112 protein-coding genes and 2 pseudogenes are annotated in these 110,378 nt (G+C 29.7%); 83 read left to right on the top strand and 31 right to left on the bottom strand.

Annotated elements, in window-relative coordinates:
* The 5 genes from FAY47_RS20845 to FAY47_RS05700 all read left to right on the top strand — a co-directional run.
* A partial coding sequence (locus tag FAY47_RS20845) for an FAD-dependent oxidoreductase (protein ID WP_243129554.1) occupies window positions 1-679 on the top strand: 679 nt, incomplete at its 5' end.
* Between the two features lie 319 nt (window positions 680-998).
* A complete protein-coding gene (locus tag FAY47_RS05715) occupies window positions 999-1,865 on the top strand; it encodes a shikimate dehydrogenase (protein ID WP_143315562.1) in 867 nt (288 codons plus the stop codon).
* Window positions 1,866-1,934: 69 nt separating this feature from the next.
* The gene (locus FAY47_RS05710; RefSeq protein WP_143315560.1) at window positions 1,935-3,131 is read left to right on the top strand and encodes an MFS transporter; all 1,197 of its coding nucleotides are present in this window, start codon (window positions 1,935-1,937) and stop codon (window positions 3,129-3,131) included.
* A gap of 42 nt (window positions 3,132-3,173) precedes the next feature.
* Window positions 3,174-3,941: a type I 3-dehydroquinate dehydratase gene (aroD, locus tag FAY47_RS05705; protein ID WP_143315558.1), complete on the top strand. Its 768-nt coding sequence runs from the start codon at window positions 3,174-3,176 to the stop codon at window positions 3,939-3,941.
* A 190-nt stretch (window positions 3,942-4,131) separates the two neighbouring features.
* Complete coding sequence (locus FAY47_RS05700; RefSeq protein WP_143315556.1) at window positions 4,132-5,325, top strand: MFS transporter; 1,194 nt, start codon at window positions 4,132-4,134, stop codon at window positions 5,323-5,325.
* A gap of 42 nt (window positions 5,326-5,367) precedes the next feature.
* On the opposite strand, the gene FAY47_RS05695 is transcribed toward FAY47_RS05700, so the two are convergent.
* Window positions 5,368-6,828, bottom strand: coding sequence for an MDR family MFS transporter (locus tag FAY47_RS05695; protein WP_143315554.1), 1,461 nt, complete (start codon window positions 6,826-6,828; stop codon window positions 5,368-5,370).
* Between the two features lie 137 nt (window positions 6,829-6,965).
* On the opposite strand from FAY47_RS05695, the gene FAY47_RS05690 reads away from it, so the two are divergent.
* The 7 genes from FAY47_RS05690 to FAY47_RS20835 all read left to right on the top strand — a co-directional run bounded on the left by FAY47_RS05690 (window position 6,966) and on the right by FAY47_RS20835 (window position 10,525).
* Window positions 6,966-7,409 carry a MarR family transcriptional regulator gene (locus FAY47_RS05690; protein ID WP_143315552.1) on the top strand — a complete coding sequence of 148 codons (444 nt, stop codon included), beginning with the start codon at window positions 6,966-6,968 and terminating at the stop codon, window positions 7,407-7,409.
* A 90-nt stretch (window positions 7,410-7,499) separates the two neighbouring features.
* On the top strand, window positions 7,500-7,916 hold the full coding sequence (locus tag FAY47_RS05685; RefSeq protein ID WP_143315550.1) for a (2Fe-2S)-binding protein: 417 nt from the start codon (window positions 7,500-7,502) through the stop codon (window positions 7,914-7,916).
* A 64-nt stretch (window positions 7,917-7,980) separates the two neighbouring features.
* Window positions 7,981-8,604: a nitroreductase family protein gene (locus tag FAY47_RS05680; protein ID WP_143315548.1), complete on the top strand. Its 624-nt coding sequence runs from the start codon at window positions 7,981-7,983 to the stop codon at window positions 8,602-8,604.
* A gap of 132 nt (window positions 8,605-8,736) precedes the next feature.
* Window positions 8,737-9,351 (top strand): class I SAM-dependent methyltransferase, encoded by a 615-nt coding sequence (locus FAY47_RS05675; protein WP_143315546.1) that lies wholly within the window; start codon window positions 8,737-8,739, stop codon window positions 9,349-9,351.
* 24 nt (window positions 9,352-9,375) lie between these two features.
* Window positions 9,376-9,825 carry a GNAT family N-acetyltransferase gene (locus tag FAY47_RS05670; protein ID WP_143315544.1) on the top strand — a complete coding sequence of 150 codons (450 nt, stop codon included), beginning with the start codon at window positions 9,376-9,378 and terminating at the stop codon, window positions 9,823-9,825.
* Window positions 9,826-9,889: 64 nt separating this feature from the next.
* Window positions 9,890-10,354, top strand: a complete 465-nt coding sequence (locus tag FAY47_RS20840) for a CPBP family intramembrane metalloprotease (protein ID WP_243129553.1) — start codon at window positions 9,890-9,892, stop codon at window positions 10,352-10,354.
* A gap of 27 nt (window positions 10,355-10,381) precedes the next feature.
* Complete coding sequence (locus FAY47_RS20835; protein WP_243129552.1) at window positions 10,382-10,525, top strand: CPBP family glutamic-type intramembrane protease; 144 nt, start codon at window positions 10,382-10,384, stop codon at window positions 10,523-10,525.
* Between the two features lie 83 nt (window positions 10,526-10,608).
* Here FAY47_RS20835 and FAY47_RS20830 read toward each other — a convergent pair whose 3' ends face one another.
* On the bottom strand, window positions 10,609-11,652 hold the full coding sequence (locus FAY47_RS20830) for a DUF5661 family protein (protein WP_243129551.1): 1,044 nt from the start codon (window positions 11,650-11,652) through the stop codon (window positions 10,609-10,611).
* 162 nt (window positions 11,653-11,814) lie between these two features.
* Here FAY47_RS20830 and uvsE point away from each other — a divergent pair, with 162 nt between their 5' ends.
* Complete coding sequence (uvsE, locus tag FAY47_RS05655; RefSeq protein ID WP_143315542.1) at window positions 11,815-13,068, top strand: UV DNA damage repair endonuclease UvsE; 1,254 nt, start codon at window positions 11,815-11,817, stop codon at window positions 13,066-13,068.
* A gap of 140 nt (window positions 13,069-13,208) precedes the next feature.
* Complete coding sequence (locus tag FAY47_RS05650; protein WP_143315540.1) at window positions 13,209-13,613, top strand: pyridoxamine 5'-phosphate oxidase family protein; 405 nt, start codon at window positions 13,209-13,211, stop codon at window positions 13,611-13,613.
* A gap of 36 nt (window positions 13,614-13,649) precedes the next feature.
* Here the strand turns inward: FAY47_RS05650 and FAY47_RS05645 are convergent, their stop codons facing one another.
* A complete protein-coding gene (locus FAY47_RS05645; RefSeq protein WP_143315538.1) occupies window positions 13,650-13,973 on the bottom strand; it encodes a helix-turn-helix domain-containing protein in 324 nt (107 codons plus the stop codon).
* A gap of 319 nt (window positions 13,974-14,292) precedes the next feature.
* Here FAY47_RS05645 and FAY47_RS20220 point away from each other — a divergent pair, with 319 nt between their 5' ends.
* The 4 genes and pseudogenes from FAY47_RS20220 (at window position 14,293) to FAY47_RS05630 (ending at window position 19,371) form a co-directional block, all read left to right on the top strand.
* Window positions 14,293-14,442, top strand: a complete 150-nt coding sequence (locus FAY47_RS20220) for a hypothetical protein (RefSeq protein ID WP_185966737.1) — start codon at window positions 14,293-14,295, stop codon at window positions 14,440-14,442.
* A 198-nt stretch (window positions 14,443-14,640) separates the two neighbouring features.
* Window positions 14,641-15,795 (top strand): annotated as a pseudogene (locus FAY47_RS05640) (methyl-accepting chemotaxis protein); the annotation flags it as partial.
* Between the two features lie 293 nt (window positions 15,796-16,088).
* On the top strand, window positions 16,089-17,801 hold the full coding sequence (locus tag FAY47_RS05635; RefSeq protein ID WP_243129550.1) for a methyl-accepting chemotaxis protein: 1,713 nt from the start codon (window positions 16,089-16,091) through the stop codon (window positions 17,799-17,801).
* Window positions 17,802-17,949: 148 nt separating this feature from the next.
* Window positions 17,950-19,371: a 6-phospho-beta-glucosidase gene (locus FAY47_RS05630; RefSeq protein WP_143315534.1), complete on the top strand. Its 1,422-nt coding sequence runs from the start codon at window positions 17,950-17,952 to the stop codon at window positions 19,369-19,371.
* A 144-nt stretch (window positions 19,372-19,515) separates the two neighbouring features.
* Here FAY47_RS05630 and FAY47_RS05625 read toward each other — a convergent pair whose 3' ends face one another.
* Window positions 19,516-19,728 (bottom strand): alpha/beta-type small acid-soluble spore protein, encoded by a 213-nt coding sequence (locus tag FAY47_RS05625; RefSeq protein ID WP_143315532.1) that lies wholly within the window; start codon window positions 19,726-19,728, stop codon window positions 19,516-19,518.
* A 238-nt stretch (window positions 19,729-19,966) separates the two neighbouring features.
* On the opposite strand from FAY47_RS05625, the gene FAY47_RS05620 reads away from it, so the two are divergent.
* The 6 genes and pseudogenes from FAY47_RS05620 (at window position 19,967) to FAY47_RS05600 (ending at window position 25,644) form a co-directional block, all read left to right on the top strand.
* Window positions 19,967-20,320: a hypothetical protein gene (locus FAY47_RS05620; RefSeq protein ID WP_143315531.1), complete on the top strand. Its 354-nt coding sequence runs from the start codon at window positions 19,967-19,969 to the stop codon at window positions 20,318-20,320.
* A 255-nt stretch (window positions 20,321-20,575) separates the two neighbouring features.
* Entirely contained in the window at window positions 20,576-22,771 is a 2,196-nt protein-coding gene (locus FAY47_RS05615; RefSeq protein ID WP_143315529.1) for a glycoside hydrolase family 9 protein, read from the top strand.
* 96 nt (window positions 22,772-22,867) lie between these two features.
* A complete protein-coding gene (locus FAY47_RS05610; RefSeq protein ID WP_143315527.1) occupies window positions 22,868-23,761 on the top strand; it encodes a polysaccharide deacetylase family protein in 894 nt (297 codons plus the stop codon).
* A 401-nt stretch (window positions 23,762-24,162) separates the two neighbouring features.
* Window positions 24,163-24,273, top strand: a pseudogene (locus FAY47_RS20825) (rubredoxin-like domain-containing protein); the annotation flags it as partial.
* 15 nt (window positions 24,274-24,288) lie between these two features.
* Complete coding sequence (locus tag FAY47_RS05605; protein ID WP_243129559.1) at window positions 24,289-25,020, top strand: FAD-binding oxidoreductase; 732 nt, start codon at window positions 24,289-24,291, stop codon at window positions 25,018-25,020.
* Window positions 25,021-25,110: 90 nt separating this feature from the next.
* Window positions 25,111-25,644, top strand: coding sequence for a topology modulation protein (locus tag FAY47_RS05600; RefSeq protein ID WP_143315523.1), 534 nt, complete (start codon window positions 25,111-25,113; stop codon window positions 25,642-25,644).
* Between the two features lie 83 nt (window positions 25,645-25,727).
* Here FAY47_RS05600 and FAY47_RS05595 read toward each other — a convergent pair whose 3' ends face one another.
* Window positions 25,728-27,305, bottom strand: a complete 1,578-nt coding sequence (locus tag FAY47_RS05595) for an endo-1,4-beta-xylanase (protein ID WP_185966736.1) — start codon at window positions 27,303-27,305, stop codon at window positions 25,728-25,730.
* A 285-nt stretch (window positions 27,306-27,590) separates the two neighbouring features.
* On the opposite strand from FAY47_RS05595, the gene FAY47_RS05590 reads away from it, so the two are divergent.
* Window positions 27,591-27,953: a TSUP family transporter gene (locus tag FAY47_RS05590; protein ID WP_143315522.1), complete on the top strand. Its 363-nt coding sequence runs from the start codon at window positions 27,591-27,593 to the stop codon at window positions 27,951-27,953.
* 78 nt (window positions 27,954-28,031) lie between these two features.
* Here the strand turns inward: FAY47_RS05590 and FAY47_RS05585 are convergent, their stop codons facing one another.
* The 7 genes from FAY47_RS05585 to FAY47_RS05555 form a co-directional block, all read right to left on the bottom strand.
* Entirely contained in the window at window positions 28,032-29,726 is a 1,695-nt protein-coding gene (locus FAY47_RS05585; protein WP_143315520.1) for an oleate hydratase, read from the bottom strand.
* A 136-nt stretch (window positions 29,727-29,862) separates the two neighbouring features.
* The gene (locus tag FAY47_RS05580; RefSeq protein WP_143315518.1) at window positions 29,863-30,369 is read right to left on the bottom strand and encodes a TetR-like C-terminal domain-containing protein; all 507 of its coding nucleotides are present in this window, start codon (window positions 30,367-30,369) and stop codon (window positions 29,863-29,865) included.
* A 510-nt stretch (window positions 30,370-30,879) separates the two neighbouring features.
* Complete coding sequence (locus tag FAY47_RS05575) at window positions 30,880-31,587, bottom strand: hypothetical protein (protein WP_143315516.1); 708 nt, start codon at window positions 31,585-31,587, stop codon at window positions 30,880-30,882.
* Complete coding sequence (locus FAY47_RS05570; RefSeq protein ID WP_143315513.1) at window positions 31,577-32,212, bottom strand: ATP-binding cassette domain-containing protein; 636 nt, start codon at window positions 32,210-32,212, stop codon at window positions 31,577-31,579. The genes FAY47_RS05575 and FAY47_RS05570 overlap by 11 nt, the downstream gene beginning before the upstream one ends.
* A gap of 12 nt (window positions 32,213-32,224) precedes the next feature.
* On the bottom strand, window positions 32,225-32,923 hold the full coding sequence (locus FAY47_RS05565; RefSeq protein ID WP_143315511.1) for a hypothetical protein: 699 nt from the start codon (window positions 32,921-32,923) through the stop codon (window positions 32,225-32,227).
* A gap of 29 nt (window positions 32,924-32,952) precedes the next feature.
* Window positions 32,953-33,750 carry a hypothetical protein gene (locus FAY47_RS05560; RefSeq protein ID WP_143315510.1) on the bottom strand — a complete coding sequence of 266 codons (798 nt, stop codon included), beginning with the start codon at window positions 33,748-33,750 and terminating at the stop codon, window positions 32,953-32,955.
* A gap of 97 nt (window positions 33,751-33,847) precedes the next feature.
* The gene (locus FAY47_RS05555; RefSeq protein WP_143315509.1) at window positions 33,848-34,273 is read right to left on the bottom strand and encodes a hypothetical protein; all 426 of its coding nucleotides are present in this window, start codon (window positions 34,271-34,273) and stop codon (window positions 33,848-33,850) included.
* A gap of 174 nt (window positions 34,274-34,447) precedes the next feature.
* Here FAY47_RS05555 and FAY47_RS20615 point away from each other — a divergent pair, with 174 nt between their 5' ends.
* Together FAY47_RS20615 and FAY47_RS05545 are read left to right on the top strand one after the other, a co-directional pair.
* A complete protein-coding gene (locus tag FAY47_RS20615; protein WP_207706224.1) occupies window positions 34,448-35,560 on the top strand; it encodes an FAD-dependent oxidoreductase in 1,113 nt (370 codons plus the stop codon).
* 359 nt (window positions 35,561-35,919) lie between these two features.
* Entirely contained in the window at window positions 35,920-36,969 is a 1,050-nt protein-coding gene (locus FAY47_RS05545; protein WP_143315508.1) for a pectinesterase family protein, read from the top strand.
* A 158-nt stretch (window positions 36,970-37,127) separates the two neighbouring features.
* On the opposite strand, the gene FAY47_RS05540 is transcribed toward FAY47_RS05545, so the two are convergent.
* Entirely contained in the window at window positions 37,128-37,889 is a 762-nt protein-coding gene (locus tag FAY47_RS05540) for a glycoside hydrolase family 11 protein (RefSeq protein ID WP_143315507.1), read from the bottom strand.
* Window positions 37,890-38,132: 243 nt separating this feature from the next.
* Here FAY47_RS05540 and FAY47_RS05535 point away from each other — a divergent pair, with 243 nt between their 5' ends.
* From FAY47_RS05535 to FAY47_RS05525, 3 genes are all read left to right on the top strand, one after another.
* A complete protein-coding gene (locus FAY47_RS05535; protein ID WP_185966734.1) occupies window positions 38,133-39,182 on the top strand; it encodes a galactose ABC transporter substrate-binding protein in 1,050 nt (349 codons plus the stop codon).
* A 259-nt stretch (window positions 39,183-39,441) separates the two neighbouring features.
* Window positions 39,442-40,176: a hypothetical protein gene (locus FAY47_RS05530; protein ID WP_143315503.1), complete on the top strand. Its 735-nt coding sequence runs from the start codon at window positions 39,442-39,444 to the stop codon at window positions 40,174-40,176.
* A gap of 49 nt (window positions 40,177-40,225) precedes the next feature.
* A complete protein-coding gene (locus FAY47_RS05525) occupies window positions 40,226-42,247 on the top strand; it encodes an RICIN domain-containing protein (protein ID WP_143315501.1) in 2,022 nt (673 codons plus the stop codon).
* 88 nt (window positions 42,248-42,335) lie between these two features.
* Here FAY47_RS05525 and sufU read toward each other — a convergent pair whose 3' ends face one another.
* The 5 genes from sufU to sufC are packed head-to-tail and all read right to left on the bottom strand — an operon-like array spanning window position 42,336 to window position 47,274.
* Window positions 42,336-42,764 (bottom strand): Fe-S cluster assembly sulfur transfer protein SufU, encoded by a 429-nt coding sequence (sufU, locus tag FAY47_RS05520; RefSeq protein WP_143315499.1) that lies wholly within the window; start codon window positions 42,762-42,764, stop codon window positions 42,336-42,338.
* Window positions 42,765-42,770: 6 nt separating this feature from the next.
* Window positions 42,771-44,000 (bottom strand): cysteine desulfurase, encoded by a 1,230-nt coding sequence (locus tag FAY47_RS05515; protein WP_143315497.1) that lies wholly within the window; start codon window positions 43,998-44,000, stop codon window positions 42,771-42,773.
* Window positions 43,993-45,087, bottom strand: coding sequence for a Fe-S cluster assembly protein SufD (sufD, locus tag FAY47_RS05510; RefSeq protein WP_143315495.1), 1,095 nt, complete (start codon window positions 45,085-45,087; stop codon window positions 43,993-43,995). The genes FAY47_RS05515 and sufD overlap by 8 nt, the downstream gene beginning before the upstream one ends.
* Window positions 45,088-45,096: 9 nt before the next feature.
* Entirely contained in the window at window positions 45,097-46,506 is a 1,410-nt protein-coding gene (sufB, locus tag FAY47_RS05505; protein ID WP_143315493.1) for a Fe-S cluster assembly protein SufB, read from the bottom strand.
* Between the two features lie 15 nt (window positions 46,507-46,521).
* A complete protein-coding gene (gene sufC / locus FAY47_RS05500) occupies window positions 46,522-47,274 on the bottom strand; it encodes a Fe-S cluster assembly ATPase SufC (RefSeq protein WP_143315491.1) in 753 nt (250 codons plus the stop codon).
* A gap of 370 nt (window positions 47,275-47,644) precedes the next feature.
* Here sufC and FAY47_RS05495 point away from each other — a divergent pair, with 370 nt between their 5' ends.
* The 14 genes from FAY47_RS05495 (at window position 47,645) to FAY47_RS05435 (ending at window position 56,138) form a co-directional block, all read left to right on the top strand.
* Window positions 47,645-48,679, top strand: coding sequence for an Ig-like domain-containing protein (locus tag FAY47_RS05495; RefSeq protein ID WP_143315489.1), 1,035 nt, complete (start codon window positions 47,645-47,647; stop codon window positions 48,677-48,679).
* Window positions 48,680-48,825: 146 nt separating this feature from the next.
* Complete coding sequence (locus FAY47_RS05490) at window positions 48,826-49,218, top strand: Rrf2 family transcriptional regulator (RefSeq protein ID WP_143315487.1); 393 nt, start codon at window positions 48,826-48,828, stop codon at window positions 49,216-49,218.
* An 88-nt stretch (window positions 49,219-49,306) separates the two neighbouring features.
* The gene (locus tag FAY47_RS05485; RefSeq protein WP_143315485.1) at window positions 49,307-49,615 is read left to right on the top strand and encodes a nucleoside triphosphate pyrophosphohydrolase; all 309 of its coding nucleotides are present in this window, start codon (window positions 49,307-49,309) and stop codon (window positions 49,613-49,615) included.
* Between the two features lie 212 nt (window positions 49,616-49,827).
* Window positions 49,828-50,235 (top strand): hypothetical protein, encoded by a 408-nt coding sequence (locus FAY47_RS05480; protein WP_143315483.1) that lies wholly within the window; start codon window positions 49,828-49,830, stop codon window positions 50,233-50,235.
* Window positions 50,232-50,531, top strand: coding sequence for a hypothetical protein (locus FAY47_RS05475; RefSeq protein ID WP_207706223.1), 300 nt, complete (start codon window positions 50,232-50,234; stop codon window positions 50,529-50,531). The genes FAY47_RS05480 and FAY47_RS05475 overlap by 4 nt, the downstream gene beginning before the upstream one ends.
* A 4-nt stretch (window positions 50,532-50,535) precedes the next feature.
* Complete coding sequence (locus FAY47_RS05470; protein WP_143315479.1) at window positions 50,536-51,162, top strand: DUF5081 family protein; 627 nt, start codon at window positions 50,536-50,538, stop codon at window positions 51,160-51,162.
* Between the two features lie 4 nt (window positions 51,163-51,166).
* Window positions 51,167-51,484 (top strand): hypothetical protein, encoded by a 318-nt coding sequence (locus FAY47_RS05465; RefSeq protein ID WP_143315477.1) that lies wholly within the window; start codon window positions 51,167-51,169, stop codon window positions 51,482-51,484.
* The gene (locus tag FAY47_RS05460) at window positions 51,484-53,322 is read left to right on the top strand and encodes a pre-toxin TG domain-containing protein (RefSeq protein ID WP_143315475.1); all 1,839 of its coding nucleotides are present in this window, start codon (window positions 51,484-51,486) and stop codon (window positions 53,320-53,322) included. Before FAY47_RS05465 ends, FAY47_RS05460 begins: the two co-directional genes overlap by 1 nt.
* A 12-nt stretch (window positions 53,323-53,334) precedes the next feature.
* A complete protein-coding gene (locus FAY47_RS05455; protein WP_143315473.1) occupies window positions 53,335-53,781 on the top strand; it encodes a hypothetical protein in 447 nt (148 codons plus the stop codon).
* Window positions 53,782-53,981: 200 nt separating this feature from the next.
* Window positions 53,982-54,116 (top strand): hypothetical protein, encoded by a 135-nt coding sequence (locus tag FAY47_RS21150; protein ID WP_279232038.1) that lies wholly within the window; start codon window positions 53,982-53,984, stop codon window positions 54,114-54,116.
* Window positions 54,117-54,488 (top strand): hypothetical protein, encoded by a 372-nt coding sequence (locus tag FAY47_RS05450; protein ID WP_143315471.1) that lies wholly within the window; start codon window positions 54,117-54,119, stop codon window positions 54,486-54,488.
* A gap of 186 nt (window positions 54,489-54,674) precedes the next feature.
* Window positions 54,675-55,055: a hypothetical protein gene (locus FAY47_RS05445; protein WP_143315469.1), complete on the top strand. Its 381-nt coding sequence runs from the start codon at window positions 54,675-54,677 to the stop codon at window positions 55,053-55,055.
* A 244-nt stretch (window positions 55,056-55,299) separates the two neighbouring features.
* Window positions 55,300-55,794 (top strand): hypothetical protein, encoded by a 495-nt coding sequence (locus FAY47_RS05440; RefSeq protein WP_207706222.1) that lies wholly within the window; start codon window positions 55,300-55,302, stop codon window positions 55,792-55,794.
* A gap of 14 nt (window positions 55,795-55,808) precedes the next feature.
* Window positions 55,809-56,138, top strand: a complete 330-nt coding sequence (locus tag FAY47_RS05435) for a hypothetical protein (protein ID WP_143315465.1) — start codon at window positions 55,809-55,811, stop codon at window positions 56,136-56,138.
* Between the two features lie 281 nt (window positions 56,139-56,419).
* Here FAY47_RS05435 and FAY47_RS05430 read toward each other — a convergent pair whose 3' ends face one another.
* Genes FAY47_RS05430 through FAY47_RS05420 form a run of 3 tightly spaced genes read right to left on the bottom strand, consistent with a single transcriptional unit; the run spans window position 56,420 to window position 58,549 of the window.
* Window positions 56,420-57,160 carry an acetoacetate decarboxylase gene (locus tag FAY47_RS05430; RefSeq protein WP_143315463.1) on the bottom strand — a complete coding sequence of 247 codons (741 nt, stop codon included), beginning with the start codon at window positions 57,158-57,160 and terminating at the stop codon, window positions 56,420-56,422.
* A 30-nt stretch (window positions 57,161-57,190) separates the two neighbouring features.
* Window positions 57,191-57,892, bottom strand: coding sequence for a 3-oxoacid CoA-transferase subunit B (locus FAY47_RS05425; protein ID WP_143315461.1), 702 nt, complete (start codon window positions 57,890-57,892; stop codon window positions 57,191-57,193).
* A complete protein-coding gene (locus FAY47_RS05420) occupies window positions 57,893-58,549 on the bottom strand; it encodes a 3-oxoacid CoA-transferase subunit A (protein WP_143315458.1) in 657 nt (218 codons plus the stop codon). It abuts the gene before it with no gap.
* Between the two features lie 914 nt (window positions 58,550-59,463).
* Here FAY47_RS05420 and FAY47_RS05415 point away from each other — a divergent pair.
* From FAY47_RS05415 to FAY47_RS05395, 6 genes are all read left to right on the top strand, one after another.
* Window positions 59,464-60,840, top strand: coding sequence for an aldehyde dehydrogenase family protein (locus FAY47_RS05415; RefSeq protein ID WP_143315457.1), 1,377 nt, complete (start codon window positions 59,464-59,466; stop codon window positions 60,838-60,840).
* 233 nt (window positions 60,841-61,073) lie between these two features.
* Window positions 61,074-61,202 carry a hypothetical protein gene (locus FAY47_RS21145; protein ID WP_279232037.1) on the top strand — a complete coding sequence of 43 codons (129 nt, stop codon included), beginning with the start codon at window positions 61,074-61,076 and terminating at the stop codon, window positions 61,200-61,202.
* A 64-nt stretch (window positions 61,203-61,266) separates the two neighbouring features.
* Entirely contained in the window at window positions 61,267-61,953 is a 687-nt protein-coding gene (locus tag FAY47_RS05410; protein WP_143315455.1) for a nuclease-related domain-containing protein, read from the top strand.
* 145 nt (window positions 61,954-62,098) lie between these two features.
* Window positions 62,099-63,262, top strand: coding sequence for an HNH endonuclease domain-containing protein (locus FAY47_RS05405; RefSeq protein ID WP_143315453.1), 1,164 nt, complete (start codon window positions 62,099-62,101; stop codon window positions 63,260-63,262).
* A gap of 245 nt (window positions 63,263-63,507) precedes the next feature.
* On the top strand, window positions 63,508-65,436 hold the full coding sequence (locus FAY47_RS05400) for a DUF2075 domain-containing protein (protein WP_143315449.1): 1,929 nt from the start codon (window positions 63,508-63,510) through the stop codon (window positions 65,434-65,436).
* Between the two features lie 191 nt (window positions 65,437-65,627).
* Entirely contained in the window at window positions 65,628-66,299 is a 672-nt protein-coding gene (locus FAY47_RS05395; protein ID WP_143315448.1) for a tetratricopeptide repeat protein, read from the top strand.
* 67 nt (window positions 66,300-66,366) lie between these two features.
* Here the strand turns inward: FAY47_RS05395 and FAY47_RS05390 are convergent, their stop codons facing one another.
* The 3 genes from FAY47_RS05390 to FAY47_RS05380 all read right to left on the bottom strand — a co-directional run bounded on the left by FAY47_RS05390 (window position 66,367) and on the right by FAY47_RS05380 (window position 68,006).
* Window positions 66,367-67,047 carry a hypothetical protein gene (locus FAY47_RS05390; RefSeq protein WP_143315446.1) on the bottom strand — a complete coding sequence of 227 codons (681 nt, stop codon included), beginning with the start codon at window positions 67,045-67,047 and terminating at the stop codon, window positions 66,367-66,369.
* Complete coding sequence (locus tag FAY47_RS05385) at window positions 67,040-67,372, bottom strand: PadR family transcriptional regulator (protein ID WP_143315441.1); 333 nt, start codon at window positions 67,370-67,372, stop codon at window positions 67,040-67,042. The genes FAY47_RS05390 and FAY47_RS05385 overlap by 8 nt, the downstream gene beginning before the upstream one ends.
* A 208-nt stretch (window positions 67,373-67,580) precedes the next feature.
* Window positions 67,581-68,006, bottom strand: a complete 426-nt coding sequence (locus FAY47_RS05380; RefSeq protein WP_143315440.1) for a hypothetical protein — start codon at window positions 68,004-68,006, stop codon at window positions 67,581-67,583.
* A 128-nt stretch (window positions 68,007-68,134) separates the two neighbouring features.
* Between FAY47_RS05380 and FAY47_RS05375 the strand changes: the two genes are divergently transcribed.
* The 4 genes from FAY47_RS05375 to FAY47_RS21140 all read left to right on the top strand — a co-directional run bounded on the left by FAY47_RS05375 (window position 68,135) and on the right by FAY47_RS21140 (window position 71,133).
* Window positions 68,135-68,656, top strand: a complete 522-nt coding sequence (locus FAY47_RS05375) for an HAD-IIIA family hydrolase (RefSeq protein ID WP_143315438.1) — start codon at window positions 68,135-68,137, stop codon at window positions 68,654-68,656.
* Between the two features lie 291 nt (window positions 68,657-68,947).
* A complete protein-coding gene (locus FAY47_RS05370) occupies window positions 68,948-70,279 on the top strand; it encodes a right-handed parallel beta-helix repeat-containing protein (protein WP_143315435.1) in 1,332 nt (443 codons plus the stop codon).
* Window positions 70,280-70,511: 232 nt separating this feature from the next.
* Window positions 70,512-70,844: a hypothetical protein gene (locus FAY47_RS05365; RefSeq protein ID WP_143315433.1), complete on the top strand. Its 333-nt coding sequence runs from the start codon at window positions 70,512-70,514 to the stop codon at window positions 70,842-70,844.
* A gap of 160 nt (window positions 70,845-71,004) precedes the next feature.
* A complete protein-coding gene (locus FAY47_RS21140; protein ID WP_279232036.1) occupies window positions 71,005-71,133 on the top strand; it encodes a hypothetical protein in 129 nt (42 codons plus the stop codon).
* 71 nt (window positions 71,134-71,204) lie between these two features.
* Here FAY47_RS21140 and FAY47_RS05360 read toward each other — a convergent pair whose 3' ends face one another.
* Window positions 71,205-71,381, bottom strand: coding sequence for an HTH domain-containing protein (locus FAY47_RS05360; RefSeq protein ID WP_143315431.1), 177 nt, complete (start codon window positions 71,379-71,381; stop codon window positions 71,205-71,207).
* A 238-nt stretch (window positions 71,382-71,619) separates the two neighbouring features.
* Here FAY47_RS05360 and FAY47_RS05355 point away from each other — a divergent pair, with 238 nt between their 5' ends.
* Entirely contained in the window at window positions 71,620-72,531 is a 912-nt protein-coding gene (locus FAY47_RS05355) for a PhzF family isomerase (RefSeq protein WP_143315429.1), read from the top strand.
* A gap of 174 nt (window positions 72,532-72,705) precedes the next feature.
* On the opposite strand, the gene FAY47_RS05350 is transcribed toward FAY47_RS05355, so the two are convergent.
* Window positions 72,706-73,470 carry a DeoR/GlpR family DNA-binding transcription regulator gene (locus tag FAY47_RS05350; RefSeq protein WP_143315426.1) on the bottom strand — a complete coding sequence of 255 codons (765 nt, stop codon included), beginning with the start codon at window positions 73,468-73,470 and terminating at the stop codon, window positions 72,706-72,708.
* A gap of 149 nt (window positions 73,471-73,619) precedes the next feature.
* On the opposite strand from FAY47_RS05350, the gene FAY47_RS05345 reads away from it, so the two are divergent.
* Both FAY47_RS05345 and FAY47_RS05340 read left to right on the top strand, forming a co-directional pair.
* Entirely contained in the window at window positions 73,620-74,405 is a 786-nt protein-coding gene (locus FAY47_RS05345) for an HAD family hydrolase (protein WP_143315424.1), read from the top strand.
* Window positions 74,406-74,554: 149 nt separating this feature from the next.
* The gene (locus FAY47_RS05340) at window positions 74,555-75,748 is read left to right on the top strand and encodes an SGNH/GDSL hydrolase family protein (RefSeq protein ID WP_143315417.1); all 1,194 of its coding nucleotides are present in this window, start codon (window positions 74,555-74,557) and stop codon (window positions 75,746-75,748) included.
* A gap of 167 nt (window positions 75,749-75,915) precedes the next feature.
* On the opposite strand, the gene FAY47_RS05335 is transcribed toward FAY47_RS05340, so the two are convergent.
* Window positions 75,916-76,509: a TetR/AcrR family transcriptional regulator gene (locus FAY47_RS05335; protein WP_143315411.1), complete on the bottom strand. Its 594-nt coding sequence runs from the start codon at window positions 76,507-76,509 to the stop codon at window positions 75,916-75,918.
* A gap of 199 nt (window positions 76,510-76,708) precedes the next feature.
* Here FAY47_RS05335 and FAY47_RS05330 point away from each other — a divergent pair, with 199 nt between their 5' ends.
* The 3 genes from FAY47_RS05330 to FAY47_RS05320 all read left to right on the top strand — a co-directional run bounded on the left by FAY47_RS05330 (window position 76,709) and on the right by FAY47_RS05320 (window position 80,708).
* On the top strand, window positions 76,709-78,706 hold the full coding sequence (locus tag FAY47_RS05330) for an FAD-dependent oxidoreductase (protein WP_143315410.1): 1,998 nt from the start codon (window positions 76,709-76,711) through the stop codon (window positions 78,704-78,706).
* Between the two features lie 160 nt (window positions 78,707-78,866).
* Entirely contained in the window at window positions 78,867-79,577 is a 711-nt protein-coding gene (locus FAY47_RS05325; protein WP_143315409.1) for an alpha/beta hydrolase, read from the top strand.
* Between the two features lie 141 nt (window positions 79,578-79,718).
* On the top strand, window positions 79,719-80,708 hold the full coding sequence (locus FAY47_RS05320; RefSeq protein WP_143315408.1) for a LacI family DNA-binding transcriptional regulator: 990 nt from the start codon (window positions 79,719-79,721) through the stop codon (window positions 80,706-80,708).
* A 172-nt stretch (window positions 80,709-80,880) separates the two neighbouring features.
* Here the strand turns inward: FAY47_RS05320 and FAY47_RS05315 are convergent, their stop codons facing one another.
* Complete coding sequence (locus FAY47_RS05315) at window positions 80,881-81,345, bottom strand: pyridoxamine 5'-phosphate oxidase family protein (protein WP_143315407.1); 465 nt, start codon at window positions 81,343-81,345, stop codon at window positions 80,881-80,883.
* A 275-nt stretch (window positions 81,346-81,620) separates the two neighbouring features.
* Between FAY47_RS05315 and FAY47_RS05310 the strand changes: the two genes are divergently transcribed.
* The 5 genes from FAY47_RS05310 (at window position 81,621) to FAY47_RS05290 (ending at window position 87,122) form a co-directional block, all read left to right on the top strand.
* Window positions 81,621-82,790: a galactokinase gene (locus FAY47_RS05310; RefSeq protein ID WP_207706221.1), complete on the top strand. Its 1,170-nt coding sequence runs from the start codon at window positions 81,621-81,623 to the stop codon at window positions 82,788-82,790.
* Window positions 82,790-83,779: a UDP-glucose 4-epimerase GalE gene (gene galE, locus FAY47_RS05305; RefSeq protein ID WP_143315406.1), complete on the top strand. Its 990-nt coding sequence runs from the start codon at window positions 82,790-82,792 to the stop codon at window positions 83,777-83,779. Before FAY47_RS05310 ends, galE begins: the two co-directional genes overlap by 1 nt.
* A gap of 12 nt (window positions 83,780-83,791) precedes the next feature.
* A complete protein-coding gene (galT, locus tag FAY47_RS05300; protein WP_143315405.1) occupies window positions 83,792-85,297 on the top strand; it encodes a UDP-glucose--hexose-1-phosphate uridylyltransferase in 1,506 nt (501 codons plus the stop codon).
* Complete coding sequence (locus tag FAY47_RS05295) at window positions 85,297-86,352, top strand: aldose epimerase family protein (protein WP_185966732.1); 1,056 nt, start codon at window positions 85,297-85,299, stop codon at window positions 86,350-86,352. The genes galT and FAY47_RS05295 overlap by 1 nt, the downstream gene beginning before the upstream one ends.
* 143 nt (window positions 86,353-86,495) lie before the next feature.
* Complete coding sequence (locus FAY47_RS05290) at window positions 86,496-87,122, top strand: HAD family hydrolase (protein WP_143315730.1); 627 nt, start codon at window positions 86,496-86,498, stop codon at window positions 87,120-87,122.
* 216 nt (window positions 87,123-87,338) lie between these two features.
* Here FAY47_RS05290 and FAY47_RS05285 read toward each other — a convergent pair whose 3' ends face one another.
* Together FAY47_RS05285 and FAY47_RS05280 are read right to left on the bottom strand one after the other, a co-directional pair.
* The gene (locus FAY47_RS05285; RefSeq protein WP_143315404.1) at window positions 87,339-88,655 is read right to left on the bottom strand and encodes an acyl-CoA thioester hydrolase/BAAT C-terminal domain-containing protein; all 1,317 of its coding nucleotides are present in this window, start codon (window positions 88,653-88,655) and stop codon (window positions 87,339-87,341) included.
* Window positions 88,639-89,127, bottom strand: coding sequence for a MarR family winged helix-turn-helix transcriptional regulator (locus FAY47_RS05280; RefSeq protein WP_143315403.1), 489 nt, complete (start codon window positions 89,125-89,127; stop codon window positions 88,639-88,641). The genes FAY47_RS05285 and FAY47_RS05280 overlap by 17 nt, the downstream gene beginning before the upstream one ends.
* Window positions 89,128-89,323: 196 nt before the next feature.
* Between FAY47_RS05280 and FAY47_RS21135 the strand changes: the two genes are divergently transcribed.
* The 3 genes from FAY47_RS21135 (at window position 89,324) to FAY47_RS05270 (ending at window position 91,758) form a co-directional block, all read left to right on the top strand.
* Window positions 89,324-89,449: a hypothetical protein gene (locus FAY47_RS21135; protein WP_279232035.1), complete on the top strand. Its 126-nt coding sequence runs from the start codon at window positions 89,324-89,326 to the stop codon at window positions 89,447-89,449.
* A 222-nt stretch (window positions 89,450-89,671) separates the two neighbouring features.
* A complete protein-coding gene (locus FAY47_RS05275; protein WP_143315402.1) occupies window positions 89,672-91,024 on the top strand; it encodes an FAD-dependent oxidoreductase in 1,353 nt (450 codons plus the stop codon).
* 137 nt (window positions 91,025-91,161) lie between these two features.
* Complete coding sequence (locus FAY47_RS05270) at window positions 91,162-91,758, top strand: ECF transporter S component (protein ID WP_143315401.1); 597 nt, start codon at window positions 91,162-91,164, stop codon at window positions 91,756-91,758.
* A gap of 47 nt (window positions 91,759-91,805) precedes the next feature.
* Here the strand turns inward: FAY47_RS05270 and pknB are convergent, their stop codons facing one another.
* The gene (gene pknB, locus FAY47_RS05265; RefSeq protein WP_143315400.1) at window positions 91,806-93,227 is read right to left on the bottom strand and encodes a Stk1 family PASTA domain-containing Ser/Thr kinase; all 1,422 of its coding nucleotides are present in this window, start codon (window positions 93,225-93,227) and stop codon (window positions 91,806-91,808) included.
* Window positions 93,228-93,375: 148 nt separating this feature from the next.
* Here pknB and FAY47_RS05260 point away from each other — a divergent pair, with 148 nt between their 5' ends.
* From FAY47_RS05260 to FAY47_RS20820, 15 genes are all read left to right on the top strand, one after another.
* Complete coding sequence (locus tag FAY47_RS05260; protein WP_143315399.1) at window positions 93,376-94,047, top strand: SIMPL domain-containing protein; 672 nt, start codon at window positions 93,376-93,378, stop codon at window positions 94,045-94,047.
* A 348-nt stretch (window positions 94,048-94,395) separates the two neighbouring features.
* The gene (locus FAY47_RS05255) at window positions 94,396-95,562 is read left to right on the top strand and encodes an ABC transporter substrate-binding protein (RefSeq protein WP_143315398.1); all 1,167 of its coding nucleotides are present in this window, start codon (window positions 94,396-94,398) and stop codon (window positions 95,560-95,562) included.
* An 18-nt stretch (window positions 95,563-95,580) separates the two neighbouring features.
* Entirely contained in the window at window positions 95,581-96,474 is an 894-nt protein-coding gene (locus FAY47_RS05250) for a branched-chain amino acid ABC transporter permease (RefSeq protein WP_143315397.1), read from the top strand.
* A gap of 2 nt (window positions 96,475-96,476) precedes the next feature.
* Window positions 96,477-97,532: a branched-chain amino acid ABC transporter permease gene (locus FAY47_RS05245; RefSeq protein ID WP_143315396.1), complete on the top strand. Its 1,056-nt coding sequence runs from the start codon at window positions 96,477-96,479 to the stop codon at window positions 97,530-97,532.
* Window positions 97,533-97,535: 3 nt separating this feature from the next.
* Entirely contained in the window at window positions 97,536-98,306 is a 771-nt protein-coding gene (locus tag FAY47_RS05240) for an ABC transporter ATP-binding protein (protein WP_143315395.1), read from the top strand.
* The gene (locus FAY47_RS05235) at window positions 98,299-99,009 is read left to right on the top strand and encodes an ABC transporter ATP-binding protein (protein ID WP_143315394.1); all 711 of its coding nucleotides are present in this window, start codon (window positions 98,299-98,301) and stop codon (window positions 99,007-99,009) included. Before FAY47_RS05240 ends, FAY47_RS05235 begins: the two co-directional genes overlap by 8 nt.
* Window positions 99,010-99,518: 509 nt before the next feature.
* On the top strand, window positions 99,519-99,944 hold the full coding sequence (locus FAY47_RS05230) for a hypothetical protein (RefSeq protein WP_143315393.1): 426 nt from the start codon (window positions 99,519-99,521) through the stop codon (window positions 99,942-99,944).
* Between the two features lie 303 nt (window positions 99,945-100,247).
* Entirely contained in the window at window positions 100,248-100,925 is a 678-nt protein-coding gene (locus tag FAY47_RS05225; RefSeq protein ID WP_143315392.1) for a response regulator transcription factor, read from the top strand.
* Between the two features lies 1 nt (window position 100,926).
* Window positions 100,927-102,144 (top strand): HAMP domain-containing sensor histidine kinase, encoded by a 1,218-nt coding sequence (locus FAY47_RS05220; protein WP_143315391.1) that lies wholly within the window; start codon window positions 100,927-100,929, stop codon window positions 102,142-102,144.
* Between the two features lie 137 nt (window positions 102,145-102,281).
* Window positions 102,282-103,448 carry a DUF4317 family protein gene (locus FAY47_RS05215; protein ID WP_143315390.1) on the top strand — a complete coding sequence of 389 codons (1,167 nt, stop codon included), beginning with the start codon at window positions 102,282-102,284 and terminating at the stop codon, window positions 103,446-103,448.
* A 194-nt stretch (window positions 103,449-103,642) separates the two neighbouring features.
* On the top strand, window positions 103,643-104,815 hold the full coding sequence (locus tag FAY47_RS05210) for a malic enzyme-like NAD(P)-binding protein (RefSeq protein WP_143315389.1): 1,173 nt from the start codon (window positions 103,643-103,645) through the stop codon (window positions 104,813-104,815).
* 152 nt (window positions 104,816-104,967) lie between these two features.
* On the top strand, window positions 104,968-105,939 hold the full coding sequence (locus FAY47_RS05205) for a 2-keto-3-deoxygluconate permease (protein ID WP_143315388.1): 972 nt from the start codon (window positions 104,968-104,970) through the stop codon (window positions 105,937-105,939).
* A gap of 300 nt (window positions 105,940-106,239) precedes the next feature.
* Complete coding sequence (locus FAY47_RS05200; protein WP_243129549.1) at window positions 106,240-107,727, top strand: sensor histidine kinase; 1,488 nt, start codon at window positions 106,240-106,242, stop codon at window positions 107,725-107,727.
* Between the two features lie 4 nt (window positions 107,728-107,731).
* Complete coding sequence (locus tag FAY47_RS05195) at window positions 107,732-108,433, top strand: response regulator (protein WP_143315386.1); 702 nt, start codon at window positions 107,732-107,734, stop codon at window positions 108,431-108,433.
* Window positions 108,434-108,724: 291 nt separating this feature from the next.
* Complete coding sequence (locus FAY47_RS20820) at window positions 108,725-110,251, top strand: family 16 glycosylhydrolase (RefSeq protein WP_143315385.1); 1,527 nt, start codon at window positions 108,725-108,727, stop codon at window positions 110,249-110,251.
* The last annotated feature ends 127 nt before the right edge of the window (window positions 110,252-110,378 follow it).

Genomic DNA, 110,378 nt, shown 5'->3' with positions numbered 1-110,378 from the left:
AATAAATAGAGCTAAGAATTTAAAAAATTTAATTACATTTACAAACACAACAGCTTCAGTTGAATTAGTAGAAAATTTAAAACCAGATGTAATAATAAATGCTACAGGATCTAAGCCATTACTTCCACCAATTACAGGATTATTAGATCGTATAGATAAACAAGAAAAGATTCAATCAATATTTGGATTAATTAAAAATGTTGAAATGTTTAAGAATTTAGATTTAAAAGGTAAGAAGATAGCAGTAGTCGGCGGAGGCGCTGTTGGATTAGATGTAGTAGAATTCTTTACTGAAAAAGATGCAGAAGTAACAATAATAGAAAGATTACCGGTTCTTGGACGTGATTTAGATATAGTTACAAAAGTTCAAATGATGACTATGGTAGAAGAGAATAAAGTAAATGTTATGACAGATACATCACTTCTTGAAGTTAAAGATAATAGTTTTAAGGTAAATAGGGATGGAAAAGATCAGGAAATAGAATTTGACTATGGATTTGTATGTCTTGGTATGAGATCAGAAACACCAATTCTTGCGAGTTTACAAGAAAAGTTTGCAGATACAGGCGTTGAAGTAATTAACATTGGCGACAGCTTGAGAGCTAGAAGAATAATAGATGGAACACAAGAGGGAAGATATACTACAATTAATGTATTAGAAAAGTTAAATTTAATATAAAACATAAAATAAATTTATAAGTTATCTAGACATATTGAAAATATAATAAATAGATTTTAAAAATATCACTATTATAAAAAATAGTGATATTTTTTTATAAACAATAAACTAATTATAATAGTTTAAGATGTAGTAGATAAAAATATATTATGATATATGGAGTGATATATAGAAGATTTCTATAAATAATCACTATAAAATGAATTGGAATATTAAGAAAGTTTAAAATATAATTAGATTATAAGAAATGTTAAATATTTAACTAGATTGTTAAAAGTAAAGCAATATAATAAATTAAAAAACTAAGGAGAATGAAAAAATGGAAAAACGTATTACAGGATATACAACTTTAATAGGATTATTGGCAACTCCAATAAAGCACACTAGTTCACCAAAAATGCACAATGAAGCTTTTTCTTATTTAGGACTTGATTATGCATATCTTGCATTTGAAGTAGGCCCTGATAGATTAGAAGATGCAGTAAAAGGATTAAAGGCAATGCAAGCTCGTGGATGTAATGTGTCAATGCCTAATAAGACAATCATTCATGAATATTTAGATAAGCTTTCTCCAGCAGCAGAACTTACAGGTGCAGTTAATACTGTAGTAAACGATAATGGTGTATTAACAGGGCATATTACAGATGGAGTTGGATACATGACTTCATTAAAAGATAAGGGCTTTGATGCTATAGGAAAGAAGATGACTATAGTAGGAGCAGGTGGAGCAGCTACTGCAATAGAAGTTCAAGCAGCATTAGATGGTGTTAGAGAATTATCAATATTCAATAAAAAAGATGCCTTCTATGATAGAGCAGTACAAACAGTAAAAGATATTAATGAAAAAACAAATTGTAAAGCTACACTATTTGATTTAGATGACAAGGAAGCTTTAAGAAGAGAGATTGCAGATAGTGATATTTTCACAAATGCAACAGGCGTAGGAATGAAACCTTTAGAAGGTCAAACTTATGTTGAAAAGGATATGTTACGTCCTGACCTAATTGTAACCGATGTTGTGTACATGCCAACAAAAACAAGATTACTAGAAATAGCAGAAGAGATTGGATGTCCAACAATGAACGGTCTTGGTATGATGTTATTTCAAGGAGCAAAAGCATTTGAACTTTGGACTGGTAAGGAAATGCCAATTGAACATATGAAGGAATTTTTAGGTATTAAATAGTATTTAATTTTAGTCTGTGTCAGTAATAATGTATAAAAACAAAAAATATTGATTTACAAAGGAGAAAATATGAAGAATAAATATACGTCAACGGCAATAGCAATGTATATTAACTATTTTGTGCATGGTATGGGAGCTATAATACTAGCACAAAACATGACTTATTTAACAGAGCAGTTACATACAGATAAAGCAGGAGTTTCATATATTATATCAGCACTTGGTATAGGGAGATTAATTGTTTTATATATTTCTGGTGTTCTATCCGATAAGTTTGGAAGAAAGCCATTTATTTACTTAGGAATGATAACTTATATTATATTTTTCGCAGGAATTTTATTAAGTCCAAATGTTACTGTAGCATTTATTTTTGCATTACTTGCTGGTGTAGCAAATTCATTCTTAGATGCAGGAACATATCCAGCTTTAATGGAATGTTATCCAAAAGCTACTGGTACAGCTAGTGTTATGATTAAAGCATTTATATCAGCAGGTCAATTTACATTACCAATTGTTATTGGATTTTTAGTTAGTAATGGATTATATTTTGGATATTCATTTATATTCTGTATAATAATATTTGTACTAAATGGAATATTCTTAAAAAAAAGAGTTTTCCCAGTTGCCAATGAGGTTAAAGCTACGGAATCAGTTGAAGAAATTAAATCTGAGGATGAAATGAAACATAAGCCAAACTTCTGGATTGAAGGAATCAGTCTTATTATAATTGGATTTACTGCAACAGCTACATTTTTAGTTGTTCAAGTATGGTTACCTCAGTATGGTAAAGAAGTTGCTGGTATGATTGATACTGCTTCATTAAAATTAATTAGTTATTATAGTTTAGGTAGTATTTCAGCAGTAGTAGTTACATCAGTTCTTGTTAAGAATTTAATAAAACCAGTAAGGTTTGTAGTTATATATCCATTAATATCATTAGTTACACTTATGGTTCTTTGGATGTTCCCAACACCAACAACTTGCATGATTGGTGCATTTTCAATAGGATTTTCAGCTGCTGGTGGAGTACTTCAATTAGCTCTTGCAGCGATGTCAGACTTATTCCCTACAAGTAAGGGTAAAATAACTGGAATGGTATATACAGCTTCAAGTATAGCAAGTTTTGCAGTTCCAGCCATTACTGGTATTATATCAAAAACTAGCATGAGCAATATAATTTTATTTGATGCAGGAGTTACTGCTTTAGGAATTGTATTGGGTATAATAGTGAATATAAGATATAATATAATGATGAAGAGTAACTAAAGCCTGATAAAGTTAACATAAACAAGTATTAGGAGGATGAGTATGGAGAAGATAGTAACAGTTAGAGATATAAAAATTGGTGAAGAAATTCCTAAAATTTGCGTTCCTATAGTAGGAAAGACAAAAGAAGAACTTATAGAAGAAGTTGCTGCCCTAAAAGGAATTAGTTTAGATATAGTTGAATGGCGTGTTGATTTTTATGAAAAAGTGGAAGATATACAAGCTGTTAAAGAAGTTCTTGGAGACTTAAGAAAGCTTCTTGAAAACACACCTATATTATTTACATTCCGTAGTTTAAAAGAAGGTGGAGAAAAAGAAGTATCTACAAACTACTATGCAGAATTAAATAAGGAAATTGCAGCTACTAAATTAGTAGATTTAGTTGACGTAGAACTTTTCACTGGTGATGAAGTTGTTAAAGATATAGTTGATTCTGCACATGCTTCTGGCATTAAGGTAGTAATGTCAAATCATGATTTCTTTAAAACTCCATCACAAGAAGAAATAGTATCAAGGCTTAGAAAGATGCAAGATTTAGGGGCGGATTTACCAAAGATTGCAGTAATGCCTCAAAATAAAAAAGATGTACTAGTACTACTTTCAGCTACAAATGAAATGGTAGAAAACTATGCAAATAGGCCAATAATTACTATGTCTATGGCAGGAACTGGTGTTATAAGCAGACTTGCAGGAGAAGTATTTGGTTCTGCATTAACATTTGGAGCAGCTAAAAAAGCTTCAGCTCCTGGTCAAATAGCTGTTAAGGATTTACGTACAGTACTTGATATATTACATAATAGCATTAAGTAATATAAATTTAGTGAAAGGAGTGTCGATAAATTCGGCACTCTTTTATATAAATAATAGATAATTTTTATTAACTTTAGAAAATATATAAGATGAATACTAGAAATTTGATGTAATTACTTTACAAGATGACATTGCTTCATAGTTCAAAATAGTATTTTGAATATTTGGTTAACAGAGGAGGAATGTGGTGATGTTTAAGAATACTTATTTAAAAACAGCACTGGGAATATACATAAGTTACTGTATGTTAGGTATGATCGTTATTTTGCTTTCGTCAAATATGTCATTTGTAACAAAGCAATTTAATACAGATGCGGCTGGGATTAGTTTTTTAATTTCTATAGAAGGTTTAGTTCGTTCAGCTACATTGTATATTAGTGGAAAAATGTCGGATAAATATGGAAGAAAGAAAATTCTTTGTTTATCTCCAGTATTTGCAGTCATTTTTTTAGTTGGAATACCTCTTGCTCCAAGTTATGAGATAGCTATGATATTATCAGTATTTGCAGGTATATCTCATGCTTTTATGGATGCTTCAAGTTATCCTTCACTTATAGAATGTTTTCCTAAAACTCCAGGTACAGCTACAGTTGTAATAAAAGCATTTATAGCTATAGGGGGAATAATGCTGCCAATAATAATAGGCTTTTTTGTAGATAAAAATATGTTTTATGGATATACATTTTTCTTAATAGCATTAATATTTTCACTAGATGGCTTATTTTTGCTTACTAGAAAGTTCCCAAAGGCAAATGAAGTAGAAGTTTCTGATGATGGTACAGAATTAATGGAAAATAAATTTAAATCTCAGCCAATATTAAAAAAGGAAGGTATAGCTCTTATAATAATAGGATTTACATCTAATTCTATATATACTGGATTTCAAATGTGGATGCCTACTTTCGGTCAAAATATTTTAGGTCTGAATCAGATAGAGTCATTAAAACTAATAACTTACTATAGTATAGGAGCACTTGTTTCAGTTGGCATTCTAGCAAAACTTTTACAAAAGACAGTAAAACCTATAGTGATATTAGTTGTATACCCAATAATAGGATTAGTTACTCTCATATTAATATTGTTAATTAGGTCAGAAATATGTACCATAGTTGGATTTTTCTTAATAGGCTTATCATCAGCAGGAGTATTACAAATGGCTCAAACCACTATGGGAGAATTGTTCTGGAAAAAGAAAGGGGAAACAATCGCATTAGTTTCTACTGCTGGAGGAATATCGGCAGCAGTTATTCCGGCTTTAACAGGAATGATTTTAAGGCATTATGGAATTTTAAATGTATTCTATTTTATGATAGTTATTTTTATAGTTGGTATATCATCTGCAATCTTTGCAAAATTAAGATACAATAAAATTGTAATAAAATAATTAATACCCAATATAATTAGTTTATATTGGGTATTAATTATTTTATGCTTTTATATGTTTAGCCTTATCTGATATTTTAGGCATTACTATAGATAAAACTAGAGATAATATGGATATAATCATAAGTATCATAAAGAGAACATGTATAGAACTATTTAAAGAAAGTTTTATCTGTTCATTAGTAACAGCTGTATTTAAGGTGGTGGAGTTATAGAGGTTACTTGGATCTACTCCTGATATGCCTATGTTAGTAAAATACTTAACTATATATAAATTAAATATACTACCAAATACACTTACACCAATTGTTTGGCCTAGGGTTCTAAGAAGGGAATTAGTAGCTGTTGCAGCACCTCTTTTGCTGTAGTCTACTGATTCTTGGATAATTATAGTTAATGTAGTGAAAGCTCCACCAAAGCCAATTCCCATTATAGAAATATATAAGAGTACTAGTAGTAGTGAAGAATTTATTCCAAGGGTAGGTAGTAGTATTGTGCTAATAAGTAAAATAACATTAGAAATTAGTGTTATTGTTTTTCCGCCATGCTTTACTATACATTTTCCTAAAATAACTGAGGCTATAAGCCAGAAGATTGACATTGGAGCAAGAGCTAATCCTGAAATTTTTGCACTAAAATCTAGAACATTTTGCATGTAGATTGGAAGATAAACATCTGCTCCTATAAGTATAGCTGAGAGCAAAAAGCTTATTATATTTACAATTGTACTTGACTTTGTAAATATATCAAAAGGCACAATTGGTTCTTTTGCTTTTCTTTCAATTTTATAGAAAAGTAATAACAATATAATAGTCAATAATGTTGATATTACAATGAATATGCTATTAATATTTGCGTTTTTAGTTGATAAAAAAATATTTAAGAATATAACCATTGCTAATGATAAAGTAATAATTCCTCCAAAGTCTATGTTGTGTTTTTTCTTCTCAAAGTTTTCTTTTAAGTTTTTCTGAAGGAGAATAATTGATAATATTCCAAAAGGAATGTTTATAAAAAATATCCAGTGCCAAGATAACTTATCTATTAATATTCCTCCTAAAAATGGCCCTACAAGGCTTGCTATTCCCCATACAGAGCTTATGCCTCCTTGTACTTTTGGTCTTTCTTCAATAGTAAATATATCTCCAATGATTGTATATGTAACAGTAAACATTGCTCCGGCCCCTAGTCCTTGAAGTGCGCGGAATGCAATTAACATATACATATTTTGAGATAATCCACATAAAAAGCTTCCAACTAAAAATATTATTATTCCTATGGATAAGATATTTTTTCTACCATATAAATCTGATAATTTACCATAGATAGGAGTGGAAATTGCAGAAGTTAATAAATATATTGAAAAAACTGAACTGATTATTTCAAATCCTTGTAAATCTTTAACTATAGTTGGAATAGCAGTAGTTACGACTGTTCCTTCAACAGCGCCTAAGAACATTGCAACCATTAATGCTATTACTATATTTCTTTTTCTTAAATCCATACTTTTTAAATCACTTCCTTATAAAACTCCTTAATTACATTTAACAATCGACTTTATAATTATATATTTTATAAGTTATTTATACAACATAGGAAAAATTATTTGACTATATCACTAATTAGTGATATATTGCATTTATGAGTAAAAATTATGATTATGGTGAATTAGGAAACTTAAATTTAAAGACCCTTATTGCGTTAAGTAGAACTACTCAAAAGGTTAACAAAAAACAGGATAAAATAATTAAAGGAGGAGGTTTAACTGTTTCTCAGTTCGCGGTACTTGAAGTTTTATATCATAAAGGAGACTTAAGAATTAGCGAAATAATTGAAAAAATTCTATCGACAAGTGGAAATATGACTGTTGTTATAGATAACTTAGTCAAGGAAGATCTTGTAAGAAGATGTGTTGACCCTAAAGATAGGAGAGTTAATTTAATAAGTATTACTGAAAAGGGAAGAAATCTTATGAGTGAAATTTTTCCTAAGCATTTAGAAAATATAAATGAAATTTTTAGTACATTAACTATTGAGGAAAAGGAACAGTTAATAGGTTTGTTGAAGAAATTATCAGGTGTATAAAAAATACACCTTAATTTTAAAATAAATATCACTAATTAGTGATTAACTAATTAGTAAATAAATTTTATAGAAATAAAGGAGAAGTAAAATATGATAAAATCAATAATTTCAAAAATATTAGGAACAAAAGGTGATAATAATATGAAAGAAAGCAAAGTAGTATGTGGATGTTTTAATGTTACAGAAGAAGATATAAAAAATGCTGTAAAGATGGGGGCAAATTCATTTGAAGAAGTACAAGCTGCAACTAAGGTCGGAACTGGCTGTGGTAGATGTGTAGATAATAATAGAGCATTAGTTAATAATTTATTATTACAAAAGAAGATTGATGAAAATCAAATAGTATGCGGATGTTTTAAAGTAACAGTACAAGATTTAGTTAATGCTATTAAGAATGGAGCAAAATCATTTGAAGAGGTGCAGGAAGTAACTAAGGTAGGTACTGGGTGTGGTAAATGTGTAGGCAGTAACAGATTACTAGTTAAAGAGTTATTAGAAAGAAAGTAATTGTCATTAAGCTTACTATAGAAATAGAAAGGAATTAGATAAATAATGAGGGGAGAGAGAATAAATGAATGAATTTTTAAAGGTTGTTAGAGAAAGAAGATCTGCAGATAAATTTATTGAAAATGTTGAGATACCTAAAGAAGATTTTAATGAAATATTTAGAGACTTATCATTAGCACCGTCTGCATTTAATTTACAACATGCTAAATACTATGTTGTGGAGAATAAGGAACTAAAAGATAAAGTATATGAAGCAGCATATAATCAATATAAGATAAAAACTGCATCAGCGGCAATAATAGTTACTGGAAATAAAAAAGCTTATTTATCGGCAGATAAAATATATGAAGGTTCAATGATGCTTGGTATGTTAGATAAAACACAATATCATATGATTATTGATACTATTAATAGTCTTTATGAAGGCTGGGGAGAAACGTTCCAGTATGATGAAGCTATTAGAAATGCATCTTTATCAGCTATGCTGTTTATGTTATTAGCTAAAGATAAGGAATGGGATACTTGTCCTATGATATATTTTGATAAGGATAAAATCAAGGAAATATTAGATTTGCCAGAGAATGAAGAGCCAGCCATTATGATTACAATGGGGAAGGTTGATAATAGTAGTAGTAAAATTAGAGGTTATAGAAAACCAGTTGATGAATTTGTTAGGTTCTATAAATAAGATATATGATAAAAAGAGGATAAATTAGTCCTCTTTTTTTATTTTACCTAACTTGAGGTTTATGGATAAATAAGTATAATATGTTACAATAAACCTAAGAACTCATTGCATATTAATCATAGGAGGTATAATATGAAATTTTCTATTCAACAAACACAATTATATAAATTCTTAAATTATTGTAATGAATACAATCTTGAGAAAACTATACTTGATTGTGGAGCAGGAGGAGCTAATCCACCTCTTTATATTTTTGAAAAATCAGGGTACAAAACATATGGTATTGAAATTAGTGATTCACAATTAGAAAAGGCTAGAAATTTTTCAAATCAAGCAGGAATTAATCTTAATATATCAAAGGGAGATATGAGAAAGTTATCTTTTGAAGACCAATCTCTAAGTTACATCTATTCATACAATTCTATATTTCATATGAGCAAAAATGATATACAAAAATCAATAAATGAGATTAAAAGAGTTCTAAAACCAGGTGGATTATGTTGTCTAAACTTTCTTTCCTTAGAAGATGAGGGCGTTGGCACAGGAAAAGAACTAGGCAATAATGAATTTTTGCAAATGGAAAGAGGAGAAGAAGTTATTCATTCTTACTTTAATATTGATGAAGCTGAAAGTTTTTTTAGTGATATGAAGATTATATATAAAGAAAATAGAATAATAGAAAGATTGTATGAAGGTAAAAAGATTAAGCAAGGATATATAGATTATATACTTGAGAAGAGTAAGTAATTAATTTTTATGAAGGTATTGGATATGAAGATTGTAAAAATGAATCCAAGTGAACCAGATGCTATTTATTTGATGGATGAGTTGTCACAAAATCTTGAATCTATTACAGGTGCAAGTGGAAGAAATTCTTTTAACTCTAATGATGTTTGTGTTCCACGTTCATTATTTGTAGTTGCCTATGATGAAGGAGGGCAAGCAATAGGGTGTGGAGGTATACGCCCTATTAGTGAAATTATTGCTGAAGTTAAGAGGATGTTTGCAAAAACAAAAGGAGACGGAGTAGGATCAGAAATTTTATTTCATTTAGAAAAAAAGGCTATAGAGATGGGTTACGTTACTCTTTGGGTTGAAACACGACTAGTAAATGAGTGTGCAGTATCATTTTATAAGAGTAGAGGTTATAAGCAAATATCAAACTATGGTAAGTATGCTAGAAATTCAGAAGCTATCTGTTTTGAAAAGAGGATAAGTTAGAATTTAGTATCAGTTGAGAAATGTATTATAGTAATCTTGTGATAATAGTAAATGAGGGATTAGAATGAATGAATATATGAAGAAATTAATAATTCCAATCTTGTGGGAAGGTTTGTTTACTATATCTTGTTTTTGTTTACCAGACAAGTATTATCCATATACAAATTTTCTATTCTATTTAGGGATTGTTATATATTTTATATTAAATAGATATTTTAGCTTTGAAGAATTAAAAAGTAATATAATTAGTAGAAAAAAGTTTTGGATGCCTGTATTTGTAACAATTTTATTTTTAATTTTAGCATTTGGATTAAGTTATTTACCTAAAATGATTTTTCCTAATTTAAATGAAGGAATGATAAATTTAAGAATTAACAATTGGAGTGGTGTAGTTTTATTTATATTGTCCACTATAATATTTCCGCCTTTAGCAGAAGAAATGTTTTATAGAAAAGCAATAATAAATTTTGAAAGCAAGAAAATATTATATATATCAACTATTACTAGCTTATTTCTATTTGCAATATAACACTCTCTTAGCAGGTATGGAATATTTATGGCAATGATTTGGGGAATTCCATTTAGTATATCTTATATAAAAACAAAAAATATATATGTACCTATGATGGCGCATTTTATTGTAAATTTAATTGGAAATGGTAGTACTGCAATTATTATGGTGGTACGCTTATTGAACTAAGTTATATAAAAGTTATAAGTTCATTGATTAAAATAAAAAGTAGAATGTGATACAGATCTAGTATCACATTCTACTTTTTTCATTTATACCTTTAGAATGCCTACCTTTGGAAGTATCTTTAAAATATTTTCTTTGCCATGACAATCTGAAAATTCAAAACTTAAGTCTTTTCCAGCAGTTAACCCATGGTGTACAGATGCATGCCAATGTGGATTTTTGCTAACATCGTAGACAATCCCATTAACTGCTACATAAGCAGGTTTTCCTAAAGTACCGTCATACTCAGAAAGTTCATTTAGAGTGAATTCCTTTACTTGTCTTAGGTAACATCTTGATGATGTCCAATAAGCTTTTGCGTCATTTTCAAGTTTTGAAAGTCTTGTATAATAATCAGGAAATTCATGCAAATGAGCTAGAGCTATTTTCCCAGTGGTTAATGGATCATTATCTGTTACATTTGTTGGAGAATATTTCTTCCCGTGTTCTAACTCAGTATTTATTCCCATAGTAAATTGTTCTAAATCAAATTTTTCTTTGCTAAAATCAATACCAAGTTCTTTGGCAATCTGGGCACATTCATCAGTTGTGAAGTTTTTTCTAGATGGGCTGATATTTCTTGAATCCGTATAAACAACTGGGGATGTATTTATCAGATTAATAAAAAGAATATAATCGTATTTTTGAGAATTCTTCAACTTGTCCATAAGTATTTCACGTATCATATCTTTATAATATACATGTGGTATACCCGATTTTATATCTCTACAAACATCAACAGAATCTAATGTGTTTAACTTAGCATCCATAATACCATATATATATGATTTTGGCCTTTCAAAAATTGTACTTGTTTGTGAATGTACATTTTGACATGTATAAAATGCATATATTTCTTTGAAGAATTTGCTATGTTTGTTTTCTTCATTTTTTATTGCATTAATAATATTTTTTTCTTTTTCATTAGGAGCTGTAGTAATAAGGTAATCATGAAGCAGTTTGTTTTTTCTTTCTTCTTGAATAGTTTTATTTATTAAATGTAGAGTTTCTTCTAATGGTTTGGAAGTTTTATTGATAGAGTTTAAAGGACTAATATTATTATAATTATTTGATGGCATGCAAAAATACATTTAATTCTCCTAGAAAATTCGATATTACTACATTTTATGATATAAGTAAGCTTATGGTGTTTAAGAATTTATTTAACTGGTGAAAGGCTTAATGCACATCAATGAAAAGTATCCTAAATGGTTATACTGTATAGATGGATTAAACTATGAAGGGAGAATAAGATGAGTATAGGATATGCATGTCTAACTATTGGAGTATTAAGTACTAATTTTAAAAGTTGTATACTTAAAAATGTTACAGAAGAAAAGCTACTAGAATTGATTTCACATAATCTAAAGTCTCTTGAAAATATAATTGATTATAATATAGAAAATAATATAATGCTTTTTAGGATAACTTCTGATTTAATACCATTTGGATCAAATCCTGTTAATAACATTAAGTGGTGGGATGTCTTCTCAAGTGAATTATTGAAAATTAGTGAAAAAATTAAGTCAAGTGGTATGAGGGTATCAATGCATCCGGGACAGTATACTGTAATAAATTCTCCTAGTAATGATGTTGTAAAAAGATCGATGAATGATTTAAATTATCATGCTAGGGTGTTAGATAGGCTTGGAGTTTCAAAAAAACATAAGATGATTTTACATATAGGTGGAATTTACAATGATAAGGGAGAGGCAGTGGATAGATTTATTAGAAATTATCAGTACTTAGATGAATCTGTAAAGAATAGGCTTGTTATTGAAAATGATGATAAGTTATATAATATTATAGATGTTTTGGAAATAGGTACAAAGCTAAATATCCCAGTGATTTTTGATAATTTACATAATGATATAAATTTTTCAGGAGAGCAGAAAAGTACAATAGAATGGGTTAATGAGTGTAAAAAGACGTGGAAAGAAGATGATGGGAATCAAAAGATACATTATTCAGAGCAAAATCCTTTAAAAAAAATTGGTTCGCATTCAAATACTATTGATATAAATAAATTTATGTATTTCTTTAAAGAATTAAATAGAAATGACATAGATATAATGCTTGAAGTTAAAGATAAGAATCTTTCAGCAGTAAAATGCATTAACTGCATATCTAATAATAATATTAATGTGCTTGAAGAGGAATGGAGTAGATATAAATATAAAGTTTTAGAGAATTCACCTAGTAACTATTCAGAGATAAGAGAGATATTAAAGGATAAAAGTAGCTATCCTGCTATTAAGTTTTATGATTTAGTAGATGATGCTTTGCAGAAAGAAGTCTCTGTAGAAAATTCTATAAATGTAGCAACTCATATTTGGAATTGTTTAAAAGATATTGCTACAGAAAAAGAAAGAGCTAGTTTTTTAAAAATTATTGACGATTATAAGAATGGAAAAGTATCAATTAATAAAATTAAAAGTGCACTGTTTAGGTTATCTGTTAAGTATAATGAAGAGTGTTTATTGCACTCATATTATTTTGTGCTTTAGTAAACATAGATTTTATCACTATAGTATCAAAAATGATACTATAGCACTTTTAAGTGCTTACTATACAAAATGTATCTTCTGAATTATTATAAAATTGCAATGAAAAAATGTAATAAAACAATATGCCAGGAGGTATTGAAATGAATGAAGTAGTAAAATTTTTAAAAGAAAATCCAGTGCAATATTTTGCAACTGTAGGATTAGATGGAAAAGCAAAAGGTCGTCCTTTTCAATTTATGATTGAAGAAGGTGGAAAGCTATATTTCTGCACAAATAATGAAAAGGATGTGTATGCAGAAATTCAAAAAAATCCTTATGTTGAAGTTACAGTAGCAAGTCCAAAGTTCGCTTGGATAAGATTAAATGGTAAAGTTGTATTTTCAAAGGATTTGGAGATAAAGAAGAAAGTAATAGAATCTAGTGGACTGGTAAAAAAACTTTATCAAACTGCTGAAAATCCTATATTTGAAATTTTTTATCTAGATGGAGCCAAAGCAGTAATATCTGATTTTTCAGGTAATCCACCTAAAGAATATAATTTATAATTTATTAATAATTATAAAGCGGCTTAGCCGCTTTTTTTATGATGAAAGTTTGTCCTTGTAATCAGTTCCCCATGCATACATAGAATCAAGTATAGGTTTTAAGCTATAACCAGTTTTAGTTAATGTATATTCAACCTTTGGTGGAACTTCTGGGTAAACCTTACGTGTAAGCAAGCCTGACTCTTCCATTTCTCTTAAGTTTTGAGTAAGGACCTTTTGGGTTATTGATCCAATAGATTTTTTAAGTTCACCAAAGCGTCTTGTTCCTTCAAGTAAATCTCTAATGATTAACACCTTCCACTTATTGCCCATAAGTTGTAAAGTTATTTCAACAGGACAAGCTGGAAATTCTTTTCGCATATAGATACACTTCCTCTCCTTAGTATCTTTTAGGATACTATAGCACTATTGAGTGCTTAGTTTACAATAGATATCGATAAATATATTATAAAATCAAAGGATGACAAAATCAATGTAATAGTATTTAAAAACTAGTTGAAGGAAAGTACAATGAATCAATTATTATATATAAAGAGGATGATTTTTTCATTATGGAGTTATTTTTCTTTTTATGGTTAGTGAAACTATAAACAAAAATATGGTATAATTATAGTTGAATTGCAATAAATGTAATTATATGGGGTAATATGGCTAATGATTCTAGGGGTGGAGGAGAGTAATGAAAATTTCACCAGAAATATTAATTGAAGATTATTGGATACTACGAATGCCAGAAATCTTTTTAACAGGATGGAATAGACTAAATTCAGTTTGTTTAGAATATTATAAAAATGTATCTAATCCATATTACTTAAAACATAAGAAATAAGCTTTTAGCTTTATTATATATATATGCATAGATAAAAAATAATAAGGAGGAACTAGCATGAAATATTTTATAAACATGCCTATACTAAAAAAAATAGTATGGATATTTTCGACAATGATAGGTCTTATGCTGATAATAGGTGGGACAGGCGTTTATACGTCACATAAATTAAGTGAGGTTACAGGGTTAACTGTTAATAGTAATGATATAATAATAATCAGTGTAACAATAATAGGAGTTATATATGCAGCTATTATGACTATTATATTAAAGAAAAGTTTTGTAGAGCCACTAAGAAAGATTAAAAGATTTGCTGAAAGTTTATCAAATTACGATTTTTCATCAGTTATAGAAGAAAGTAGAGAAGATGAATTTGGAGAAGCAATACGCGCATTGAATAAAGCTCAAAACAATGTAAGTAAAATGATTAGGGAAATAACTGGGACTATAGAGGGAATAAGTTCATCTGCAGAAGAACTTTCAGCAACAGCAGAGGAGATAACTACTAAGGCTGAAACTATTGATGAGGAAGTAGATAATATTGCATCATATATGCAAGAAACTAGCGCAACAACAGAAGAGATAAGTGCATCAGCTGAAGAAGTAGATGCTAATATAAATGAACTTTCTTCAAAAGCTGCGAATGGAAGTAATCAAGCTAGTGAGTCTAAAGAAAGAGCTACAGAAGTTAAAAAAAGTAGTGAAAATGCTATAGAAAAAACTAGAAGTTTATATAATGATAAACAAAAAAATATGATGAAGGCTATTGAAGATGGAAAAGTAGTAGATAGCATAAAGGTCATGGCAGATACTATAGGTAGTATCGCTGAACGAACTAATTTACTAGCGTTGAATGCAGCAATAGAGGCAGCTAGTGCAGGGGAACAAGGAAGAGGATTTGCAGTAGTAGCAGAGGAGATTAGAAAACTTGCAGAGCAGTCTTCAGAAGCTGTAATAAGTATCCAAGAAACTATAGAAAAAGTTCAAGAAGCATTTAAGAGTAGTGTTGATACAGGTAGTGATATATTAGAATTTATAAATACTCAGGTAAATAAACAATTTGATTCTTATAGTAAGACAGGAGAGCAGTATTATAATGATTCTGATTTTGTTAGTAAGATGACAGAGGAAATAGCTTGTATGACAGAGGAAGTTACAGCTGCTGTTGGACAAGTAAATGAAGCAGTTCAAAATATGGCACAGACATCACAAAAATCAACTGAACGTGTAGAAACAATAAAGTTAAGCATTGATGAAACTACGAAAGCAATAGAGCAAGTTGCATTAACTGCCCAAAGTCAAGCAGAACTTTCTCAGAAACTAAATGAAATGATATGGGAATTTAAGATATAAAAGTGTTAAAAAGTATGTCTCAAAATAATTTTTGAGGCATATTTTTTTAATATAAATTAACTACAAGTGCAGAATGTACTTAATAATATGTTGGATTATGTGGTTTTGTTTGATAAAATTTGATTTATTGTGAATACTTTCGTTGAAAATGATTACACTTTCATTTATAATATTATTATATTAACCTTACAAATTAAAATGTTAATAGGTGGGAGATACTTGTAGAATCTAGGCTTATAATTTTGTCATTAACTAGGACTATGAGTAGCCTTAATAAAGGGGGATATGAGAATATGAAAATTTTACACAAGGTAACGTTACTATCAGTAACTTTGCTATTATTTGCTGCTACCATTGGGTATACAGGATATCACTTTACTACTATATCACAAAGTAATATATCTACTATGTATAATGATGAGATGAAAGCTATAAATTTAGCAGATGATATGCGAATTCAATCAAGAACTTGTCAAACGGTTTTATTAAGTTTAATTTTGAATATAGGAGATCAAGAAAAGCAAAAAGAATTTTTAGATCAAATAGACTTAAAATTAAAAGGTATATCTGATGATATTGCTGATTATAAAGAATTCAATTTAAGTGGAGAACAGAGGGAAAAAGTTATATCACTTGAAAATAGCATGCCAGAATACATAAAAATATGTGAGACAATAAAGCAAATGTCCACATCTGGAAAGTATAAGATTGAAGAAGTATATGATTATTACTATAAATATACTAATACTTTAGATAGTGTTCGTTCAGGAGCAAATATCCTATTAAAAGCTCATGTTGCAGAAGCAGATCAATCATATGCTGAGGTAAAAGATAACAATGAAAAATCTGTAATTATATTATTATCTGTATTAAGTGCAGCGATAATTCTTGGAATAGTACTTACAGTTTTTATAGTAAAGCCAATTACATATTCATTAAAAGTGGCAACAGATCACTTAGGTATTTTGGCAGAAGGAGATTTTAGTAAAGATGTATCTCCAAAATTATTAAAGAATAATGATGAAATTGGAATAATGTTAAGAGCTGTTGATAAGATGCAAAAATCCATTAGAGGAGTTATTAAATCAGTTATTGATGAGTCAAATAACATTAAAAGTATGGTTTTAAATGCTGATAATAATATAACAGAGTTAAATTCTAAGATAGAAGATGTATCTGCAACAACAGAAGAATTGTCGGCTGGAATGCAAGAAACTGCAGCATCTACTGAGCAAATGAGTGCTACATCAACAGAAATAGAAAGTGCTATTGAAAAAGTCTCAAACAAGGCAAAAGAAAGTGCTATTTCATCAAATGACATAAGTAATAGAGCAAATGAAGTTAAATCAAATGCACTAGCATCTCAGAAAAATGCAGGTGAAATATATTTAACAACTAATAAGAACTTAAGAGATGCAATAGAACAATCAAAATCTGTTGAACAGATAAAAGTTTTATCAGAAGCAATATTAGATATTACATCACAAACAAATCTTCTAGCCTTAAATGCAGCAATAGAAGCTGCTAGAGCAGGGGAAGCTGGAAAAGGCTTTGCCGTGGTAGCGGATGAAATAAGAAAGCTTGCAGAGGATTCGACTAATACTGTTAATGAAATACAAAGAATAACACAAATTGTTCTTAATTCTGTGGAAAACCTTACTGAAAGTTCCAGCGAAATACTAGAATTTGTTGATAAGCAAGTAAAAGATGGTTACAATTCAATGGTGGAAACTGGAGAAAAGTATAATGAAGATGCACAAAGAATTTATAATTTATCAACTGATTTCAGTAAAGCAACAGAACAGATAAGCTTACTTGTTGAAGATATTACAAGAGAGTTAAGCGGGGTAAGCTTAGCAACAAATGAAGGCGCAGAAGGTACTTCAAGTATAGCTGAAAAAACATCTAACGTAGTAGAAATGACAAAAGATATAATAGATTTAACTATTTCTATCAAGGATAGTGTAGATCAACTTAATAATCTTGTATCTACGTTTAAAATATAGGAACTAAAAAATCCTCTAATATTATTTAGAGGATTTTTTTGTTATTATTAATCTGTACCTATACAGATGTAAGTTATTATATTTGAAAACATAGTTATATTTTCTTATGATTAATATATAAAACAAATAAGAAATAGGAGGTTCAAATATGAATAAATTTAAAGAAGGATTCCTATGGGGAGGTGCAACCGCCGCAAATCAATTTGAAGGTGGATGGAACGCAGGTGGAAAGGGATTGAGTACAGCAGATGTAATGACAGGTGGAACACATACTACACCTAGACGTATAACTCCAGAACTTGAAGAAGGAACATACTATCCAAGTCATGAAGCTATAGATTTTTATGGACACTATAAGGAAGATATAAAAATGTTCGGGGAAATGGGCTTTAAGACTTTTAGAATGTCAATAAATTGGTCTAGGATATTTCCAAATGGTGATGATTTAGAACCAAGTGAAGAAGGCTTGAAGTTTTATGATAACGTATTCGATGAATTGAAAAAATATAATATAGAACCATTAGTAACTATATCTCACTATGAAACACCTTTTGGTCTTACAAAAAAGTACAATGGATGGGCTTCAAGGGAAGTAATTGATTGTTATATAAGATATTGCGAAACAATATTTAAAAGGTATAAAAATAAGGTTAAATATTGGCTAACATTTAATGAAATTAACTGCTTAACAATAGATTTTGGAGCTTTTATGGGAGGCGGAATATTAGTTAAAGAAGGAGAAAATTCTGATCAGCTAAGATTTCAAGCACTTCATCATCAATTTATAGCAAGTGCTAAAGCAGTTAAATTAGGACATGAAATAAACCCAGATTTTAAAATAGGATGTATGATTGCCTATATGACATTATATCCATATACATGTAATCCAGATGATATATTATTAGCACAACAAAAGGACCAGATACAAAATGGGTTATGTGGCGATGTACAAGTAAGAGGACATTATCCAGGTTTTGCTAAGCGTTACTTTGAAGAAAATAATATAAAGATAAGAATGGAAAAAGATGATGAGAATATATTAAGAGAAGGATGTGTAGATTTCTATTCATTTAGTTACTATATGTCTAATGCTGTAAGTACAGACCCAGAAAAGCAAGAAACTTCAGGAAATCTACTAGGAGGAATAAAAAATCCATATTTAAAGGCTTCAGATTGGGGATGGCAAATTGATCCTAAGGGATTAAGATGGACTTTAAATCATATTTATGACAGATATCAAATCCCAGTAATGGTAGTTGAAAATGGGCTAGGAGCAGTAGATGTTGTAGAAGAAGATGGAACTATTAATGATGATTATAGAATAGATTATTTAAGAGATCACATAGTAGAAATGAATGAAGCTGTTAAGGATGGAGTTGACCTTATGGGCTACACTATGTGGGGATGCATAGACTTAGTAAGCGCATCTACAGGGGAAATGAAAAAACGTTATGGTTTTATATATGTAGATAAAGATAATGAAGGAACTGGAACATTAGAAAGAAAACCTAAGAAGAGCTTCTATTGGTATAAAAAAGTTATAGAATCAAATGGAGAAAATTTAGAATAAGTAAGAAAACTACCTTTATGATTTTTCATAGAGGTAGTTTTTTAATAGACTTAACAGTCTTAAAATTAGAATAATAAGTACATAAGCTTTGATAGGCTGTAGAAAGATATTGTATAATATGCTATTAAAGCTATGCATAAAAAATTACTTTTTATTAACCAATCCTTTTTCATATTCTTCTATCATTTTTTTTGTCATTAATCCACCAATACTTCCAACGACATGTCCATTATCCCTTGAAGTAACATTACCTTTATAGCTTTCATCATTAAGATTTATACCATTTTCGTTTGCAAATTCTGCTTTTAACTTATTTAACTTTTCCTTAGCTCCAGGAACTAAAGGTCTTCTACTCATAATTAACACCTCCATATCAGTATTAGTTTTATATTTTAAAATCAAAATATACTTAGATAATTTATGAAGAGAAGATTTTATAGCACAGTTATGGTAAAAAAAATTAAAATGGAACTAAAATTTTTGAAGAAATGTGACGATAATTAATTAATAAGTTTTATATTTTATTAGAGATAGTTATGGACGAGAGGTAGGTGGAAAATAGGAGGATATTATAAGTATCTATCCTATTAATAAGATGGAGAAGATAGGTATATGTGGGTGGTTATCAAGAGAAGGAGATTTTTACAGGTGTGGGGAGTCTAAACATAATCTTTTAGCATCACATTTAGAAAAAGGCTTAGATTTAAAGCTATTTGATGAAGAAAAACAGATTTATCTTCATGATACAGCATTATTAGAAGCTTTAGGTTATGTTAAATTCACTGAATCGAAATACGGACTTGAAAATGAATATTACAACAATCAATTTTTGTTATTCTTTGGAACAAGGTTCTCTTATGCACAAAGAAAATGGATGGAAAAAAACATAACTAAAATGTCATCATTTCAAAGATCAGAATGTAGACAAAGATTGATTTTAGGACATTAGTTATATATTAAAAGTAGAAAAATTTATAAACCTTAGTAGAAAGCAATTTTAAGCTAACTACTGGGTTTATTTTTTATTTAGATTAAAGAAGACAATAATTTCATGAAAGATATGTTTTTTTGTCGTAAACTGGAATAATTGCTATGTTTGTAATTGATGAGTAAAATTGTATGTTTTGTGAAATTAGTATTTATTTAATTTTCATCTTGTGAGAACATGAAATTATAAATATATAAAAATTAGGGGGAATAAATCATGAAAACAAAAAAGATAATTTCATTATTAGCAGGTATAGCATTATCCATAAGTATGCTTGTTGGTAATAGTAGTTTTCAAACAGTTGCAAAGGCCACTCAGGCTGATACTAATTTAGTTAAGAATGGAAATTTTGATACAAATCTAAAGGGATGGGGAAATTACACAACAGATGGCGGTGTTGGCAAAGTATCACAGCAAGATGGTGCTCTTAATGCAGAAGTAGATAATTGTGGAAATGTATCATATAGTCTGCAAGTTTATTATGATGGCTTTAAGATGCTTAAAAATGGGAAATATCACTTAGAGTTTGATATAAGTTCAACAACTGATAGAAAAGTAGAATATACAATTCAGCGTAATAAGGGAGATTATCGTTCTTATACTTATGGGAAAATAGATACAACTAGCAAAGTTCAAAAAGTATCAGATGATTTTACTATGACAGAGGACAATGATAAAGCTCCAAGACTTGCATTTAATTTTGGAAATGTAGGGGGAGGAGATCTTCCAGAACATTCTATTAAAATTGATAATGTTAAATTAGTTCTTCTTGATGATACTGGAGTAACTTATGATGAAGATGATGCTCCAAAAGTAGAGCAAAAAATTGTTTTAAATCAATTAGGATATAAACCAGAGGATAAGAAAAAGATTGTATTTAGGGCAGCTAGTGAAGATCGTAAATTTAGAGTCGTTTCAACTAGCACGAAAGAGGTAGTTTATGAGGGCTATATTAATGGGTCAATTAACAATGAGGCAGCAGGTGAGACAGACAGATTTGGTGATTTTTCATCTGTAAAAACACCAGGTACTTATACTATTGAGACTGATGGACTAGGTAGTTCTTATAAGTTTACTATAGGACAAGATGTTTATAAGAATGTATTTAAAGATGCAGTAAGATTTTTCTATATGCAAAGATGTGGACAAGAGATACCAGAAAGTTTAGGTGGTAAATGGGCACATCCAGCTTGTCACACAGATTTAGCTAGAATATATGGAACAGATCAAAAAATAGATGTGTCTGGTGGTTGGCATGATGCAGGTGATTATGGACGTTATGTAGTTGCTACTTCAACAGCAGCAGCAGACCTTTTGACAGCTTACAATGACAATAAAGCTGCTTTTGGAGATGATTTCAATATTCCTGAAAGTGGAAATGGCATCCCAGATGTTTTAGATGAAATAAAATATCAATTACAGTGGTTATTAAAAATGCAGGATCAAACAAGTGGTGGTGTTTATCATAAAGTAACATGTGCCGGTTTCCCAGGTCATGTAATGCCACAAGACGAAACAGCTGAACTTATTGTATGTCCTATCTCAACAACTGCAACAGGAGACTTTGCAGCAGTTATGGCAATGGGATATGAAAACTTTAAGGATATAGACCCATCCTTAGCAGAAAAATGTTTAGCAGCAGGAGAAAAAGCTTGGGCATACTTAAAAGATAAACCAAATACTCCTGTTTCAAATCCAACAGGTATTGTTACTGGAGCATACGAGGACAATGATGATACTGATGAAAGATATTGGGCTGCAGCTCAGCTTTTCAAAGCAACAGGGGATAGTAAATATGACGATGCCTTTAAAGCATTAGAAAATAAAAAGATTAGTTCAGGATTAGGTTGGCAAAGTGTTGGAGACTTCGGTAATTTGGCATATATATCAGCTAAAGGTGCTGATCAAAATGTAGCTGGCAATATTAGAAATTACATTATAAATGAGGCTCAACATATTGTATGTTTAGACAAGAATGATGGATACAACATTCCAAGTGGAACAAAAGGTTATTACTGGGGAAGCAATATGAATGTAAATAATAATGCTATATTCCTTGCAAAGGCTTATAAGATTTTTCCTAATGAAGAGTATTTAGAATATGCAAAAGAACATATTAACTATTGCTTTGGTAAAAATTCATTAGGTAAATGCTTTGTTTCAGGTTATGGTACAGATTCTATGAAACATCCACATCATAGACCATCTATAGTACAAGAAAAGGCAGTGCCAGGTATGATTGCAGGTGGACCAAATAGTGGGTTAGAAGATCCAACAGCAGTAGCTGAATTAGATGGACTAGCTCCTGCTAGATGCTATATTGATAATCAAGAGAGTTATTCTACTAATGAAGTAGACATCTATTGGAACTCACCATTTGTTTGCGCTATGGCAGAAGTTGATAGAGATTAGATAGTAGAGAATTAAGTTATGAGAATGAAGAATAGTATATAAAATGTTTTATGTATATTCTTCATTTTCATTTCTACATTAATTGGGGGGAGAGTAATGAAGAAAATTCAAGGTTTATTATTGATATTAATATTTACATTTGCTACTTTACTTCCATTCAATTTACCTACTCAAGGAGGTAAGAATATACAAATAGCTATGGCGGCAGAAAGTTATTCGGAATGGAATGCAAACACAATTTATAACACTGGAAACATTGTGTCCTATGGAGGAAAACTCTGGATAGCACAATGGTGGACATTAGGTCAGACTCCAGGAACTACAGGACAATGGGGTGTATGGAAAGTGTATGATGGAGGAACAACAAATCCTACTGGTGATAAACTAGTGGCATTAACTTTTGATGATGGACCAAGTAATGTTACAGCATTAGTATTAGACAAGCTACAAAAGCATAATGTGCCAGCTTCTTTCTTTTTGATTGGTTCAAATATCACAGATGAAACAAAGTCTATTTTAGAAAGAGAGTTAAAGCAAGGGTGTGAAATAAACAATCATTCTTGGAGTCATTCATATATGAATGAGATGTCTGGTAGTAATATAAAAGATGAAATTCAAAAAACAAGTGATAGAATATTTAATATGGTTGGAGTAAGACCAAAGTTTTTCAGACCACCATATATAGCAGTTAATAATACAATGTATGAAAATATAGACATGCCATTTATCTGCGGAATAAACTGCACAGATTGGGATTCATCTGTTAGTGCACAATCTAGAGAAAAAACTATTTTAAGTAGTGCAAAAGATGGGGATATTATACTTCTTCATGACTTATATGGAAATACACAAACAGTTGATGCTCTTGATGGGATAATCAAGGGGTTACAAGACAAAAGATTTAAATTTGTAACTGTAAGTGATTTATTTAAGCAAAAGGGTGTAAATCCAAATGTTGAATATAAAATATGGACAAATGTAAATAAATAATAGGAAAACAGCAATGATAGTAATTTGTCATTGCTGTTTTTCTATTTATTAGTGATGTGTATTAAAAAAATGTTGGTAATAATTAAAAGCATAAAAGTAGATTGCATATAAATGAGTGCGTAAAAATATTTTTATAATAAGATAACAACATTTATTTAATACAGAAGTTTATAAATGAATATTTATATAGATATAATACTTTTTAAAGGTTAATTTAAACTATTGCGCTTGGCATTATACTCAGTAGCTGAGGTAATGGAAGATTATAAAAAGTTGTGAGAATTTAATATTTTATAATAATAATTATTGATTATCAATGAAGGAAAATGTATAATTTTATAATATAACACACAATAAGTGAAAAATCCTAATAAAAATTTTGAGTTTATGGAGGAAAGGTTATGAGAAAATTTGTATGTTTAATTTGTGGATATATTTATGAAGGATATGAAGTTCCAGAGATATGTCCAATTTGTAAGGCTGGAGCAGATAAGTTTGAAGAAGTATTTGAAAATAAAGAAGATGGTATATATAAAAGATTTAAGGTTGAAAAGAAGGTTAAAGAAAATGATGTTGTAACATCTTTCTATTTAAAATCTATAGAGAAAGTACAATTAAAAAAGCATAAGGCGGGACAATTTATTGCTGTTAAACTAAATATAGACGGTGTAGATGAAGTTAGACAATATAGTTTGTCTATGAAACCAGGTGAAGATTTTTATAGAATAAGCGTTAAAAGAGAAGAAAAGGGGTTAGTATCTAGATATTTGCATGATAATGTATTTGAAGGTGACGTGCTAGAAATATCAGAGCCACTAGGTCAATTCATACTTAAGGATAGCAATAGACCGTTAATTTTAATGAGTGGTGGAATTGGAATTACTCCAGTGATGTCAATGCTATATGAAGCATCTAATTCGGGAAGAGAAATAATATTTGTTCAAGCAGTTTTGAATTCTTCAGCCCATACATTTAAGTCAGAAATTAAGAAGATAGTCAAAGAGAATAATAATGTGCAAACGGAAGTATTTTATTCAGAACCTTTGGATAAAGATAAAATTGGAGTTGATTATGATCATTTAGGATTTGTATCAAATGAGTGGATTGAAAAAAGCTTACCAAAGGATGGCGAATTTTATTTTTGTGGACCATTAGGTTTTATGAAACATATATATATATGTTTAACTAATATAGTGACTGATAAATCATCCATAAATTATGAAGTGTTTGGGCCATCAGCAGACTTATCTGAAAAATAAGTTATCTTATGGTAAAATATCCATATAAAGTAAGTGATTCATTTCACAGATATATGAGTTTTTGAATTAAGCTAGACAGGAGATAAAAAAATGGAGAATAAAAGGATAATGATAATTGGCTGTGGTGGAAGTGGAAAATCCACATTAGCAAGAAATCTTGGAGAAATGATGGATATTCCAGTTATACATTTAGATAAATTATTTTGGAGAGCTGGATGGAAATCTGTTTCTAAAGAAGAATTTGATCAATTGCTTGACAAAGAACTTATTAAAGATTCTTGGATCATTGATGGAAATTTCAATAGGACAATTCCCAAAAGATTAAATAGATGTAATACCGTTATTTATTTAGATTATTCTCGAATTACTTGCTTACTTGGAGTTATAAAAAGAGTAATAAGCAATTATGGTAAAACTCGTGCAGATATGGGTGAAAGTTGTCCAGAAAAATTTGATATAGAATTTTTAAAGTGGGTATGGAATTTTAATAAAAATAATAGAAAAAGATATTATGAGATTTTAGAAGGTGTAAGGGATAAAAATGTCATTGTATTACACAAACGTAGTGAAGGAAGAAAGTTATTTGGCAAAGAAAAGTTCAAAGTTAAGCAGGAAATTAGATAATATAAGAAGTAAAAGCATATAAAGCTGATGTTTTAGGGTGAAAAAACATCAGCTTTATATTAATACTTAAAAAGATTTATATATTATTGGACTTGACATTTTAGTCCATTAATAGTGAATTCAGTAGGCTTTTCAGAAGAGCCGTTAAAGTTTATATTGAAACCAAATGTAGCAGTTCCGCCATTGGCAGCAATATGTCCATTCCAGCCTGCATCTTTAACTGATACTGAGTTTCCACTAGTTGTGTAGCTTCCACACCAAAGGTTAGCTATGCTTTGGTTTTCAGGAAGAGTCCAATCTAATGTCCATCCATTTATATCAGTTTTGCCAGTATTTTTTATTGTTACATTAACAGTACCACCATCACCCCAGCTATTAACATTATATGCTACAACAATATCGCTTAAAGGTGCCACAGAAGAATCAGCTGTAGTTGCAGTTATTGCATCACTTGCTGGAGATTCATTACCAGACATATCTTTAGCCTTTACAGTAAAGCTATAATCAGTGCTTGGACTTAATCCTGTTACTGTGTAACTTGTTGATGAAGTCGATCCAACTAACTTTTCACCGTTATAAATATCATATGTTCCTACTCCAACATTATCACTAGAGGCTGTCCAAGAAAGACTAATAGAATTAGAAGTCTTTGATGTATTTGTTAATCCTGTAGGTGCAGTTGGTGCTTCAGTATCTGGAGCTCCACTTACATAGTATTTTAACCATTTAAGAGCTGGGCGTTCTTCACCTGTAGTAGTAACTAAATGAGTATTATCTTTCCATGTTTTACCTTGGATATAACCCCATAATGTTATACCTTTAACAGATTTATGTTCCCAAAGAACAGGAAATTTTTCTTTATATCTTGCTAATTGAGTAGCATCATCACCAGTTATATCAAGTTCTGATACGTATATTGGTAAACCTGTTGTATCTAATATTCCTAGAACATCATTCATTGTTTTTACAGAAACAGTGTCTACATTGAATTGATGGCATTGTATTCCTATTCCATCGATTAGACCTTTTTCTTTTAGTATATTTATAATTTGAACATATTGTTTTGCTGCAGCTGGATCACCTATAATTCCATATTCATTAATTAATAATTTTGAATTTGGAAAGGCTTTTTTTGCTTGTTCAAATGACCAAATTATCCAGTCCCATCCTGTAGAACCATCACCGCCTATTGCATCTTTATATGATGGTTTTGCATGTAATGGTTCATTTACAACATCTACAAAATCGGAATTAGGGTATCTTTCTCCAGCAGCTTGAATCCATTCTTCAACTTCTCCCTTTTGATCGGTAGCTGAAAGTGAATCTATCCACTTTGGTTGTTGACTTCCCCATACTAAGGTATGGAATTTAAATGGGAAGTTGTTAGTCTTTGCATAGTTATAATCTTTATCAGCCCAATTCCAACTCATATTATCTTGAGTTTGTTCTACAGAACCCCACTTTGTTCCATTTTCTGGAGTGACTTGATTCCAGTAGTTAGCAAAGTCTGAAGGAGCAGTGTTATCAAAAATGTTTCCTAAAAACTTTGTTTCAGCTGTTTTTGTTTCTTCAGCATGAACTTTAAATGTTGACATGGACGATAAAATAAAAATTGGTATTATAAATTTAATAATTGTTTTTGTAATTTTAGATTTTAACATAATTACCTCCTTGATTTAGTTTAATTTGTATATTATGTAATATTGTATCATAATAGAAGTGGAGTGCATGGCCTTTTAAGAATGATATAGAGCCGATTACGACTTTTTTATTTAGAGAGGTCTAGTTTTAATTTTTAATTATATAAACAAAGAATATATTTAATTACTATGAGATAGAAGTTAATGGGTAGAATAAGAGTAAGAGGGATTACTATCATAAAATGAAAAAGCTAATAATTGTGAAATATAATATGAAATTTTTATAATAAATAAAGGAGGAGAATAATGCTAGATGTATTAATTTATGCAGTAATTGGTATTGCAGCAGGCACTTTAAGTGGATTATTTGGGATTGGAGGAGGAATAATAATTATTCCAGCATTAATGTTTTTAAAAGGATTTTCTCAATTACAAGCTCAGGGAACTTCTTTGGTGGCTATGCTTCCACCTGTTGGGATACTTGCATTTATGGAATATTATAAGAAAGGAAATACAAATATAGTTGCTGGTATAGTTATTTGTATTACTATGTTAATTGCAGCTAAATTCGGAGGTCAATTAGCTAATATTCTTCCTATGAACATAATGAAAAAAGCTTTTGGTATATTCATTATTTTGGTTGGAATAAAAACCTTTTTGGGAAAGTAATCTAAAAAAGAAATATAGTATGTAAATAAAACTTGAAGGAATACTTAGATCTCTAAGTATTCCTTCAAGCTTTATGAATTATAGTAATTTTTCAATTTCTGTATTCTTAAAAAATTCACCTAGTGGTATATTCTTAAGTGGAAGTTTATCAATACCAAGACAAGTTTTTGCTGCATTAATTAATACACGAATATCATATTTGCTTGGATATACAGGATCTAATGTTTTCTCAAGACCTAGTAATCCATATACAGCCATAAGTGCACTTCTTACTGAATATTCTACTGTGAATACGCAGTCTTCAGGAACTTCTGCAAATTGTCCTAGGAAACCAAAGTTTTTACTTCCTTCTGGAATTACATTAGGTCTATCGCCTGGAACACGAGGCATAAATTGTGCAGTGATGTAAGGCATCATGCTAGGAATTACGTTTACTGTATGAGATAGAATTTCAGGAATCTTATCTTCTAATCCCATGTGGTAAAGGAGTTCTTCAAACATTTCACGGCCTGTACAATCTGAATATGTCTTTTTAATATAGTTTCCTGGTACATCAAGATTTAATGCATATGCCCAAAGAACTTTTACGTTATCAGGTTGATTAATAAAGTGTGGATGTTTTGGTACAACCCAGCTCATAAACCAGTTAGAATCCTTTATTGTAACTAAACCACCCATACCAGGCTTATCTCCTGTAAGATTATAAATATGAGGGAAGACAATGTCATCATCCTTTAAGGTAACAGTAAAGGACATCCATTTTGATTTATCTATATTAGTACAGAATTTTTCAGGGTGTCCAAAGTCAGGTGACTTCTTTGCTAGCTTTTCCCATAAACTAAAACAACCTTTATCTTCTGATCTATTTATAATAGCAGGATGATCAATGTCGCCCCTTGTTGTGTTTTCTGTCATAGATCCGTTAGTAAATAATACAATATCATCTTCATTTACATTAATGATTTCATTTTTACCATCTTTAGTATAGTGAATTGCTTTTGCAATCTTTTGATTATTTGTAAAATCAAAATCAATATCTGTAGCTTTACAGCAGCTATCAAAGCATACACCTTGATCTTTAAGCCATGTAATAAGAGGAAGTATTAAAGAATCATATTGATTATATTCAGTGTGAAGTATACCTTTTAATTTATTCATACCACCTATTAAATGCATGAATCTTTCCATATAACGTTTTACTTCAACGACACTATGCCATTTTTCAAATGCAAACATGGTTGCCCAGAAATACCAGAAGTTTGTATTGAAGAAACTAGGAGTAAAAAATTCTTCTATAGTAGTTGAACCTAGGGCTTCCTCTGTAGACAAATGAAGTTTTGTAAGCTCCATAGCATGTCCCTTTGATAATCCAAGAGTTGAAAAGTCTGACTTCTCTCCTTGATTGTGTACTAATCTGCAGTGGGATTCAATTGGTTCTTCTATATTAAGTTCGCGAAATTCATCTAATACGCTTCTGTTTTTATCAGTTAAAGAAGGAATGAAACTATAAAGCTCCATAAAGCATTCAAAATGTTCTTCTATTTCTCTACCGCCTCTTGCAGTATAGCCTTTTTCTGCAGTTCCTGCGCCATCCATTGAACCTCCAAGGATATCAAGCTGTTCAATCACATGAATGTTATTTCCTGGCATATGGCCGTCTTTTATTAAAAAAGCTGCTGCTGATAAGGAACCTATTCCACCTCCTATTAAGTATGCTTTTCTTGATTCAATATTCTTTGGTTTAATTGGATTAATTCTTTGATAATTATTCATAAAACTACTTCCTTTCTTAAACAAATAAAATATAGATATTTAATATACCTATATTTTACAGTTTAGTGAAGATTATGTTCAATGGACAGAAATGTAATATGTGAAAAAATTGCACATATTTAAAGAAATGTGTAATTTATTTCTTATTAGTCGTCATAATTCTTAAAATGGTACCATCTAGCATTATTTCAATTCTGTCAGCAATATCTTCTTTTTTCTCTATTAATCCACTATTAATCCAATGTAAAAATTCGCCAGTTATAGCATAGGCAAAAAATGTAGCTACCTGATTTTTTATTTTTTCATCAACGTCCATATTTTGAGTTATTTCTGCAATAACACCTATTAGCACTTTATGAAAAGTTTTTTGTAAAAATACTTCAAGGAGTTCACGACCGAGTGATTTGCAAGTATTAATACATATAGATTTGTTATCTAAGGTATATCGGAGAACAAGACAAACTCCATTTTTCCAGTTTGATAAGTTGCAACATTCATCAAGTTCATCTATAACTTCATTTTCAAATATCCATTCAAGCAAGTCATATACATCGTGGAAGTGATTATAAAATGTATGTCTTGAAACTCCACATGTATCAGTAACCATTTTTACAGTTATTTTGCTTATTAAATTTTCTTTCATGAGCAATTTTAAAGAATTAGCTAACGCTTTTTTAGTAATAAATGATACAGACATAAAATTAATCACACCTTTCTATTAGAAAAAGTATTTAAATTAATGAATTAATGGACCTAAAGAAATGAATTAGGAAAGAGTAGGGGTGAGTAAATAAAATATTATGGTTAAACTTGGTTTAATAATGTATATTTTACTATTTATACATTAAGTTTTAAAGGTTTTTATTACATAAAATAGTTTAACTACTAGTAAATATTGAAATAGTTTTGTGAAAGAGCTAGTATATAATATTTCACTGTAATATGCAGAAATGCTTCTTGAAATTTTAAAGATAGCGAATTGGTTGGTGGTGAAGAAAAAATAGATGAGATTTTAGCAAGACTCTTGAAAAGAAAGAGAGTCTTGCTACGGCTTAAGTATAAAAAAGATATATCAATACAATTTTGTAGAGTATTTATTTTTAGATTTTATAAATGGCTTGAAATTTAATAGTTTTAAACGATTTATAAATTTTTAGTCAATCATTTGCATTAGTTGCTCTCTGCATTTAAAATATAATTCCTTATTTTTTTCAGATGAAAATATTTGTTCGTAACTATTATATTCATTGTAGTTATTATTTTTATTAAATTCATCTTCATTAATTATTTTAAAATCTGAATCATTATATTTCATAGGAAATTTAGCCAAGAGTGGACTTTTATATATATATGAATTTTTTTCTTTCTCAGTATAAACATGTTGTTTAATATTAGAAAAATCATTTATACAAAATAAATATTCTTGACCATCTTTAATAAAATTGTATCCTAAAATAGACGAAAGAAATCTAAAACTATTTTTCGCCATTTTTACAGAAATAGGTTCATAAATGTAGATGGTTTCTTTGTCAATGTTTCCTTTAATAACTTTAGTAATTCTAATTTGGGTTAAAACTGCCCCTTCCAAAATTTCATGTTCTCCAGTTGACACTCCCTTTACTATATAATCAGAAAAATTATTCATGTCAATGTAATTCTCATTAGTTATATCACTAAATACTCCACTTGAAGATTTTAAATCTTTGTATGGATGATATAAATATTGATTTCTTTCTGATAGAAATCTGTTATAATCATATTTTATAATTGAAGATCTTAATATTAATGAGGATATTATACATATGAGTATTATTAAAAAAATAATTATATAAAATAAGTTCTTTTTCAAATTAGATTTCATATACCTTACCAAGATCAACTTTAAACTTTTTATTAGCTAGTTGCTCAATATCTTCATTAATATGACTAGCTATTAAAATAGTTGCTCCTCTATCCCTTTCTTCTCTTAGTATATTTCTTACTTTAATTGTTGACTCTTCATCTAAAGAATTAGTAGGTTCATCTAATATAATAAGATCTTGTGATTCCATAAAAGCTTGTACTAAAGCTAATTTTTGTTTCATTCCCAATGAGTATTTTCGAAACTTTCTTTTATCCTGTGGATTTAGTCCAATTCTTTCCATTGAGTTTTTTATAGTAGAATCATCTATTATTTTCTTTATATTTGCTATATTTCTTAAGTTATTAAATCCAGTTTGATCATTCCAAAAACCTGTGTTTTCAATAGTTATACCACATGATTCAGGAAAATCTATTTCATTACCAAGTATCTTGTTATTAATTAAAACCTCACCACTTGTAGGCCTAATTAATCCAGCAATAGTTCTAAATAACATTGTTTTTCCTGATCCGTTATTTCCTAAGAAGCCATATATTTTCCCTTTTTCTAATGATAAATTTACATTATCTAAGATTTTAACATCTTTAAAAACTTTGCTAACATTTTTTAATTCAATGTAACTCATAATTCCTCCTAGTTAATCTTCAAAAATAAACATATCTCTTTTTTTCTTAATTGATGTAGTTATTATATAAAAAATCAATAATACGATTAATGTTTTTCTGCATATTTCAAAAATAATAAAATCATTGGAGCTACAAGGTATTGTAAAACTTGCAGAAATATTAAGATACTGATTTAGTAAAAAGTTATCAATTAAGTTTAATATTGAGTAAACTACAAAAGGAATTACTATAGACAATTTTAGATTCAATGTCTTAAAATACACAAATGTAGTAAAAAAACCTACTGCCATAAATGCAGCTGTTTGAGTTATTGTATTAAGTATCAAGTATAGCTTCCAACTAGAATATTCTATAATAGAAGCATTTAGAACTATATATATTATTGGAACTATATTTAACACAATTGTAAAAATTATTGCCAAAAATATTTGATCTTTTATTATAGATGATCTCCATTTTTCTGTAGTTACAAATCTAATCATTACATAATCTTTATCATAATAATTTATAAGTATACATAGTAATAATAAGTATGCTAACATAAACGCACCTATCCGACTAAAAAAGCCTACACCAATATCATAAATAGCAAAATTACTATAATCTTCAGTTGTAGCAGTTGAAAAATTATATATTAAAATAATAAATATAAATATAAATAAAAAAATAGATTTAATATCTAATAATGCTTTCTTTAAATATGTATTCATAAACTATATATTCTCCCTTCTTACTGTAATTAAACAATTTCCTTATTTATTCCTATTATCAAAGTAACCAATGTTACTAATGTCCAAACAGATAATACAATTAGAAAATTTTTGAATTCAGATGGCCAAGTTTGAATATACATTTGCATTTCATAATCTTCAGGTAATAACATCTCGGTTCCATTAATTATTAAAAAAGTTATAATAATCATTATTATTTTATTTATTTTAAATATCATTGATAAATTAAATGCTATTAATGAAGATATTGAACAAAATAATGCAGTGATTGCTATAATAATGAAATTGTATAAATGAGGAAACTTATCGTAAATATTTTGTAAAAAGAACTCTGCTTTGTTAGTTTGAATTGCTAAGTATGCAGGCTGTTTTGTACTAACCCCTATATTAGGTATAGATATCCACGTTAATATTTCATTAAATCCAAGTATAAAAAATATAGAAACAAATGTAACTACAAATATTGTGATTGCTTTTGCTAATATATATTTTCTCTTGCTTATTCTTAGCAAAAACATTGTATACATGTTATTTTCTCTCTGTTCTATAAATGTATCACTATACATTAAAACACATAACACTGGAGCAATTAATATAAATGTTAAAAACACACTTCTTATATCACTAGAATTAATTATCATACTGTAATCTGTTGCTTTTTGCAATTCTAATGAATTACGATTGAATGTTTCTTTGAATAACATAGCATATGATAAAATTGATAACGAAAACAAAATACAAAAACAGTATTTAAACTTTTTACTATTAAGACATCTACTAAATTCTATTTTTAATTCATTTTTCATATTTTCCTCCTATTTTTATTGTAAAAAGAGAGCTTTAAAAGCTCTCTTTTTACAATTAAATTGTTTTAGTGCATGTCCTAAATTAATACCAAATTTATTATTGGTAGTCTAGTTCACCACGAACAATATAACTTGTATGTCTGTGATCAAAATGGTCACGAAGCTGAATATCTACTAAAGATCCCCTTTGTATAGATGTTCCTGCAGCAGGATCAATAGTCCAATTTTGCCAATAAGCATATTTTTGAATCTTTTTCCAATCCAACATAACATTTTTATTAGCATCTAGTGCACGCATATCAATTTTTGAAGTATTTTGCATGTCTTGTGCTAAAATTGCTATCTCTTTATCATCATGATTTTTTGCACGATATCCCATATCAGTTACTTGTTGATGTGGTTGAAGAGCTGCATTTGATTGATTCAATTTTAAAGTTTTGTAGTGTGAACTAGCTGCTACAGGTATCATGCTAATGCATAATAGTCCTGCTAAAACAATTTTTGCTAAAAAATTTTTTTTCATAATAATTCCTCCTTAATCTTTTGACTAATTTTAACATAAATAATGTTATTTTACAAGTGTGTGATTTTTTTCTTGAGATATTCTAATAATATAGGTGGAGTTTTATGGTATGGTATTCCAGAATTTAGATTACCTAAAAGTGTTCTAGAAAAGCTAAAATATAAATTAATCCACATGGGAATTAAAATAAGGTCTAATACTTTAATTGGAGCAACTATAACAATTGATGATATTTTCAGAGATGGATATAAAGCTATATTTATTGGTACAGGTGTTTGGAAACCTAGGTTATTAGGAATAAAGGGTGAAACTTTTGGAAATGTTCACTATGCTATTGATTATTTAAAGAATTCTCGTGTGTATAAATTAGGGAAAAGAGTATGCATAGTTGGAGCTGGTAATGTAGCAATGGATGTTGCAAGAACAGCCCTTAGAAATGGTTGCCAAGATGTTAATATAATGTTTAGGGAAGGGCCAGAAAATATAGAATCATCAGAAGAAATATTTAAGGCAGATTTAGTAATTTTAGCTATAGAACAAGGGCCACGTTCAAATATTATTTCAAACACAATTGGAATAGACGTTAAAAATACCGGCTTAGTAGAAGTAGATGAGTTTGGTAGGACGAGTAGAAAAGGAGTGTTTGCATCAGGGGATGTGGTAACTGGGGCAAAGACTGTCGTTGAAGCTGTAAGAGTATCTAAAAAGGTAGCACAAGCTATTGATGAATATGTTTGTTCCATATTATGTGATATCAATGGTATAGTTGTGGAAGGAGATACAACATTAAATGAACCACAACAAAAGATTGCAAATGTTACTAATAGAAATTTAGAAAAAGGGAAGTTAGAAGATGCAATTAAAAATGCAGATGTTTTTATAGGTGTTTCAGCTGGTAATACAGTAACTAAAGAAATGGTTCAAAGTATGAATAAGGATAGTATAATTTTTGCTTTAGCTAATCCAACACCTGAAATAATGCCAGATGAAGCAAAAGAAGCAGGAGCTAGAATTATTGGTACAGGAAGAGCAGATTTTCCAAATCAAATTAATAATGTATTAGTTTTTCCAGGAATTTTTAAAGGTGCTTTAAGTGCAAGAGTCAAGGATATCTCCGATGAAATGAAAATTGAGGCTGCTAAAGGGCTTGCAAATTTGGTAAAAGATAATGAATTAAACGAGGAGTACATAATACCAAGTGCATTTAATGAGGAAGTTAGCAATGCTGTTAGCGATGCAGTCATTAATACAGCAATAAAATTAGGGGTAACTAGGAATGGTAAATAGATATATTAAAAATTTCATTTTTAATATAAGTGAGTGTATTTATATGCATTGATAAAGTGGTGTATGTAATAGAACATGAAAAAATAACTATTATAGTTTGATTAAGGTATGAGAAAAATTCTCATACCTTAATTAATTTATTCAAAATTTGTATTTTACGAATTATTTTGAATATTTGAAGACAAAAACATTTATTTATATTTATTATTGTGAGAATATTTAGTCAAAAGGCGTTTGTTGAAGATTAATTTGACTTACTGGAATTTATTGAGTGAAGGAGGAGAGGGAAGAGAAATAAATGTTACTGTTTTTTATAAAAAGTCGCATTGTAATAAAATTTGAATAGGGGGAAATAAATTATGAAAAAAAATATTTTAAGAAAAAGTTTAACAACTTTATTTGTAGCGTCTGTACTTTTAGGAGCAGGCATTATTCCAAAACAAGTGGCATCTGCAGCAACTTATGATGTTATTGTTGCTAAAGATGGTAGTGGGAATTATAAAACTATTACAGAGGCTTATAACTATCTAGCAAAGATTAATGATGCTAAAAGAAAGACTATACATGTAAAAAAAGGTGTTTATAAAGAGAAGATTACTATTTCAAAACCTTATATAAGTATAATAGGTGAAAATAAAAACAATACGAAATTAACTTATAATGTTGCAAATGGGGATCCTAAACCTGGTGGAGGAAAATATGGCTCAGCAGATTGTGCTGCTTTGACAGTTGGAGAAAATGATTTTATTGCACAAAATATCAGCTTTGAAAATAGCCATTTAAAGGATACAGGAAAAGATGTTCAAGCATCTTGCGTTTATACATATGGAGATAGAATAAGTTTTAATAATTGTAATTTTTATAGTGGACAAGATACCTTATGTGCATATACATATGGAGTAGATAAATCTAGAGTATATTTTAAGGATTGTTTTATACAAGGTAGTGTTGATTTTATTTGGGGAGGTGCTACTGCATTATTTGATAATTGTACATTAAATGAGTTAAGGGATGGTGGCATGTATACAGCTGCTAATACACCTCAGGGACAAAAGTATGGATATGTATTTTTAAATTGTACCTTAACTGCTAATGGAGATGTTAATTATACATCTCGTACTAATCCTCGTTGGAAAACACCTTCAACAGTTTATCTTGGAAGAACTTATGGAGACTACTGCCATGTGTCATATATAAATTGCAAATTAAATGCACCAGTTAACCCAGCAGGATGGTTAAAAATGAATAACAATAATAATAACACTGCTTTGCTTGAGGAGTATGGATGTACAGGTATTGGTGCAAATAGATCAAAGAGAGTACCTTGGTCAAAAGCACTTAATAGTAGCCAAGCTTCTAGGTATACTAAAGCTAATGTTTTATCAGGCAAAGACGGGTGGAGACCATAAAGTTAGAATATAGGTAGTCTTGTGAAAATTTCAATATTGCATTTTCTGATGTTAACTATAATTATTTAAATGAAATTAAAAAAAAGTGGATTCGTTAATTTGAATCCACCTTTTTGAGTATGTTTCACTAAACCTAATTTTGTCACCAGAATATATTACTATCTGCCGCCAATATTAATTGACATATTACGTACGTCAGCGCTTCCACTACTTTGATATCCTTCGATATTAAACGCTGTTTCATACATTTTTCCTAACTTCATTCCCTTACTCTCCCAAGCATCGAAGTGTTTGCTAACAGATATGGTTCCGCTTGTGCGTTTTGTTCTACGTACACTCCAATATTGCTTAAAGGTCGTACTATTTCCTTTAATGGAAGGTTGGTTCACTCTTAGGGTCTCATATATATCATACGTACCACCATCAACGTTAATAGTGCCCTTTGGTGATGCTCCAGGTGGTCTCCAAGTTCCCCAACTATCGACTATATAATATTCTACTAGTGGACTACTTGTCCATCCATATACACATAAATATGAGTTGCCGGATGGTTGGTAGTCGCAATTAAAGTTTACTGATATATTGCCAAGTTGCTTGTATGTCTGAGTTTCATTGAATTTCTTGCCTTTACGGAATAAGGCATTCCCGATATTACTCCAACGACAACTGAATGAACCACCAGCTTTAAGAGTCATGCTTGTGTTTCCATAATCCTTCCACAGTTCATAGTTGTAGCCGTCATGGATGCCGGTTGCATTTGAGTTGAGTATTTTTGGTGTGCTGCTTAAAGCTAGTGCAGCAAAAGTATTTCCTGGTGCGTTTAAAGTTGTTGTAGCAGAAGCAGTATTACCAATCATCGTTAAAGAACTAGTCATAACTAATGCTACTAAGGTAGTAAGAATTCTTTTTCTGTTTAACATTTTTCATCCCCCCAGTTTTTATTTTTTATAATACTTAATATTAATTATATATTTGGTAAATTATAACTAAGCATTGTAGTAATAATAATAAAATTCTTACCATTTTACAATAAATTTATCGTAATATAGCGATTTTGAATCTTGAATTAATGAATTTTCTATTTAACTTTGAATTGTTTAATATATATTTACATATTAAAGTACATAATAAATAATATATTTAACAACTTAATGGAGGCAAAAATGAAAAAGTTTAAAAAGATTTTAGCACTTATTATGACTTTAAATATATTAATTATTCAGTTACCAAGTTTTACTCCAAAGGCTATAGAAAATTATTTTGAAATACCTACAGGAAGGCCACTTAAAGTAGCGGCATTATTTTATAGTTATAACGATATCTTTCTTTCATTAATAAGAAAAAGGTTTGAGGATATACAAAAAGAAAACGAAAGTAAAGTTAAATTTACTTTCTTTGATGCAAAATCAAATAATATTGCACAGTTAGAAAATATAAACAATTCAATTGAAGGTGATTTTGATTTTGTAATATTAAATATGGTTGAAAAAAGAAAAGATGTGGTAGAGGAAATTTTTTCGAAATTTAAGATAAAAAATATTCCAGTAATTCTTATTGCTGCCGATATTCCAGAAACAGATGCATTTAGTACATATAATAAGGCATTTGTGCTTATTTCAGATGCAGTAGGATCTGGGATTGCACAAGGAAAGCTTATAGCAGATATTTGGAAAAATAATAAGACCACTATGGATAAAAACAATGATGGTACATTACAATACATTATAATAAAGGGAAAAGAAACTAGTCCCTATACAATCGAAAGAAGTAGGTACTCTATTAGTACAATTAATAATTCAGGTATAAAAACACAAGAACTTGCATCAGTACCAGCTGAATGGGATAAAGAAGAGGCAAAGAATATGGTTTCTTCACTCTTTTTAAAGTATGGCAACAAAATAGAATCAATAATTTCAAATAATGATGCTATGGCAATTGGTGCAATTGAAGCACTTCAAAAGTATGGATATAATATGGGGGATAAATTAAAAACTATTCCTGTTTTTGGACTTGATGGAATAGATGAAGCAAAAGACTTAATAAAAAAAGGATATATGACAGGTACAGTTTTTCAAGATCCTGTCACTATAGCAAATGCTGCTTATACTGTTGGAATTAATTTGTTTTCTGATAAGATTTCTACCAAAGATACAAATTTAAAGCTTAATGGTAAAGAAATTATTATTCCAATGGTATATGAACCTATATATTGAATTAAAATTGGACCATATTAAATTAAGTTTTATCTAAGGTATATAAGCTTTTTGTTAAATTACAGAAAAAGATTGTTTCTACTATTATTAATTGGAGAAACAATCTTTTTATATTTATAAAATTTAATACAGATAAATCTTTAGGATTATATTTATTCATTTTACGACAAAACTATTTGAGTGGTTGTCAGATTAATGTATTCTATTAATAAAAATACTTAAAAATTCTTGATAACAAACTTAAATGGGGGGATTATAAATGAAAAAAATTAAAATGAAAGTTATTACTTCATGTCTATCTTTAGGGATTGCTTTAAGCACTCTACTTACACCAGTATCTGCTTATGCAGGGACAAAAGGTGATCCAACATTACAACTTGATGGAATACTAAGTACATTTCACCAAGGAAGTGTTGGGGATTGTGGTGCTGTTTCTGCAATACAGGCATTAAGCAATAGTAAATTTGGTAAAAATCTTTTAAGTAAAATGATTTCTGTTAATAGTAACGGTAGTTATACATTAAATTTCGGAGCTGGAAAGCAGACAGTATCAAAAACTGATGTGGCAAATGCATACATAAGTGGTGACCTTGATGCTAGAGTTATAGAAGCTGGGTTACAAAAAGCTATGAATGTTTATAATGGTTGTTTTGCTTGTGATGTGTTTACAACAATGACTGGATTTGGACAAGCCACTATTAATGGAGGTACTGCTAAAACTAACATGATGAATACTATGGCTTCAAAGTGCAAATCTAATAAAGGTATTATGGCTGCGTGTGATTTTAGTATAGCAGATCCAAGTAAAGGGATTTTAGGAGACGGAAGTCACTCTTATTCAATAAAAAGTGTAACTAAAGATACTGTAATAGTGGTAAATCCGTGGGATACTTCTAAAGATATAAGTATGTCTAGAAGTCAGTTTGAAAGGTCTATAAGATATATGACATATGTAGATGAAGCAGCAAAAAAGGTTATAGTTTTTTGGAGTTAAGTTATTAAAATAAAAAGGAGGGAAAGATATAATTTTTATATCGAAGAGGATGGAAAATAGAGTAAAGAAAATCATATCATTTATGCTAGGGATATCAATAATAGCACTAATTCAGTTTGGTCCAATATTTGATACATTTGCTGCTTCAGCTGCTGTGCTAAAGACTTCAAGGATATCTGTACATGATCCATCAATTGTAAAGGCTAATGGTAAGTATTATCTTTTTGGATCACATAAATCAGATGCAGTTTCATCTGATTTGACATCTTGGAAGTATTTCCAAACAAATATTAATAATGATTATGCAAAGGTATTTTCTGTTGGAGGTAAGTGGGCTTCTCATGGAAGTAATTCATATAACATTAATGGAAACCTTTGGGCTCCTGATGTTATATACAATACAAAAATGAAAAAATGGTGCATGTATATGAGCGTTAATGGGGACAAGTTCTATTCTTCTATTGCCCTTGCAACAGCTGATAGGATAGAAGGACCATATACATATGCTGGAACAATAGTATATTCAGGGTTTACTAATTCTTCACAAGCTGGTGAGACAGACTATAAAAAAGTTACAGGAACCAATACTGTAGACAGAAGATATGTGTCAAATGGAGCTTGGAATTCAGCATACGGACCTAATGCCATTGATCCTTGTGTATTATATGATAAAGACGGAAACTTATGGATGTCTTATGGTTCATGGTTTGGTGGGATTTTTATGTTAAAGTTAGATAGTTCTACAGGTTTAAGGGATTATTCTTACACTTACCAAACTAAAACTAATTCCTCAGACCAATACTTCGGAACAAAGATTTCAGGTGGTTATGGAACTACTGGGGAAGGATCCTATATTGTTTATGATAAATCAGCAGGATACTATTACTTGTATGAATCTTATTGTGGACTTGATGCTACAGATAATTTCAGTGGATACCACATTCGTTTATTTAGATCAAAAAATATAAATGGACCTTACGTTGATGCAAAAGGAAATTCTGCAATATGTACAAGTGCTAATGTTGATAAATCAAGCAAAGGTATAAAATTATTTGGTAACTATTCTTTTTCTTCTTTAAAATCTGTAGCTAGTTCCGAGCTTAGTGCAAATGGATATATGTCAGGTGGACATAATTCTGCATTAATTGATGATAATGGACAAAGGTATCTTGTTTATCATACAAGATTTAATAATGGAACTGAAGGTCATCAGATTAGAGTTCATCAACAATTTTTAAATGAAGATGGATGGCCAGTAACAACAGTATATGAATACTTAGGAAACACAATATCATCATCAGGGTATTCAAATAGCGATATTGCTGGCACTTATGAATTTGTTAACCATGGTTTAGATGCAACTACTGCTCACATAGGCATGTTAAAGACATCTAAGGTTTCATTAAATTCTAATGGAACTATTAGTGGTGACTATACAGGAACATGGCAAGAAAAGTCCGGATCATACTATTGTACTATGATAATTAATGGTGCTACTTATAAAGGCGTATTTTTTAAACAAAATGATGAATCTTCATCACACAAAAGTACTATGACTTTTTCTTTAATAGGTGCTAATAATGAGTCTATATGGGGCTCGAAAATTTCTAATGCAACGACAGAATCAACTAACTTAAATGGTACTTATTATATTAAAAACTCTTTAAGTGGATTGTATTTAGATATTACTAATGGATCGTCTGCTGATGGTGCAAATCTTCAACAGTGGGGCTTAAACAAATATGATGCGCAAAAATTTAAATTAGTATCAGATGGTGATGGAAATTACTCCATATTAACTGGAGCATCTAATTATAAAAGCTCCCTTGATGTTTTAAATGGTTCATCTGCTGATGGCACAAATGTTGCAGAGTGGAAATATTGGGGAGGAGATATGCAAAAATTTAAGTTTGTTAAAGTTTCTGGAAATAAATATGCAATTTTAACAAAAGCATCAAATTTTAAATCTTGCTTAGATCTTTATAATATGAGTAAGGATTCTGGGGCAAATATTTGTCAGTGGACATACTGGGGAGGGCAAGGACAACTCTGGGAGTTAGTTCATGTATAAAACAATTGAGCTTAGAATGGTATAACATATAAAAATAGAGACTATGTTTTAGAATTATACTAAAGCATAGTCTTATTATAAATTTATACTATCTGTTATCTAAAGCTTCTTTAAGAGTGTGCCAAGCAAGAACTGCACATTTAACTCTAGCAGGCATATTAGAAATGTTTTTAAAAGCCATAGCATCTTCTAATGCATATAATTCTTCATCATCTATAATTTCTCTTTTAATCATTCCAATAAAGGTTTCAGTAAGTTTTAAGGCTTCTTCTATAGGTTTTCCTTTAATTAAATCTATCATAATAGAAGTAGATGCTTGAGATATAGCACATCCTTGACCTGTAAAAGCTAAGTCTTCTATAATATCTTCTTTTAATTTAAGCTCTAAAGTTATTTCGTCTCCACAACTTGGGTTATGACCTTTTTCATGAATATTTGGATTTTCTAATTTCCTCTTATTATGCTTTGATGTGCTGTGTTCCATTATCAATTCTGTATAAATTGAGTTTAAATCCATAATAAATTACCTCCATTTTGAAAACATTGTATATGTTTTTTCTATTGCTTCAATTAATTTGTCTACATCTTCTTTTGTATTATATAAATAGAAGCTAGCTCTGCAAGTTGCATTAATGTCCATAAATCTCATTAGGGGTTGAGCACAGTGGTTGCCTGACCTTATTGCAACATTATGGCTATCAAAAACTGAGGCAACATCATGGGGATGAACACCTTCTATATCAAAGGAAATAACACCACTTCTGTGATCTATATTTTTAGGGCCATATACTTTTACATATGGAAGAGCGTTAAGTTTTTCTAAGGCATATACTATTAATTCATGTTCTATTTCAGAAATTTTATCCATACCTATTTCATTTAAATAATCAATAGCTGCACCTAGGGCTACAGCACCTTCTACATTTTGAGTTCCACCTTCAAATTTAGCAGGAAGCTCAGCGTAGGTTGTTTCTTGTTCATAGACATATTCAATCATATCTCCACCAACTATATATGGAGGCATATTTTGGAGCAGTTCTTTCTTACCATATACTACTCCAAGTCCCATTGAACCTAGAAGTTTATGAGCTGAAAATACTAAAAAATCTGCATCTAAATCTCTAACACTTACTTTCATGTGAGGTATACTTTGAGCTCCATCAACTATAACTTTAGCCCCCATAGAGTGTGCATAATCAATAATATTTTTAACTGGATTTATTGTGCCAAGGGCGTTAGATACATGGGTTATGCTAACTAATTTAGTTTTAGGGGTTATTTTATTTTTGATTTCATCTTTTGTAATTTCACCATCTTCATTTACGTACATGTATTTTAAAATTGCTTTTTTAGCTCTTGCAACAAGTTGCCATGGTATAAGATTAGAATGATGTTCTGCAATTGAAATAACAATTTCATCACCTTCATTTATATTGCTCATGCCATAGGAGGAGGAGAGGAGATTAAAACCTTCAGTGGCATTTTTGGTGAAAATAATTTCTTTTGAAAATTCTGCATCTATGAAATCTCTAACCTTTTTTCTAGCATCATCATAAGCTTTTGTAGCATCAATGCTAAGTTTATATGCACCTCTATGAGGGTTTGCATTGTTAGTTTTATAATAATTTTCTATAGATTCTATAACCTGAGTTGGTTTTTGTGTTGTTGCAGCACTATCTAAATAAATTAGTCTTTCCCCATTTGCATCAGCCTGTAAAACAGGGAAGTCTTCTAAAAAGTTTTTATTACTCATTTTTCAAACTCCTGTCCACTTGTTCTAAGATTTCTTCAATGATATTTGGGTCACTGATTTTATCTATTATAGGGTTAAAGGCTGCTCTAACTATTATAATTTTTGCTTCATCATAGCTAAGTCCTCTAGACATTAAATAGAATAATTTATTTTCATCTATTCTTCCTGAAGATGCGGAATGTTCTCCAGAAACATCATCTTCTCCACATAATAGTATTGGCATTGCTTTGGCTTTAGCTTCCTTTGAAAGCAACATGCAATATTCATCTTCTGAACCTACACTTTTTGATGATCCACGTTTAAAATCTATTGTTCCTTTAAAGGCTTTCTTTGCTTCACCTTGTAAGGCTCCTTTAACATTCATATTTGATTTACTATTTATTCCTGTGTGGGTAACAATATAGTTTATATCTATAACTTTTTTGTTTCCTCCTAAATAGATAGAATCTATATTTGAAGTTGAAGAATCAGCTTTTAGATCAGCATGATAATTAGTAATGCTATACTTACTTCCAAGGTCTATTGAAACAAAGTCAGCTGTGCTTAAAGAGTCCACATCAGAGACATTTGAGTCAAAATGTATTATATTATCATTTAATAAATTAACTTTAACAAGTTTAATATTACTGTTTTTCATAGAGTATACTGTGCAAATTCCGTTATGATACCCATCTGAGTTATCTAAAGATTTATATTTTACTATAATTTCTGCCTTTGAATTTTCTTTGCCAAGGATAATTAAGTTATCTATTAAGGTTTTATTATCCTTATCAAAGTCAAATTCTAAAATTATTGGCTCTTTAATACTCTCACTTATTGTTATTAAGTAGCCATTATTAAAGTGTTCATTACCTTGCTTTATAAGTTCTTCACTTACACCATATATAAATTCTTTATATATAGGAAAGAGATTATTATTCTTTAGTTTTTGAATATTAACTCCATTAACCTCACCTTTAATAGTTACATTGTTAAATTCTTTGATTTCTTCTATATTTAATTTTCCGAGGCTTATATCATTAATGTTAAGCCAGGATTTTGTCCTTACGGGAGTCTTATTTAAATTATCAAAATTTATAGCTTCCATTAATATCACCTACCCAATACTTCCTTCTAATTCTATATTGATTAAATTATTCATTTCAACTGCATATTCTAAAGGTAATTCCTTCGATATAGGTTCAACAAAGCCTCTTACAATCATTGACTTAGCTTCATCTTCGCTTATACCTCTAGACATTAAGTAGAAAATAGATTCATCGCTTATTCTTCCTATTTTAGCTTCATGTCCTATTTCTACATCATCATTTAATAAATCTATAACAGGAATAGTGTCTGATTTAGATTTATTGTCTAGCATTAAAGATTCACAAGACACCATAGATTTGGAGTTATAAGCATTTGAGTTAACCTTTAGAACACCTCTATAAGTAGCTTTCCCACCATTTCTTGAAATTGATTTTGAGTTTATTGTGGATGAAGTATTTGGAGCAGCGTGTATAATTTTGGCTCCTGTATCTAAGTCTTGTCCTTTACCTGCAAAAGATACTCCTGTAAATTCTGCTCTTGCACCTTCACCTTTTAATATGCTCATTGGATATAACATTGAAATTTGTGAACCAAAGGAACCTGAAATCCATTCAATAGTTCCATTCTTTTCAACTATTGCTCTTTTAGTATTTAAGTTAAGCATGTTTTTTGACCAGTTTTCGATTGTACTATATCTAAGGGTTGCTCCTTCTTTAACATAAAGTTCAACACAACCTGCATGAAGATTAGTTACACTATATTTTGGGGCTGAACAGCCTTCTATAAAATGAAGTTTTGCTCCTTCATCTACAATTATTAATGTATGCTCAAATTGTCCTGCACCTGGGGAATTTAATCTGAAATATGATTGGAGGGGGATATCAACATTAACACCTTTAGGTACATATACAAATGAGCCACCAGACCATACAGCCCCGTGAAGTGCAACAAATTTATGGTCATTTGGAGTTACGCATTTCATAAAATATTCTTTAACTATATCTTCATGCTCTTTAAGAGCTGTTTCCATGTCAGTATAAATAACACCTTGTTTAACTAAATCTTCTTTTATACTATGGTAAACAACCTCAGAGTCGTATTGAGCTCCAACACCGGCAAGGGCACTCTTTTCTGCTTCGGGAATTCCTAAAAGATCAAAGGTTTTCTTTATATCTTTAGGTACTTCATCCCATGACCCAACTAAATTACTTTTTGGACGTACATAAGTTACTATGTTATCCATATCTAATTCTTCTAAAGATGGACCCCAAGATGGAAGAGTAAGTTTGTTATATATTTCTAAAGATTTTAATCTAAATTCTCTCATCCACTCAGCTTCATTTTTTTCTTTTGAAATAGTTTCTATTATTTCTTTAGTCAATCCTTTCTTAGACTTAAAGCTAAAACTATCTTCATTTTTTATATCATATATTCCTCTATCCATTTCATCTATATAGGTCTTTTTCCTATTTTCCATTAAAATTCACCACCTTTAAACTGTTAAGTTTTCTTTAAAAGATTCGTAGCCTTTCTCTTCAATTTCTTTAGCTAAGTTGCAATCACCAGTTTTAACGATTCTTCCATCAACTAAGACATGAACGTAATCTGGTTTTAAATTTTCTAATATCTTAGTGTTGTGAGTTATGATTAAAACTCCATTTTCTTCATTTGAGAACATTTCTATTCCTTTAGAAACAATTCTTATGGCATCAACATCTAGTCCTGAATCAGATTCATCTAAGATAGCAAGTTTAGGCGCTAGAGTAAGCATTTGTAGTATTTCATTTTTCTTTTTTTCGCCGCCTGAGAATCCTACATTTAAATACCTCTTTGCATAGCTTTCATCCATTTTTAATTCTTTCATATTCTTTTTTAAGTCTAGATCAAATTTGAAATGTTTTAATACAGTCCCATCGTTTGACCTTTTAGCATATTTTAAAAAGTTCTCTACAGTTATTCCTGGAATTTCTTCAGGATATTGAAATGATAAGAATAATCCTCTTTTAGCTCTTTCATCAGTTTTTAAATCATTTATGTTTTCGCCATCAAATTCTATATCACCATTTAATCTTTTATATTTTGGATTATTCATTAATGCATTAGCAAGAGTAGACTTACCAGCTCCATTAGGACCCATTATTACATGGATTTCTCCTTTGTTGATTTCAAGATTTAATTCTTTTAATATTTCTTTTTCATCTGCTTCTATCTTTAAGTTGTTTACTTTTAATAAACTATTACCCATTAAAAATCACCTCAAATATTTTTTGATTTATATATAATATTAAGTTTAAAATTAAATGTGTATTTTAAATACACTTTTATATTAGCACAGGAAATTTTAATGTGCAATATAAATACACATTTTATTTTGTAGAATTTTACATGAAAATGATTTTATTTTTAAGTATATTATTTTGTTAACAAGTTAGAAATAAATTTATCAACTTTAGACATATTTTTAGTTTATTATTTAATTATGGATAGAGAGGAGTACAAACTTATAAGAAAAAATATCTATTAAATTCAACTGTTAATAGTTGAAAATACAAATACTGAAATTAGAAATAAGTGACGGCTATAATTTAAATATAGGTTAAAGGAGAAATATATTTATGAAAAAAAGATTTTTATTAAAAATATTTGGATTTATAATTTTAGGAAGTTTTCTTGTTATCCCTCAATATGGTTGTAAGTTAAAAGATAAAGAAATAGTATTAGCTAATGATGTTAAAGATAATTTAAAATCTACAAGAGCTGAAATATTAAAATTAATTGAAGAGGGGAATACATTTTTAGAGTCTAGAAAATTTTCTGAAGCAAGAGATTGTTATGAAAAAGGTATTTCAAAAGATAAAGCTAATGAAGATATCTATCTACAAGTCAAAGACACTTATATGAAGGCTGAAAGATTTGATGATGCTTATTATATTATAAAATTAGCAATAGACAATAATGTATCTAAAGATTCAATGACCCAAGTTTTAGAAGATATAAAATCAAAATTCTCAATTATACAATTAGAAGATACAATAACTCAAGGAGATGACTACAGTTTACCAAATCCTAAAACTATTCCAATAGATACAGCCACTAATCCTGTAAATATTCAATGGAATAAAAAAGATATTGATACTTCCAATTTGGGTATATTTACTTTTGATGGATATGTAGAAGAGTATGGAAGAAAAGTTCAATTAAAATTAACTATAAAAGAAGTTGTTAAACAAACAAATGAAGGTAATAAATCATCTAATAAAGATACTATTCAAAATGAAAAAAGTGTAAATAATAAAACAATAACTTATAGTAGTAAAGGATTAGGAGTTTCTTTTGATATGCCAGCAAGTTGGGAAAATAATTATATAGTTAAAGATGATGGAATACAAATAACAGTTTATATGAAACATGAAGATAATGATAATGGATCTGCTTGGCTATTTACAATAAGTAGTGATATGCATGATTTTTCTAATGGAGACAATTTAGATAATATTTATGATGGTATTCATAGGACTATAAATGGGAAACAGTATCTAGTTGGAGGACCAACAGACATTGGATTATCTGAAAATGATTCTAAGTTTAAATTATATCAAACTATGAAAAAAGATTGCAGTAATATAATAAAAAGTTTAAGATCAGCTTAGATAAAAAAACAAAAACGATTCTATTTTATATAAGTAGGATGGTTTTCTAATTAGTATATATTAGAATTTAAATTTTGCATTAATGTTAATTAATTTTTTTTCTGATATAATGAATAATAATGAGTAGATATAAGGGACGTGAGAGTATGAACTTATCAAAGTTTTCAGATTATGCTTTTAGAATTTTAATATATTTAGCAGAAAATCAAGATAAATTATGCACAGTAGAAGAATTGGCTTCAAGCCTTGAAGTATCAGAACATCATGTAAAGAAAATCGTTCATAGGTTAGCAAAAACGGAATATATAGTATCTTCTAAAGGAAGAAATGGTGGGTTAAAGCTTGGGATGGAGCCTAAGGATATAAATTTAGGAAAGATTTTAGTTATTACTGAAGAAAAATTAAATTTATTAGAATGTTTTTCTAGTGCAAGGCATGAATGTAATTATTTTGATTGTAAGTTTAAAGCTATATTAGGAGATGCATTAACTGCTTTTATAGATGAAGTTAGTAAATATACTCTTCAAGATATTTTATAGGTTTTAATTGAATTGGTCGGGGGATGGCAAAATCCTATAGTTTATTATTTATACTATATAGCCAATTTAGAAGAAAAGGTGAGAATAAATGAAAAAGTATGAAAAGTTAGTGAGAGATAAAATCCCAGAAATAATAAAGAAGAGTGGAAGAGAGTGTGAATTTATAATTGCACCAGAAAAGGAAAGATATGATCTTTTAGAAGCGAAATTACAGGAAGAAGTAGAAGAATTTTTAGAAGATAAAAATTTAGAAGAATTAGCTGATGTAATGGAAGTTCTATTTGGACTTGCTAATGCTTTGGGGTTTAGTGAAGAGGAACTTTTAAAAGCTAGAGCAAATAAAAATGAGGAACGTGGGGGATTTAAAGAAGGAATAGTATTAAAGTCTGTTAGATAGAGATATAAATTGAGATTAGAATTCTATTTAGTTTTATACTCCTTCATAGGAAATTATGTACAATAAACTCATATTGTGGTATAATTCAAAAAGACATTAAGTGAGTTGAATCTGTGGGAGATTAATTTACTTAAATTATTATTTAATGCAAGCGATAAAAAATATTATATTTTTACATGGGTTAATACTTTTTAGTATTAACCCATTTTTTTATGAGCAATTTTAAGGCAGGTGATCTTATGTTTTATGAAATAAGTGACTTATTTTATACATCAGCATATGAGAGTAAACGAGATAATTACAAGAGAAAAATGAAGAAGTTAGAAAGTTATAAAAGTGAGTTAGATAGAGAAATAAGTGAGTGTGATCAAGCTGTTAGTAATTTCTATCAAGTCTATGATGAAGATAGTAATCTTTATGGTGAGGCTGTGGACTTATTTTTTGAAAGATCAAGGGAACTAAAGAACAAAATTGATAATTATAGGGAACATCTAAGATATGTTAGCAGTGAAATAGCTAGCAAAATAGATAAGTCCAGGGAATTATATGATTATTATGTAGATAAGTGTGAAGAGGAAGATAGAGAGCTTAAGAAAAAGTGGAAGGAGAAATATGATTGATGCAGTACAGAGCAAAATCAAGTATGGATTCAGATATAGAGAAAGTTAAAAAAGCGCATGAATTATTAGTAGAGTCAGATAGTGCATTAAGTGAGTTAGTTTCTAGTATTAGGGGAGATCAGTTTAATTGGAGTGGTAAGAATAAGGAAGCTGTAATTAGTTTATTAGATCTTTGCAGCGAACTTAGTAAAAATCTTATACCAGTAGCAGAAAAGAATTGTAATTCAATGGAGAAATTCTATGAAAAAGCTAGTGATTTCATGAGTAGTTCAGAAATAATTAGCCCATGGAGGTAAGAACATGATTTCAGTAAATGAACTATATTATCTAAATAGAGCATTAGATGGTAAAAACATCTATGGGATTACACCTTATAATGGTGAGAAGTTAGAACTGTTTGGTGCATCAAAAATAAAAGAAAACCTAATAAAAGAAAAGATACTTAATAAAGATGGTTCTATTAATGATCTATCTTTTCTTATACTTAGAAATCTAGAGAAATATAAAAAAGCTAAAGATTATATTTGGATAAATGATTTAGTTATGGCTATGGATAAAAGTAATTTTCTAATATATTTCAAGCCAGAAGAGGATGGTAGAGTGTTATTTAAGAAGACAACTAAAGAAGCCATGATATTTAATATAGTAAAACAATACGAATTTCTATGGGGAAACAAAGAAGAGGTGGAACATTCAATAGATATTCCTATAAAGAATTTTTTCCAAGATAAAGGGCTGGTCAAAGATAGTAAAGATATTTTATACATTCAAAAAGTGAATAAAGGAAAGATCATTTTTAGTAATGCTTACTACATTGAGGAGAACAATTTATTTAAATATGATTTTTTAAAAGAGAAAGCAATCATTGTTAATCCATTGGAAGTAAGAAAAGAAATACTAAAGCTATATAACATGGAGGTGAGTTAGAGAGATGGCAGATCACATAGAAGTAGGCAATGACTTGTTTATAGTTATAAATAAAATTATGATTATAGCTCAAAGTTATAATGATGCTCTTCAAATGTATGATGAAGGGATGAAGAGTTTTTTAGATGGAGGAAATGGCTATCTTGGAAAGACTAAAGAAAATTTAGAGCAGTTTAATAACGGTTTAAATGGACAATTAGTTAGTTTAGTTAATTACCTTCAAATTACAGCTTCATATGTTTATAGTATATTACAAAAATTTGCAGAAGAAGATGAAAAATTAGCTCAAGTCTTGAAAATGATAGCAGAGGAGAGAAAATAATGAGGGATTTTTCAATAGATGAGCAAATCAATTCAAGATGTTCAAATGCTGAGTACGCTTTAAATAATTGTGGTAGAAATTTATATGAGGCAAATAGAGTAGCAAAAGAAGCAGTAGAATTAATTAATAGTGATGGTGGACTTGGATACATAGATTATTCTCCTCTTGATAATGAGATTAATGAACTTTTTAATTGGTCTCAAAGGTATACAGTTTTTAAAGGGCTGTGTGGATACTATGATAGCAGTGTCGACAGTGACTTTTTCTCAGAGCAGGAAGATGCCTTGGAAGACTTGGGACTTATAAGGATTGAAGATATATCTGTAAAAAATAACTTAGGAATAGAAGAATCTGGAGTAACAGAAGAAGGTTATGAATACACAAGAGAAAAGGCAGGGTTAACTTTTCAAGATTTACTTACGTACGAAGGCGTATCAGATGTTATGAAAAAGCAATATGAAGAATACAAGGAAAATGCTAAAAATAATAATGAAGAATATATCGATGAGTATGGTAAGTATCTAAAACAAACTATAGAAGGTGCAGATGTAACTTATGAAAAGGCATGGAAAAAATGGGTATCCCTTGGTCTTGATGTAATTCCAATAGTAGGAGATGCTAAGGGATTAGTTGAAGCTGTTATAGGAATGGATTTAATAACCCAAAGAAAGTTATCAGATGCAGAGAGAGCTTTAAGTGCATTGTCAGCAATACCTCTAGTAGGAGATGGAGCTGTGCTAATAAAGGTAGGAAGTAAATATGGTGCTAAGGAATTACTTAAGGTTTCGGGAAAGGAACTTATGAGAAATGTAGGCGCCATGGGGACAGGCTATATTTCTATGGAAGCAGCAGAAAAAGCAGGATTGCCACCATGGGTAGGGCTACTTGCCTACCAGGGAACTAGAATTAGTGCTATGGGAGTATCGAAATATGGAGGTACAGTTTCTGCTAGAGTTAAGGGAGTTGAAAGTGGTGGCTTTTTAGACAACATGAGGATAGAAACTCCAGATGCTTATAAAACTTTTATGAAAACCATACAAGATGGAACTAAGGATAAAAGTTTAAGGCTAAGCAGCCTTGGAGCTGGAGAATTTGAGAGGATTTATAGAAGTAACGAGAATTTGAGAAAGATAGTAACTGAGGTTGATAATCTTGGGCTAACTGCTGAAGAATCAAAGAGAGTTAGAGCTGTTTTGGATAGTGGAGATAAGGAAACTATAGAAAACTTAGCGCAAGTTGTTGTAAAATATAAGGGAGATAAGGACAGGATTCTTGGGTTTGTTGATGCGAAGGGTGCAAGGATTGCTGTAATAGGTAAAACTGGTGAAGGAATACCTTTAGAAGAAGTAAAGCCATATGTACTTAAACAGATATATCCTGATGATAATGGGGCATATGGGTATTTGCCAAATGAAGGCACTGCATATCATAAACCAGAATATGATTTTACTGATGTAGATTGGGCAAAAGGAATGCAAAATGTTAGAAGGGATTATATTGAAGCATCTAAACAATTAGAAATTGATATTGAGAGAATGTCTTCAGAAGGATTTTCTAAAGAAGATATAGCAAAACATGTTGTTGATGCACGTAATCAACAGAAAGTTACAGCTAGAGCAAATATGAGGGTAGAAGAGAGAGCAGGATTAGAAGCTAGAAATATTAAAAAGTATGGGAATCCAATAGGACCGACTGTTGAAGGTATGTTTAATAGGATGAAAGAAAACTATATAGATAAAGGGATGTTTACATCTGATGAACAAATATGGGAAATTATAATTCAAAAGTCAATGGTAAAAGATGATGTAATAAATACATTATTAGGATTAATACATTAGGAGGGATTAGTATTGATTATATTAAGGAATTATTCTAAGATAGATACTTGCATTCAAATAGATAATTTAAGATATACAGTAGTTGAAAAAACAGGTGATATACGTCAAGGTGTAGGTGGATTTAGTGAGGATGGTGAACTATTAGGGTTATATATTGATGATGATAAATTGTATTTTCAATATAATGATAAGAGTTATGAAACTAAGCCAGATGAAATAAATTGCACAAATGAAATGTTAGAAGATGGTAGGCGTGATTTTAGAGTGAAAATAAAGGGAATCCTTGTTTGTAATATTAAATATAAACCATATATAAGTCCATTTGTTTTGACCTTCGGAGATGATGAAGATGAATTTGATTTTTTACTTTATTTAAGTAATTTAATGACAGATGAAAATTCTATTATAAATTTTATTAAGGGCATAAACAATTTAAATCAATATTACTCAAATAGCTAAGAAAGAGAAGTTCTATTTTTGTAAATAGTTTTTATAGAGCAATGAGAAGTTGAAATGAATCAGCTGAAATTAAGTAGGCTGATTTATTAATTTTAGCATCTAAATTAATATATACAATTGATACAGAAGCATTAGTAACAAGAAGCTATGGTGGAACAACAATCGATGATGTAAATACGGCTCAAATGTTCTAGGACTTAATGAAAATAATGCATGGAAATTCTCAATATTGTTTTTTAGATGATGGTTTTGTAATTTATGAAGTATCAAGAGGGAGTGAAACAGAAAAAATTGTTGCTATTAGATATAGTAATCAATGGTGGAAGATGAGATAGATGAAGGGAAATGGACAATTTGCTGTATATAAAGGGATAGAATATAAATGTTGTTTTGAAAATAATGGAGTGGTTTGTCTATTAAGTGAAATACCAACAGAAGGCTTTGTTGATTTTATGGGAACTTATTCTAAAGATGTTGTGAGAGAAGAGTGTTCTAAAATATACAAAAAGACATTGTGTTTCAAATATAATAATGATAGGTTTCTTATTAGAAAAGAAGATAATGATAAGGTTTTACTTGAAACAGGACCAAGATCTTATGATTTAATTAGCTTAGGATTTGAGCGTGTTCTTAAGGATACATTCCAAAAGTGGGTATCATTGAGTGAAGGCGAAAAATATTGGGCAGTTTATGATTATAAGGTTTGATTTCAATTAAATTAAATGATAGTAATTATAAATATGAAGGATTTAGAGAATAGCATTGAAATTGTGAAGAGCTTAATCTGATAGATGGAGCTGAATTTCATGAAGTAGTTGACGGGATCGATAAGATAGTTGGAATATTTGACGATGATATTGTTAAATTTATGCCAATGAAATAAGGAGGAAGCAATGATTAAAAATGGTAACTTTTGTTTGATTAATAGTATTGAGTATGAATTTAGTAGTGATATGAAAGGCAATTGTAAAATACGTACTATAGATAAATCAAAGATAGATGAAAGTTTTACAGATAAATATAATTGCGGTATATTTAGCAAAAAGGTAAATAGAAGTGATATACAAGAAATTTATAGTTGCAATACAATTGCAAAGATAGGAAACGTAAGTGTACATGTTGATAAAGAATTAGATAATTCATATCTTGTTGGAACAGGTAGTCCTGAAGTAGCAAAACAATTAGGATTACATATGGTTGATAAATATTATTATGAAGGGGAAATTCCTAAAAAAGATGCAATTATCAGTATTGAAAAAACAGAAATATATTAGGTAAATAAATTTATTAAGAGTTAGCGTAAAAAATGTTAACTCTTTTTTCTTGTTTTTAAAAAATAAATATCCCAACAAATAGACGTAATAATTTTGGGTTAAGCGGCTAAGGAAAAAGACTTAGAGCTGTTTTAGATAGTGGAGATAAGGAAAGTATATCTAAAAAATCACAATTGCTGTAAAATATAAGAGAGATAAGGACAGGATTCTTGGGTTTGCTTATGAGGCAGCAGGTGATATTAAGGTGATTAGTATCCCTAATGCAAAAGAAATAATTTCTGAAAGAGTTACTGGATTAGATTTAAATGAACATCCGTTAACTAATAAGCAGTTAAGTTCAAAGAAAATGTCAGAAATTAAAAGTAAAATAGATAATAGAACAGCAACTAAAGCAGAATATGAAGCATATAAGTGGAATAAAAGATTTTCAGTTAGAAGACGTGAAGGGGTTAAACAATTCTGGAATCAAGAAATGGAAAGAATAATAAATGGAGAAAGCACTACGCGTAATTGGACAACAGAACAAATTGAAAATATTCTAAATGGTAGAACTCCTAAATATGATGGGAAGTCTATTCAAGGACATCATTCGTATAGTGCATCAAAATATCCTCATTTAGCAGATAGAGGTGAAATAATATATCCAGTTACGACAAATGAACATTTAAATGGATGGCATGGAGGAAATTTTAAAAATAGCAGACCTGGAGAGCCTATAATTGATAGAAATGATTTTTAATAGGAGGGAAATAAGTGGATAATATAGGAATTAAAATAAAAAGCAATGATAAAATAGCAAAATGTATTAGTAGTATAAGAAAATATACCAATTTATCAATAGGTGAGATTAAAGATAAAATAACTAATAATGAGTATGTAATGGTATGTGGGTACACAGATGAAGATGGAATAAAAAAAATAGTAAAAGCATATAAAGAAATTATAAGTTTAGGAGTTAATGTGGATATATACGAACATGATAGAGTTACTACAATAGATTTTCTAATGAACTTAATAGATATGTATGGTGATATTGCAAGAGATATGCAAGAAATAGATGATTTAATGTATGATGAGGACTAATAGTTACTATGAGCAAACAATTTGATAAAGGCGATATGCGATGAGTATAATATGAATAAGATTTAATGAATCAGCTGAAATTTAAGTAGGCTGGTTCATTATTTTTTAGTAGCTAATACATTCTATAAATGTATGATTCAAAAAATATATAAAAAGCAGAGATAACATATAAGAATATTTAAAAATAAAGTTCCTACATATAGACATATATAAGCAAGTTTATAATGTAGAAACTTTATTATATTTTAGCCTATGTAAAGAGTTAAAGCGATAGGAAATGTCTATTTGTTATTAAGATAATTATAAATTAGTTTGGCAGGTGGAAGAGTCAAATCAGTAAGAATATGGGATACTGATATAATTTCACGAACAGGTAAATCTGCCATTGGAGCTAAAGCATGTTCAAATAGTAGTAAACGTCCAGGGCCAGTCCATGCTTCTTTTATTTTAATCTCTGTAATTTCCGCAGAAACAAGTTCACAAATTCTTGGCTTTCCATCATAACCTGGGATTATTTTTAGCATAAAATTTGGTTTGCAAATTTGTTTTTTTGCTTCATCAAAATTAAGGGGTTTATGCTTATAACCCATTGTTGCAATTGCAATTTGTAAAGAACCATATTTTAACGAGCCTACCAAAGTATCTGAATCAACAAATAATTTTGGTGAACCAAGTTTTTTGGGATAAGCGCTCATTTCCCTACCTACAGCAATAGCAGGTTCATTATCTAGGTACATGCAATGAAGATAATCACCTTTCTGACCATTAAATGTCACCGGTATTGCTTGACCGCATTCTGTATATGAACCAAGTCCTGTAGTATCTGGCATTGCCATCATTTCAAATTTAACTAAGGGTTCTTCTATTTTTAATGGTTCAGGTACTATCTTTTTTAATGCTTCTAAATCGGTTCGATATATAATGTTTAAATATTCACGATTGTGAAATTTGTATGGACCTGTAGGAAACGCTGGAGCTCCTAGTGGGGTAGTAATTTGTTTTAATACTTCAGATTCTAACATATATGATCCATCCTTTCTTTATTAGTTAAATTAAGCATGTTTCTCCGTAGAGGTATAAATATAATAGTTAGTCAACATTACTTTTACATACTCTGGAATAATTAATTCTGCTTCTGTTAAAGATTGAACTTCATTAATAGTCGTTTCTTTATTAATTTCTTTTAGTAAAAGCCCTCTATCTGTAACTTCAATTACACAAAGTTCAGTAACTATTAAATTAACCTTTGATTTTGCAGTAAGTGGAAGCCTACACTTTTTTAGAATTTTAGGTTTTCCTTTACCAGTATGCTGCATCGCAACAATTACTTTCTTTGATCCTGTTACAAGATCCATAGCACCGCCCATTCCGGGAACTAGTTTACTTGGGATAATCCAATTTGATAAATTTCCGTGTTCATCAACTTCTAAGGCACCAAGTACAGTAACGTCAACATGACCTCCTCTGATTAGAGAAAAAGATGTTGAGCTATCTATAAATGAACCAGATTGTACTATCGTTGTATATTGTCCGCCAGCATCTGTGATATCATTGTCTTCGTTTCCTGGTGCTGGGGCGGAGCCCATTCCAACTATTCCGTTTTCAGATTCAATGAAAATTTCTTTGTCAGCTGGTATATAGTTAGCCACTAAAGTAGGAATACCAATTCCTAGATTTACAAGTTGTCCGGATTCTAATTCTTCAGCTACTCTTTTTGCTATAATTTCTTTTGCTAATTTTTTATCATTAATCATTTAGAATTCCTCCTTTTTAACAATATAATCAACTAGTGGAGCAGGGGTCATAATTATTTCAGGATTCAAAGTGCCGCTTTTTACAAGCTTTTCAGCTTCAACAACTACTTTGTCACAAGCCATTGCAATATAAGGGTTAAAGTTTTTGGTTGTTCCTTTATAAAATGTATTTCCACTTTCGTCTACTATACTTCCTTTTACTAAAGCTAGATCAGCTTTTAAAGGAGTTTCTAGCAAATACTCTTTTCCATTAACTGAAATTTTCTCTTTTCCATTTTCAACGATTGTACCAAGACCAGTTTGAGTTAATACGCCACCAAGTCCAGATCCAGCTGCACGTATTCTTTCAATAAGTGTACCTTGAGGGGAAAGTTCCACTTCAATTTCTTTTGATAACATCTTGTTTCCGGTTTCTGGATTCGTACCTATATGGGAAGCGATAACTTTTTTTACTTGATTATTTACAATTAACTTGCCTATTCCTCGATCAGGGAAACTAGTATCATTACAAATTATGGTTAAATCTTTTACATTTAAGTCAACTAATAAGTCGACTATGTCATCAGGAGTTCCACAGTCTAGAAAACCACCAATCATGATGCTCATTCCATCTTTAAAAATAGGTTTTAAATCATTGGGTTTAAATAGCTTATTCATGAGTACCTCCAATATATATTATTTTTTTATCCGGATAATTGTTATTAACTAGTATATTTGTATTATAATCCTTTTTATGAATGAAATGTAATTTTTGAACAAAAAAGTTAGCTTTATTAAAATTAATGGTTTACTATATGTGAAATAATGTGATAAATTCATATAATTGGTTTTGGTTCAACAAAATAGCTAATAAAATAAAAATATGGACATAAACGCTTCAAAAATTATATTTGTGCAGTATAATTGGTATGGAAAATCCGCCTTAATTAGACAAAAAACCTTAATTATATAATGATATAGATAAAAATAATTAAGTATCTATACATAAAAATTGTACCTATAGATGGGTACAATTGAGATTTTTATATTCTTTTAAAAGAAATATTATTTATATTCTGACAATTTTTTGGGTTTAATCTTTTTTACTGCTATTTGTTAAAAAAATATCTATCTTATCTTTAATTGTAAACGCTTTACTTATTTATCACTAATTATTTGGAAATAAAATTACTATTTGTAATATTTTAGCATTATAATATCTATATACTAGTTGGTTTAGTTATCCGGATAAGCAATAATCATGTAAGACTCATCTATTTTAAGGAGGTACTCATGAATAAATTAATTGCACTATATATTTAAGATTTGTTTTAGAGATAGGATTAGAGTAATGAAAATGCTTTTTAGATTGTGTCACTCCTAATGATATACTTGATATGCTGTCCATTAAAGTGTGAAGGATTTAACAATATCTTATGACGATAATAGTTTTCTTAATTAATTAGAGGTGGCCATGTTGACGTAAATATTCTTAAAATTTGCACGCTAAATCAAGATAAAGTTTTAAATTTTCACTTAAGCTGAAACTTTATTTTGATAATTATATTATTAAAATATGGAGGTAACGTAAAATGGAAAATACATTAATAGATTCAATAAAAGATATAGATAAGGAAACTCCTTGTCTTGGTATATTTGAGAAAGTAGAAGATGCTATTGAAAGTGCTGTAAAAGCTCAAAAAAAATTAATCTCTTCATATAAGAAAAAAGACAGGGAGAAATTTATTGAGAAAATTAAAAGTGTTACATTAGCAAATAAGGAAGTTTTAGCAAAGCTTGTTTTTGAAGAAACTAAAATGGGAAACTATGAAGATAAAATATTAAAACATGAATTATTAGCTAAATATACACCAGGAACAGAAGACTTAACTACTACTGCTTGGGAGGGTGATGATGGACTTACCATTGTAGAAATGTCGCCATATGGTGTTATAGGAGCAATAACTCCTTCAACAAATCCTACAGAAACTGTTATATGTAATAGTATAGGAATGATAGCAGCTGGAAACTCTGTAGTCTTTAATGCACATCCGAATGCAAAAAAATGTGTTGCATTTGCTGTTCATATGATAAATAAAGTAATACTATCCTGTGGAGGTCCTGAAAATTTAGTTACTATGGTAAAGGATCCTACTATGGAATCTTTAGATATAATTATGAAGGATCCTAATGTAAAACTTCTATGTGGAACTGGAGGACCTGGACTTGTAAAAGCAATCCTAAACTCAGGTAAAAAAGCTGTATGCGCAGGTGCAGGAAATCCTCCTGTCATTGTTGATGATACTGCTGATATAGAAAATGCTGCAAAAAATATTATAGAGGGATGTGCTTTTGATAATAACTTGCCTTGTATTGCAGAGAAAGAAGTATTTGTTTTTCGCAATGTAGCTGATGAGTTAATAAAAGATATGATTAAGAATAATGCCATGATAATAGGCGAGGATTGTGTAGAAAAATTGATTAATTTGGTATTGGAAAAGAAAGATACTGATTCAAAAATAGAATATGCAATTAATAAAAAATGGGTAGGAAAAGATGCAAGATTATTATTGAGTGAAATAGGTATTGATTCAGCTAAGGATATCAAATGTATAATATGTGAAGTAGATGCAAACCATCCTTTTGTTATGACAGAGCTTATGATGCCTATACTTCCTATTGTAAGAGTTAAAAATATTGATGAAGCAATAGAATGTGCTAAAAAAGCAGAGCAAGGAAGAAAGCATAGTGCTTATATGTATTCAAAAGATATAGAAAACTTAAATAGATTTGAAAAAGAAATAGACACTACTATTTTTGTTGAGAATTCTAAATCCTTTGCTGGAGTAGGTCTTGGAGGTGAAGGTTTTACTACATTCACTATAGCTGGGCCTACAGGAGAAGGTATAACTTCTGCAAGGACTTTTACAAGGCAAAGAAGATGCGTAGTTGTAAATAGAGATAAATAAAATATTTAAGTTTTAAAAAGATATGGATTAGTTTTAGATAGAACTAGTCCATATCTTTTTTGTTTAGAAGATTAGTGAGAGGAGGTAATTACACATTATCTAGGTGTGAAATTAAGTAAGGGGATTAGTATTCTTTTATGGTGATATTCTGCAGAATATATATGGTAATATGGTAATATTCTGAAGAATATGCTGGTAAAATGGGCCTTGGGAGAGTTTGGGTGTAGGATATTATGAGAAAGCGACTCACAGAAGGAGCTAAATCTATTAAATGTGGTTTAGTACATTTAGGAAATGGTATTAGGGAAAGAGTAGATAGTAAATATATGTGTAATTCTATTTTCAGAATAATAAATTTATAAGGGTATTTGGATATAGTGTGATAATATGTAAGTAATATGAATTTATCTTAGGGGGAATATATAATTGATTTTATTTTTATTGTTAATTTTATTAATTGTAATATATGCAATTATTCAAATAGAGATATATAATAGTAGCAACTACAAGAAAGAATCAAAGAAGAACTATTTTGAAGTTAGGTTTAATGCAGGAAATTATGGCGAATATTTGTCATTTAACAAATTAGAAAATATAAAAGGTTGTAAGAAGATACTTACGAATGTGTATTTACCAAAGCAGAATGGAGAAACAACGGAAATTGATTTAGTATTCATACATGAGACTGGAATTTATGCTATTGAATCTAAAAATTATAGTAGTTGGATATTTGGAAATGAAAAGAGTAGGTATTGGACGCAGACATTTCCAAATGGACGAAAGGAAAAATTCTATAATCCCATTATGCAAAATAATACACACATAAAGAATTTAGCAAAGGTTTTAAACATAGATGAAAGTTCTATAAAATCAGTTATAGTATTTAGTGAGAGATGCACATTAAAGAAAATAACAGTTGAGTCACAAAGGGTTAAAGTTGTTAATAGAAATAATTTAACTAGGGCAATAAATGGACTTAGCAGTATTTCTAAAGAAAGATATGGTGAAGATAAAATTAATAAAATTTATTTGAAGTTAAAGCCATATACGTGTGTGTCAGATGATGTGAAAAAGAAACATATAAATAATATTAGAGTTAAAAATAAGAGATAGATAATAGATTAAGATATTAATTGGTTTTACTAAAAACTATGATGATTAATATCTTTTTTTATTTTATATGAAGTTATATTATAAGGAGAATTTAAGATTATATGTTAAAATGTAGATACAAGAATTAAAAGTAGGTGTAAATTTTATGAGCAAAATATATGTTTCAGAAAAATCTATAGTATTGCCAAAAGAAATTTCAGAAGTACCATACAGTAATGAAGTTGATTATTTGACTTTTTCAAGAGTATTAAAAGATGATAGGGTAGTTGCAAGTTACAAAATGTATTGGTTATTATCCTTATTGGATGAAATTTCAGTTGGAAATTTACAAATTGAATTTAGGAAACTTATATGTAGGATGGTAGTTAAAGCATGGTATCCTCTATTAAAATGTAAGCTTAGTTTTGGGTTATGTGATAATTTAGCTAAGGTAGTTAATTATATTTCAGACACTTATAATTTTGTTAGCAATTATGATAATAATAAGCTTTTAAGTTTTATATATGAATCTGATGATAGAGAATTAAATAAGATGCTTAAGGAACTAACATTAAATGTACCTTATAGATTTTTAGCACCATTCTTTGAGGACAAGCTTAAAGGTCTTAAAAAAGTAAATAAGTTAATAGAAGAGCTGTCGAGGGAAAGTAATAAGTGTATTTATGAAATATATAAAAATCAGGAAAATGAAAATTGTATTAAAGTTAAAAAAGAATGGGGTAATTATTTAAAATATAATTACAAGATTATTCAAGGCTGGGCATATTACAAACTTGTATGTTTTCTTCAAAAACGTAATCTAAATGTACCAGGGATAGCAATGAAATTGGAAGCTCCTAAAAATAGAAAACTAGGAGTAAAAGCAGATATATGGAAAGAAATAATTGAAGAGAAACATATAAAGGATCTGTATACTGGTTTAGATTTCACTAAAGAAAATTTTAAAGAGTATGGAGTTTTAAGTATTGATCATTTTATCCCTTGGAGTTTTGTGCTTCATGATCAGATGTGGAATTTGGTTCCTACTTTTAAAAATGTCAATAGTAAGAAAAGTGATAATTTGTTAGATTGTGATACTTATGTGAACAAGTTTTGTGGATTACAGTATGAAGCTTTTTCTTATGTTGTGGATAAAAATAGAAAAAATCAAATTGAGGAATATAGAGAAATATTAAAGGTTGAAGATGCTAAGAAATTTAAGAATGAAAAGTCTTTGGAAGAGTTTTATAGAAGAATAAAACAAGAAATAATGCCTGTGTATAATATTGCTGCTAATCAGGGATTTGTGGTTTTGGAGAATTTTATTTAAAAGTAGATAGGGAAATATAGATTAATTTATGATAAATAGGTTAAATTCATTGATTTCTTCAATGAAAGAGAAATTTCAATACTATAAGCAATTAGCTTAGGTGGAAAAACTTAAGGAATATTTTTTGATGCGAAAAGTGCGAAAGAAGTAGGAGAAGATTCATTTGATGAGACCATAAATAGGGCAATACTAAAAGAATAAAGTAATTGTTAAATAAATTAAATTACCAAAAGGGGAAAAAGAAAGTGATTGTATATCAAGCAAGCAAAAAAGATTTCATGGATCATGTAACAAATGATGAAATCAGCATTCTAATAGATAGAGAATACAAAAACAAAATAGGAAAAACCAGAGAAGCAGAATTCAAGGCATGGGATAGATCAATGCTATACATGTACAAAGCACTTAACACAAATGACATTCCAGATGAATGTGGAGTTGCCATAGAGTACAAAATTCCTGCTACATCAAAAAGAGTAGACTTTATCCTAACTGGGCTTGATGAAGAGGATAAAGAAAATGTAATCATAGTAGAGCTTAAACAGTGGGATGAAGTAGAGGCAGTAGAAGATGAAGATGCCATAGTAAGGACTGCAATGAGAAGAAACAGTAGAGTAAAAATGGCTCATCCATCTTATCAAGCATGGTCATATGCAAGTCTAATTGAAGATTACAATGATGCAGTAGAAAAGAAAAATATAAAATTACATCCTTGCGCATATCTACATAACTACATAAAGAAAGAAGAAAATGATCCTCTTGAAAGTGAAGTTTATAATAATTGGCTACATAAAGCTCCAGCTTATACAAAAGGCTATGCTATAAAGCTTAGAAAATTTATCTGTAAATATGTAAAAAAAGCAGATCAAGGCAAAGGTATTTACTACATTGAAGGTGGCAAAATACGTCCATCAAAGTCACTTCAAGATGCTCTAAAAGTTATGATAGATGGAAATGAAGAATTTGTCATGATAGATGATCAAAAAGTAGCTTATGAAAGCATTATAAGAACTGTTCGTAATTCTATTAAAAGTAATAAAAAGAAAACAATAATTGTAGAAGGTGGCCCTGGTACAGGAAAGTCTGTACTAGCTATAAATCTTCTAGTTAAGATATGTAGTATGAATCTAAATTGTCAGTATGTAACTAAAAATGCTGCACCTAGATATGTTTATACAGAAAAGCTTAAAGGGAATTATACTCAAAAATACATAAATAACTTATTTAAGGGATCAGGTGTATATACTGATACCACAGAAAATGAAATAGATGTTTTAATAGTAGATGAAGCTCATAGACTTAATGCCAAATCAGGTATGTTTAAGAATAAAGGTGAAAATCAAATAAAAGAAATTATAAATACAGCAAGAGTATCTATATTTTTTGTAGATAACAATCAAAGAGTTACCATGGATGATATAGGAAGCATAGAAGAAGTGGAAAAACATGCTAAAGCATTATCTGTGAAAACTAGAAAGTTAAAGCTTACATCACAATTTAGATGTAATGGATCTGATGGATATATTTCTTGGCTTGATGATATTTTAGACATAAGAGAAACAGGTAACTTTGATGGATTTGAATTTGATTTTGATTTTAAGGTGTTTGATAGTCCAACAGAAATGAGACAAGCTATAGAAGATAAAAATCAAACAAATAATAAAGCTAGGCTCCTTGCAGGATATTGCTATGAGTGGATAACTAAAAAGCAAAATAATGATAAATATGATATAGAGTTTCCGGAATATGATTTCAAAATGAAGTGGAACTTAAGTAATAGCACAACATGGGCAATTGACAAAGATTCTATAAATGAATGTGGATGCATACATACTTCACAAGGTCTTGAATTTGAATATGTTGGAGTAATTATAGGAAATGATCTAAGATTTGAAGATGGTAAGATAGTAACAGATTTCACAAAGAGAGCCAAAACAGATAAAAGCTTAAATGGAATTAAGAAATTATATAAGGAAGATAAAGAAAAGGCTTTAAAGATTAGTGATGAGCTGATTAAAAATACTTATAGAATCCTTATGACTAGAGGGCTTAAAGGGTGTTACATATGGTGTGAGGATAAGGCACTTAGTGATTATGTTAAGGAAAGAATTAATCTGTTTAGCCATCAGATTGGAGTTAAGGAAATTGAGAAGGTGAAAGTTTTAAATAAGTAAATAGCCTTCCCATCATCTTACTACGGCATTTCTATATTCTAACTTGGATATTATACCGTAATTATGAAGTATAAATATAGAGTGTTAAATATGTAAAATCCCCACTTAGAATGAATATATTAAGATATAAATTAATTACAAAAAGCTACGATAAAAACTATGGGTAAATAAAAAGTTAAATGGGGTAGCTTATGGAGAATGTTATAGATTTAATGAGAAGAAAAGACTTAAAATATGATGCTAAAAAAGTTAATATGGAGAATGTAGAAAAACAATATAGGTATGCTCAGATGTATTTCAACGGAGATGGAGTTGAAGTTAACGATGAGGAAGGAATTAAGTGGCTTAATATGGCAGCTAAAAATGGACATGGGGAAGCTCAATGTCATTTAGGGGCATGTTATTATAATGGTGACAAATTAGAAAGAGACTACAATAAGGCAGTAGAATTATTTGTAATGTCTAAAGAGAATGAAAATCCTTTAGCATATATCTGTTTAGGACTAGCGTATCTTGAGGGAAATGGTGTAGAAAAGAAGGATAGAAAAAAAGCTTATAAATACTTTAAGAAAGCACATAAACTTGGGGAGCCTATAGGAACATATCGTCTTGCGAACTGTTATTATATAGGCATCGGAGTAGAAAAAGATCTATTAAAAGCTCTGGATTGTTATGAACAAGCTATTAAAAATGGATATACAGATGATATAAAAATTTTCTTATTATGCCTTAAAGAATCTGTAGATAAATTTGAATCTTTTAAGAAGGAAATTAAAGATGGTGATGGAGCAGAGTTTAGAGATTTTCTTGAATTAAAGAAAAAGATAGCAGTGTTTTCAGATTTTGTAGAGTTATTAAAGTAATTAAAATAAAGTGGTACATTTAGTGTATATAAACACCAAATGTGCCACTTAGTTTATATTGAATTTATTATTGCTTTTCTAGAAGATGGTTACTTATGAAATAAATTAGTATTAAAATAGGAAGTAAAATATATATTGGAATTGAAAAAAGTACTACCTTTTTTAATAATAATCCGACTAATACTAAAGCACCTATAAATAACACCATAATAAACCACATTACAAAAAATTCAATAATAGATTGCTTTTTTGTATATTCTTTAAAACTTTTGTGCTTTGCCCATGTGATTGCAGCTAGCGTTAGAGGGATAACTAGAATTAATGCTAGAACTATAATAGGAGTAATAAGCATATTTAAGCTAAAACTAGATAAACCGTTTTTTAATATAGCTTGGATATTTTGTGAAAGGTATGATATTGACAAAAGTATTGTTAGTCCTAAAGCAGCATAGCATATATATTGAACCATAAGGCTAAGTTTATTATAAGTAGATTTGTAAGTATCTACAATTTCTTTGCAATAACCTTTTATATCACTTGTACCTAAATAACTTTCTATAGAAATATTTTGATGTTCAGCAGAGATAAAATTATCTAGTGTTTGTTGAAGAAATTCCTCTGCATCTCTTGTTTTAATGTTAGAGCACCTAATATAAATTATTATTCCATCAAATATTTTTCTGTTACTTTCAGATAAATTTTCTTTTGATTTATTTAAACCATTAATTAATTCTTTCATACTACTCATTTTTATTATCCTCCCATATATTCCTTACAGTGGTTACTATATCATTCCAAGAAGTATCAAATTCTTCAAGCTCGCTTTTACCCTTTTCTGTTAGTGAAAAATATTTTCGCTTGGGACCAAAAGGGGAGTCCCTTAATTCTGATTTTATGAGTCCATTCTTTTCAAGTCTTATCAGTAAAGGATGAAGAGTTCCTTCAGATATATTTTCAAATCCATAGTCTTTCATTATATTGTAAAGCTCATAACCGTAAGTTTCTCTATTCTTAATAACCTTGAGGATGCAACCCTCTAGTACACCCTTTAGTAATTGTGAAGTATTTGCCATATTTTCACCTACCTTATAATACAACCTAGTGATTTTATTATAGTCCTACTAGGTTGCATTGTAAAGTAGCGAGAAAAAAATAATCTAGCAGAATAATTATTTAACGTAAAATATTTAAGAAGCTTAGTTTATATAAGAAAATAATAAACTAAGCTTTAATCTTATTTATGATATACTATAAAATAAATATCGTCTTGATATAAATATTTTATTTCAAAGAATTTTCTAGTTTTGTTTGTACATTTGAAAGAGCAACTTCCCATCCAGTTTTATCAGGATTGTATTTTCCACCAAGTGTCTGATCATAAATAGTTTCTTCTCCTATTATAGGAATGTCTACTTTTATAATAACATGTAAGGAAATATAATGATTTTCAATGTTATTGTTGAATTCGCTAATTATAACGGTTACCTTTGGATTAGCATTAACTACAACTGTAATATTGTCAGAAACAGAAATTGGGCCTCCTTGAACATGACCGTCTTTTATGCCTGAAAACTTGGAATCGTAATTAAGTCCGTAGGTGGTTGTACTTCCAGTATAAAGAAGAGTGAGTGTTGTAGTTACCGTTTCTTTTAAGAACAATGTACCATAAGTATGTTTTTCAGTCTTAGAATCAATAACTTGTGACATAATGAATTCTCCTTTTACATATTAATAATACTCATGAAAATTTTAAGCATTTTCATGCATAATTAATTATATTTAATCAGTCAGTAATAAATTCATATATTTTAATCAATAAGAATGAGGTGTATTTTATGACAAAAAGTTTTAAAGCAGTTTTTATAGATAGGGATGGAACCATTGGAGGATCTGGGGATATAGTGTATCCAAAAGATTTTGAAGTATATAAATTTACACTAGAAGCAATTAAACTGTTAAAGGAATTTGGTTTTAAAGTTTTTGGATTTTCTAATCAACCTGGGATATCAAGTGGAAATTCTTCAGAAGAAGAATTTTATAAGCAATTAATTTCTTTTGGTCTTGATGATGCATATATATGTCCACATACTGATGAAATGAACTGTGAGTGCAGAAAACCTAAAGCAGGTATGTTATATAGAGCTTCAAAAGAATATAATTTAGATTTAAAGAAATGCATTGTTATTGGAGACTCTTGGAGAGATATGCTAGCTGCTCATAATGGTGGAGTAAAGAAAATTTTAGTTAAAACAGGTAATGGAAAAGATGATTTTGATTTACTTAGATTAAAGTTCTCTAATGTTAATATAGATTATTATGCAGAGAACTTATTAGATGCAGTTAAGTGGATCATATAAATAATAGGTATACTAGTTTGTAAAAACTCAGTATGCTTTTATTTTTTATATTGAGTGTATACAAGAAGTGAGAAGAAAAATCTTAAAACATTAAAAAGATGTCGCAAAAAGAGAAACCTAATGACAATTAATTACTTTAAGAATAAAAAATACAATTTAAAGAAAAGGATATTTACAAAAAAATACTAATATATTAAAATTTTATTGAAAACGTAAACATATGTGTGCATTTAAAGATGTATACAAAATTATTAATTTAAAATACTTAATAATTAAAGAGGAGATGTTTCTATGTCAAAAAAATTAAAGATGATACTATCAAAGGTTACTGTTTCAGCTATGGTTGTAGCTATGACTTTGTCTGTTTCTTATTTCTCAGGGGATAATAATGTAAGTGCTTACACAGCTAATACTATTCAAGCAACAAAAGTAGGGGCAGTAAAAACTGCAAATGTTATTACAGTTAAGTCTTTTGATGAATTGAAAGCAGCTGTTGCATCTGCAACTGCTGGTCAAACAATTGAAATTGCAACAAATACTCTTGATTGTACAAGCCAACTTGTACTAGATAAAGTGAATTCAGGCATTACAATTAAGGCAGCAGATGGATATTCTCCAGTTTTAGATTTTACTTCATTTAGAGAAGCAGCTAAAAAAGCAAGTCCTAAGAAAACTGGGGATGGATATGCAGGTGTTAGAATAAGTGGAGGTAATTATACAATTCAAGGTATTACAGTAGAAAATGCATATGATAATGGTATGCTTATAAAACCAAATTATAATAGTACAATACCAGCTGCTAAGCAAGTAACAGGAAAACCTGATGATAATAAAATAATTAACTGTGCATTTAACTATAATGGTGATGCAGGACTTCAAATCTCAGGTAGTAATGGACTTGAAGAGGCAGGGATTCATGTACGTCCAAGCAATAATATAGTAACAGGTTGCGTAGCTTATAGAAACTTTGACCCATTAACAAAGGGTGGAAATGCTGATGGATTTGCAGCGAAACTTTTCCTTGGAACAGGTAATGTATTCTCGCACTGTGTATCAGCTGAAAACTCAGATGATGCTTGGGATAGTTTTGCTATAGAAGATAGTGATGTAACATATGAATATTGTGTAGCATATCACAATGGAGATCCAACTATTTTTACTGGAGCATATGATAAAGCAAATGGACTTCAAACAGATAAGGATTTAACTGTTGGTAAGTGTAGTGGAAATGGAAATGGATTTAAGATGGGTTCAGGATCATCAAAATATGGAGCTCAAACAAGTGGTTTAAGAAAGATGAAAAACTGTCTAGCTTTTGATAATAAGTCAAAAGGTTTTGATGAAAATAATGGAACTGGTACAATTGATTTAGTTAATGGTATGGCATTTGGAAATAAAGGTGGAGACTATGTTCTTGATCTAATGAAAGCTGGAACATTTACAAATGTACAAGCATTTTCAGTAAAGAGTTTAAAAGCACCAAAGGGTGGAAATATAGCAATTGTAGATGCAGCAAAACAAAAAGCTATAAGAGCAGAAGTTGATGCAGCCATAGCTAAGATGAGAAACGAAATTACAGCTAAAAAAGTTCCAACAGCTATGAATTTCAGTTTTTGGAATTAATGACTATAAACTATAAGTTATATATTAAAGGTTTGATATCCATATTTAAGTGGAATCAAACCTTTTTTTATTAAGTATAGGAATTGCATATTTGCAACAAAAATTAACAAATATTCCAGAAAGTTCTTGCGCAATATGTAAAATATTGGTTATAATTATCTTATAGGGGAAATATATCTAATGGAAATTATAAGCTAGATTTGATGAGAGATATGGGAAGGGAGTGAGAATTTTGAATAAGTTTAGATTAGAAAGATTATATGAGGAAAGAGGGTTAAAGGATTATAAGTTAAGAACACTTGAAGATTTGTTTTATATTCATGATATAAAACTTAATCAAGTTGATGGATACAATAGATTAACTAAGGATGAAAAAAGGTTTTTTAGTAGATTTGTTATAAATTATTTTAATAGTTATGAGTTATCAAGAAGAAATATATTTATCATTAAAGTTGGCAAAGCTAACAATTATTTAAGAGTCGAGTCTATTTATAATGGGGAATGGAGAATAGAAAATTATGAGTTTGGATTTGAAAATAAAAGTGATTTAATAGGTTGTATTTAGTATATAGTAATTGTTTTTTAATATATTACTTAAGGCTATGAAGAAGTTAAAGATTGCTTTATAAAAGTTTTTTGTAAAAAGTTTCATTATTTTTTGGATATTTTGGGGAAAATGAATATATCTTTTATGAATAATAAATTTATAAAAGGGGTGTAGGAAATTGATAAATGATGATATTGTTTGTACACTTTTAGATGAACAAATAATAAGGAACTGTAAAGGATGTCCTCTTAAAGAGGTGTGTGAGAGCATCGAAAGGACTTTTAAACAAGAGAAAAAAGCTAGATAAGATAGAAGTGGCAGTAAATCCGTTATTCTAGGATTTACTGCCACTTTTATTACTGTAATCAGTTTGGGATATTACTTGTTTACAGAGTAAAAACACCTTTTTGGAGATATTATCTTTTCATCAGCTTTAAGCTGTTTAATAGCTTTATCTACATCTTTTTTATCAACTCCGAGAGCTTCAGCAATTTCTCCTGATTTCATAGCGTCTTCTTTAGCAAGTAATTCAAGTATTTTTTCTTGTAAGTCCATCTAAATCACATCCTTTCTATAATTATTCTACCATTATGACAAATTTTTATTTTAACTACAAGAGTTTTTGTAATTTTTATTAAAAAATAATTATTTTCTATTAATATAAACTAGTGTGCCGTCATGTTAAATTTATAAAACTATTTTTTGAATATTATTTTATGTTATTTTATGTTATTCATAATACATAATATGGTATAGTTAGAATATAATATATGGCGTGTTACGGAGGGGAGTTATGGCAAGAAAATTTAATTTATATCAAATAGATTCATTTACAAAGGAAAAATTCACTGGTAATCCAGCAGGTGTAATAACTAATGCAGATGGATTAACGGATTACGAAATGCAAAAAATAGCTAGGGAGCTTAATAATTCAGAGACAGCTTTTATTTTCTCTTCAGATAGTGATGAGTACGATGCCCATGTGCGCTTTTTTACTCCATCAAATGAAGTGCCTATTTGCGGACATGCTACAATTGCTGCTCATTATGCTAGGGTCATTGAAAATAGTCTTAACACTTCAAGAGTTTATCATAAGACAGGTGCTGGAATTTTGCCTGTAGACATCGTAAAGGAAAATGAAGATTATAAAATTATTATGACTCAAGGAAAAATTGAATTTGGAGATATTATTGACGGTGCAAATAAGGAAGAGCTTTTAGCAGCATTAAGTATAGAAAATAGTGATTTACTAGAAGATTATGAAGTACAGATTGTCTCAACTGGTCATTCTAAAGTTATGGTAGGTATAAAAAGTATTGAAACCTTAAATAAATTGCAGCCCAATTATAATGCCCTTTCAAAGCTAAGCAAAATTATTAATTGTAATGGATATTATGTCTTCACAGTAGATTCAGAAGATAAGGATATTTTAATACATGGGAGAATGTTTGCACCGGCAATAGGTATTAATGAAGATCCTGTTACAGGTAATGCAAATGGGCCTTTAGGTGCATATCTTGTTCATTATAATCTTGTAGAGCATGATAATTCTACATTTAAATTTAAGGCTAAACAAGGGGAAGCTATAGGTAGAGCAGGTATCATTGAAGTTGAGGTAAAGATAGAAGATAAAGAACCTGTGGAAGTGAAAGTGTCTGGTAATGCTGTAATAGTATTTAAATCCCAGTTAACACTAGAGGATTGATTTGATTAATATATAATTAAATTATAAAGTAAGAGAACACCTTCCTAGGTGTTCTCTTACTTTATACCAAAAACTTCCATTTCGCCTATTTAGATTTTAAAGAATCTATAAGAGTTTCAATTGTAAAATTAATTCTAATAGAATTATGTATCTTAAAAAAGCTTTAGTATAGCTTTAAATTAAATTTACATCATATTGATTAAGTAAAGTAGTTATAGTATTATTAGGCGCAGTTTCTGTAATTATACTATGAAAATCTGATATATTTGAAAAGTTGAAAATTCCATCTAGATTAAATCTTTCATTTGGTGCCATTAGAAATAATTCTTTAGAAATTTTCATTATAGCCTTTTTAGTTCCAGCATCTTCAGATTCACAAGTAGTAACACTGCCATCTTGAAGATCTATTCCAGTACAGCCTATAAATGCTTTATTACATCGATAAAGCATTATCTGTTCATTAGAGTGAGAGCCTACATTTCCACCTACAATATAATTATAATCTCCACCTATAAAAATAATATGTGTAGTTGAATCTAATTTGATTATTGATGATATTTCAACCATGTTTGTAATTAATGTGATATTCTTATTATTTTGTAAAATTAGTTTGGCAATAATATATGAAATACTTGATGCATCTAAAAAAACTGTATCGTCATCTTTTATTAGATTATAGGATTTTTGAGCGATGATTTTTTTCAAATCCATATCTTTTTCAACTCGCTTGGAGAAACTTTCGCTATTTACTAAAGTACGTTTTATATTAATAGCGCCACCATAAGTACGTTGTAGTAAGTTGTTTTTCTCTAAAACTTGAAGGTCTTTTCTGATCATACTTTCACTTACTTGAAATTGTGAACTTAGATCTTTTACTAATACTTTTCCGTCCTTTTCTAATAAGTCTAATATATGTTTGTATCTTTCTTCAATAAACATAGTTTCCTCCAATTCATTCTCATTTAGTTTTATTTTAGCAATAATTAAATTAAAAAGCAATTGAACTATAAGAAATAATGGCTTATAATGGTAATAAATAATAATAAATAGTAATGAATGATAATAGGAGCAGGGGGGAAGGTAAAATTATGAAAAAGGCAATATTTTTTGATATTGATGGAACTTTAATGGATTGTTTAAATGGAATTACAGATATTACTGATAAAGTGAAAAGAGCTATACGCAAATTGCAACAAAAAGGAAATTATGTTTTTATAGCAACAGGGAGACCATATGCATTTTTAAATGACGCTTTATATGATTTTGGATTTGATGGTTTTGTACTTACCAATGGAGCATATGTAAAAATTAAAGATAGGTGTATATATAAAGAACCTATTGATAAAGAGCTTATAAAAGAGTTAGTAATTAACTTTGAAAGAAATAATATTGAATATATATTGCAAGGGGAAATATACTCATATATTAAAGATGAATATAAAAAATTACATTCCATATATGATTCTTATAGCATACCTAAAAAATATCTACAAGATGATTACAATCTTGAAGAGGTGGATATATATAAAATTGAAATGGTATGCAATGATAAAAGTGGAATAGAATATTGTTCATCTTTAATAGAAGGTAAGCTTGATTATATTCATAATGAAGATGGAGGCTTATTTGAGTTATACTCAAAAACAAATTCAAAAGCATCAGGAATTTTAAGGGCGTTAGAGTACTTAGGTATTCCTATAGAAAATAGTTATGCTTTTGGTGATGGAAAAAATGACATAGAAATGTTATCAACAGTGGGATGTGGAATAGCCATGGGAAATGCCGATGATTATGTTAAAAGTTATGCAAAAAAAATTACAGATACAGTACAAAATGATGGAGTAGCACTAGAAATAGAAAAGTTTATATTATAATTTGTATGTAATATGAGATGTTATATTTCTTTAAACAAGATTCTCTTTTATTTATGAGAAATAGTGAATAGTTTACGACATTTTGCATGTTCAAAGATTAAAAATATATATAATGTAGATGTAAATAATAAAGACGAGGGGGAACTAACATGAAAAAAAAGATTACTTTTTTACTAGCCATGTCTATGGCATTAATTAGTTTTACACCAATGGTAAAAGCATCTACAACTAATGGTATAAATGAGTTGAAACAAAATAAAGAATACTCTAGTACTGTGTATAATTTTAGTCAATCAACCTTTAATAATTTGCCAGAGATTAATTCTCAAAATCTAAACGATAAGAAGTCAAAATCACGGGCTCTTTTTGTTGGTCGTTTTGATACAAGAGATTCTGCTGGGCCAAAGTTTGCATGGAGTGACACTACTATAAAAGCTAATTTCAGTGGAACTGGGATAAGTGTAAATTTAAAATCATCAGGAGATAACTGGTTTAATGTAATAGTTGATGGAGTAAATCAGAAACCTATTAATGTTACACCTACAACAACATCACCTATCGTGTTAGCATCTGGTTTGAGCAAAAAGAAGCATACTATAGAATTAGTTAAAAGGACAGAAGCTAATGTAGGAGAGGCTCAATTTTTAGGATTCAAGGTTTCAAATGGAAAGTTATCTTCTCCTCCAGCAGCTTCTTCAAGACGTATAATGTTTATTGGTGATTCAATTACTTGTGGTTATGGAAATGAGGGAACAAGCCAGTATCAAACATTTACAACTAAAAATGAAAATGCATCTTTAGCTTATGGAGCTTTGACAGCTAAGCTTTTAGGAGCAGATCCAATGACTATTTGTTGGTCAGGAAAAGGAGTAATTCGTAATTATGGGGGAGATACTACAGATGTAATGCCAGATTTAGTAGATCAAGTATTACCATATGACAAAACTTTAAAATGGGATTCTAAAAATTGGGTTCCACAAGTTGTAGTTATAAATATTTGTACTAATGACTACAGCATAGGAGTTCCAGATAAAGTTGCATTTACAAACGCATATACAAGACTTGTAAATAAAGTGCGTACAGATTATCCAAAGGCTGATATTTACTGTGCAGTAGGACCTATGCTTGGTGGGGATAATCTTAATAGTGCAAGGGACTATATAAGTCAAATAGCTACTTCAAAAGAAGCTTCTGGAGATAATAAAGTTCATTTTATTGAATTCCCAGCACAAGATTTTGCAAATGGTTTAGGGGAAGATTGGCATCCTAGTGTGAAAACACATGAACTTATGGCAAATCAACTTGCTTCTCAAATTCAAAAGGATTTAGGATGGAAAAACTAAGTTTATCTGAAAGCTCAGATAGAGATATAATAAAGTAAATAGTAAAAATCGCATTTTCAAAGATGAATTTGCGATTTTTATTATTTAGTATAAATATATATAGTGTCTACTATAAAAGCATGAGAAATGAAATGAATAATTTGTAATAATGCGAGTATAGTTCTAAATTAATTATTAGCTTTAAATATAGTAATAAGTAATGAAATATATTTATGCATAGCTTCAACTATGTTATAAGTGCCATCGTGGAGGCACCAGTCATAAATAAGGCCTCTAGCTGAAATAAAAAGATAATCACATATTTCTTCAGGTGTCATATTTGATGATATTTCATTCTTGCTTTGTCCTTCAAGTATAATTTCTTTGAGCAAGACTTGCATGAGTCTTCCTTTTTGAGGAAATATTTTATTGCTAGAATTATATAATTGTTTCATTATATCAATACCAACTATATCGTTATATTTTCCATAGTAATCAAAGAATTCAATTATTTTATCTAAATTATTAGTACTTGTAAGATTATTTTTTACTTCATTTTCGAAGTAATTATCAGCTCGTTTATATACTTCTATAAGTATATCATTCTTTGAGTTAAAATAATTATAAAAAGAACCTACAGATACACCGGCTTTCTTGCATATATCTTCAATTTTTAATTTTTCATATCCTTGCTTTTCAAGTAATTCAATTGAAATCTTATAAAGTTTATTTTTAGTCTTTTGTGCTTGTAACTGACGACTGGTTAGTCCTTGATTTTTCATATATTTCTCCTCTAAAAAATATTCTAAAGTTAATTATATTTCATAAAGTTTTTTTGTCAAATAAAACAATATCTTGATATTATTTAAACAAAACAGATTGACAAAAATATATCAAAGAAATTATAATGAAATTGTTCAGTGAATTGATTCAGTGAATTTACTTATGAAAAAATGTTAATTATGGATGGAGGGTTCTAAAATGAAAGCAAAATATCAAAATCTTTATGAGCCAATAAAAATTGGTAAGTTAGAAATTAAGAACAGATTTGTAATGGCGCCTATGGGACCAGGCGGGTTATGTGATGCAGATGGAACTTACAATGAGCGCGGAGTAGAGTATTATGTTGAGAGAGCAAAGGGTGGTACTGGACTTATTATGACTGGTGTTACTATGGTCGAAAACGATATCGAGAAGTGTGCTCTACCATCAATGCCATGTCCTACATTAAATCCTCTTAATTTTGTTAAGACAGGAAAATTAATGACTGAAAGAGTTCATGCTCATGGTGCTAAAATATTTCTTCAATTATCAGCTGGATTTGGAAGAGTTAGTATACCTTCAATAGTAGGAAGAACAGCTGTAGCTCCATCACCTATTCCACATAGATGGATTGAAGGTGTTACTTGTAGAGAACTGACTGTTGAAGAGATAAAAACATATGTTAGAAAATTTGCTGAATCAGCTGCTATTGCAAAAAAGGCAGGATTTGATGGAGTAGAAATTCATGCAGTTCATGAAGGATATCTTTTAGATCAATTTGCAATTTCATTCTTTAACAATAGAACAGATGAATATGGTGGAAGTTTAAAAAATAGATTAAGATTTGCTATAGAAATAGTACAAGCTATTAAGGAAAGTTGTGGACAAGATTTCCCAGTTTCTTTACGTTATAGCATTAAAAGTTTTATAAAAGATTGGAAGCAAGGAGCTCTACCAGGAGAAGAATTTGAAGAAAAGGGTAGAGATATAGAAGAAGGTATAGAAGCAGCAAAAATTCTTGAAGAAGCAGGATATGATGCTTTTAATGGAGATGTAGGCTCATATGATTCATGGTATTGGAGTCATCCGCCAATGTATCAAGAAAAAGGATTATATATACCTTATAATGAAATCTTAAAGAATGTTCTTAAGGTTCCAGTTATAACTGCAGGAAGAATGGAAGATCCAGAACTAGCTAGCAGTGCTATAGCAGATGGAAAGACTGATATGATAGCTCTTGGAAGACCATTACTTGCAGATGCAGAAATTCCTAATAAAATATTAGCTGATGAATATGATAAAGTAAGACCATGTCTTTCTTGTCAAGAAGGATGTATGGGAAGACTTGCATCATATGCAACAATATCTTGTGCTGTTAATCCAGCTTGTGGAAGAGAGAATGAATATGGATTAAAACCTGCTGAAGTAAAAAAATCAGTTGTAATAGTAGGTGGGGGAGTAGCAGGTCTTGAATCAGCAAGAGTTTGTGCAATTAGAGGTCATAAAGTAACATTGTTTGAAAAAACAGATAGACTTGGTGGAAACATAATACCAGGTGGAGTACCTGATTTTAAAGATGATGATAGAGCTCTAGCTAAATGGTATACTAATGAATTAAAAGACTTAAATGTAGAAGTTCATTATAATACAACAGTTACAAAAGAGATGTTAAAAGAATTAAAAGCTGATGAAATTATATTAGCTACAGGTTCTACTCCAAGAACTCTTAACATAGATAATTCTAAAAAAGTATTTACTGCAGAAGATGTACTTTTAGGAAAAGAAGAAGCTGGAGAATCAACAGTTATTATAGGAGCAGGGCTTGTTGGATGTGAAACAGCTTTATGGTTAGCTGATAAAGGTAAAAAAGTTACCCTTGTAGAATTACAAGATGGAATATTAAAAGTTGGTGGACCATTATGTCACGCTAACGAGGATATGCTTAAAGATTTAGTTAACTTTAAGGATATTGATCTTAGATTAAACACTTCTGTAATTGGAGCAACAGATAATGGATTTATCTTAAAATCAGGAGATAAAGAAGAAGTTATAGAAGCTGATTCTGCTATAGTTTGTATAGGCTATGTTTCAGAAAAAAGTTTATATAATGACATCAAATTTGAAATGCCAAAAGTTCATTTAATTGGAGATGCAAGTCAAGTACAAAATATTATGTATGCAATATGGAATGCATACGAAGTTGCAAGAAACATATAATTTTAAATAAATAAGTATTAAATGAGCCATTTTCTTTGTGAAAATGGCTCATTTTATTTATATAGAATTAAGTGTTTTTGTTTTATGGTTTATCTGGGATTATTGTAATTAATAAACATGAACAATATAATGTTAATATAGAAATAAAGAGGAGTTTATGATGAAAAAACAGGATATAAAAATAAAAAATATTCCTGCTATCTTGTGGGGAGAGAATTCAGATAAGTTATTTATAGCGGTGCATGGTAATATGTCAAATAAGGCAGATGATGTTATTGTTATATTTGCAGAAGAGGCAGTAGAAAAAGGCTATCAGGTGCTTAGTTTTGATTTGCCTGAGCATGGTGACCGCAAGGATGAACCTTATCTTTGTAAAGTTCAAAACTGTGTTGAAGATCTTAATGTTATTATGAATTATGCAAAATCATTATCAAATAATATAAGTATATTTGCTTGTAGCATGGGAGCATATTTTAGTTTGTTAGCATATAATAATGAACCAATAAAGCAGTCTTTATTCCTTTCGCCTGTAGTAGATATGAAACGTATAATAAATAATATGATGACATGGTTTAATGTAAATGAAGAGCAATTAAAGGCTAAAAAGGAGATTTCAACACCTATTGGAGAAACATTATATTGGGATTATTACTGCTATGTAAAGGAACATCCTATAACTAATTGGAATAATGAAACGTCAATTCTATATGGATCAAAGGATAATTTGTGTGAATTAGATGTTGTATCAAAATTTGCAGAACAATTTAACTGTGGTTTAGAAGTATATGAACAGGGAGAGCATTATTTTCATACTGAAAAACAATTGATATTTTTTAAACAGTGGATCAAAAAGCGTATAATAAACAAATAAATATAATGCATATAAAAGTAAGGTGTATTAATGAATAAGGTTAGATCGTCAAATATTAATTGACTTTTTAGTAAAATAAAATTAAAATTTTACTAAAGATAAGAGAAATTAAGAGAAATATAGAATAATTGGAGGTTAAACATGGCAACGATCAAAGATATTGCTGAAAGAGCTGGGGTGTCAATTTCTACTGTTTCAAGAGTACTTAATTATGACCCAACTATATCAACAAGTAACGAAACTAAAAAGAAAATTTTTGAAATTGCATCAGAACTTTCTTATGATAAACATATTACTAAAAAGAAGAGCAACAATAGAGTTGCCATAGTTAAGTGGTACACAGAAGAAGAAGAGTTAAATGATTTGTATTATTTATCAATAAGACTTGGAATAGAAAAAAAGTGTAAAGAATTAAACTTTGGTGTTGCAATGTATACTCAAGATAATGTTTCTGAAATAAAGGATGAAAATATACAAAATATCATAGCTGTTGGAAAGTTTAGTAAAGATGAAATAGCTAGATTTGCTAGCGAGGATTCTAATGTTATTTTTGTTGATTATTCTCCAAATGAAAATATTTTTGACTCTGTTGTTACAAATTTTGAATTAGCAACAAAGAATGTAATTGATCATTATATTAAAAATGGGCATAAAAACATTGGATATATTGGTGGGACAGAGTTTTTTAAAGATAATAGTGATTATGTTGAAGATGTACGAGGAATAACCTTTAAAAACTATTTGAAAAAGCTTAAGCTATATAATGAAAAAAATATATACATAGGTAAATTTACTGTGGATGATGGATATAATCTAATGAAAAAAGCGATACTTGAATTAAAAGAAGAGTTGCCAACAGCTTTTTTTGTAGCAAATGATACTATGGCAATTGGGGCATTAAGAGCACTTACAGAACAGGCAGTAGAAGTGCCTAATAGAGTTAATATAATTGGTGCTAATGATATAAGTGTAGCTCAATATTTAAATCCGCCACTAAGTTCAGTAAAGGTATATACTGAAAATATGGGGGAAACTGCAGTAGAGCTATTAGTAGAGAGAATTAACGGAAGAACTATAGCTAAAAAGGTCAGCCTATCAACGGAGTTAGTTATTAGAAATAGTTCTTTTTAAAATAGACTTTAATATTGTATTGAATTTAAGGAAAGCCAATGGGCTTTCCTTAAATTTATAAGAAGAATGAATCATAAAATGGAGTATATTCTCAAAATATATATTCCTATATAGGCTATACTTGATACTACTGCGAAAATGATAATATTACGTGAGTAAGCTTTGATTCTTACTAAAAAACTATATCAATAACACACTTTTCCCTTGAAGAGGCTTCATTATTAAAATCTATTGTATATTTATAATTATTGGCGAAGACGATAGCATCGCTTAAATCTATCTTTAAAATGCAGGTGTTAATGTCATTTTCGTTTACGTGTTTATCATAAAAGGCACAGAAAACTTTTCTCAAATCTTCACGAATGTCTTTATTATTTTCATCTAGAGGATTCCCGATATTTTTCCCTATTCCGTGGGCAACAAAAAGATTATGGTTAAGAGCTACATAAGGATTTGACACAATTTCTTTCATTTTATTACTTAAAGCATATGTTGTGATATAGAAGGACTTATCTTTATAATAAGCATTGACCGTCCTTATATTGGCCTCTCCATTATTAACAGTAGCAAGTGGCATTGCAACATCATGACCATATAGTTCTTTCATAATATTAAGACTTTCTTCGAAATAATTCATTATATTTTTATCCTTTCAAACTCAAATATATATTGTATGACTTTATTGAATTATACAACATATATATGAATAAATACAAATATTTAACATAAGTTACCGCTTGAGTTATTAAATAAAAAATTTTAATCATTATTATATTAGAGAGGTCAATAATGGCTTTTTTATTTTTAGAAACTTTAGTAAAAAAGCAATAAAGTTTTAGTAAAAAATAATTGAAATTTTACTGAAATCGATTTATAATTGATATATAAATTATTTATTGGAGGGTGAAAGTTATGAACACTATAGACATGTTAAGAACCAAATTTGAAAGCGTTTTCGCAAAGAGCCCTGAAAGATTTTTCTTTGCGCCAGGTAGAATAAATCTTATTGGAGAACACACAGATTATAATGGAGGGCATGTATTTCCTTGTTCAATCACTTTAGGAACATATGCAGTAGCAAGTTTTAATAACAGCAACAAGTGCTCATTATATTCCATGAATTTTGATAGCCTAGGAGTTAGAGAAGTTAGTCTAGATGATTTAGATTACAAAAAAGAAGATAATTGGACAAACTATGTTAAAGGTATGATTCAAACTTTAGAAAAGAGTGGATATAAAATAGATAAAGGTATGGATATTTTATTTTATGGAGAAATACCAAATGGAGCTGGCCTTTCATCATCTGCTTCTATTGAACTTGTAACTGGAGTTTTACTAAAAAATATGTTTAATTTTGATGTTGATACTATAGACTTAATAAAAACAGGAAAAGCTGTGGAAAACAATTATATAGGTGTTAATAGTGGAATAATGGATCAATTTGCGATAGGAATGGGTAAAAAAGATTGTGCAATTTTACTTGATTGCAATACATTAGAATATTCATATGCACCAGTAAAGTTAGATGATTACAACATTATAATAATGAACACAAATAAGAGACGTGAACTTGCAGATTCAAAATATAATGAAAGAAGAGCAGAATGTGAAGAAGCTTTAGCGATTTTACAAAAGGAGCTTAAGATTAATGCTTTAGGAGAATTAGATGCTGAAACTTTTGAAAAATATAAATATCTAATAAAGGATGAAGTTATATTAAAGAGAGCTAAACATGCTGTTTATGAAAATATAAGAACAGTAAAAGCAACAGAAGAACTTAATAAAGGTAACTTAAAAGCATTTGGAGAACTTATTAATCAATCTCATATTTCATTAAAGAATGATTATGAAGTAACAGGAAAAGAACTAGATACTTTAGCTGAAACAGCGTGGAAGCAAGAAGGGATCCTTGGTGCAAGAATGACTGGAGCTGGTTTTGGTGGTTGCGCTATAGCTATAGTTAAAAAGGATTCTACAGATAAGTTTATAGAAAACTTATCAAATACTTACTTAAATGAAATAGGATATAAGGCAGATTTTTATATTGCAAATATTGGTGATGGCGCTAAGGAGGTAATTTAATGAGTGTTTTAGTTCTTGGGGGAGCTGGATATATAGGTTCCCATGCAACAAGCAAACTTATTGAAAATGGCTATGATGTTATAGTTATAGATAATCTTCAAACTGGACATAAAGATGCAATTGCAGAAGGTGCAAAGTTTTATGAAGGAGATATAAGAGATATTGAATTCTTAAGAGGAGTATTTTCAAAAGAAAAGATTGAAGGAGTAATGCATTTTGCAGCAAATTCCCTTGTTGGTGAATCAATGACTAATCCTATTAAATATTTTGATAATAATGTATATGGTACAGAAGTTTTGTTATCAGCTATGAATGAATTTAACGTTAAGTATATTGTATTTTCATCTACTGCAGCTACTTATGGAGAGCCAAAACAGATTCCAATAACTGAAGATGCAGAAACTTCTCCAACTAATGCTTATGGTGAATCTAAGTTAATGATGGAAAAGATGATGAAATGGTGTGATACAGCTTATGGAATAAAATATGTAGCTTTAAGATATTTCAATGTAGCAGGTGCTAAAGAAAGTGCAAAAATAGGAGAAGATCATACTCCAGAAACTCATTTAATTCCTTTAGTTTTGCAAGTACCTCTAGGAAAGAGAGAAGCTATTACTATTTATGGAGAGGATTATGACACTGAAGATGGAACATGTGTAAGAGATTATATTCATGTAGAAGATCTTGTAGATGCACATATTTTAGCTCTTAAATATCTAGTGAAAAATAATACAAGTAATGTATTTAACCTTGGAAGTAGTACTGGATTCTCAGTAAAAGAAATAATAGAAGTAGCTAGAAAAGTAACTGGACATCAAATACCAACAGTATTAGGTGAAAGAAGAGCAGGGGATCCAAGTAAATTAATTGCAGCATCTAAAAAAGCTAGAGAAATTTTAGGATGGGCTCCAAGTAAAACATCAGTTGAAAAGATAATTCAAGATGCTTGGAATTGGCATAAGAATAACCCAAATGGCTTTAACGATTAAGGAGGGATTACTATGGAACTACAAGATAAAATTCAATTGTTAGTTGCAAAAGCTATAAAAAGTGATTTAATTGAAAAACAAGATGAGATATATTGTACAAATCAAGTTATGGATTTATTTAATTTAAAAGATATAGAAAAGAAAACAATTGATTTAAGTGAAGAAACTATACCTGATATTTTAGATGAGTTAGTTGATTTTGCAACAGAAAATAATATAATTGAAGACTTATCAGATGAAAAAGATATATTAGCATCTAAAATTATGAATTGCTTTATGAGTAAGCCTTCGGAAGTTATAAGAAATTTTTATAAAAAGTATGATGAAAGCCCAGTTAAAGCAACAAATTATTTTTATGAATTAAGTAAAAATAATAACTATATTCAAACCAAGAGAATAGCAAAAAATATTAGCTATAAAGTTGGAACAGAATATGGAGATTTAGATATAACAATAAACCTTTCTAAGCCTGAAAAAAATCCAAAGGATATAGCAAAAGCAAAAGAAGTTAAAAGTACAAACTATCCAAAATGTTTGCTATGTGTTGAAAACGAAGGATATGTTGGAAGAATAAATCAACCTGCACGTTCAAACCATAGAATAATTCCTTTAGATTTGTTAGGTGAAGATTGGTACTTACAGTATTCTCCTTATTCTTATTACAATGAGCACTGCATAGTTCTATGTAAAGATCATAGAGATATGAAGATTAATAGAGATGCATTTGAAAGGTTACTTAGATTTATAGAAAAATTTCCACACTATTTTGTAGGTTCAAATGCAGATCTTCCTATAGTAGGAGGCTCCATATTAACCCATGATCACTACCAAGGTGGAGCTTATGAGTTCCCCATGGCAAAATCAGAAGATGATTTTTCATTTAAAGTAAATGGTTATGAGGATATAAGATTTTCAGTTGTAAAATGGCCTTTATCAGTAATGAGATTAAGAGGTGAAAATATAGGATCATTAGTAGAAGCATCAGATTATATTTTAAATAAGTGGAGAGGATACTCTGATGAAGAGAGTGGAGTGTTTGCATTTACAGAGGATATTCCTCATAATACAATAACTCCTATTGCAAGAAAAAGAGGAGATTTTTATGAGGTAGATTTAGTACTGCGTAACAATAGAACAAGTGAAGAACATCCACTAGGAATTTTCCATCCACATGAAGATGTACAACATATTAAAAAGGAAAACATCGGATTAATAGAAGTAATGGGACTTGCAGTTTTACCAGCTAGACTTAAAACTGAATTACAGGAAGTTAAGAAATATCTTCTAGGGGAAGAAAATTCAATAGCTGAATATCACATTAAGTGGGCTGATGAATTAAAAGAAAAATATAAAAATGAAATAACATTAGAAACTGTTCAAATTATTTTAGATAAAGAAGTAGGATATAAGTTCTTAAGAGTTCTTGAAGATGCTGGGGTATATAAAAGAAATGAAGAAGGAAAAGAAGGTCTTAAGAGATTTATTAATTACTTAAATACTGAAAAAGAGGTGTTATAGTGGGGATTAAAAGAGAGTTTTATGGAAAGACACCAGAAGGAAAAGACGTTGATATTTTTACTTTAAGTAATAAAGAGATGACAGTTAAAATATCAAACTTTGGAGGTGTAGTAATTTCTATAATAACACCTGATAGAAATGGGAAACTTGATGATATTGTATTAGGCTACGACAAACTGGAGGGTTATCTTAAAAATGAGCCTTATCTAGGGGCAATCGTAGGAAGACATGCAAATAGAATAGAAGGGGCAGCTTTTGAAATTAATGGTGAGATTTATAACCTAAGTAAAAATGAAGGAAACAATCATCACCATGGAGGATTTAAGGGATTTCACAAAGCTTTATGGGATGCAAATATAGTACAAAATGAAGATGATGAATACCTTGAACTTTCTTATCTAAGTAAAGATGGGGAAGAAGGATTTCCAGGAAACTTAAATGTTAAAGTTATATATAGGTTAACTGATGAAAATTCACTAGAGATAGATTATTTTGCAGTATCAGATAAAGATACAGTAGTGAATTTAACAAGCCATTCATATTTCAATTTGTCAGGTCATGCATCAGGAAGTATTCTAAAACATAAGATTATGATTAATGCAGATAAATTTACTGCAATAAATAATGAATGTGTTCCAACAGGTGAAATAAGAAGTGTGGAGGAAACTCCTTTAGATCTTAGAGAAGAGAAAGCTATTGAAGATGGAATATTTAGTGACTATGAACAAATAAAACTTGGAAACGGATATGATCATAATTGGGTTCTTAATGTAAGTGGGAAGACACCAGAAAAAGCAGCAGAACTTTTCGATGAAGCTAGTGGAAGAGCTATGGAAGTTTACACAACAAAACCAGGAATTCAATTATATACTGGAAACTTCCTTGATGAACATGAGAATTGCACAGATAATGCCATATACAGAAAGCACTCAGCATTAGCTTTAGAAACTCAATATTTTCCTAATGCCTTAAAGCATAAACATTTTCCATCACCTATATTAAAGGCTGGAGAGAAATATAAGCATACAACAGTTTATAAGTTTTTAACTAGGTAGGTTATATATTAACATGGGTTAGTACTTTTTAGTATTGCCCCATTTTCTTTTAGACAATCCGAAATATAAGAGGTAAAATTGTAATTGTTATTTATTGTTAAAGTTGATTAGAGAAAGGAAGTGTTTGTGCTATGAAAATAAAAATGAATATTGATAGTATTATTTTTGATTTAGATGGAACTCTTTGGAATGCCATAGAAGGAGTTTGTGGTGCATGGAAAACAATATTAGCAAATTACCCCAATGTAACAAAGGTAGTAACACCTAAAGATATGGAAGGATGCATGGGGCTTCAAATAAATGAAATAGGCAAAAAGTTGTTTCCAAATTTAGAGGAAGAATTTCAAATGAAGTTAATGAAAGAATGTTGTGAAACAGAACAAGTTTATTTAGGAGAACATGGTGGAATGTTGTATCCTAAGTTAGAGGAGACATTAAAAAAGTTATCAGAGAAATATAAGTTGTTTATAGTTAGCAATTGTCAAGACGGCTATATACAATGTTTCTTTAAAGCACATAAATTAAATAAATATTTTATTGATTTTGAATGTTCAGGAGTGACAGGACTATCTAAAGGAGAAAACAATAAAATTATAATAGAAAGAAATGGGTTAAAAAACCCAATTTATGTAGGGGATACTAATGGAGATGCAGAGTCAGCAAAAGTGGCGGAAATTCCATTTGTGTATGCAAGATATGGCTTTGGAAATGTTCAAGAATATGATTATGTTATTGATAATTTTGAAGAAATATTATATTTAGTAATGTAAGCTATAGATTAGTGAGAACAACATTGTTAAGAATAGCTACCATAATTTATTTATATGGCAATATTCTGAAGAATATTTATTCTAGTATGGTAATATTCTTCAGAATATGCTGGTAAAATGCTGCTTTGAGAGATAAAATCATTATTATTAGACAGGTGAGTGCTCTTTTTAATAACAGGTATTATTGAAAATAAGAATAACTTTTTATACCATGTCTTATTTTAAATTTAATTGTAACCATTTATCTAAAAAACTTATAGTTTCATTCCAGCAGTTAACATTTGCTTCTCCATAACTATCAATGTCATCTGGATATTTATTTGAAGGATATATAGATTGATAAGGAATTGTTAGCATGTGGCCTGATTTTTCATAAGAAATATGTTTATATTCATATTTAAAGTTAGATTTTTTTAGTAATTTTACAATTGTTTTGCAGTGAATTTTAGAAGGCCAAATTTTATCTTTTGAAGATGAAACCATTAAAATTGGTCCGTGTATTTTCTCTACTGGAATTGTAGCTTCGTTAATATTTCCTTTATCAATAAGTTTACTGTACATCCATGCTATTCCTTCTTTATCTCTTAACATCATTTTAATAAGTGTTTTAAGTAAAATAGAGAAAGTAAACTTTATATAAGGAATTTCATTTCCTTTATACATCCATGATGAATGTTTAGAAGGAAATTTATTAGTTTTTAAACCTTCATAAATATAACAGCTAGGTGTATTAGCAATAACACAACTTATGTCTTTAAACATAGATGCAGCAAGTAAAGCCATTTCACCGCCTTTGGATCTACCGTAAATTCCAATCTTATTTTTAATTACGGTATCTTGTTTTTTTAACCAATTTATTGCATTTTCAACACATTCAAGATTAATACAACTTAGACTAACATTGGTTCCTTCAAGAGCAAAGTAAGATAGAGCCAGCGCTGAATATCCATGCATTGCAAAAAGTTCAGCAATTGCTTGTGCCTTTTCGATTCTACCATCACTTCCGCTTAAAATAATTACTGCAGGCTTGGGTGTATTATCTTTTGTAGTAAAATATCTTGCTAAAAGGTTGTTTTCTATTATATCTACACTTCTAATATTTGAATCACAATAAATCCTTTTATGTTCTTTGGATACAATGACTACACCATTATTCTCTACTTGAAAGGTAATAGTGTAACTTCTGTTTTCACCTATATCACTTAATTTTGTAGGTACATTAGCTTTTATGTTTTTTTTCACACTCATGGAATAGAAAAGCCCCATGTTATTTATATTTTCATATGTTCCTTCAATGGGCTGAGCATTTTCTAAATCTATATTTCCATTTTCATCTGCTACAAAGGTTGCATAAGATTCCCATATTGATTTATCTCCTACATCAAATATGGAAGCATTTATACAATAATAGTCATTACTTAGAGCACGAATAGTCACTTTTTCATTTTTAAGAAGTCCGCTTAGTTTTATATTTACAGGTTCATCTGTTCTTGATACTTCTGGAAGAATACTTATTTTACAATTGTTTTTCATTAGGTTTTCCTCCTATATTAACGATTTCTTCATAGCCAGTCCAATTACTTCCATCGTAATTGGCTATTTTCTTTAGGGATTCCCATAAGGTTTTTAGTTCTTTTTCTTCAAAATTGGAAAAGATATTTTTAAGATACTTATCTCCGTTTTTATAATATTCTTTCATGATTTCTGAACATTCTGTTGTTATCTTGATATTTATGGCACGTTTATCTTTTTCGTTCTTTTCCAAAATAACATAGTTCTTTTTTTGCAAACTATCAATAATGTGTTTTACATTCTGTTTTGTACATCCCATCTTATCTGCTATGCGGCTGTATGATGCATTGTTTTCTGGTAAATGTAAAATCGTTAAAAGTACCATCCACTGTCGTACAGTTATTCTTTTGTCTAGCTTATCACCTTGTACTTGAATTTTATTTGACAAATAGAAAATCGTTGAAAAAATTTGCTGTATATAATATTTGTTCATTTTTGCATCTCCTTAGTTCAGAATAGTTAATATGTTGTCTATTTTTTTAATATACTACTTTTTTCCTTAAAAGTAAAATAAACATTTTTATTCAGCTTGGTTGCTTAGTAAAGAAAAAATTAAATAATGATACAATAATTGAGTATATGAATATAAACTCAGTTAATTAGAAAAACTACTACATGAGGTGATAAAGATGGTAGAGAATAAATCAAAAAAAAGGAGCCTTGATGAACCAACTAATACTGGCACAGCTAATGAAAGAGGATTAGATGGAGATATGCATAAACCAACAAAAGGCATTCCAAGAGCTGAAAAATAATAGTACTTAAGTAAGTTGAAATCATTATAAAAAAATTAACTAGTAGAAAAATTAAGCGTTAAGCATAAGGTTTTCTACTAGTTTTAATTTTATATATGATCTTTTATTTAAAAAAGTGTACATACATCTTCATAGTAATATTGTATATAATTGTGCTTGTATAGTATAATTTCTCTAATATATTGAGTTAAGTTGAAAATAAATAAAAGAGGTGAGAGAAGTATGAAGTTTGATTATAGTGGTCTAACTGGAGAAATTACAACAAGAGAAGATTTCAATTATGAAGAAGATAGAAAGTCGTGGAATAGGGCAATTCAAAAATATCCTTTAGTAATTGTTTTTTGTAAAAATAAAAAAGACATTATAAGTGCCATAGGATGGGCCAAGAAAAATTCTTTAGAAATAAGGATAAGATCAGGAAGACATCATTACGAAGGCTATTCAACAGGAAATGATGTAGTAGTTATAGATATAAGTAAGATGAATGAGATTATTGTAGATGAAGAAAAAAATATAGTAAGAATACAAGGTGGAGTTAGAAATAGAGAACTATATGAAGCTTTAGGAAGGAGAGAATATCCATTTCCAGGGGGAGGATGTCCAACTGTTGGAGTTTCAGGTTTGGTTCTAGGAGGTGGTTGGGGCTACTCAAGTAGATTATTTGGATTAGCAGCAGATAGTCTAACTGAAGCCGAAATGATTGATTATGAAGGGAAAATAATAGTTGCTACAGAAGACTGTAATAATGATCTTTTTTGGGCTCTTAGAGGAGCTGGTGGAGGAAACTTTGGGGTAATAACTAGCATGACATTTAAGCTTCCTAAAAAGATTAAAATGGCAACATTAATAGATATAGATTGTAGAAATACAAAGTTTCACGAAATTATAAAAGGATTTAAGAAGTGGCAAAAACTTTATAAAGACTTAGATAGAAGAATAAATTTAAAAATGGGTATTTACAATTCAAAAGAAAAAGGCCATGGACTTCGTATCACAGGAATATTTTATGGTAGTAGGGAAGAAGCAGATTTGATTTTACAATCCTTTAAAGGTATTTCTAAAAATGAAATTTATGATTTGAATTATACGACTGTATTAGAAGTAAACAGAATAATTCAAGATAGTCATCCACCTTACGAAAAGTATAAATCTTCAGGAAGATTTGTGTATGATGATTATTCTGAAGCTGACATGAAAAATATCATAAATCTAGTAAAGGATAGAGCAGAAGGATCAACATATACAGCTGTATCACTATATGGATTAGGTGGAGCAGTTAAGGATAGGGGGAAGAGGGATACAGCATTTTATTATAGAGATGCGAAATTCATAATGGGTTTCCAATCAGTATGGGAAGATCCTAAGTATGCCTTAGAAAATGTGGAATTTGTGAAAGAAAAGGTAAAATACATAAAAGAAATTACAAAAGGATCATATATTAATTTCCCATGTGCAGAATTAGAAGAGTATGAAAAAGAATATTATGGTGGAAATTTAGAAAAATTAAAAGAGATAAAAAGGAAATATGATCCACAACAAATCATTAAGTTTCCACAATCTATAACAGTTAAATAAAAAATTGATTAATGGATGTGAAGTGGACGCAGTAAATGTAATAATTGTCTCGGTATAATTGCTAGTATATTCCTCTGGTGCTATAATTGTAGAAGTATTTTCGTATATTAACAATAAGTACAAGGGGGATTAATTATATGAAAAGTAAAAATTTAAGAATAATAAAACTAATTCAGACATCTATACTTGCAGCGTTATGTTTTGTTTCATTTACATTTCTTCAAATAAAAATTCCTATGCCAGGTGGAGACGCAGTTTCAATACATATAGGAAATGCATTTTGTGTATTAGCTGCTTTGCTTCTTGGTGGGTGGTATGGAGGTTTTGCTGGGGCTATTGGAATGACAATATCTGATGTACTTGATCCAGTATATATTTTAGGTGCACCAAAAACTTTTATATTAAAATTATTAATTGGATTAATAACAGGATTAGTTGCACATAAATTTGCTAAAATAGATAGAAGTAATGATAAAAAATATATATTTAAATGGACCGTTATTTCAGCAATTTGTGGATTAGCATTTAATGTTGTTTTCGATCCACTTGTAGGGTATTTTTATAAACAATATATATTAGGACAACCGCAACAGATGGCTGCAGTTTTAGCAAAGGTAAGTGTTGTTGCAACTTTTATTAATGCAGTAGTGTCAGTAATACTAGTAAGTTTTCTTTATAATGTTTTAAGACCAATATTAAAAAGGGCAGGATTATTACTGCCTGTGGGAAAATAGAGTAAATATGATTTCAAATAAGTAATCCAAGGGAAATATCCCTTGGATTACTTATTATTCTTTTCTTTTTTAGATTTTCCTTTAGCTTTTTCATTTTGATTTCCAGTTCCAGTTTCATTTACTTGCTGAACAGGTTCAGTAGGTTGCGGACCTTGGCTTATAACTAAGTTAATTTTTCCATTATGCTCGTAAGGAGAATCAGCTAAAGGAGATTGATTAATAACTGAGCCTTTAGGAACAGTATTACTATATTCATTTGCAATATTACCAATTAAAAAACCATTACCTAATATAATGTTTTGAGCATTGTCTAGAGACTGACCAATAAGCGAAGGAACAGCTTTATTTTCTTCTAATGAAGTAGCTGTTTCCGCTTGATTTTCTTTTTCTTGATTAGATATAGTTTCAGTGGAGGGAGTTTCTTTTGTTTCTTTGGAAAGATAAATTCCTACAAAAGAAACAATTAAGGTTAAGGCGATCGATCCAGTAACTAACATTATTTTATTAAAAAATATAGGCCTTTTTTTCAATGAATTTTTATCTATAACAACTGTAGAATTATATCTACTATGTGAGATTAATGTATGTGAATTGCTAATTTCAATTGTTGGACTATCTATTAACTTTTCACCAAAGTTCACTTCTAAATCAGGATTGTTTCTAATAGAATTTAAAATTTCAGCAAATTCCCCTGCTGTTTGAAATCTATCAATAGGATTTTTTTCTAATGCTTTTAAAATAACTGCATTTATATTTTTAGGTAAATAATTAACTATATTTTTAGGTGGAGTAACAGGATTATTAATGTGCATCATAGCTACAGCTATAGAAGTATCTCCTGAAAAGGGAACTTGTCCTGTTACCATTTTGTATAAAACAGAACCTAATGCATATATATCTGTTCTAGAATCTATAAAATTACCCTTAGCTTGCTCTGGAGAAAAATAATGTACGGACCCCACAATATTATCAGAATTTGTTATAGTCATAGAGTTTGCTACTTTAGCAATGCCAAAGTCTGTAAGTTTTGCTGTGTTATCTTCTGTAATTAAAATATTGTCAGGTTTAATGTCTCGATGAATAATTTTATTACTATGAGCAAAATCAAGTGCTTCAGCAATTTGTGAAGCTATATCTAAAGCTTTTGATGTGCTTAATTTATTGTTCTCTCTTATTATTTTATCTAGAGATTTTCCGTTAATATACTCCATAACCAAGAAGTTAATGTTGTTTTCTGATCCAATATCATAAATGCCAACTATGTTTGGATGTGATAAGCTAGCAATTGAATGTGCTTCTTTCTTAAATCTAGCTATGATTTCAACTTGATTATTTAAGTATGGTTTTAATACCTTAATAGCTACATATCTATTTAAGGTATTGCATTTTGCTTTGTAAACAATTCCCATACCACCTTCCCCAATTTTCTCTATTAATTCATATCTGTTTAAAAGTAATGTCCCTATCATTGTATGCCTCCTAGAATAAACAGTAATATGTGAATTATAACATATGTAATTAATTACACTAAACTAGTAAAGTTTTCCTTGGAATGTGAGGACATTTAAGGGAATGATCATATTATAAATTATATAATTATTTTAAGGGATGAAAATCATGTACCCATTGGGAGATAAGGATAATGATAAATTATATGATTGTGATAATAATCAGTGTAAAAGAATTAGAGTTTTAGGAAGAGGTTTAGTAAATGTAAAACCAGATGCAGCAGAAGTAGCGATTGGTGTAATAATTCAAAATCAAGATGTGCAATTAGCTCAGATAGAAAATGCTAGGATAATAGAGCAAGTTATAAACAATATAAAGAGAATAGGAGTTCAGCCAGAAAATATACAAACTCAAAATTATAATATTAGGCCTATTTATGATTATGTGGATGGAAAACAGATTTTTAGAGGTTATGAAGTAAGCAATAATATAAATGTGCTTATTAGAAATATTAATTATGTAGGAGAAATAATCGATGCTGCAGTAAGAAGCGGAGCCAATAGCGTAAGTGGAATCAATTTTATTGTTTTAGATGAGGAAAAATATTATTATGAAGCCCTTTCTATTGCTGTTCAGGATGCTCAAAGTAAGGCTGTTGTTATAGCTAAAAAACTTGGAGTAAAACTTGATATCATACCAGTGCAAGTAAATGAGATGGATACAGGAACAACTGCCCCATTACAAATGATGACTTTTAAATCCGTTGGGGAAGGTACACCTATTGAACCAGGGGAAAATAAGGTGAAGGCTGAAGTTGAGGCCATATTTATATATAACTAATGAACTATGATGTATGGAGAACAATGAACAGTTTAATTCTTATTAAAACTATAGTAATAAAAAACTATAGTTTTTTTATTACTAAAATAAGACGACAAAATATAAAAAAATTTTCAAGAAGTCCTCAATATAAATACACATGTCCTTGCCAAAAGGAAAATTACAGTGTATAATTTACAAGTAACGACAGTGCTTATATATTAAATTACTTAGTATAGTATTTTGATACAAAAGAATTATCAGAAATTATTAAAAATTATTAATTTATTATTAGGAAAAATAATTAAACACTGATTGTTTGCAAAAATGCCAGTAAGTCAATTAAAAGAAATAAAGGGGGCTTTAAACGTGAAAAGAAAAATATCTATGCTTTTAGCACTGGCTATGTCAACAGTATTAGTGCTTGGTGGTTGTTCTTCTAAGCCAGATTCTAATACATATGTTGAAAGTGATGTTATAAAAATTGGGGTGTTTGAACCAATGACAGGATCTAGTGCAGCTGGAGGAGAGCTTGAAGTAGAAGGGGTAAAACTAGCAAACAAGCTTTATCCAACAGTGCTTGGTAAAAAGATCGAATTAGTTTATGCAGATAACAAGTCGGACAAAGTTGAAGCAGCAAGTGCAGCTTCAAATCTTATAGAACAAGAAAAAGTTAATGCTGTTATAGGGAGTTGGGGAAGTGGAAATTCCATGGCAGCAGGAGATGCACTAATGGAAGCTAAGATTCCTGCAGTTGCAGCTACTGCAACAAATCCTTTAGTAACAGCAGGTAATGATTTCTATTTTAGAGTATGCTTTATAGATCCTTTTCAAGGAAAAGTTGCTGCAAGATATGTAGCTAATACGCTAAAAGCTAAAAAAGTAGCTCTTTTAACAGAAGTTTCTAGTGATTACTCAGTTGGTATTTGTAAATTCTTTAGTGATGAATTTACAAAGATTACAGGGGATAAAGATGCTATTATAGCAAAATCTAACTATAATACAGGAGATCAGGATTTTTCAGCTCAGCTTACAAATATAAAGAGTAAGAATCCAGATGTAATATACGCTCCTGGGAACTTTACAGAAGGTGCACTTATAGTAAAGCAAGCTAGACAACTTGGAATAACTACTCCAATACTAGGGGGGGATACTTGGGAAGCGCCAGAATTCATAGATATAGGACAAGATGCTGTAGAGGGTACAGTTCTTTCAACTTTCTTTGCTAGTGAAGCTCCTATAACTGAGGAATCTAAAATTTTCCTAGATGCATATAGAAAAGAATATAATAAGGAACCAGCAGCAGCTACAGCTTTAGCATATGATTCGTATTTAGTTATATTAGATGCTATAAAAAGAGCCAACTCAGCTGACCCAGTGAAAATAAGGGATGAATTGGCAAAAACTAAAGACTTCCCTGGAGCAGCTGGAAAAATTACAATTGATGAAAATAATAATGCGGTAAAAGATGCAGTTTTAAAAGTAGTTAAAGATGGTAAGTTTACTTATCTTGATACAGTTAAAGCAGAAGATTAGAAGATTGGGGGGAAAGATATGGCATTAGACACATTTATGCAACATTTGGCAAATGGTATTTCTTTAGGAAGTTTATATGCTCTTATAGCAATTGGTTATACTATGGTTTATGGAATTTTAAAACTTATAAATTTTGCTCATGGAGATATATTTATGATGGCAGCTTACTTTGCATTTTTTGGAGTAGCTACATTTAATCTTCCTTGGTATTTTGCTTTTATTATAGCTATTGTATTAACAGGAATACTTGGAATGACGATAGAGTTTACAGCTTATAGACCACTTAGAAGTGCACCAAAGATATCTATTTTAATATCAGCTATAGGTGTATCATTTTTACTAGAAAATTTAGCGGTTGTTTTATTTGGAGGAAGACCAAAGGCTTTTCCAACTCCAAGTATATTTACAGATGTAGTGGTTATTGGTGGGGTTTCTATTCAAAATCTTACTTTTATAATTCCTATAGTAACGATAGTAATATTATTTGCTTTATTACACTTAGTTAATAAGACTAATGTGGGAATGGCTATGAGAGCAGTTTCCAAAGATGTTGAAACAGCAAAGCTTATGGGGATAAAGGTAAATAGAATTATATCTTTTACTTTTGCAATAGGTTCAATGCTAGCTGCAGTAGGAGCTATGATGTGGTCAGCTAAATATCCTCAAATAGTTGCCCTTATGGGGATGATTCCAGGCCTTAAGTGCTTTATAGCTGCTGTAATAGGTGGAATTGGAGATATTAAAGGTGCAGTTATTGGTGGATTTATTCTAGGAATTGGTGAAATTATGTTAGTTGCTTTTCTTCCAGGATTAACTGGATATAGAGATGCGTTTGCTTTCGTACTTTTAATAGTAATACTACTATTTAAGCCAACAGGAATAATGGGCAAAAATTTAACAGAGAAGGTGTAAATATGAAGAAGAGAAATAATTATTTAAATATAGCTCTTATTGCACTTATATTTTTACTCTTATTTGCTGCAAATAATAGCTTGGACTCATATAAAATTAGAATTTTAAACCTATGCGCAGTATATGCAGTACTTGGTCTTAGTATGAATCTAATAAATGGATTTACGGGTTTGTTTTCACTTGGGCATGCTGGTTTTATAGCTGTAGGTGCTTATACGACAGCTCTTTTAACCATGACAGAAAAGGTAAAAACACAGAACTTTTTTATGGAATCATTAATTTCTCCATTAAATAGTTTTCAAATACCATTTCCGGTAGCACTTCTTGTGGCAGGTCTTATTTCAGCATTTATAGCCTTTTTGATAGGAGCACCTGCATTAAGACTTAAAGGAGATTATTTGGCTATTGCTACTTTAGGATTTGCAGAAATTATAAGAATAATTTTAAATAATGCTCAAGGGTTAACTAATGGAGCTTTAGGATTAAGAGGGATTCCTCGTACTACTAATCTTTATTGGAGCTTTGGAATAGCAATTTTAACTATAATAATATTAGTTTCACTTATAAATAGTTCATATGGACGAGCTTTAAAGGCCATAAGAGAAGACGAAATTGCAGCAGAAAGTATGGGAATTAGTCTATTTAAACATAAAACATTAGCGTTTGTTACAGGAGCTTTTTTTGCTGGAGTAGGTGGAGGACTTCTAGGAAATCTAATGGGGACAATAGATCCTAATATGTTCAAATTTGTTCTTACATTCAACATACTTCTTATAATAGTTATCGGTGGTATGGGAAGTATTACTGGAACAATAATCTCAGCTTTTGTTGTAACTATTTTAGGAGAAGCATTAAGATTTTTAGATATGGAAAAGCAATTTGATTTTGGATTATTTAGTTTTACTGGAATACCAGGACTTAGAATGGTTATCTTTTCTATATTACTAATGGTTATAGTATTATTCTTTAGAAATGGACTTATGGGAACAAAAGAATTCACATGGAAATCATTATTTAAATATACAAGCGATAAACCTTTAGGAAGGAAGGGGGAATAGACAATGGCATTATTAAAGGTAGAAAATGCAACCATGCAATTTGGCGGTCTTACTGCTGTTAAAGATTTTAACCTTGAAATTAATGAAGGTGAAATAGTATCTTTAATTGGTCCTAATGGAGCCGGAAAAACTACGGCTTTCAATATGATCACAAATGTTTATACCCCAACCAATGGAAAGGTAATTTTTGATGGCAAGGATATTACTGGTATGAGGCAGGATTTAATTACTCAAAAAGGTATAGCAAGAACATTTCAAAATATAAGACTTTTTAAAGATCTAAGTGTACTTGATAATGTACTTATTGCAAATCATGTTCATATAAAATCTAATTTTATTGAAGCTATACTAAAGCTTCCAAGGTATAGAAAAGAAGAAAAGGAAATGGTTGAAAAATCTATTTCTCTTTTAGAGGAATTGGGTCTTCAAGATTTAAAAGATGAAAAGGCTAGTTCTCTTCCTTATGGTAAGCAAAGAAAACTTGAAATAGCAAGAGCGCTTGCAACTAATCCTAAGCTGCTTTTGCTTGATGAACCTGCTGCAGGTATGAATCCTACAGAAACGGATGAACTTACAGCCTTTGTTAAGGAGATAAAGGATAAGTTCAATTTATCTATATTTATGATAGAGCATCACATGAATATGGTTATGAGCTTATCAGATAAGATACAGGTTTTTGAATATGGTATTACAATAGCTAAGGGTACACCTTCTCAAATTCAAAATGACAAGAAGGTTATAGATGCATATTTGGGGGTATCTGAAGATGATTAAGATAGATAATTTAGTAGTAGCCTATGGTGGCATAGAGGCTTTAAAAGGAATAAGTTTAGAAGTACCAAGTGGAAAGATTGTAACTTTAGTAGGAGCTAACGGGGCAGGTAAGAGTACTACATTAAAATCTATAGTAGGACTTGTTAAAACTAAAAGTGGTACTATAAGTTATGAAGGGACAGATTTAGCAAAGCTTAATACTGAAATTATGGTTAAAAAAGGTATAGCTTTAGTGCCAGAAGGCAGAAAGGTTTTTGCTGATCTTACAGTATTGGAAAATCTAAAAATAGGTGCATATACAAGAAAGGATAAAAAAGGTGTAGAAGAAGATTTAGAGAAGGTATATTCACTTTTTCCAAGGTTAAAAGAAAGAACTTGGCAAGCAGCAGGAACTCTTTCTGGTGGAGAACAACAGATGCTTGCAATAGGAAGGGCTCTTATGTCTAGACCTAAGTTAATAATGATGGATGAGCCTTCTTTAGGACTGGCTCCTATAGTTGTAAAAGAATTATTTGGAATAATAAAGAAGATTAATGAAGAAGGTATGACAGTTCTTTTAATAGAACAAAATGCTAATGCAGCTTTAAAAATAGCTGATTTAGGTTATATTATGGAAACTGGTACAATTAAATTAAAGGGGACAGGTAAGGAACTTCTTGCTAATGAGGATATTAAGAAGGCTTATCTTGGAGAAGTACTATAAGTTGATAACTGTAATAAGATTTAATAAGTCTTATTACAGTTATTTTTTATATAAATAGAAATATAAAATTTAGATGAACATTAGAATGGATTTTTAATTTTATATAGCAAAAAAAGAAGTTGAAAAAGTTTTAAAATCTCAAAATAAAAGAGTTTAAAAATAGAGAATTATTATATGTATAAAATATGAAAATTTTTAAAAATATTATAATGATTATCATGTGAAGTTATAATATAAAGAATAATGGAAGATTAGGATTTAGTAACATAATTTATATATTTGTGAGTTTTAGTAAGATATGCTTAACAATCGTAAATATTTCATTAATCGGATATAGCTTGACATAACGTATCCTTGCTTTTATTACTAAATCTTCATTTATTAATAACTGAAAATTAAATTGATATTTTTAATCACTAATTATAAAAAATATCATAGGATAGACTGTATTAATAATTTTAGTAATTACAGGAGCAAGTATGTATAACATGCAAATAATACCTTATACGATGTGGTATCAAGGTCCAATAGGATACATCTATGATCCAATGATAGAGGAGGAAGATGAAGAAGATTTAGAGATGTTATATCCAAGACTATATAATAGGGTGATGCCTTTGGTAAAGTATCATGGCGACCAAATGGAACAGAGATACGGAACAATGTATTGTCCTACAAAAGATCAATTAGGAAAGATTACAGATGACATATATGACAAGATAGAAAAGGATATGAATGTTGATGAGTATGATGAGGATGAAAACGACAATGAGTATAGAGGTTATTATAGGAATAATGAAGATGAAGGAAGGCAGCGTCCTCGCCGAAGACGGTTTTTAAGGGATTTAATTAGGATACTTCTTTTAAGAGAGCTTCACAGAAGAAGACGTAGAAGAAGACGTAGAAGACATTATTCAGGTGGATATGGGTATTAAAAGGTAATTCTTATATGCCGCATGGCATATTCAGGAGGAATAAAGAAAAGTATATATTTTATGTTGTTGTACATGAAATATATACTTTTTAATATATTATAGAAAAAGTTACTATAAAGAGATAGGGAGTGTAATAATATGACAGGCTAGTTATTCATAGATAGAGATTAAGTGCAAGGCTTAGAATGCAAAATGAGCGTAAAAAACTTGCGCTTTCAGTGGATAGTGTAGAAAAAAATATAGATTATTAGGATAATAAGATATATATTTAATTTATGAGAGTGTGCTATTAAGGGGGAGTTTATGAAGTTATTAGTAGTGGAAGATGATGAATTTATATTAGAATCTATAAAATGTGTATTGGAGGAAGAATTTCAAGTTGATGTTTCCATGAATGGAGAAGAAGGTTTATTTTTAGCAAAGCAAGACATTTATGATTTAATAATATTAGATATAATGTTACCTGATATGGATGGGTTTAGTATATTAAAAAATTTGAAGGCGGTAGGGATAAATACACCAGTATTATTATTGTCAGCTAAAGGAGCAGCTGATGATAGAATAAAAGGACTTTCATTAGGTGCTGATGATTATCTTACAAAACCTTTTCATATTGAGGAACTTGTTTTAAGGGTGAAAGCAATATTAAGAAGATATGGACAAATTCATGAAGAGAATTCAGTATCATTTATGGAATTAAGTTTAATAGATAGAACAAAGCAAGTTTTTATTAAGGATGAAGAAATTAAAATGCAAGTTAAACAATTCAATTTATTAGAGTACTTGATTTTAAACGAAGGCACAATTCTATTGAAAGAACAGATTTATGATAGAATTTGGGGATTGGAATCAGATACTACTTTAGAAATTGTGGAAGTATATATTCATAATATAAGAAAAAAATTAATGAAATACGGTTATGATAAATATATAAAAACAATTCGTGGTGTTGGATACTTACTACAAGAAACGGAGAAATAAGATGTTTGCAAAACAAAAAAGACATTTGGTGTTAGTAAATACAATAACTTTTCTAGTTCTTTTTTCAATTTTAGGAGTAGTTTTATTTCAATATACTAAATCAGAAATTTATAGAGAAGTTGATAAAAATTTATTATCCATGGCTAAAGTTGTTCAAAAGTCATCAAAAAATAATAAACTAACGTTTCAAAAATTAGAGCCTAATAATGGAGTTTTAGTGTGGAGTGAGGATGGGGAATTACTTGAATCAACTAGCCATAATAATTATTATAGAGACATAGCAGATAAGATAAAATATAAGACTTTAGATAACATTGAAGAGAGTAGATACGATAGTTTTTATTTTAGGAGTATGGCTATTAAAATTGATACGGATAACAGCACTGTAATAGTTCAATTAATAAGAAATACAAATTCACAAAAAGAATTTCTTGAAACTTTAAATTCAATACTAGTAGTTGGAGGAGTTTTAATTTTTGTTATTTCAGTGGTGGTAGCATTTTATCTTGCAAGCAAAGCATTAGTTCCTATAGTTAAGGCTTGGGAGAAACAACAACAATTCGTAAGTGATGCATCTCATGAATTAAGAACACCATTGACTATAATACAATCTAAATTAGAATTATTATTAAAGTCTCCAGAGAAAAAAGTGAAAGAGGTAGGAGAAAGTATAGCAATATCTTTATCAGAGACAAGAAGACTTTCAAAACTAGTGAATAATTTATTGACTCTAGCAAAATCTGACAGCAATGCTATTGAATTGGATAAAAAAGTATTTTGTTTAAGTAAAAAACTAGATGAAATATGTGAACCATATATAGAAATTGCTGAGTTCGCAGAGAAAACATTTATTAAAGATTTAGAACAAGATGTATACATTAATGCTGATGAAGATAGGATAGCTCAGTTAATGATAATATTACTAGATAATGCATTAAAATATACAAGTGAAGGAGATATAATAAAACTTAGCTTAAAAAAGAAGAATAATAAGATATTTATAGAGGTTAAAGACAATGGGTTAGGTATAAGTAAAGAAAATCTTCCATATATTTTTGATAGATTTTATAGAGGAGATAAAGTGCGTGGCAGAGAAGGCGGACACGGACTTGGTTTATCAATAGCTGAATGGATAGTGAAAAAACATGGAGGAAATATCCAAGTAAGCAGTGAAGAAAGAGAAGAAACAAAAGTACAAATAGTATTTTCAAAAAATTAGTATATGCTTTTTTTTATATATTTATTTATAATATATATGTTGTTTTTGTTATTGTAATTTTTAAATATATTTTAACTACAATTGTGTACTATGAATTTTAGCAATAGATAACTAGAAAATAAAGTGAGGTATATCAGATGAATAAACAGGATTTAGCAGGAATAAGAAAAGAATTTAAGCCGGAAAATACAATGCTTAGTATTAAAGAAATATACAGTGTTTACCTAAAAAAGGACAACCAGTCAGTAATTTATTCTGAGTTTGAATATTTTGATAGTATTGATAGTGAAAAGCAGGAATTATATATTAAAAATTTTAAAAAGATATTATCAGGTGCATTAGATACTAAACTTTTTGAGCTTGAATTTAAAACAGTAGATATTGAAGATAATGCGCAGAAGATATTATATTCAGCTGTAAAAGAAGAAAAAGACATTTTTAAAGAAGAAGCTGATAAAATAGTTTCAAGGATAGGAAAGAATTATAAGTATGAAACAGATGTAGTTATTACTTTTATAAAAGCAGAATATTGGAAAGGTGCAAATAAGAGAAGAAGTGAAGAAGCTGAGGAAGCTAAAGATGATGAAGTTTATGCTTTTGAATTTATGATGTGTAGCGTAAATAAAATAGAACCACCTAAGAAAGCATTAAAATTTGATTATATAGAAAGAGAGTTTAGAGCAAATTCTGCATTAGATTCAACTATCAATCTTGATTCTCCTTTAGATGGATTTATGTTCCCTGTATTTAATAATAATTCTGCAGATGTGAATAGAATTATGTATTATGCATCTAAGTCTAAAGATATAAATATTAGTTTTGTAGAGGATATATTAAACTGTGAGTTTAAAAAGACAGCTGAAGAGGAAAAAGGAGAGTTTATGGATATATTAAGAACTGTAGTAGGGGAAAAAATAGCTCCAGAAACTATGCAAAACATATATGAAAAACTTTCAGAGAAACTTGAGGAAGATGAAGAGGAAAGTGAAGCCTCTGTAGTAAGTCGTGAAGATTTAAAAGGTGTGCTAGAAGAAAGTGGCGTTGAAAATGTTGAAAAACTTGAGGAGGCTTATGAAAGAGTAACAGGAAATAGTGACTATGAGCTTAAGGTTCAAAATATAGTTCCAAATATGAATTCAAAGTCAATTAAAATAACAACTGAAGATATGAGTCTAGCAATAGCGCCTAAAGAACTTAAAAATATAAGAAAAGTTAAAGATAGCCACGGAAATACTTGTCTTCTAATTGAACTTAATGAAGATGTAATTATAGATGGTTTTGAATTAGCAACTGAAGAATTATAAGGAAAAGCGGGATATTTGCCCGCTTTTTCTATTTAAAAACTTTGTTAAAACGTATACAAAGTTTTTTTAATTTACAAAACTATATTTAAATTTACAGAATATTTTTATATTTCTGAATTGATGTTATTATTTAGTCACAGAGAAAAAACATTAAAAGTTAAATATAAATTTTCCAAAAAGAAAGGGTGTATCAAATGAACTATTTTGAAGAAAGCTTAAAATTACATGAGGAGAATAGAGGAAAAATTTCAGTAACATCTAAAGTAAAGGTTGAAACAAGAGATGATTTAAGTCTTGCATATACACCAGGAGTTGCGGAACCTTGTAGAAAAATTCATGAGGATAAAGAAAACGTATACAAATATACTTCTAAAGGAAATTTAGTAGCGGTAGTAACAGATGGAACTGCAGTACTTGGACTTGGAGATATAGGACCAATGGCAGGGATGCCTGTAATGGAAGGGAAATCAATACTATTTAAAGAGTTTGCAGATGTTGATGCATTTCCTATATTAGTAGATTCTAAGGATGTTGATGAAATAGTTAATACAGTTAGATTAATAGCTCCAACATTTGGTGGAATTAATTTAGAAGACATTGGAGCACCAAGGTGCTTTGAGGTTGAAGAAAAATTAAAAAAATTAGTTGATATTCCAGTGTTTCATGATGATCAACATGGAACTGCAATAGTAGTACTTGCCGGTGTTATAAATGCACTTAAAGTAGTTGATAAGAAACTTGAAGATATAAAGGTAGTAGTAAATGGTGCTGGTGCAGCAGGAACAGCTATAGCAAAACTTTTATTATCATCAGGAGTTAAGAATTTGATTGCAGTTGATAAAGTAGGAATTCTTTATAGAGGAATGGAGAAAATTGATGATGCTAAGGAAGCTTTAGCAGAAATAACAAATCCAGATAACATAAAAGGAGGTCTTAGTGATGCTTTATTAGGTGCTGATTTGTTTGTAGGGGTATCTGCTCCAGGAATACTAAAACCTGAAATGGTACAATCAATGAATAAAGATGCCATAATATTTGCAATGGCAAATCCAACACCTGAAATAATGCCTGATGAAGCAAAGGCAGCTGGAGCAAGAGTTATTGGTACAGGACGTTCAGATTTTCCAAACCAAGTTAATAATGTTTTAGCTTTCCCAGGAATATTTAGAGGGGCATTAGATGTAAGAGCAAAAGAAATAAATGAAGAAATGAAGATTGCAGCAGCGTATGCAATAGCTAATTACATAAAGGATGAAGATTTAAATGAAAATAATGTAATTCCAAGTGCACTGGATAAAAATGTTGCTAAAAAAGTAGCAGAAGCAATTGCTAAAGCTGCAATAGAAAGTGGAGTTGCAAGAAAATAAGAGGAATTGTAATTAGGTAATTTGTTTTATACATGCTACTAAAATAAACTTCAAGGATATTTAGAGCATGTATAAATACAAAATTTTAATAAGATTATCAATGGAAAGGTTTAATGAAGCAATTATAAGATGAAATTTTAGGAGGTATTGATATGCAAATTCCAATTAAGAAAACCATAGATAAAATTCCAGGCGGTATGATGGTTGTTCCACTTTTTCTAGGAGTATTGACTAATACATTTTTTCCACAGTTTTTACAAATTGGGGGATTCACAACGGCATTATTTAGTAAAACAGCATCAACAACAATTTTGGCTTGCTTTATGTTCTTGATCGGTTCACAAATTAATTTCAAGTTAGCACCAAAGGCACTAAAAAAAGGTGCACTATTAATAACAGGAAAGTTTGTAGTAGGTGCTGGGATTGGTATAATTGTAGGAAAAGTTTTTGGACCTGCAGGAGTATTGGGGTTATCACCACTTGCTATTTTATCAGCATTGACAAATTGTAATGGCGGATTGTATGCATCTCTTGCTTCTCAATATGGGGATGAAACTGATGTAGGTGCTTATGCTCTATTATCTTTAAAAGATGGCCCATTTTTCACATTAGTTGCATTAGGAGCATCAGGACTTGCTCAAATTCCTTTTGAAGCACTTTTAGCAGTAATGATTCCGATAGTAATAGGAATGATTTTAGGAAATATTGATTCTGATATGAGAGCTTTCCTTGGAAGCAGTAAATTATTATTAATTCCATTTTTCTCATTCCCACTAGGTGCAGGAATGGATCTTGGAACAATTGTAAAAGCTGGGGTACCTGGCATAATATTAGGGATAATAGCAGCATTTACTGGAATAGGAGCTTATATACTTTTAAAATTATTCAAGGAAGAGCCAATAATTGGTTTAGCAACAGGTTCAACAGCAGGAAATGCTGTAGCTACACCAGCTGCTGTTGCAGCTGCAGATCCAACTTTAGCTGCTATAGCAACAGTAGCTACTGCCCAAGTTGCAGCAGCCTGTGTAGTGTCTGCAATTGTTTGTCCGTTTATCGTTACTTATGCATTTAAGTTAATTAGAAATAATAAGATGAAAAAATTAGATAATAAAGCTGCGGCATAATAAAAGTAATTAATAAAACATGTAAAAATTTTATTAGAAAGTGGACAATAACTTTAATGAAAACAAAATAGAAATTATACCTACCAAAGATTAGACATATTTTTATTAAAAGATATGGCTAATCTTTTTGTGTAATCATTTTCTTTTGATAATTTATCGTATATAATTAAATCAAAAGAAATTTAGGTAAATAGTTAAAATAAGGGTGATAATATGAAGTTAAAGGGGAAAATAGCGTCTTTTGTTATAGGCATTCTTATAATTTCCATTGGAAGCATAACAATTTTTTCTTATATTGAAATGAAAAACTTATTAAGAGATCAAATAGATAAAAATATGTTAAACATAGCAAATTCGTTTGCCTCAACTTATGAGGTTAAAGAATACTTAAAAGGCAATAAAACGGTGCCTATTGGATTATTAAATGATGAAATAGAGAAAGCACGTATAAAGACAGGTGTGGAATTTATTGTAGTTATGGATATGGAAGGTATAAGATATTCACATCCAGTAAAAAGTAAAATAGGTGAAAAATTCATAGGTGGGGATGAACAGAGAGTATTAAAAGATGGTGAAGAATATATATCTACAGCAAGTGGTAGTCTTGGAATTTCTGTAAGAGCTTTTTCTCCTATTTATGATGAGGATAATAAACAGATAGGGGCAGTAGCTGTAGGAATGTTATATAATAAGTTTGATAATGAAGTTTATACTAAGATGTATAAATTTATACCTATCATAGTAGCAGGATTGGTTTTAGGAGCTTTAGGAGCTGTTGCTATTTCATATAGCATAAAGAAAGCTATATTTGGACTTGAACCAGAGGAAATCGCTTTAATATTAAAACAGAAAGAAACTGTAATAGAAAATATTAAGGAAGGAATAATTGCATTAGATAATAATGGTCGTATAACATTATTTAATGAGGAAGCTAGTAGAATTTTAGGGTTAAAAGATAGTGATATAGGAAGTCCTATTACAGAATTTACTTATGATAGTATGTTAGATGTGTTTTTACACAGTGGGAAGCCTATAAGAAATGTAGAGATAAAGGCAAGACCAGGGCTAAATATTATGTGCAAATACAGTACTATTAAGGGGTTTAAAAATCAAGATTTGGGATTGGTCGTAACTTTTGAAGATTTAACTGAAGTACGTAAGATGGCGGAAGAGTTAACTGGAATAAAGAAAATGGCGTGGTCATTGAGAGCGCAAAATCATGAATTTATGAATAAACTTCATACAATTTCAGGACTTATTCAATTGGAAGAATACGATGAAGCAGTTAAATTTATAAATGTAATAGCAGATAGTAAAAAAAATATATCTACCATAATATCAGATAAAATAAAAGATGTATCTTTAGCAGCATTAATTTTAGCAAAGTATAGTAAATGTGAGGAATATAGAATTAAGTTAATAATAGATGAAAATTCAAAATTGACTAGGTTGCCAGAATATATGACTTCGGAAGAATTAGTATCCGTTGTGGGAAATTTAATAGAGAATTCTATAGATGAAGTTAAAAAAGATGGAACTGGTGAAATATATGTAAAAATATGTGAAGAAGAAAACAATATAAATATTAATATAAAGGATAATGGAGCAGGTATACCAGAAAGTATAAGAGAATCAATTTATAAGATTGGAATAACAACTAAAAAAGGAAGTCGTGGATTTGGAATGCATATAGTAAAGAAAATTATAGATGAAGCCAAAGGGAATATTGATTTTAAAATAAATAGAGGAACAGAATGGATTATATCTATACCAAGGGAAAGGAGTTGATTTTATGATAAAAACTATGATAGTTGAAGATGATCCAATGGTTATACAAATAAATTCTAAATTTTTAAATAAGGTAGAAGGATTTTCCCTAGAAAAAGCGGCAACAAATCTTACAGAAGCGCAGGAATTCTTATTAGAAAATTCTGTTGACTTAATTCTTTTAGATGTTTTTCTTCCAAATGAAAATGGCATGGATTTTTTAAAATGGCTAAGAAAAAATGAAATAGCTTCAGATGTTATTTTGATTACAGCAGATAAAACTATAGAAAGAATAACAGATGCATTTAGATATGGTGTTGTAGATTATTTAATAAAACCATTTACTTTTCAGAGATTTAAAGAATCTCTTAATAACCTTCAAGATAGAGTTAATGGGTTGAAAAGTGGTGAAACTATTGAACAAGCTGAACTAGATAAGCTTATTTTAAATACAAAAAGTAACAAGTCAAATGGTAAAGAAGAAAAATATAATGTAGAGAAAGGTTTTAATAGGTATACGTATAAATCAATAGTAGAAGCACTTCCGGGGATAAAGGATGAATATTTTACTGCTGAGGAGTTATGTGAGAAACTTGGACTAGCAAAAGTAACCGTTAGAAAATATCTTGATTACATGAGCAAACAAGGCGACCTAGAAAAGATTATCGAATATGGTAAGGTTGGAAGACCTCAATATAAATATAGATTAAAGGTGAATTATAACTAGGACTACATATGCGTAGTCTTTTTTTTATGCTTAGACTAGTTTGGCTAACAAAATTATATAGCATTAAAATTGAATTTATGGAAATGGTTGCACAATGAAAAAACATGTGGTATATTTTTCAATAATAGTATAGAACTGAGATGATAGTTTAAAATGAAATATTAAAAGAAGTGGTTACAATGAAGAGAGGGAAGGAGTGAATTATTGTAGATAAGCTAAAGTATTAAGTGAAGTTTTTTGATAGGACATTTTAAGTTATAATAGATTTTTACTAAAAGGGGGATTATTTCTATGAAGAAAAAAACATTATTTGGACTAATCATGATATTTATACTAATAGGTTCGCTTCTTCCAAGTGTAAATGTACATGCTGACACTACTTGGAATCTTGTTTGGAGCGATGAGTTTAATGGAAGTAGAATAAATACATCTAATTGGGCGTTTGATACTGGAACTGGTTCTGGAGGATGGGGAAATAATGAATTAGAATATTATACAAACCGTCCTGAAAATGCAAGAATTGAAAATGGTAATTTACTTATTGAGGCTAGAAAAGAAGCTTATGGTGGAATGGGATATACTTCTGCTCGTATGAAAACTAAGGAATTGAGACAGTTTACATATGGAAGAATTGAGGCCAGGATGAAACTTCCAAAAGGACAAGGTATATGGCCAGCTTTTTGGATGCTAGGTTCAAATATTGATCAAGTTGGTTGGCCAAAATGTGGTGAACTTGATATTATGGAAAATGTAAACAATGGATCTAATATATATGGAACTATTCACTGGGATAAAAGTGGACATCAATATTATACAGGACAATCTAATACAATCGATGTAACTCAATATCATGTATATTCAGTTGAATGGAATGCAAGCTCTATTAAGTGGTTTGTAGATGGTGTTAAGTACTGGGAAGCAAATATTACAATTAATGATACAGAGGAATTTCATAGACCATTTTTCATTCTTCTCAACTTAGCTGTTGGAGGACAATGGCCAGGAAGTCCAGATGGAACAACTCAATTCCCAGCTAAGATGTATGTTGATTATGTACGTGTGTATCAGCAAGGAGGAACAACTCCAAGCACTCAAGCAGCAACTCCAACATTTAATTTAGCAAGTGGAACTTATGATTCTGTGCAAAATGTAAGCATTTCTACAGCTACGCCTGGAGCTACTATCAGATATACTATTGATGGAAGTGAACCAAATGAAAATTCTGCACAATATACAACACCAATAAATGTAACTTCAACTAAGACTATTAAAGCAAAAGCTTTTAAGGCAGGATTAGCTAGTTCTTTGACAGCTGTTGCTACATATACGATTAGAAGTGGTGGAGGAATAGGAAATCTTCCAAGTACTACCTGGTATTTATTCAATCAGAAGGTAGCAGGTGTAAATACTATAAGTGAAAATATGCAAACTGGAAAGAGTTCTGTTTCAGGGTGGCAACCTATAAAAGCTATTAGTGCTACTCAAAATGTTTGGACAACACCCGTAACGAACGGGACATATAGAAATGGAAATTGGAATTTTACATTATGGACTAATAATCCAGGGGGCACTTCAAATGTTAAGGTTGATTTACTTAAAGTTAATGCTGATGGAAGCGGAGGAGTTTTACTTGGATCTAAAATTATAAATGTTTCAGCTACTGGCGGAGGAAATCATCCTACAATATACTCGTATAACTTAAATTCTGTTTCACTTAACAATCAAAGATTGATGGTGAAAGTAACTAAAACGTCTGGAGCTGATGCAGTAATGTGCTACAATACAAATGATTTTTCTACTAGACTCGTAACACCATAAAGGATATAGACTAATGGTTAATATTTATTACCATTAGTCTTTTATATGTGTGCCCAGCATGGGCACGTACTAGTCGGTGAAAGTCCGATATGGGGGTTGATAGTGCCAACCATTAGCTTAAGACAAG

This window comes from Clostridium sp. HBUAS56017, from assembly GCF_007115085.1.
Taxonomy (GTDB): Bacteria; Bacillota; Clostridia; order Clostridiales; family Clostridiaceae; genus Clostridium; species Clostridium cibarium.
The sequence above is the reverse complement of the archived record's forward strand: the minus strand, read 5'-3'. Positions and strand labels throughout refer to the sequence as shown.

What these genes read in the sequence shown, in the direction of transcription:
- FAY47_RS05645 (WP_143315538.1), bottom strand. Translation starts at nt 13,973, where the DNA reads ATGCGAAAAGAATTTCCAGCTTGTCCTGTTGAAATAACTTTACAACTT.
- FAY47_RS05540 (WP_143315507.1), bottom strand. Translation starts at nt 37,889, where the DNA reads ATGTTAAACAGAAAAAGAATTCTTACTACCTTAGTAGCATTAGTTATG.
- FAY47_RS05420 (WP_143315458.1), bottom strand. Translation starts at nt 58,549, where the DNA reads ATGAATAAGCTATTTAAACCCAATGATTTAAAACCTATTTTTAAAGAT.
- FAY47_RS05715 (WP_143315562.1), top strand. Translation starts at nt 999, where the DNA reads ATGGAAAAACGTATTACAGGATATACAACTTTAATAGGATTATTGGCA.
- FAY47_RS05590 (WP_143315522.1), top strand. Translation starts at nt 27,591, where the DNA reads ATGCTAGATGTATTAATTTATGCAGTAATTGGTATTGCAGCAGGCACT.
- FAY47_RS05235 (WP_143315394.1), top strand. Translation starts at nt 98,299, where the DNA reads ATGATTAAGATAGATAATTTAGTAGTAGCCTATGGTGGCATAGAGGCT.
- FAY47_RS05525 (WP_143315501.1), top strand. Translation starts at nt 40,226, where the DNA reads ATGGAAAATAGAGTAAAGAAAATCATATCATTTATGCTAGGGATATCA.
- FAY47_RS05630 (WP_143315534.1), top strand. Translation starts at nt 17,950, where the DNA reads ATGAATAAATTTAAAGAAGGATTCCTATGGGGAGGTGCAACCGCCGCA.
- FAY47_RS21145 (WP_279232037.1), top strand. Translation starts at nt 61,074, where the DNA reads ATGAGAAAGCGACTCACAGAAGGAGCTAAATCTATTAAATGTGGTTTA.
- FAY47_RS05360 (WP_143315431.1), bottom strand. Translation starts at nt 71,381, where the DNA reads ATGGACTTACAAGAAAAAATACTTGAATTACTTGCTAAAGAAGACGCT.
- FAY47_RS05225 (WP_143315392.1), top strand. Translation starts at nt 100,248, where the DNA reads ATGAAGTTATTAGTAGTGGAAGATGATGAATTTATATTAGAATCTATA.
- FAY47_RS05275 (WP_143315402.1), top strand. Translation starts at nt 89,672, where the DNA reads ATGAAGTTTGATTATAGTGGTCTAACTGGAGAAATTACAACAAGAGAA.
- FAY47_RS05450 (WP_143315471.1), top strand. Translation starts at nt 54,117, where the DNA reads ATGAAGGGAAATGGACAATTTGCTGTATATAAAGGGATAGAATATAAA.
- FAY47_RS05625 (WP_143315532.1), bottom strand. Translation starts at nt 19,728, where the DNA reads ATGAGTAGAAGACCTTTAGTTCCTGGAGCTAAGGAAAAGTTAAATAAG.
- FAY47_RS05270 (WP_143315401.1), top strand. Translation starts at nt 91,162, where the DNA reads ATGAAAAGTAAAAATTTAAGAATAATAAAACTAATTCAGACATCTATA.
- FAY47_RS05685 (WP_143315550.1), top strand. Translation starts at nt 7,500, where the DNA reads ATGATAAAATCAATAATTTCAAAAATATTAGGAACAAAAGGTGATAAT.
- FAY47_RS05465 (WP_143315477.1), top strand. Translation starts at nt 51,167, where the DNA reads ATGGCAGATCACATAGAAGTAGGCAATGACTTGTTTATAGTTATAAAT.
- FAY47_RS05220 (WP_143315391.1), top strand. Translation starts at nt 100,927, where the DNA reads ATGTTTGCAAAACAAAAAAGACATTTGGTGTTAGTAAATACAATAACT.
- FAY47_RS05710 (WP_143315560.1), top strand. Translation starts at nt 1,935, where the DNA reads ATGAAGAATAAATATACGTCAACGGCAATAGCAATGTATATTAACTAT.
- FAY47_RS05470 (WP_143315479.1), top strand. Translation starts at nt 50,536, where the DNA reads ATGATTTCAGTAAATGAACTATATTATCTAAATAGAGCATTAGATGGT.
- FAY47_RS05230 (WP_143315393.1), top strand. Translation starts at nt 99,519, where the DNA reads ATGTGGTATCAAGGTCCAATAGGATACATCTATGATCCAATGATAGAG.
- FAY47_RS05215 (WP_143315390.1), top strand. Translation starts at nt 102,282, where the DNA reads ATGAATAAACAGGATTTAGCAGGAATAAGAAAAGAATTTAAGCCGGAA.
- FAY47_RS20615 (WP_207706224.1), top strand. Translation starts at nt 34,448, where the DNA reads ATGGGAATTAAAATAAGGTCTAATACTTTAATTGGAGCAACTATAACA.
- pknB (WP_143315400.1), bottom strand. Translation starts at nt 93,227, where the DNA reads ATGATAGGGACATTACTTTTAAACAGATATGAATTAATAGAGAAAATT.
- FAY47_RS05315 (WP_143315407.1), bottom strand. Translation starts at nt 81,345, where the DNA reads ATGAATTATTTCGAAGAAAGTCTTAATATTATGAAAGAACTATATGGT.
- FAY47_RS05330 (WP_143315410.1), top strand. Translation starts at nt 76,709, where the DNA reads ATGAAAGCAAAATATCAAAATCTTTATGAGCCAATAAAAATTGGTAAG.
- FAY47_RS05290 (WP_143315730.1), top strand. Translation starts at nt 86,496, where the DNA reads ATGAATATTGATAGTATTATTTTTGATTTAGATGGAACTCTTTGGAAT.
- FAY47_RS05425 (WP_143315461.1), bottom strand. Translation starts at nt 57,892, where the DNA reads ATGATTAATGATAAAAAATTAGCAAAAGAAATTATAGCAAAAAGAGTA.
- FAY47_RS05310 (WP_207706221.1), top strand. Translation starts at nt 81,621, where the DNA reads ATGAACACTATAGACATGTTAAGAACCAAATTTGAAAGCGTTTTCGCA.
- FAY47_RS05205 (WP_143315388.1), top strand. Translation starts at nt 104,968, where the DNA reads ATGCAAATTCCAATTAAGAAAACCATAGATAAAATTCCAGGCGGTATG.
- FAY47_RS05355 (WP_143315429.1), top strand. Translation starts at nt 71,620, where the DNA reads ATGGCAAGAAAATTTAATTTATATCAAATAGATTCATTTACAAAGGAA.
- FAY47_RS20840 (WP_243129553.1), top strand. Translation starts at nt 9,890, where the DNA reads ATGAATGAATATATGAAGAAATTAATAATTCCAATCTTGTGGGAAGGT.
- FAY47_RS05620 (WP_143315531.1), top strand. Translation starts at nt 19,967, where the DNA reads ATGGAGAAGATAGGTATATGTGGGTGGTTATCAAGAGAAGGAGATTTT.
- FAY47_RS05695 (WP_143315554.1), bottom strand. Translation starts at nt 6,828, where the DNA reads ATGGATTTAAGAAAAAGAAATATAGTAATAGCATTAATGGTTGCAATG.
- FAY47_RS21135 (WP_279232035.1), top strand. Translation starts at nt 89,324, where the DNA reads ATGGTAGAGAATAAATCAAAAAAAAGGAGCCTTGATGAACCAACTAAT.
- FAY47_RS05495 (WP_143315489.1), top strand. Translation starts at nt 47,645, where the DNA reads ATGAAAAAAAGATTTTTATTAAAAATATTTGGATTTATAATTTTAGGA.
- galT (WP_143315405.1), top strand. Translation starts at nt 83,792, where the DNA reads ATGGAACTACAAGATAAAATTCAATTGTTAGTTGCAAAAGCTATAAAA.
- FAY47_RS20835 (WP_243129552.1), top strand. Translation starts at nt 10,382, where the DNA reads ATGGCAATGATTTGGGGAATTCCATTTAGTATATCTTATATAAAAACA.
- FAY47_RS05405 (WP_143315453.1), top strand. Translation starts at nt 62,099, where the DNA reads ATGAGCAAAATATATGTTTCAGAAAAATCTATAGTATTGCCAAAAGAA.
- FAY47_RS05380 (WP_143315440.1), bottom strand. Translation starts at nt 68,006, where the DNA reads ATGTCACAAGTTATTGATTCTAAGACTGAAAAACATACTTATGGTACA.
- FAY47_RS05530 (WP_143315503.1), top strand. Translation starts at nt 39,442, where the DNA reads ATGAAAAAAATTAAAATGAAAGTTATTACTTCATGTCTATCTTTAGGG.
- FAY47_RS05490 (WP_143315487.1), top strand. Translation starts at nt 48,826, where the DNA reads ATGAACTTATCAAAGTTTTCAGATTATGCTTTTAGAATTTTAATATAT.
- FAY47_RS05250 (WP_143315397.1), top strand. Translation starts at nt 95,581, where the DNA reads ATGGCATTAGACACATTTATGCAACATTTGGCAAATGGTATTTCTTTA.
- FAY47_RS05240 (WP_143315395.1), top strand. Translation starts at nt 97,536, where the DNA reads ATGGCATTATTAAAGGTAGAAAATGCAACCATGCAATTTGGCGGTCTT.
- FAY47_RS05320 (WP_143315408.1), top strand. Translation starts at nt 79,719, where the DNA reads ATGGCAACGATCAAAGATATTGCTGAAAGAGCTGGGGTGTCAATTTCT.
- FAY47_RS05335 (WP_143315411.1), bottom strand. Translation starts at nt 76,509, where the DNA reads ATGAAAAATCAAGGACTAACCAGTCGTCAGTTACAAGCACAAAAGACT.
- FAY47_RS05195 (WP_143315386.1), top strand. Translation starts at nt 107,732, where the DNA reads ATGATAAAAACTATGATAGTTGAAGATGATCCAATGGTTATACAAATA.
- FAY47_RS05285 (WP_143315404.1), bottom strand. Translation starts at nt 88,655, where the DNA reads ATGAAAAACAATTGTAAAATAAGTATTCTTCCAGAAGTATCAAGAACA.
- sufC (WP_143315491.1), bottom strand. Translation starts at nt 47,274, where the DNA reads ATGGGTAATAGTTTATTAAAAGTAAACAACTTAAAGATAGAAGCAGAT.
- FAY47_RS05535 (WP_185966734.1), top strand. Translation starts at nt 38,133, where the DNA reads ATGAAAAAGTTTAAAAAGATTTTAGCACTTATTATGACTTTAAATATA.
- FAY47_RS05280 (WP_143315403.1), bottom strand. Translation starts at nt 89,127, where the DNA reads ATGAACAAATATTATATACAGCAAATTTTTTCAACGATTTTCTATTTG.
- FAY47_RS20830 (WP_243129551.1), bottom strand. Translation starts at nt 11,652, where the DNA reads ATGTATTTTTGCATGCCATCAAATAATTATAATAATATTAGTCCTTTA.
- FAY47_RS05480 (WP_143315483.1), top strand. Translation starts at nt 49,828, where the DNA reads ATGAGCAATTTTAAGGCAGGTGATCTTATGTTTTATGAAATAAGTGAC.
- sufU (WP_143315499.1), bottom strand. Translation starts at nt 42,764, where the DNA reads ATGGATTTAAACTCAATTTATACAGAATTGATAATGGAACACAGCACA.
- FAY47_RS05615 (WP_143315529.1), top strand. Translation starts at nt 20,576, where the DNA reads ATGAAAACAAAAAAGATAATTTCATTATTAGCAGGTATAGCATTATCC.
- FAY47_RS05610 (WP_143315527.1), top strand. Translation starts at nt 22,868, where the DNA reads ATGAAGAAAATTCAAGGTTTATTATTGATATTAATATTTACATTTGCT.
- FAY47_RS05325 (WP_143315409.1), top strand. Translation starts at nt 78,867, where the DNA reads ATGAAAAAACAGGATATAAAAATAAAAAATATTCCTGCTATCTTGTGG.
- FAY47_RS05575 (WP_143315516.1), bottom strand. Translation starts at nt 31,587, where the DNA reads ATGAAATCTAATTTGAAAAAGAACTTATTTTATATAATTATTTTTTTA.
- FAY47_RS20220 (WP_185966737.1), top strand. Translation starts at nt 14,293, where the DNA reads ATGAAAATTTCACCAGAAATATTAATTGAAGATTATTGGATACTACGA.
- FAY47_RS05670 (WP_143315544.1), top strand. Translation starts at nt 9,376, where the DNA reads ATGAAGATTGTAAAAATGAATCCAAGTGAACCAGATGCTATTTATTTG.
- FAY47_RS05370 (WP_143315435.1), top strand. Translation starts at nt 68,948, where the DNA reads ATGTCAAAAAAATTAAAGATGATACTATCAAAGGTTACTGTTTCAGCT.
- FAY47_RS05600 (WP_143315523.1), top strand. Translation starts at nt 25,111, where the DNA reads ATGGAGAATAAAAGGATAATGATAATTGGCTGTGGTGGAAGTGGAAAA.
- uvsE (WP_143315542.1), top strand. Translation starts at nt 11,815, where the DNA reads ATGAGTATAGGATATGCATGTCTAACTATTGGAGTATTAAGTACTAAT.
- FAY47_RS05595 (WP_185966736.1), bottom strand. Translation starts at nt 27,305, where the DNA reads ATGTTAAAATCTAAAATTACAAAAACAATTATTAAATTTATAATACCA.
- FAY47_RS05545 (WP_143315508.1), top strand. Translation starts at nt 35,920, where the DNA reads ATGAAAAAAAATATTTTAAGAAAAAGTTTAACAACTTTATTTGTAGCG.
- FAY47_RS05245 (WP_143315396.1), top strand. Translation starts at nt 96,477, where the DNA reads ATGAAGAAGAGAAATAATTATTTAAATATAGCTCTTATTGCACTTATA.
- FAY47_RS21150 (WP_279232038.1), top strand. Translation starts at nt 53,982, where the DNA reads ATGAAAATAATGCATGGAAATTCTCAATATTGTTTTTTAGATGATGGT.
- FAY47_RS05350 (WP_143315426.1), bottom strand. Translation starts at nt 73,470, where the DNA reads ATGTTTATTGAAGAAAGATACAAACATATATTAGACTTATTAGAAAAG.
- FAY47_RS05585 (WP_143315520.1), bottom strand. Translation starts at nt 29,726, where the DNA reads ATGAATAATTATCAAAGAATTAATCCAATTAAACCAAAGAATATTGAA.
- FAY47_RS05700 (WP_143315556.1), top strand. Translation starts at nt 4,132, where the DNA reads ATGTTTAAGAATACTTATTTAAAAACAGCACTGGGAATATACATAAGT.
- FAY47_RS05345 (WP_143315424.1), top strand. Translation starts at nt 73,620, where the DNA reads ATGAAAAAGGCAATATTTTTTGATATTGATGGAACTTTAATGGATTGT.
- FAY47_RS05390 (WP_143315446.1), bottom strand. Translation starts at nt 67,047, where the DNA reads ATGAGTAGTATGAAAGAATTAATTAATGGTTTAAATAAATCAAAAGAA.
- aroD (WP_143315558.1), top strand. Translation starts at nt 3,174, where the DNA reads ATGGAGAAGATAGTAACAGTTAGAGATATAAAAATTGGTGAAGAAATT.
- FAY47_RS05445 (WP_143315469.1), top strand. Translation starts at nt 54,675, where the DNA reads ATGATTAAAAATGGTAACTTTTGTTTGATTAATAGTATTGAGTATGAA.
- FAY47_RS05650 (WP_143315540.1), top strand. Translation starts at nt 13,209, where the DNA reads ATGAATGAAGTAGTAAAATTTTTAAAAGAAAATCCAGTGCAATATTTT.
- FAY47_RS05680 (WP_143315548.1), top strand. Translation starts at nt 7,981, where the DNA reads ATGAATGAATTTTTAAAGGTTGTTAGAGAAAGAAGATCTGCAGATAAA.
- FAY47_RS05635 (WP_243129550.1), top strand. Translation starts at nt 16,089, where the DNA reads ATGAAAATTTTACACAAGGTAACGTTACTATCAGTAACTTTGCTATTA.
- FAY47_RS05565 (WP_143315511.1), bottom strand. Translation starts at nt 32,923, where the DNA reads ATGAATACATATTTAAAGAAAGCATTATTAGATATTAAATCTATTTTT.
- FAY47_RS05200 (WP_243129549.1), top strand. Translation starts at nt 106,240, where the DNA reads ATGAAAAACTTATTAAGAGATCAAATAGATAAAAATATGTTAAACATA.
- FAY47_RS05415 (WP_143315457.1), top strand. Translation starts at nt 59,464, where the DNA reads ATGGAAAATACATTAATAGATTCAATAAAAGATATAGATAAGGAAACT.
- FAY47_RS05560 (WP_143315510.1), bottom strand. Translation starts at nt 33,750, where the DNA reads ATGAAAAATGAATTAAAAATAGAATTTAGTAGATGTCTTAATAGTAAA.
- FAY47_RS05385 (WP_143315441.1), bottom strand. Translation starts at nt 67,372, where the DNA reads ATGGCAAATACTTCACAATTACTAAAGGGTGTACTAGAGGGTTGCATC.
- FAY47_RS05375 (WP_143315438.1), top strand. Translation starts at nt 68,135, where the DNA reads ATGACAAAAAGTTTTAAAGCAGTTTTTATAGATAGGGATGGAACCATT.
- FAY47_RS05555 (WP_143315509.1), bottom strand. Translation starts at nt 34,273, where the DNA reads ATGAAAAAAAATTTTTTAGCAAAAATTGTTTTAGCAGGACTATTATGC.
- galE (WP_143315406.1), top strand. Translation starts at nt 82,790, where the DNA reads ATGAGTGTTTTAGTTCTTGGGGGAGCTGGATATATAGGTTCCCATGCA.
- FAY47_RS05485 (WP_143315485.1), top strand. Translation starts at nt 49,307, where the DNA reads ATGAAAAAGTATGAAAAGTTAGTGAGAGATAAAATCCCAGAAATAATA.
- FAY47_RS05570 (WP_143315513.1), bottom strand. Translation starts at nt 32,212, where the DNA reads ATGAGTTACATTGAATTAAAAAATGTTAGCAAAGTTTTTAAAGATGTT.
- FAY47_RS05580 (WP_143315518.1), bottom strand. Translation starts at nt 30,369, where the DNA reads ATGAAAGAAAATTTAATAAGCAAAATAACTGTAAAAATGGTTACTGAT.
- FAY47_RS05395 (WP_143315448.1), top strand. Translation starts at nt 65,628, where the DNA reads ATGGAGAATGTTATAGATTTAATGAGAAGAAAAGACTTAAAATATGAT.
- FAY47_RS05340 (WP_143315417.1), top strand. Translation starts at nt 74,555, where the DNA reads ATGAAAAAAAAGATTACTTTTTTACTAGCCATGTCTATGGCATTAATT.
- FAY47_RS05675 (WP_143315546.1), top strand. Translation starts at nt 8,737, where the DNA reads ATGAAATTTTCTATTCAACAAACACAATTATATAAATTCTTAAATTAT.
- FAY47_RS05690 (WP_143315552.1), top strand. Translation starts at nt 6,966, where the DNA reads ATGAGTAAAAATTATGATTATGGTGAATTAGGAAACTTAAATTTAAAG.
- FAY47_RS05430 (WP_143315463.1), bottom strand. Translation starts at nt 57,160, where the DNA reads ATGTTAGAATCTGAAGTATTAAAACAAATTACTACCCCACTAGGAGCT.
- FAY47_RS20820 (WP_143315385.1), top strand. Translation starts at nt 108,725, where the DNA reads ATGAAGAAAAAAACATTATTTGGACTAATCATGATATTTATACTAATA.
- FAY47_RS05210 (WP_143315389.1), top strand. Translation starts at nt 103,643, where the DNA reads ATGAACTATTTTGAAGAAAGCTTAAAATTACATGAGGAGAATAGAGGA.
- FAY47_RS05260 (WP_143315399.1), top strand. Translation starts at nt 93,376, where the DNA reads ATGTACCCATTGGGAGATAAGGATAATGATAAATTATATGATTGTGAT.
- sufD (WP_143315495.1), bottom strand. Translation starts at nt 45,087, where the DNA reads ATGGAAGCTATAAATTTTGATAATTTAAATAAGACTCCCGTAAGGACA.
- FAY47_RS05460 (WP_143315475.1), top strand. Translation starts at nt 51,484, where the DNA reads ATGAGGGATTTTTCAATAGATGAGCAAATCAATTCAAGATGTTCAAAT.
- sufB (WP_143315493.1), bottom strand. Translation starts at nt 46,506, where the DNA reads ATGGAAAATAGGAAAAAGACCTATATAGATGAAATGGATAGAGGAATA.
- FAY47_RS05515 (WP_143315497.1), bottom strand. Translation starts at nt 44,000, where the DNA reads ATGAGTAATAAAAACTTTTTAGAAGACTTCCCTGTTTTACAGGCTGAT.